Here is a 95,143-nt window from a genome sequence, read left to right on the forward strand (position 1 = left end):
CCAACGCCGTCTCGGCGGCAGATCCCAGCCTTAGCAGGGCCTCTTCTGACCCCGGATATCCCATGATCATCACGCCACACCCGGGTATTCCGGTCGGCAGTGTCAGTGCAGCAAGTCCCATCAGATTGCCAATACGGGTGTTGCGCAGCGCCAACAGATTTTCCGTGACATAGTAGTCATGGTCATTCATCAACCGATCCAGATTCGGCGGCAAAATGGGCGCTGTCGGCGCAAGCACCGCATCAAACCCGGATGTGGCGGCATCCCATGCAGCCCGACAGGCTTTCAGCCTGGACCAGGCCGCGATGTAATCGGCACCGGTCGCGTTTTGACCCGACCGAAACCGTTCCAGAATCTCGGGGTACATGGCGTTAGGGTTGGCTTCGATCACATCGCGCCACAACCCATAAGCTTCGGTCGTGTACAGAATGCCGGACAGCGCCATGGCGTCGTGCAGCTCGGGGACGTCAAGCGGAACGATCTCGGCGCCTGCCTCGGTGAGTCTTTGCAACCCATCCTCAAAAGCCTTACGCGGTTCATCCCTCAGGTCGTCCTGCGCCACAGTCTGAAGATTGGCAAAGCGGCGGCCCTTCAGGCTGGCACCGCGAAGATCCGGTGGAGAGCGCCCCTCGAGCAGGGCCAGCATCTGAGCCGTGTCCTCGACTGAGCGGGTCAGTGGACCAACAGTGTCGAACCGCAGACACAAAGGCACTGTACCCTCAAGGCTGACGCGCCCGGCGGTGGTTTTCAGCCCGACCAGATTATTCCAGGCCGCTGGAATGCGCACTGACCCGCCCGTATCCGAACCGATCCCACAGGCGGCAAGCCCCCAGGCCACCGATGCCGCCGCGCCGGAAGAAGAGCCTCCGGATACAGCGTCTTCATCGTCAATGCATGGGGGCGTGCCAGTGATCGGGTTCAGGCCAAGGCCTGAGAAAGCCAGCTCGCTCATATGCGTCTTACCCAGACAGACCGTGCCCATGGCAGTGGCGTTACGCACAACGACCGCGTCCATTTCGGGCACCCGGCCTTTCAGCAAGGCCGAGCCTGCCTCAGTCGCGGTGCCGGCGGTGTCGAACAGATCTTTCCAGCTGATCGGCACACCATCCAGCAGGGACCGCCGCAGGCCCAGATTGGCGCGCTCCTGCGCAGCCTGTGCCTCGGCCCTAGCACGATCATGCGTAACGCGGGCATAGATCCTGTCGCGGTGCGGATGCGCGTCGATGGCGGCCAGATAAGTTTCGGTCAATTCAACCGGATCGATCTGTCCCATGCCGATACCCCGCCCCAGATCACACGCCGTCATGGTCAGCCAGTCCTGCATCCCTGCCCCCTCTGGAAAAAGCACTTTGAGGGACGGTAGCGACAGGACCGCACATGGACAATCCCGAAAGGGCGCGCATATTGCAGGCCATGGAACACAACTCGGATATCCTGATCGTAGGCGGCGGCCTGAACGGCCCGGCCCTGGCACTGGCACTGGCCCAGACAGGGCATTCTGTCACCGTCATCGACGCATTGGCCGAAAAAGCCCGAAAAAACGCGGCTTTTGACGGGCGCGCCTATGCTCTGGCGCTGGCCTCGCAGCGGTTGTTGGATGCGGTTGGCGTCTGGGACAAAGTGGCAGAGCATGCCCAACCCATGCTTGAGATCAAGGTCACCGATGGGCATTCCGGTGCCGGCCCATCCCCGTTTTTCCTGCATTTTGACCATGCCGAGATTGAAGAAGGCCCGATGGGCTACATGGTCGAAGACCGCCACCTGCGCCGCGCGTTTTTGGACGCAATGGCCGAGCAAAGCGGCATCACACAGATCAGCGGCAAAACGGTTGTTGCACAAGCCACCAACGACACGGGCGCAACGCTGACGCTGGATGATGGCACGACCCTGACCTGCGGATTGTTGGTCGGCTGTGACGGGCGCCGCAGCGGCACAGCTGCACGCGCCGGGATCAAGCGCACCGGCTGGGATTACGGCCAAACCGCGCTGGTGTGTGCAATTGAGCATGACCTGCCCCACAATGGCGTGGCGCATCAGTTCTTCATGCCCCCCGGCCCCTTGGCGATTCTGCCGCTGACCGGCAATCGCAGCTCGATCGTCTGGAGCGAGCGCACCGCAATGGCGCAGCGCATCAACGCGATGCCCGAAACGGATTACCTGCAGGTCCTTCGCCCGCGTTTCGGGGACTTTCTGGGTGATATCCGTCTGCAGGGTGACCGATTCACCTATCCGCTGAACCTGACCATCGCCAATTCCTTCATCGGTGACCGTCTGGCGCTGGTAGGCGACGCCGCCCACGGCATGCACCCAATCGCAGGTCAGGGTTTGAATGCAGGTCTTCGCGACGTAGGCGCTTTGGCGGAAGTTCTGACACTGGCTGGACGGCGCGGCGAGGATATCGCATCAGTTCTGGTGCTGGAGCGCTATCAGGAATGGAGACGGTTCGACACGGCGGCGCTGGCCATGGCGACGGATGTGTTCAACAAGCTGTTTTCCAACGACAACCCGATTCTGCGCTTCGGGCGCGACATCGGGATGGAGATCGTTGGCTCAGTCCCTGGACTACGTCGCGGCTTTGTGCGTGAGGCGGCCGGGCTGACCGGAGACCTTCCGAAACTGCTGCAAGGGCGCGCGATTTAATCCAGCTGCCGGGCTTCGTCCACCAGCATCACCGGGATACCGTTGCGGATTGGAAAGGCAAGGTTGGCGGCCTTTGATACCAGTTCTTGCTTTTCGGCATCATAATGCAGCGTGGTGTGCGTTTGCGGGCAGATCAGCGCCTCAAGCATATGGCGGTCAAAGGGGTGTTCGGCTTCGGTCATTGCAGTTTTTCCTCGCTCGATCCGCCCCGCATGGCGAATTCAATCAATGTCACCAATGTCTCGCGGCGCGTGCGAAGGCAAGGTGCCTCGAGCAACGCCTGTTTCTCTTCGGGATCGAAATCCAGCAGCATCGACAGGGAATTCACCAACAACTCGTCATCGGCATCCTTCAACGTGTCCCAGTCGGTCGAAAGCTGGCGCGAGGAAAAAAACCGTTCGAGCAAATCCAAAAACCGCGACCGATCGAACGCATTGTCCGCTTCGGCCTTGCCGAGATCGCGGTCAAACCCGTCCCATGAAACTGCACAGCGGCGATAAGGTGTAAACGCATCCAACTCGGACTTGATCCGAAAACGTGAGACGCCGGACAGTGTGATCAGGTACCGACCGTCTTCGGTTTCAGAGAACTGCGTCACACGCCCGGCACAGCCGATTTGATGCAGTTTGCTTTCGTTGGACTGACATGGATTCGGCTGGATCATTCCAATTAGCCGTTCTGGCGTTTTCAGCGCGTCGTCCAGCATTTGCAGGTAACGCGGCTCAAAAATATGCAGCGGCAAGCGGGACCGGGGCAGCAACAGCGCCCCGGGCAATGGAAAAACGGATACCGTTTCCGGCAGATCAGCGGGATGCATCATGTACCCGAGTGTAGCCCTGATCAGGATTTAGGCAAATATCATCGAGCTGAGCTTGCGCCGCCCGTTCAGAACAATCGGATCATTGGCCTTCAGCGCGTCGAAAATGGTGAACAACTGTGCCTTTGCGGCACCGTCATCCCACTCGCGGTCGCGGCGGAACAGTTCCAGCAACTGCGCAACAGCCTCTTCAACTTCACCATTGGCGTGCAGCGCCTGTGCAAGATCGAACCGCGCCTGATGGTTGTCTGCATCCGCCTCGACCGCCGCTTTCAGTTCACCCACAGGACCAGCATCGGCAGCCTGTTTCGCCAGCTCCAGTTGGGCATGGGCTGCTTCAACCTCGGCCGAGGTTGAAAACTCTGCGGGTGCGCCGTTCAGAATGGCCTCGGCCTGCTCCAAATCGCCCGCGGCAATATGGGCACGCACCAGACCGCCATAAGCGGCGGCGTGGTTTGGATCTTCCCCCAGAATGGCGGAAAAGGTCTGCGCGGCATCCACAGCTGCGCCATCGGCCAGCATTTCTTCGGCGGCCAGAACAGCGTCATCCAGCTGCCCTCCGGGGCTTTCACCACCGGAGGCCTCAATCACTCGGTCCACAAACGCCTTGATCTCGGACCCTGGAACGGCACCCTGAAACCCGTCGACCGGTTGACCTTTGTAGAACGCGTATACGGTCGGGATCGACTGAACGCGCATTTGCGAGGCGATCATCTGTGCCTCATCCACATTAATCTTAACCATCTTCACCGCCCCTTTGGCGGCGGTCACAGCCTCTTCCAACAGCGGCCCAAGCGTTTTGCACGGACCACACCAGGGGGCCCAGAAATCCACGATCACAGGGATTTCCTGTGAGGCCTCGACGACATCGGCCATAAAGGTGGCCTCGGATCCGTCCTTGATCAGATCGGCGGTATCGGGTCCGGCTGCGGCGTTCAGAAGGTCCATGGCATTCACTCTTTCGTTCGAATTTGGCCCCTATATGCAACTGCAATGTGCAGAAACCAAGGGGAGAGTTGCAGGGTCAAAGGTCGAATGTCGCAAAGACTGGTGCGTGGTCGCTGGGTTTTTCCCACCCGCGCGCATCGCGCAGAACGCGGCTGGAGTGCCCTGCGTTCGAGATATCCTGCGTGGCCCAGACATGGTCCAGACGCCGCCCCTTGTCGGCTGCGTCCCAATCGCGGGCCCGGTAGGACCACCAACTGTATAGCTGCCCGTCGGGGATGTCCTGACGGGTAATGTCCACCCATCCGCCTGCGTCCTGCGTTTCGGCCAGCGCCTCAACCTCGATCGGCGTGTGTGAGACGACCTTGAGAAGTTGCTTATGCGACCAGACGTCATCCTCGCGCGGTGCGATATTCAGATCGCCAACCAGAATGGACTTTTCGGGCTTTTCGGCATGGAACCAGTCGCGCATATCTGTGAGGTAGTCGAGCTTCTGCCCGAACTTCTCGTTCTTTTCTCGGTCTGGGATGTCGCCACCGGCCGGGACATAGAAGTTGTGAATGGTGACACCATTTTCCAACCGCCCAGCGATGTGGCGCGCGTGGCCGAGACCTGCAAAATCCTTGTCACCGACTTCTTCCATCGGCAGGCGCGACAGGATGGCGACGCCGTTATACCCCTTCTGGCCCCTTGCAACCATGTGGGTGTACCCCAGTTCGGCAAATCCGTCAGTTGGGATCTTCTCAACCGGCGACTTGCACTCCTGCAAACACAATACATCGGGAGCTTCTTCCTGCAGTAATTTCAGCACGATAGGCTCGCGCAGGCGGACCGAGTTGATGTTCCAGGTAGCAAGAGTAAAGGGCATGGGGGATTCCTCTGTCGCGGTTGGGCGGAGGTTAGCGTGGTGAGGGATGGGGTGCCATAGGAAACGATCAAGGAAGAGCTGCTAAGCGGACGAAGCAGACACTCGCCGTGTCCTTAGTTTCTGGCAATCCCCAGCAGAATTTCGGCTACAACTTCTTTCGCCGGGCTCACTTCCATTAACTGATGCGGGCCTTCGACCGTGATCAGGTTCCAGCCGCGCTTTTCGACACGAGCGGGTGCCTCGACTGCGCGCATGTATTGAAAGAACGGGTTGCTGTCGTTGGCCACAATGATTGTGCCCTGAAAGTCCGGCGTACCGTCGGGCAGCGCCAACCGATCGGTGTACGACTTGAAAGGATGCGGTCTCATCGTTGGCAGGGCTTCGCGTAATCCGTCTTTTGGAATAAGCCATCCATCCCCGTCTTTCTCGACCATAGCATACACTTCGTCTCTTGTGGCCTCGTCGAAAAAACTGGTCATCAGGCTTTCACCGTCATCCGTAGGCACAGTATCTAGATACACCAGATGTTTGATACGATCCGGCTGTTCTGCTGCGGCACCGGTTATCACAGTTCCCCCATAACTGTGGCCGACGAGGATTACGTTCTCGAGGCCCCGCCAGCTAAGCACGTTTGCGACATCATGCACATGCGTAGACAAACCCGTTTCTTTTGAAAGAAGGTGCTCTCTCTCGCCAAGACCCGTCAGGGTCAATTCGACCACCTCAAAGCCCTCATCCCTAAGCAATATGCTCAAAGGTTCATACTGACCGGCCCACTGAAACGTCCCATGAACCATAACAAAAACAGGTTTGCTTGTGGACGCTCCCTCTGTTGCGGTCTGGGCGACGGTGAAATTGCCCAAGGAAAGCAAAGCGGTGAATGCCAACCAAAGTGTTGCTATGGCCTTTCTGAAGTTAAGCATAATTTCCGCCCCATCTGAACCTTTCCGAAATTCCGCTGACCCTGATTGCAACCTCGCTGCAGGTCAAGCTATTTGATCTTTTCAGAGCACGATCCAATCTGGCTGTCTGTTTTGGGCTCGAACCGGACATTCATTCACACCAGCCCGTCCCAAAAAAAAGCCGGGCCATAAGGCCCGGCAGTCCAACAGGGAGGTGCATGTCATAACCCGGACATGCGCGGGTTGGGAGTACTCTAATTACACATCCAGAGTATCACTTTGATCCACGTCAATCCACCCGGAGTTACGAGACCAAGCGATATCCGCCCGATTCTGTGACCAAAAGGCGCGCGTTCGATGGATCGGGTTCGATCTTTTGGCGCAGGCGGTATATGTGGGTTTCCAGCGTATGTGTGGTGACACCGGCGTTATAACCCCAGACTTCGTGCAGCAGGACGTCGCGGGCGACCACGCCATCTGCCGAGCGGTACAGGAACTTGAGAATGTTGGTTTCTTTCTCGGTCAGGCGGATCTTGCGATCCTCTTCGGTGATCAACATCTTCATCGCCGGCTTAAAGGTATACGGCCCCAACACAAAGACCGCGTCTTCGGATTGTTCATGCTGGCGCAACTGCGCGCGGATGCGGGCCAGCAAGACCGGAAATTTGAACGGCTTAGAGACGTAATCATTGGCACCGGCATCCAAACCCAGAATGGTATCTGCGTCGCTGTCATGGCCGGTCAGCATCAGGATTGGGCTTTTGACGCCTTGTTTGCGCATCAGACGGCACAGTTCACGACCGTCCGTATCCGGCAGACCGACGTCCAGAATGACCAGATCGTAAATCGCCTCGCGTGCACGCTCCATGGCGGATTGACCGTCTGCCGCTTCGAACACGTCGAAATCCTCGGTCATCACGAGTTGCTCGCTGAGCGCTTCGCGTAGATCTTCATCGTCATCCACCAGCAGGATTTTCTTGAGCTGAGCCATGTCCGGTCCTCCTAAGCCTTTTCCACCATTTGCGTGCGGAAGATGCAATCAACAAGATTTACTGCAATGGTCTCACGCCCTCGTGTCTGACGCAGAGGAATTGTTTCACTTTTTCTTCTGTTCGGGTTAGACGAAGACCAACACGTTATAGGGTAACATAGATGAGTCTTATCCCCGATATCTCGGAATTGCTGGCACGGGCCCGCGCGGATCTGCGTATGGGCGTTCCCGTCGTATTGACTGATGACAGCGGGTTCAGCGTCATAGCGATAGCATCTGAGACGTTAAGCGCGCAACGGCTGGCCGATCTACGGAACTTCGAAGGTCAGCCTGTGGTCGCGATCACCGTAAGACGCGCAGAAACGCTGAAGGCACGTGCCTATGATGGCGACCTCGCACGGGTAATTATCCCATCAGACACCGACATCGCATGGGTTCAGGCGGTCGCCGATCCCTCGGAAGATCTAAATACCCCGATGAAAGGCCCTCTGATGTCCGAGCGTCAGGGTAGTGCCAACCTGCACCGTATTGCCATCGCTTTGACGAAGTCCGCGCGCCTCTTGCCGGCCGCCGTGGTGGTTCCAATTGATGACGGTCGCGATTTTGCGGTGGCACATGGCCTGACCTGCATCGACCACACCCGTGCCGCGCCGCACCTCGCGGACCGCAGCGCGCTGCACGCCATTGCCGCCGCACGCCTACCGATGGAAGTGTCCGAGGCCGGTCGCCTGCACGTTTTCCGCCCAGAAGATGGCGGAGAAGAGCACTATGCCGTGGAAATCGGTCGCCCGGACAGAAGCAAACCTGTGCTGGCCCGTTTGCATTCGGCCTGTTTCACGGGCGACTTGATGGGCAGCTTGAAATGCGATTGCGGACCCCAGCTGCGTGGTGCGCTTTCCCAGATGGGGTCCGAGGGCGCTGGCGTGTTGCTGTACCTCAATCAAGAAGGACGCGGCATCGGCCTTGCCAACAAAATGCGGGCCTATTTCCTACAGGATCAGGGTTTTGACACGGTCGAGGCCAATCACCGATTGGGGTTCGAAGACGATGAACGTGATTTCCGACTGGGATCGGACATTCTGAAAGAACTTGGGTTTTCGTCGGTTCGATTGCTGACAAACAACCCGGCGAAAATCGCGATGATGGAAAAGACAGGCATCGCGGTGACCGAAAGAGTACCGCTGAAAGTGGGCGAAACAGCCCATAATCGGGGATACCTGGCAACCAAGGCCGCAAAGTCGGGCCATTTGCTGTGACCCCGGACGATCTGGTTCTTACACCACGGGGCATCCGGTTTGCCGGGCGCCTCTTTCCTTGTTCGATCGGAAAAGGCGGCCTGACGGATGACAAGCACGAAGGCGATGGGGCAACGCCAATCGGTGTGCATCACATAGTCGGTATGCTGTTTCGACCAGATAGAATTGCAGCTCCGTCCTCATGGGCCATCCCAATAGGCCCCGGCGATCTTTGGTCTGATGACAGCGCGGACAGCCAGTACAATCAGATGGTCAGCGAGCCCTATGCCCCCAGCCACGAAAAGCTGCGGCGCGCGGACCCCCTGTACGATCTTGTTCTGATCACCGACTGGAACTGGCCGAACTCTGTGTCAGGCCGGGGATCAGCCATTTTCCTTCACCAGTGGAGACGCCCCGGCTACCCGACCGAAGGCTGTGTCGCTTTTCGCCGCGACCATCTGCATTGGATCGCGCGTAGAATTTCCCCCGGAACGCGTCTGATTATCCCGCAGGTTTGACCCTCTCGCCAAAGATGGCGGACCCCACGCGCACATGGGTGGCCCCCAACGCGATCGCCTGCTCGAAGTCACCGCTCATCCCCATCGAGAGCCCTTCTAAACCGTTGCGTTCGGCGATCTTGGCCAGCAACGCAAAATGCAGCGAGGGTTCCTCTTCAACCGGCGGGATTGCCATCAGACCCTGAACCGGCAAATCCAGTTCGCGGCACTCGGCGATGAAGGCGTCCGCATCAACCGGCATGATCCCTGCTTTTTGCTCTTCTTCTCCGGTATTGACCTGAATGAACAGATCCGGGCAGTGGCCAACCTCTTGCGCCAACCGTGCCAGCGTTTTGGCAAGCTTGGGCCGATCCACCGAATGAATCGCGTTAAACAGCTCCATTGCCTGCCGGGCCTTGTTGGTTTGCAGCGGTCCGATCAGATGCAGGTCAATCTCTGAGAATTTCTCTTTAAAGCCCGGCCATTTTTCGGCCGCTTCCTGCACGCGGTTTTCCCCGAAACAACGGTGGCCCTGGCTTAGCACAGCCTCAACACGTTCATTCGGCTGGACCTTTGAAACCGCGATCAGCTTTGTCGATCCCGCAAGTCGTCCGGCGGCGGATTCGGCCTTGGCGATGCGGGCAGTGATGTCGTGCAGCGACATGGAATTCCTTTCTCTGCTTTGAGGGCAGAAAAACACCAAGTCCGCGCAAAAGAAAAGGGCAGGTCCAAAGACCTGCCCTTAAACTTTGTGGTTCAGATCAACTTAGAAGTTGAACTGAGCACCGAAGTCAGCACGTACTTGGCTGTCGCCGTCGCCACGCTTCTGTTGGCCCAGACCACCGCGCAGCGATGCGCCGCCGCCCAGGTCGTACTTAACGCCGATACCATACTGCTGCAGGTCGTCATCCGCCGAACCGTCACCGTAAGCGGCGGTCAGAGTGGTTGCCGCGCCCAGGTTGTAGGCCAGCGACAGACCGTATGCGGTGCCGTTGCGAGCGTCGTTTACAACGTCATCGTCAGCTACAAACAGTGTGCCCGAGAAGTCACCGAATTCTGCGCCCAGGGTCAGAACGGCCAGCGACTGCTTTTCGCTGCTGCTGTTCACGTTCGCCTTGGTTTCACCATAGGCCAGCGCTGCGGTGATGTTGTTGAAGTTGTAGGTTACGCTAACGTCCCAGCGGTCTGCGTCCTGCGCAACACCGTCCAGAGCAACAGTTGCCTGGTCGTAAGATGCGCCGAAAGCGAAGTCGCCAACTGCGTACTGGAAGAACACAGCGTTCGCACCCGAACCGGTCGACGAGTAACCCAGGAAGCTGTAGTCAACGCCCGAGTACTGGCCGATGAAGCTTTCCAGGCCAGGCTCGTTACCGTAGTAGTTCGCCAGGTTGTCGAACGAACCCGCAACGTTGCCCGCGTCAACACGCAGACCACCGTAGATGACCGAGAAACGTGCGCCGTTCAGGCCAGCCGAGTTGGCTTCGCCGTTGCCGGCATTTTCGTCAGCCTGCAGACGAACACGAGCCGAGAACTCAACGCCGCCATCGGTTTCTGCGGTGCCGTCGATGTTCAGGCGGAAGCGCGAGACCAGGATGGTGTTGTCGGTGTCGACGGTCGCGGTGCCAGCGGCAGTAACTGCGCCAGTTGCCGGATCAACGGTGAAGTTGTCAACAGTACCGGTACGGTCTTCAAGGTAGCCAATACCAAAACGACCGTAGCCGCTGAATTTAACGTCGGCCGCTGCAACGCTTGCGGTTGCAATCAGAGCGGTCGATGCGAAGAGAACTTTTTTCATCTTGTTTCCCTCGGTTTCAAAAGTTTTTCTACTCGACATATGCCTCAGCACATGTCTCAGCACGGGAACCGTTTCGCTCGGATTACCCCCAAAGCGCAAGCTTGCCTTAAATGTGAAGGGTGCATTGGCCCCAAATTGGTGCAAGGATGCCACAGTCGATATTTGGGGACTAAACTGCCGTCCACACTGACATGTGTAACAAGAATAGGGTTGTTGCTGAACTGGACCTTGTCTAGGAGTAACACTTAACAAAGTAGACCAAGTGAAACAGGACCAGTCGACAATGCGCCTGCAGACGATTTTCGGTTTGATCATAATAACTGCTGCCGTGTCGGCCTGCGGACAGAATCAGAGTGCGGCTCCGAATCCCGCATTGCTGTATACAGATAGCACACGTACAGAAGAACGAGAGCTGAACGATCCGGAGCGCACAACAATCTGGGACGTATTCAACCGCGGGAATGCCGAACAGATCGTCAATGTGAATCGGTATCTTTGGGCTGCCTCGCTGGATGTGCTGAATTTCCTCCCGATTCAGGAGGTTGATCCATTTACCGGCGTGATCGTAACAGGTTACGGCACGCCGCCTGGTGGCGGACGCTCTTATCGCGCGACCGTGCATATAAGCGACCCGGCCCTGGCGGCGCGGTCGCTTTCGGTGGCACTGCAGACCAGCGGGGGCGCTCCGGTAAGCGCCGCGACGTCGCGGGCGGTCGAGGATGCGATCCTAAACCGCGCACGCCAGTTGCGCATTGCGGACAACAAACTCTAGCCACCCGCCGAAAATCACAATATTACCACGCCGGGTTCACGCCCGGCGTTTTCATTCACGAAGGACCGCACAATGTCGCGCTACTCGGCCACCGAAATCGAAGCAAAATGGCAAGAGGCCTGGGACAAGGCCGGGATCTTCACCGCCGACCACACGGCAGACAAGCCGAAGTATTACGTGCTTGAGATGTTCCCTTACCCGTCAGGGCGAATCCATATGGGGCATGTGCGCAACTATACGATGGGCGACGTCATTGCGCGTCACAAGCTGGCGACGGGGCACAACGTGCTGCACCCGATGGGCTGGGATGCTTTTGGAATGCCGGCAGAAAACGCCGCCATGGCCATTGGCGGCCACCCGAAAGACTGGACATACAGCAACATCGCCGACATGCGCGGGCAGATGATGCCGCTGGGCTTGTCGATCGATTGGTCCCGCGAATTCGCCACCTGTGACCCCGAATATTATGGCCAGCAACAGGCTCTGTTCCTCGATATGCTCGATGCCGGGTTGGTTTACCGCAAAAACGCCGTGGTGAACTGGGACCCGGTCGACATGACCGTTCTGGCCAATGAGCAGGTGGAAAATGGACGCGGTTGGCGCTCGGGCGCTCTGGTGGAACGGCGCGAGCTGACCCAGTGGTTTTTCAAAATCTCGGACTATTCCGAAGAATTGCTGGATGCGCTTGATACGCTAGAGAACTGGCCTGCCAAAGTGCGGCTGATGCAGGAAAACTGGATCGGCAAGTCGCGCGGCCTGCAATTTGGCTTCGAACGTACTGATGGTGGTGAGCCCATCACCGTCTATACGACTCGGCCCGATACGCTGTTGGGCGCGTCCTTTGTTGGTATTTCGCCGGATCACCCGATTGCCAAGCAGCTTGAGGCCGAAATCCCCGAAGTTGCTGAGTTTGTTGCCGAATGCCGCAAGGGTGGCACCACGGAAGAGGCCATCGAGACGGCCGAAAAGCTGGGTTACGACACCGGCATTCGCGTGCGTCACCCGCTGGACCCGAATTGGGAACTGCCGGTCTGGATCGCCAATTTCATCCTGATGGATTATGGAACTGGCGCGATCTTTGCCTGCCCCGCGCATGACCAGCGTGATCTTGATTTCTGCCGCAAGTATGGCCTGCCGGTCATCGACACCTTCTTTGCACTGGATGACGATAAGCCGGTCGACAAGATCGCCTTTGTGCCGCCGAAAACTGAAAAAGTCCGCTGGGTGGACCACTTCGCAGGCCTGACCGAGGCCTCTGGGGATGAGGCGATCAACGCCACCGTCGATTTCGCGGAAAAAGCAGGTTGGGGTGAAGGCGTCACCAAATATCGCCTGCGCGATTGGGGGCTCAGCCGTCAACGCTATTGGGGTTGCCCGATTCCGGTCGTGCATTGCGACAAATGTGGCACCGTGCCCGAGAAGAAAGAAAATCTGCCGATCGAATTGCCTTACGACGATGGCAACGGCAAACCCATCGACTTCTCGATCCCCGGCAACCCGCTGGACCGCCATGCCAATTGGCGTGACACCCCTTGCCCGTCTTGCGGCGCGCCTGCCAAACGTGAAACGGATACGATGGATACGTTTGTCGATTCGTCGTGGTATTTCGCCCGTTTCACCGCGCCACGCGCTGACACACCCACCGATCTGGCCGAGGCCGAATACTGGATGAACGTCGACCAGTATATCGGCGGTATCGAGCACGCGATTCTGCACCTGCTCTACTCGCGCTTCTTCGCGCGGGCGATGAACATCACGGGTCACCTGCCTAAGAAAGCCATCGAGCCGTTCAATGCGTTGTTCACGCAAGGCATGGTCACGCATGAAATCTATCAGACACGCGACGCCAATGGCCGTCCGGTTTATCACCTGCCCGAAGATGTGACCGACGGAAAACTGGCCGACGGCACCGAGGTTGAAATTATCCCCTCGGCCAAGATGTCGAAATCCAAGAAAAACGTGGTCGACCCGGTCAGCATCATCTCGGCCTTCGGCGCGGATACCGCGCGTTGGTTCGTCCTGTCCGATTCGCCGCCTGAACGGGATGTGGAGTGGACCGCATCCGGGGCCGAGGCTGCGTTCAAGCACCTCAGCCGTGTGCATCGGATCGCCTCGGAAATCGCCGAATCGGATGTTCCGGCCAATGCCGAGGATGAAACCCTGCTGCGCGAGATGCACAAAGCCATCCATGACGTCACAGGCGGAGTCGAATCTTTCGGCTTCAACGCCTCAATCGCCAAGCTCTATGCTTTCACCAACACCCTGGCCAAATCCAAGGCGGGCACCGCAGCCAAACGCGAGGCCGCCAAAACGCTGGCACAGCTGATGTCGCCGATGACCCCGCACCTGTCCGAGGAGCTTTGGCAGCTGCTGGGTGGCGAAGGGCTGGTTGCCACGGCATCATGGCCGGTTGCGGATGCAGCTATGCTGGTGGACGACACCGTCACCCTGCCGATCCAGATCAACGGCAAGCGCCGCGCGGAAATCTGCGTGGCCAAAGATATGCCCAAGGACGAGGTTGAAAAAGTCGCGCTGAGCACCGAAGCTGTGCAAAAGGCGCTGGATGGCGCCACACCCAAGAAAGTAATCGTTGTACCGGGCCGGATTGTGAATGTCGTCGTTTAACCGCAGAACCTTGTTGCTGATGCCCTTGGCGCTTGCCGCCTGCGGGTTTGAACCTGTGTACGCTCCAGGCGGATCGGGCTCGGCCCTTTTTGGTCGCGTAGAAGTGTCGGCACCAAACACGGTCACCAGCTTTCTTCTGGTCGAAGATCTGGAACAAAGGCTAGGCCGTAGCGCAACATCCGGCAGTGAATACAGTCTGGACGTTTCCGTCGTGACCCAGACGGTGGCGGCATCGATCACCTCAACGAACGAAACCAACCGTCTTATCATCAACGGGACCGCCAACTATTCGCTTAGATCGAAAGCGACGGGGCAAGTTCTTGCCTCTGGCTCGGTGACGGACTTCGTGGGGTATTCGGCTGCTGGTTCCACCGTATCCACACTGGCTGATGAGCGGGATGCTACGCAGCGCCTGATGGTGATTCTGTCCGATCAGATCATCAGTAGGCTGTACGCCACGCCGGGCCTGTCCGCATGAAGCTGAGCCCGCGCGAGGCCGAGGGATATTTCTCGAGACCCGACGCGGATAAGACCGGGCTGTTGATCTACGGTGCGGATGCGATGCGCGTGGCGCTAAAGCGGCAACAGGTTTTGGCCGCTCTGCTGGGCGCCAATGCCGAAGAAGAGATGCGGCTGACCCGCCTGCCCGGAAGCGATCTGCGTGGCGATCCGGCCTTGTTGCTGGACGCGGTCAAGGCGGTCGGGTTCTTTCCCGGGCCACGCGCTGTATTCGTCGAAGACACAACCGACACGGCCGCCCCAGCAATCCTTGCCGCGCTGGAAGATTGGGTAGCTGGCGATGCCCAGATCATCGTAACCGCCGGGCAGCTCAAAGCCAGTTCCAAGATTCGTAAAGCGTTCGAAGCACACCGCTCGGCCTATGCGGTAGGTATCTATGACGACCCACCATCCCGGGCCGAAGTCGAACGAATACTTTCTGAGGCCGGTTTGCAGAACATCCCGCGCGATTCGATGGCCGCGATTGCTGAGCTGGCAACCAGTATAAGCCCCGGTGACTTTACCCAAACGATTGAGAAACTGTCGCTTTACAAACGCGATGACAGCTCCGAACTGACCATTGAAGACGTCGAAGCCTGCGCGCCCCGCTCGACCGAGGCCGCACTGGACGATGTGCTGAACGTGGTTGCCGATGGTCGCGCGGGTGAAATCGGCCCGCTGATCCGACGTTTGCAGTCACAAGGAACCAATGCGGTCAGCCTGTGTATCGGCGCGACAAGGCATTTCCGCACTTTGTATGCCTGCGCATCCGATCCCGGCGGAGCAGCGCAGGGAATCGGCAAGCTGCGCCCCCCCGTTTATGGAAAGCGCCGCGACCGCATTTTGCGTCAGGCCCAAGGGTGGGGTGCGCCAAAATTGCAAACTGCATTGACGGTTCTGACCGATACCGACCTGTCGCTGCGCTCGGCCGGGCAAACCGCACCGGCCATGGCATTGGTCGAACGCGCCATGATCCGTCTGGCGATGCTGGCGCGGACCCGCTAACCGCTTTGATCCAACCAATGTGCCGCCGCGCGCCCAGCCCAACGGCCGGTCGCCAGGCAAGCTGTCAGAAGGTACCCCCCGGTCGGGGCCTCCCAATCCAGCATCTCGCCTGCGCAAAACACTCCGGGATATGCAGTCAGCATGAGCCCCTCATTAAGCGCCGCACGTGACACACCTCCTGCTATGGAAATGGCCTCGTCCATCGGGCGCAGGCCCGCGTGGGTGATCTGCAGATGCTTGATCGCCCTCACGTCCAGCGACTGGATCTGACCGTCGCGCTTGGACATTTCATGAAACAGGGCAACCTTTTGCGGAGACAGGCGCAGAGATTTCTTCAGCCACTGCGAAAGGGTCGTTTTCGATTTCTTTGACGCAAAACGATTGCGCAACGTATCGGCATCCAAATCCGGAACCAAATCGACAAAAAGCGGTGCTCTGTCACGCAAGGCCGGGGTCAGTGAGTACAGTCCGCCCCCTTCCAACCCTTTCGCCGAAACCGCAGCCTCGCCGCGGCTTTCCAACTCTCCGGCCCTCCATCGCACCGATTTCAAAGCCGCGCCAAAATGAGGCTGCATATGGGGGCTCCATTCCACGGAAATGGCTGAGTTTGCGGGTGCGAAAGGTGTGAGGGGCACGCCATTACTCGTCAGCACCGATGCCCATGCTCCGTCTGATCCCAACCGCGACCAGCTTGCCCCGCCCAGCGCAAGAACTGTCACATCGGGGCACAGGTTCTGCCTGCCATCATCCGTGTCGAAAACGGCTTGGGCACCGTCCCAGCCAACCCACCGCCAACGTGTTCTGATCTGAACGCCAGCCTCTGCCAGCCGTGCCAGCCACACCCGCAACAGCGGAGATGCCTTCATCGACGTCGGAAACACCCGGCCGGTCGAGCCCGTGAACAACTCTTGCCCCAGCCCTTGCGCCCAGGTTTGCACGTCCGACGCATCGAATTCGGCAATCATTGGTCGCAACCAGGTCGCGGCCTCACCATAGGACCTCAGCAAAATCTCAAACTGTTCGTCCTTGGTCAGGTTCAGCCCGGACTTTCCCGCCATCAGGAACTTTCGCGCAACCGAAGGCTTGGCCTCTGCTACAACAACAGAGTGCCCGGCTTTGGCCAGTTCCTCGGCTGCCATCAGGCCTGCGGGTCCACCGCCGATCACCAGTGCCTGTGCCATCCCTGCCCTCTTGCCTTTCGCGCCACCCGGCGCAACCTTACCTGTGTGATGACGAACAGCGATCCGATCTGCCCGCTCTGCCGCCGTCCGATCCCGGATGGGGGCGGAAGCCTGCACCATCTGATCCCAAAACTCAAAGGGGGCAAGGGCGGACCCACCGTCCTGCTGCACCAGATCTGCCATAAAGAAGTGCACGCGACCCTGACAGAGGCTGAATTGGCTCGTGAATTCAACACTGTGGAAGCACTGCGCGCCCACCCTCGGCTGGAAAAATTCCTGAATTGGGTCCACAAACGCCCGCCCGGGTTTCGGTCGAAGGTTCCGGGCAAGCGGCGCGGGCGTTGATCAGCCGGGATTAACCGGGTCGCCAAACGCATCCCGCGTCGGCGCGGCAAGCCCCTGAAACTCCAACCCGCGATAATCGGGAACATTGGAAAATTGGGCACCGTCGACATGCTGGAACTCCAGCGTTGTGTAAGGGCGTTTCCAAAGCCATTCGCGGTTTTCCACAGCCCAAGGGTCTGGGTTTGGCGGAACCTCGTCGGTGAATGCGTAAAAATGCAGATCAAAGCCATACTGCCCGACGTCCTGCATCGAAAGCAGGCGCATACCCTGATCACGGCAGAATGCGTCCTCGGCTGCCATATCCCCGGTGCGCAGGGTGATCTGACCGATACAAGCTTGTGCAAACGGCTCGTTCGGGTCTGCGGCATTTGCTGGCCGGTTGCCTTCGAAATCATGCTGAAGCAGCTCGATCACGAACCCCTCGGGGTCTTTGAGGTGAGACATGTACCCGATGTCCATGAACTGTTTCGGGTCCGAGACCTCAACCCCCTTGCCCCGCAGGAACGCGGCGGCCAGATCAACGTCCGGTACTGTAATGCCGATCTTCCAATAGCGTTGTCCTGTGTCATGGGAGTATCCGCCGCCGCCAGGCATCAGCAGCAAATCGGCGTCCTGCCCCAAATAACCGATGCGCAGACTCACCCCCTGGGCCTGAACCGACATCCCAAGGACATCCGTATAGAATGTGCCCAGTTGTTCAGGATCGGCGACGCGCAGTCGCAAGCCAGACAGCCTCATCCGCACAGCCCGGCAATACCGGCAGCGATCTTGGGATCGGCGGCGGTGCTATCGGCGACCAGTTCACACGCTGTCTGCATCAGCGCATCCGGCGCCACCACCCGGTCCACCAGACCAAAGGTATAAGCCTCATCCGCCGTGATTTTTTGACCGGCCATCAGGATCATCTTGGTGCGGGATGGCCCGATCAGGGACGACATGCGCGCGGGATCAGACGGTTGCGGCAGAAACCCCAGTTTCATCACGGGATAGAAGAACTTGGCGGACGGGACCGCAATTCGAATGTCACAGGCCAGCACCATACCGTTCGCACCCCCAGCCAGGGTGCCATTCAACGCGGCGACCGTCAGGCATGGCAGCGCAGCGATTGCGCCCGACAAACGCTCCCATACATCCGAAGTTGCAAGACCCGCGCGGGCCTCATCCAGATCGGCACCGGCACTGAACACTTTGCCGGCCCCAGTCAGGATCAACGCGCGCGCCTCGGAGGCGGCTTCAGCAATCTCGGCCAGCTCAGACAGCATCGCCCCTGTCAGCGCATTGGCTTTGCCAGGATTGTTCAAGGTAACAATCCACAAACCGTCTTCTTTGTTTAATTCGATCACGTCAGCCCTACCCTTTGTCGAATATCTTCACGCCGCAGCGAGATTTCGGTTCCCAAAAATTCATCCGCGTCTGCGGTACACATCCACAAAAGCGCCTTGGCTGGCCAATCGGCAGGAATATGATCGCTCCAGTCCAACTGGCTGACAGCGTTGATGCCGCTGGATTTGATGACCCGCTGCATGTCGGTTGCGACGGTTCCCGGTGACAGACCCATGGCGCGGATGCCGTGGATCGATTCCTCAAGGTGCAGGCATTCCGTCAGCATCTTGGCACCAGCCTTGGATGCGCAGTAATGGCTCCAGGCTTCGATCGGGTTCGAGGCCGCGCCGGATGATACGGTCAACACTGTGCCCCCGCCCGCCGCCCGCATAATGGGCAAGGCCGCGCGCATTCCGTAGAATACACCTTTGAGGTTGATATCGATCGCCTTGTCCCAAGCCGCAACATCCGCGTTCGAAAGATGGAAGATCGGATCGATGACACCGGCATTCCCGATCAGGACATCCAATCCGCCAAAGCGGTCGACGCAATCTGCCACAGCCTGTTCGACCTGCGCAAAATCACTGACGTCACATTCCAGCGCGATCACATTTTCGCCCAGCGCAGATGCCAATGCGGCGATCTGATCGCGACTGCGCGCGACCAGCGCCACGTTTGCGCCTGCTGCGGCAAAAACGCGCCCTGCCTCTGCCCCGATGCCGCGGCTGGCCCCGGTTATCAGTACGGTTTTCCCCTGCATTTGTATCCTCTACCTCTATCGGTTTGAAATTGTGTGAATGCTTACCGCGCGAAAGGGTAAAGGGTCCAGTCCTTGCCCCTTGACGCCCGACGCCACAAACACGACGATGCCGGCAAAATTATCTAGAAGGGTACTGTAATGTCCGTTTTCCTTCGCCGCAGTTGCGGTGCTGTTTTGGCTTATGCCGTTATCACACAAGGTGCACTTGCCGACCTGACCTCACAGGATGTCTGGAATGACTGGAAAACCTATCTGGGTCAGATGGGGTACACCGTTTCGGGCGACGAAACCGTTGCAGGAAATGTCACGACGATTGCCAACATGGCCATGTCCATGGACTTACCGGAAGAAGAGGCAACTTTTCAGATGGTCGTTCCAGAAATGACCCTGACGGAAAATGGCGACGGTACGGTGAGTATTGGTTTCCCCGAGAATTTTCCGATGACGATTTCCGGAGAGGGGGACGGCGAAAAGTTCTCGGTCAATGTCGATTATTCGCAGAGCGAGATGAACCTGGTCGTTTCAGGCTCGCCCGACGAAATGACTTATGACTATTCGGCCGACACGATAGGTATCAAGCTGGATGGTCTGAATGTGGACGGCGAAAAGATGCCCGCTGATGCGCTGGCACTCAGCCTGAACATGACAGATCTGGCCGGCAGCTCGGTCATGAAAATTGGTGAGAACCGTGACATAGATCAGAAGTTCACTGCGGGCGGGATGACCTATGATATGGCATTTCAGGACCCGGACAGCGGCGACACGGCTAGGGTTGACGGCTCGATGAGCCAGCTGGCGTTTGAAGGCACAAACATTATCCCATCCGAATTCGACATCTCGGACCCGCAGGCCTTCTATAAGGCGGGCTTCTCGTTCTCGGGGCTGTTCACCTACGGATCCGGCCAGAACGCGATTGCAGGGACCAGCGAAGGCGAGGCATTCTCGGTCGGAAGCGAATCCCAAGGTGGCAAATTTGGCGCCAGCATCGACGCCGAGCGTCTTGCCTATGACATCGAGCAGAACAGCGCGAAAGTCGCAGTGACGACCGCCGACCTGCCCTTCCCGATTGAAATCGCGATGGAGAATGCCGGGTTCAAGTTTGAAATCCCGGTGCAGAAATCCGAGGAAATCCAACCGTTTGGATTCGCCATGAACCTGACCGACTTCACCATGTCGGATATCCTGTGGAGCATGTTCGACCCAGCAGGCGCCCTGCCGCGCGACCCGGCGACTATTGCGCTGGACACCACCGGAACCGCCAAGGTTCTGTTGAACATCTTTGATCCCACCGCAGTCGAAAACCTGGATACATCTGACGCAGCACCGGGCGAGTTGCACTCGCTGAAGATCAACGAACTGCTCGTGTCTCTGGTCGGGGCCAAGCTGACCGGTGAAGGCGATTTCACCTTCGACAACTCCAACGTCTCAGAGTTCGACGGAATGCCCACGCCGACCGGCGTTGCCAAGCTGAAACTGAATGGTGCCAACGCCCTGATCGACAAGCTGATCGAGATGGGTCTGGTGTCAGAAAGCGATGCAATGGGCGCGCGGATGATGATGGGTCTGATGGCCGTACCGGGTGACGAGCCCGACACGCTGAATTCGGAAATCGAATTCACTGCGGATGGTCAGATTCTGGCGAATGGCCAACGTATCAAGTAGCACTTCGGGAAGGCGGCATCGCTGCCTTCCCAAACCTTCGCCCGCGGTGCGAACCCTGGCATCGGGCGCATCGTGCCGAATTCCCTTTCAATAGATTGCTCAACCAAAAATAGCCGCAGGCCTTGCGAGACCGGCGGTCCAAGGCTAGGTCGAATGCACACAGACCGGAGGCCTCATGACCCGCACACCCGAAGAAATCAGCCATAACCTGCTGGACGCGGCCCGCAAAGCCGGAGCTGAAGCGGCGGATACCATCGTTCTGGATGGCTCATCGGTATCGGTTGAAGTCCGCAGTGGCGCGCTTGAGCACGCGGAACGGTCCGAAGGCACCGACCTGGGACTGCGTGTGTTTCTGGGCAAGCGGCAGGCGATCGTCTCTAGTTCGGACAGTCGCCCCGAAACGCTGACGGCGATGGCGCAACGTGCAGTGGCCATGGCAAGCGAAGCTCCGGAAGATCCTTTTACGGGGTTGGCCGCGCCCGACCAGCTTGCAAAAGACTGGGATATCGCGGCGCTGGAACAATTCGACCCGACGCCCGAGCCATCAGCAGAGGCGCTTTTGCAGGATGCGCTGGCTGCCGAAGCAGCCGCTTTGGCAATTCAGGGTGTGTCCCAGGTATCGGACGCTGCGGCCGCCTATGGCACCCACCGCGTGCATCTGGCTGCTACGAATGGCTTTTCCGGCGGGTATTCCCGCAGCAGTCGCTCGACCTCTTGCGTTGCTATCTCGGGCGAAGGCACAGGGATGGAACGCGACTATGACGGCGACAGCCGCACATTCCAGAGTGACCTGCGCAGCCCTGATGAGATTGGCCGCACAGCAGGCGAACGCGCCGTTGCTCTGATTGGGGCACAAAAGCCCGCGACAGGCACGTTCCCTGTTCTGTTTGACGAGCGGATCTCGTCTTCGCTGATCGGTCATCTGTTGGCCGCCAGCAACGGCGCAGCCATTGCCCGTGGTGCGTCATGGCTTAAGGACAGTCTGGGAGAGCAGGTGTTGCCTGAACACCTGTCACTTATCGAAGACCCGCATCGCCCGCGTATCTCGGGCTCTCGCCCCTTTGACGCCGAAGGTTTGCCAACACAGCGAAGGGCCGTTGTTGAAAACGGAGTACTGACCGGGTGGACCCTGGATTTGGCCAGCGCACGAAAACTGGGCATGACCTCGACCGGGAATGCGGCGCGTGGCGTGTCTGGCCCCCCGTCGCCCAGCAACTGGAACCTGAGCCTGACCCAAGGCACGCACAGCCGGGACGATCTGCTGCGTGACATGGGAACCGGCCTGTTGGTGACCTCGATGATCGGATCGACGATCAACCCCAATACCGGCGACTACTCACGTGGGGCATCAGGCTTTTGGGTCGAAAACGGGGAAATCACCCATCCCGTCAACGAATGCACGATCGCTGGCAATCTGCGTGACATGCTGAAACGGATTATTCCGGCAAATGACGCACGTACGTACTTGTCCCGCGTGGTGCCATCGATCCTGATCGAAGGAATGACACTTGCCGGCACCTGACCTGCAACTGCTGATTGACGCCGCATTAGAGGCCGGAAAGATCGCCACTCGGTTTTCGGGGACCACGGCGCAACGCTGGGATAAACCCGACGGGGCCGGCCCGGTGACCGAAGCTGATCTTGCCGTGAACGCGATGCTTGAGCAAATGCTGCCCGCAGCGCGTCCGGGGTATGGCTGGTTGAGCGAAGAAACCGAGGATTCAACTGACAGGCTATCGAAAGACCGTGTTTTCATCATTGATCCCATCGACGGCACCCGCAGCTTTGCCGAAGGCTCGCGGACCTGGGCCCATTCATTGGCTATCGCCGAACAGGGCGAAGTGACGGCCGCTGTGATCTACCTGCCTTTACGAAACCTGCTATACGCCGCAGCAATAGGTCAGGGTGCCACGCTCAATGCCGAAAATATCCGGGTCAGCGAACTCAGTGTGTTGGAAAGCGCCGAGGTGTTGGCGGCGAAACCCAACATGCAGCCGCAACACTGGCGTCAGGGGCAGGTACCCGATTTCAAACGGAACTACCGGCCATCTCTGGCCTATCGCATGGCCCTTGTTGCACAGGGTCGATTTGACGGGATGATGACCCTCAGGCCCAGCTGGGAATGGGACATCGCCGCAGGTGATCTGATAATACGCGAAGCCCTCGGCCGGTGTTCGGACCGCGCGGGGCTGCCGCTGCGGTTCAACAACGCAATTCCGCGTCTGAACGGTGTGATCGCTGCGGGTTCAGGTGTTTATAGGCTACTGTCGGAACAACTCGAACCGGAAAGCCCTGGAATCGCACCATGAGCAAGCCACGCTCGTTAAGCCTTGCCGCCTATCGCGTGCTGTCCTGGGGTATGCAGAATACCGCCAGCAACGGCGATATTGCGCGCCCCGAGGGCGAGGTTCTGTGGTTGCACATAAATGCGTGGGAACGTCACCGCGCTATTGTTGATTTTTGCCAGCGGTTGCAGCAGACGCGCCCCAATCTGTCGGTGGTTCTGACCGCGCCACCCGATGCAGATCTATCAAGATGGGCCAGCAGCGGATACCCTCTGGTCAACCTGCCCACCGAACAAACCGGGGCGGCGCGCGTGTTTCTAGACCATTGGCAGCCGGATATCGGAATTTGGGTCGGGGGCGGCCTGATGCCCAACCTGATCACACGCGCCGAGGAACGTGGGATTCCCATGATGCAGATCGAAGCACAGGCGGACGTGAAAATCGCGCGCGGCGGCCGTTGGCTGCCCGATATCACAAGATACACGATTGACTGTTTTCAGACGATCCTGTGTACGACACCGGAAATCGTCCGCCAAATTCGGCGATTGGGCATCGCTTCGAACAAGGTGCAAGAGGCACCGCCCCTACATGTCAGCCCAAACCCGCGCTCATGGCCCGAGGACGAGCTGATCGAAGTGAACCATGCGCTGTCTGGCCGACCGGTCTGGTTAGCGGCGTGGGTCCAGGACAAAGAATTCATCTCGGTCCTCAGTGCCCATAGACAGGCAATGCGCATGCTGCCGCGTTTGGCATTGGTGTTGCAAGTGGCCGACATTACAGAAGCCGGGCCGCTGCACCGGCGGCTTGAGGCGATGGATCTGCGCTGTACCAACTGGGATGAAAGCGGGACGATCGAGGACATGACTCAAGTGATCCTGTCCGCCGTGCCCGAGGATCTGGGCCTGTGGCACCGTGTATCGCCGGTGACCTTCATGGGCAGCTCACTGGAACGCGGTGCCGGAGGCGCAGACCCGCTCGTCGCCACAGCGCTGGGCTCCGCCGTGATCCACGGCCCGTTTGTGCACAGCCAACAACAGCTATACGATCAGCTAGACCGGGCGGGGGCCGCGCGCACCGTCAGATCCGCCACCGAGCTGGGCGATGCAGTGGTGGAACTGTTGGCACCGGATCAGGCCGCCAATATGGCGCTGGCCGGGTGGCAGATCGTAACCGAAGGTGCGCCGCAAGCGGATCACCTGATCGACATGATTCAGGACTATCTGGATCAGCGGAGTGCAGACGATGCGAGCACCTGATTTCTGGAATACCGCCCCGGATCGGCTGGATTTGCGCGCTCGCATGCTGGCACCGCTTGGGCAGCTCTATGCCGGGGCAACGGCGCGTCGGGTCGCCTCGGAACCCGGTATTAACCCAGGCGTTCCTGTCATTTGCATTGGCAACCTGAACGCGGGTGGCACTGGCAAGACCCCAACCGTGATCTGGATGATCGAGCAATTGCGCGATGCCTGGCATGAGACACATGTGGTCACGCGCGGCCATGGCGGTTCGCTCGAAGGGCCGGTGCGCGTGGACCCCGGCAAGCATACCGCGGCGCAGGTCGGGGATGAGCCCCTGTTGCTGGCGGCTTTTGCCGATGTCTGGGTCGCCAAAGACCGCGCCGCTGGAGCAAAGGCAGCCGCCGCGGCGGGTGCCACAGTCATCGTGCTTGACGACGGCTTTCAAAACCCCTCGGTGGCCAAGGATTTCTCGGTCATTGTGGTGGACGCGGCACGCGGGTTCGGAAATGGACTGTGCTTACCGGCTGGCCCCCTCAGGGAACCGGTGGAAGTCGGGTTACAGCGCGCTGATCTGGTGCTGTCCCTTGGCGAAGCTGATGCCCAAATCGAGTTTGCCGAACGCTGGGGGAAAAAACTGTCCGTCCCACATGCGACCGGCGCGGTTGAGCCGCTGCAAACCGGCATGGATTGGAGCGATACGCCCGTTCTCGCCTTTGCAGGAATCGGACACCCCGAAAAGTTCTTTGCCACTTTGCGCCAACAAGGCGCGACCTTGCTGCGGGCCGAGGCATTGGATGATCACCAGCCGCTGACACCCGCCCTTATGACCCGTCTTGAAAACGAAGCCCGCTTGTTGCGCGCGCAAATGGTCACCACGGAAAAAGACGCCGTTCGCCTGCCCGCTACATTTCGCAGCAAGGTCATCACGCTTCCGGTTCGTCTGAAGGTCGATGAGGCGGACAAGGTCAGGCAGATGCTTCTGCAGATCGCCCCGTCGCCCTGAAGGACGACCGGCCCGGATTGAGCCGGTCGTAAAAGCAATTAGCTGCCCAGTTCGTCTTCGATCAGCTTTTTGAAGCCGTCATAGGACTGATTCTCGACCGGCTTGCCATTCACGATGAAGGACGGGGTCGCCTGAATACCATCGCGCTCGGCGTTTTCCTGATACCATGCGACCAGCGTCTGCGCCCGGGTGCCGTCCTGCAGGCAGGCTTCAAGCTGATCATTGTCGATACCAGCCAGACGCCCGATTTTACGCAGCTCGTCCACGATTTCAGCGGGACCACCGGCGTTGGTCCACTCGGACTGTCCTTCGTAGATCAGGTCGGAGATGCCAAAGAACTTTTCGGGCCCGCCGCAGCGCGCTACCATCGACGCCCACAGGCCATAACGGTCAAAGTAGACCTCGCGATAGATGAACTTCACCTTACCTGTGTCGATAAAATCCTTCTTGAGCTGCTTGTACGCTCCCGAGTGGAAATTCGCACAATGCGGGCAGGTATAGGACGCATATTCGATGATCTCGACTGGTGCGTCCTCGGCACCCAGAGTCATCTCGACGATGGTCGAGGTGTCCAGATTTGCCTCTTGCGCCTCGGCGCTGCTGATCAGCGGATAGGCGGGGTTGGAATTTGACAGCGACAGCCAATAACCGCCAGCGGCCACGGCGACGGCCGCACAAATTCCGGTTGCAATACGGCTCATTTCTCAGCCCTTTCTCAGCGTTTTTGCTTGGATAAAACGTTACGGCCCAGACGTTCAAGGGCTGCGCGCAGATCACCATCGTGAACTTCTTGCGCAGCGCGGTCTGCCTCGGCTGCTATTTCTGGTTCGATCTTGGGTTTCGCTTGTTTCGGCTTGTGGTCGAAACTGGCCTGCCCCTCGGCAAATCCTGTCGGAGCAGTCTGGGTGATGCGCACCCGGCTGATGGCATTATAGCCATAAACCGCGTTCACCTTGCCGCGCAATTGTTCCTTCTGCATCTCCAGCATCGGGGCCTGCGGTCCGGTGGTCAGAACCGTTAGCGTGGCACCAATGCCACCCTTCCCGTAACCCACTTTTACCGGTCGCGCGATAGCGGCCATATCCTGTCCAACGATCTCGGACCAATGGGTCAGCAGGCGTGATACGGCAAAGCCCCGGCTCTCACCGGCGTGCCTGATCTGGTCGTTCAGCAATGTCGCGGTGCGTTTGAACCCGCGGGTCGAAGAACGTCTGCGCTGCATCTGGTTTCCAACTCCTGCGCCGCTATTGTAAAGGGCAGAACAACAGGCGCCAGCGAAACCCGACAAGGAGATAGATAAAACTTGCGTGACTCTGGTGAATTTGACGTGAGCAGTGCGCTGCTGGATTGGTACGACCGCCATGCCCGCGAGATGCCTTGGCGCGTAGCCCCAGCCGATCGGGCTGCGGGCGTGATGCCCGACCCCTACCGCATATGGTTGTCCGAGGTCATGCTGCAGCAGACCACTGTTGCGGCTGTGCGCGACTATTTCGTGCGATTCACAACCCGCTGGCCAACTGTCGAAGCGCTGGCGGCGGCGCCCGACGATCAGGTCATGGGGGAATGGGCCGGGCTTGGCTACTATGCTCGCGCCCGCAATTTGTTGAAATGCGCCCGGGTCGTGGTCGAACAGCATGGTGGAACGTTCCCCTATACCTACGACGCGCTCCTCAATTTGCCGGGGATCGGTCCCTACACCGCCGCTGCAATTTCCGCCATCGCCTTCGACCGACCCGAAACCGTGTTGGACGGCAACGTAGAACGGGTTATGGCCCGACTTTTCGACATTCACGACCCTTTGCCCGGTTCAAAACCGCAACTGAAAAAGCATGCGGCTGCGCTTACGCCTGCCACGCGACCGGGAGACTATGCGCAGGCGGTCATGGACCTGGGGGCAACAATCTGTACACCAAAATCTCCGGCCTGCGGTATCTGCCCGGTGCAAGCCACCTGCGCCGCTCGCGCCGCTGGAACGCAATCCGATTTGCCACGCAAGACACCAAAAAAGCCCAAACCCACGCGATACGGCCATGTCTATATAGCCCAAGGCGATAACGGAGCCTTTCTGATGGAACGTCGTCCCGACAAGGGGCTGCTGGGTGGCATGCTGGGTTGGCCGGGATCAGAATGGTCAGACGGCCCGACCGAAGCACCGCCCTTTCCCTGCGAATGGCAGGTGCTGCCGGGCGAGGTACGCCATACCTTTACCCACTTCCACCTGATCCTGCGCATCTGGACGGCCAAGCTGCCGGTCGGCTGGTCGCATGACGATCTGATTGTCATGGAAAAACACACTTTCCGACCCGGTGATCTGCCAACTGTTATGCGCAAGGCCTATGATCTCTGGCGCTCTACGTAACCCATTGTGTGGCATTGCCGGGTGGGGCTAGTCTGCCCACAGTTTCTCGGAGCGAAGCGATGATCGCATCAGACAGTCTGTCACGCTGGCAAGCGGCATTGCCCTTCTGGGTGTCCTTCCTGCTGATCCCCGTCGTCTGGCTTACCGCCGTTGCCGGAGGCTGGTGGGTCTTGCTTGTGCCTCTTTCGACTTGGTGGGCGTTTGCAGTTCTGGATCGGTTAACGGGGCTGAACCTTGAAAATGCCGATCCGGGCACGCCGGACGGCGGTCTCAAATGGTACATTCTGCTGACCAAGGCATGGGCCCCGGTTCAGTTTCTTACGCTGTTTGGGTTGCTCTGGTACGCCACACATACCGATCACCTGTCTGTTTTTAGCAAGATTGGGTTGTTCTTCGGGATGGGTGTGATCTCGGGCACCATCGGGATCAACTACAGCCATGAACTGATGCACCAGAAAGGGCGGTCAGAACGTTGGCTGGGTGATATTCTACTAGCCATGGTGCTGTATTCTCACTTCCGGTCAGAACACCTGCTTGTACACCACCGCTATGTCGGGACGCCCCGCGATCCGGTCACTGCGCGGTATAACGAAGGATTTCACCGCTTCTATCCACGCGTCCTGTGGCAGTGCCTTCGCTCTGCCTTCCGCGCGGAGCAGGACAAACTGGCGCGCAAACAACGCCCTTGGACCGACCCGGCAAATCCGTTCTGGCGCTATTGGGCGTTGCAGACGGGCATGCTCGCGCTGGCCTTCGGGGTTGGGGGATGGTCGGGCGTCGCCCTGTTCCTGATACAGGCCGGCGTTGCCATATGGCAGCTGGAGCTGGTGAACTACGTCGAACATTACGGCCTGACCCGCAAACACCTGGGCAAGGGCAAATACGAGCACGTCCAGCCGCGCCATTCGTGGAATGCCTCGCAAAAAGCGTCGAACTGGTTGCTGATCAACCTACAACGTCATTCCGACCACCACTACAAACCAAACCGGCGCTTTCCGTTGCTGCAGCATCACTCGGAAGACGCAGCCCCACAATTGCCCTACGGCTATCCGGTCATGACGGTTGCTGCGATGATCCCACCGCTGTGGCGCCGCGTCATGAACCCCCGCGTCAGGGCATGGCGGCGTCAATATTATCCAGAAGTCACCGACTGGAAGCCGTACAACAAATCGCTCAACCCGTTGCCGCGGTCCTGACCGCAGCGCGCGCCAGCGCGCTGCCCGGCCCAACGGGATGACCCGCATCTTTGATGCGTGGCAGATCGGCGGGAGCCACCCGTCCTACCGAACCCAGATATCCATAGAGCCCTGAACCCCACGGACCGGCTGGTTCTCATGCCTCACAAAACCTGCTGTCAGATCGGTAGCGTTGTTGCCTTCTTGTATCACCTGTGCCCGTACCGCATCACTCAGCACCACGCGCGCGCCCAGTTCCCGCGTCAGCGCCTCAAGCTTGGCGGAGACATTCACCGCATCCCCGATAACCGCAAATTCCAGTCGGTTCGCTCCGATGTCCCCCAAAACCACCGAACCGTAGTGAACACCGATCCCCACGTGAATCTCGGGCTCGCCCGCGCGCCGCCGTTCAATGTTCCAACGATCGATCACGCCCACCATATCACGGGCGCAGGCGACCGCGTTGCTGGCATCCAATGGGGTCGGCACCGGTGTGCCGAAGGTTGCCATCAATCCGTCCCCCAGATATTTGTCCAACGTGCCATGATGGCGAAACACTTCGGTTTCCATTCGGGCGTGAAACCCGCGCAAAACTTCAATGACGTCATAGGGGTCGCGCCCGGCAGCGAATTTGGTAAACCCCACGATGTCGATGAACAAAACGGCGATGTCTTCTTTGCGAACCTGCTTGAGCGGCTCATCATTCTGGCTGAGCTCGTCCACAACGTTCGGAGAGAAATATCGCGACAGGTTTGCGCGTTCCCTTTCAAGCCCGGCATTTGTCATCAACAATCGATTGAGCCGCCGCATCGAGATACCAAGCGTAACCGCGACCATCAGGAATACGATCACCTGCTGAATACGCTGAGGGACCATGAAACTGTTGGGGTCCAGCAACTCCGCAACATCCGGATACCCGGCCAATGCCTCGAACATGCGCTCACTGATGCCCGGAATTGGCGTAGCGACCCACCAGGCGATGATCCAGCCTACCGTCCACATCGTCGCCGTCCACGTGCCGATTGCCACGACCGTGCGCCACGAATAGGCCAGAGTTCCCGCTGCCAGAATGATGAAGAAATACTGGAAGTTGTCGAACCGGTATTGCATTGCCAGCGGTCGAACATCATCGCTGAACGGGTTCGGCACGATCATCCCCAAAGTCATGATCAGCAAGTCGACGAAGATCAGCAAAAGCTCGACCCGTGACTGGCCCACGCTGCCAGCCCGCCGGATCAACCAACCATTGGCGCAAATCAATAACAGGATGAAGTGATACCACAGAACGTCCCAATGGGGGTTCAGGTAGATCAACAAAATGCCAGTCAGGCCCATCGCTACCCAGCGGGCGCGGACAGCCAGTTCCAACCCTTCGCGCTTGTGCCGTTCCAGCGCAGCCTCGGTGTACTTGTTGTCCAGATCATATTTGTCGGGCTGTGTCACAAAAAACCGCCCAAATCGGGTTTCGCTGGCTGTGGTATCCGACATTGCCAAGGTTCCTTCCGTGAGCAGCAGGACAAGGAATCTCATATCGGAACTGAATGAAGAATAAAACAAAAGACCCCGCCGAGATCGGCGGGGCAAGGCGTAGTGCCTTGTGTCAGGCCACAGGCACCGGCGGCATTCTTGAAATCAGTTGTGCATCTCGGACCGGATCTGCTGACGCAAAACGTCGATCGGCACCGTTTTGCCATCGCGTTTGAAGCACCAATAGGTCCAGCCATTGCATGAGGGCGCGTTTTCCAGATGCGCCCCGACCTGGTGGATCGAGCCTTTGACGTTGTCGCCCACCAGCGTTCCGTCCGCACGCACTTTGGCTTTGTGACGCTGATTCATGGAATAAAGCTCTTCACCCGGACGCAACATACCGCGTTCAACCAATTGGCCAAAGGGCACGCGCGGCTCAGCGCGTTTGCTTGCGCTGACTTCCAGCGCTTCCCGGTCGAATTTGCGGACTTTCGAGATACGCTTCTCGGCAACCTTGCGATAGCTTTCCTCGCGCTCAATCCCGATAAATTCGCGGCCCAGCATCTTGGCAACGGCACCGGTTGTGCCCGTCCCAAAAAACGGGTCCAGAATAACATCACCGGGGTTGGTCGAACCAATCAGGACACGGTGCAGCAGCGATTCCGGCTTTTGCGTCGGGTGCGCCTTGTCGCCATTTTCATCCTTGAGGCGTTCATGTCCGGTGCAGATCGGCAGAACCCAGTCGCTGCGCATCTGCACGCCTTCGTTCAGCGCCTTCAGCGCTTCATAATTGAACGTGTACTTAGCACCCTCACGCTTTGAGGCCCAAATCATCGTCTCATGCGCATTGGTAAACCGCTTGCCACGGAAATTCGGCATCGGGTTCGATTTGCGCCAGACAACATCGTTCAGAATCCAGTATCCGGCGTCCTGCAGGGCTGTACCGACGCGAAAAATGTTGTGGTAGGACCCAATCACCCAAATCGCGCCGTTGGGCTTGAGGAGACGATGCGCCGCTTTCAGCCATTCGCGGGTGAACAGATCATAAACACCAAAGCTTGAAAACTGATCCCAGTGATCGTCGACCGCATCAACCTGGCTGTTATCGGGGCGGTGCAACTGGCCTTTGAGTTGCAGATTATACGGCGGATCCGCGAAAATCAGATCAACCGACTCCGCAGGCAGACTGTTCATCACATCGATGCAGTCGCCAGATAGAATCGTGTTTAAAGGGAGCGTTTTCACGCCCTTTTTGGTGGTTGTTGTCATTTTACTGCCTCAAGTATCCACGGCGCTTTTGCGCTCATTTGGTTGAGACAAGGATGAGTCAAAGTCGATTCGCCGTCAATTTCTTTTTTGAATCAGCGGCTTACGATTTACTCTTGATACAAGATATTGTGTACCGGCTTGAATGAACGCCTATGATGTGGGGTCACACCAAGATTTCGCAGCGCTTCTCTGTGTTGTTTTGACGGATAGCCTGCGTTCTTCTCCCATCCGTAGCCGGGATGCTGTTGCGCCAAATCCACCATCAGTTGATCGCGCCAGTTTTTGGCAATGATAGAAGCCGCCGCAATCGACACCGAATGCGCATCCCCTTTGACAACTGCCTGCGCCGGGATCGTCAAACCGCGAGGGATCATGTTTCCGTCAATCAGCAGATAGTCCGGCGGAGGATCAAGGGCCGCAACCGCTCGTTCCATCGCCAGATGCGAGGCACGCAAGATGTTGTGTTCGTCAATCTCGGCAACCGAGGCTTCAGCTATCGCAAATTCAGCCCGGTCACGAACCGCGATATCCAAAACAGCCCGTCGTTTCGCCGTCAGTTTCTTGGAATCGTTCAGCCCCTCGGGAATATCTTCGGGGTTCAGGATCACGGCGGCGGCAACCACAGGCCCGGCCAATGGCCCACGGCCCACCTCATCCACACCGGCAATGCGCAGATATCCTTGCGCCACTGCCGCCTGTTCAATCGAATAATCTGGCGTTGTCATACCAACCGAAAACCGCGTTTCGCGCCCCACCGCAAGACAAAAAAGAGAGGGCGGCTTGCGCCACCCTCTCCTGCGCGGCGCTTCTGTGGCGCCGCTCCTGCTCGAAAGTGATTACTTGTAAACGACGCGGTATCCCTTCTGGCGCAGGCATGCGGGTTCATATGCCCGCTTCACCTTATTGCCGTTCCAGAATCCGACCTTGCACTCTTGCGGCAGGCTATTGGCATGTTTGTAGTGCTTCTTGAGGCACTTCGGCGCCAGAAGCGGATGATTGTTCGAATACGTATTGAATGTGCGCAGGCATTTCTGCGGCAGATCATATCGCGCGACATGCTGCGGCAGGGGGCGCACCGGGTAGCTGGGCTGCGCTACATAAGGTTGGGGCGTGTAGGTCTGATGACGCGTTGTCCGGGTCCGGTTCTTGCGTTTTTCCTGGTTATAGTAGTGGACCCCTGCCCCGATGATCGCAATAGCGGCAAGCCCACCAAGGATGTCCTTGGCATCCGCAGCCCGCGCCTGCGAGGCTGAGACGCCGGTGATGGTAACAGCAGTAGCGACGATAATAGCGATGAACTTCCGGTGCATGATGCGTGTCCTTCCTGGTGTTTCGGGGCGATCCGGCACAGACCGCAAACGTGATGCCCCAACACTGGGTCCGCCCGCTTCAGACAAGCAATAACGGGCGGTTGTTATCCGATATCACGCCCCTCAAACCCCTTAGGTTATTGAATATCGTGCAAACCCATGCGCAGGATGCAGCCTATGAAACCGATCCTCTCTTCTCTGGCCGTTGCGGCCCTGATATCGCTTGGTACCGCCGCGTCGGCAGAGTGCTATGCGGACTACAAGGCCAAGCAGGACAACCCCCTGCGGCTGCATTATGGCGTGATGCAGGTTTCGGCCTGTGATAAAGGCCAGGCCCGACAAGAAGTCTCGCAACGCCTTAGTGCTTCGGGCTGGACCTTGTTGAACGTCATGTCTGTCTTTGGGCCGGAAGGATTGGAAAAAAGGAAGGCCAATGCCGGACAATTCTATCTCCGTTACTGAAGCCAGACGGTCGGGAACAAGACTGGTCGGTGCGGGTATTGCGGCGATCATCCTGATTCTCGTCACTGCCGCCATCTTTTTGTTCTGGACCCTGCCGGACGCCAACGCCTTTAACGCACGCGTTGAACGGCTATTTGTCGAAAGCGATCTGACCTCGCAGACTGAAATTCGCCTGTTGGAGATATTGGCCCAGTCCGGCACCGCCTTTGCCGATACGCTGTCCAGCTATCGTATGGTGATATTTGTATTGCTGGTCTTTGCCAGCGCCATGCTTGTGACGGCGCTGGTTTTTCTGGTGATGCTAGTGATGCTGAACCGTCGGATGGCGCAAATTGAACGAACTGGTATTCAAGTGACATCCTTGCTGATCAGTCGCGAGGAAAACACCGTCTACCTGAACAATATGGATTTCAAACTGACGCCCGCAGCGATGGAGACATTGTCCGTCCTGGCTGAGTCTCGACTGGATGATGAGGTTCTATCCGGTGTTCAGATCGAGGCGATGATCTCGGGCAAAAGCGCCGCCGACTGTGACGAAGCTGCCGGCGCCACGCGGATCAAAAGGTTGCGTGATGCCTTGGGCAATCAGATGGTCAGCGAGCTGCTGGTCAAGAACATCGCCAAGAAAGGCTATATGCTGTCCATCGAAAAGGATGTAATCCAGATGGTCTGATCCGACGGGGTTTCGCAGCTATCGCACGATAAAAATGCCGAGACCGCCCCTTGGAAATCCCCTTCACAAGGCCCATCCTATAGTGACCCCGGGCCAGGGAGGATGATGATGAACGTCCACGCCACAGCAAGACCAAAGGGCTATGGGATCTCGGTCGAACGGTTAAGCGGTAAAATTGCGATTTACCGGGACCAGGACCTTTTAGCCGAAAGCAGCAACGCCAAGGTCATGTACGAAACGCGGCTGCCGCCGACGATCTACATCCCGCGCGAGGACGTGCTGGTGGATCTCAGCGACGAAACCGAGTTGCAGACTTTTTGCCCCTTCAAGGGCACTGCGACCTATCACGACGTCATCCTTGATGGTGAACGACTGGCCAATTCCGTTTGGGCCTATGAGGAGGCCCTGCCAGAAAGCGCCGCCATTCAAGGGCATATCGGATTTTTGCCCAACGCGTATACCCGGATAGATTTGGGCGATAACCAGCTCCGGGAACCCGAAGACGGCAATATCAGTGGTCCTTTGATCGATTGGCTGATGCGTGGGGCGTCTGCGAATGACACGCCTGAGGCATTCACCAAAGCGCTGGCCGAGAAAATGCTGGAACATGGGATCGCCATCCAGCGCCTGAGCATCCTGACATGGTCCCTGCATCCGCTGATAGCGGGCAAGCACTACATCTGGGAAAAGGGTGAGGCCGAGATTTCGACCAATGTTCCGACCTACGAAATCCACGACCACCCGGCTTATATCAACAGCCCATTACGTCATGTGTCGAACGGGCTGGGCGGCGTGCGACAGCGGCTGAACGCGGAAAATCCCCACAATAGCTTTCCAATAATGGAGGACCTGCGTGAAAAAGGGGCGACCGACTATGTCGCCATGCCGTTGCCGTTCTCGGATGGACGTACCAACGTTCTGACCCTGACCTGCGATCACCCGGACGGCTTCACGACGGAAAACCTAGGGCTGGTGTTCGAATGCTCGCTGGTCATCGCCCGGTTTTATGAGGTTTTCATGCAGCGCGAGAACGCTCAGGTCCTGCTTGAAACCTATGTTGGCAAACGCTCGGGCGCGCGCGTCTTAGGGGGTGAGATCCGGCGCGGTGACGGGGATGAAATTGATGCCGCCATTATGTTCTGTGATCTGCGCAATTCGACCAGCTTGGAAGAGAAACTGGGGCGCGCCGACTACATAAATCTACTGAACGACTTTTTTGAAACCGTTTCTGGCATTGTGCATGAAAACGGCGGCGAAGTCCTGAAGTTCATCGGTGACGCGGTCCTTGCCGTGTTTCCAGCGGGTGAGGATTCAAAAAACGCCCGCGAGAACGCGCAGCGAAGCGCCATCAACATCGTAGAAAAGTTGGGAGAGTTGCGCCAGTCAGGTTCCGACAACCATTGTGATTGCTCAATCGGGGTTGCCTACGGGCGCGTGACCTACGGCAATGTCGGTTCACGTGAACGGCTGGACTTTACCGTGATCGGACAAGCCGCGAATATCGCTGCGCGTCTGGGTGAATATGGAAAAACCAAAAACCACAGGATTGTGGTGTCTGCCGATATTGTGCCCGCCTGCGCCAATGCGCTGCCTCTTGGCGACGTCAAGCTGCATAACGTTTCGCAACCGGTCGAGTCTTATGCTCTCAGAACGTCCGCAGATGCCGTTCTGAACGCTTAAGATACAAAAAGCGCGCAGTTCAAATCAATCAGGGCCACCCGACAATGCTTCTGGTGGTCGTCGCGCGTCCGAAGCACTTTTTTGCCTTAGACACCAAGCAGGATTAGCGCAGTCTGCGCCGGGGAAATCGCGCTTTCAAGCTGGGCGATTTGACTACGGGCAAGGAATTGATCTGTCAGCCGCTCTATTGCGGCCTTATCCTCGAATTGGGCCAGATCATCGGACCCGGTCAGCCCTGACAACCTGTCTTTGAACACTTCCAGTTGCTTGTCGATATTCAACTGGCCAAAGCTGGACGGTAACCCCAGAGCATTTTCCATCATCCGCCGCAGCGGAGGCAAGCTCATCAAATCAAACCACTTGGTATCTTTGCTGCCTTCCTTTTGAGCCAGCTCCCCCAGAGCATGCTGCGCATACAAAGCGATCCGCATCGTTTCATCTGATTCACCCACAGCAATTTCAAATCGCGACACGACACTGTCACGTGCAATCTCTTCCATGTTGGTGATCAGCCCGGTTTTTCGCACCTCGCCCGGCCCAAACCCAAACGCCTCGGAAAACTGCCGGTACCTTTTGTCGGACAGACGATTGGACAACGCATCCTGCGCCTTGGTCCCGTCGGACAGGATCTTCTGGATGAAATAGCGATTGTCCAAGTCGGATTCCAACCCAAAGGCGCCAAGTGCAACTTGCAACAGCCGGCGATCGGACACCAATTCCTCTGCTGTCTGGACCTTTTTGATCTTCTCCAAAAAGTACTCACTGTCCCTTTTGTTGACAGGGGACGAAGAAAAACTGTCGATCTGCGCGTCATATGTCCGCTGCAGGAATCGCCAGCCGACAATGCCGCCCGAAGGTATGACCGGCTGGAACGTCATTACTGGTAGGCCATGAGCCGCTCTTCGCGGGGCAGCAGCGCGCGCAAGGCTTTAAGGCATTTGTAAAACTGCTGATCCAGAAGCGCTTGCGTTGCCTCGGACAGAACCCGGCGACTGTCGGCGTCAGTAAAGACCTGGCTCAGCTCTTCGACGCGCCGTAACAATTGTTGGCGTGCCTGATCGGGTTCCATATGTCCAGACAGCACAAGTTGAGCAGCATAGCAGACACGTCGAACCGGAGTGTTCACCTGGTCTGGGTGGATCGCATCCCGCAGGCGCAGTACATTTGCCTCAGGCGTCATGATCGAAAACCGACTACGGCGGTCGCCATTTTCCACGACTACACCGTTGATCAAAACCCGCTCTTTCGGCGCCAATTTCAAAACCAACCCTGCCATCAGGTAGCCCCCATTTGGCGAAGACCGCGCAGAACCGCCATGTTGATCTCCAACAATGGCTCAACCGAGGCTTTGTTCCCCAATACCTGGCTGCTGTGTTGTTCGGTGAATTCAGCCAGATAGAATATCCGCGCACGCAGATCATTTGGCAGCGCATTGTCAGAGTCCGTGACGCCACTGGCCAGTACGGTCCACAGTCGCCGGTTTTCGTTTAAAGCCTGCACAAACGCGCCGAAATCTGATTTTTGGCGGGCCGCGGCGGCCTTGAGCCTGCGCGTGATTTTCGAAATCGCTTCGTATTCCGTATCGCGCGGGGTGCGCGTTGGCGCGGCGGTCTGTGCATATGCTCGTTGTGCGAGGGCTTGCGGGGTCACTTAATATCCTTCCGGTAATCTGCCACTTGGCGGTCAGTATCGGGGCGCGTTGCCGCGCCCCGACCATGTTCCTTAACTTAGCGGAACAGTGACAGAATCGACTGCGGTGCCTGATTTGCGATCGACAGCGACTGGGTTGCCAGCTGTTGCTGAACCTGAAGCGCCTGCAGACGTGCCGAGGTTTCTTCCATATCCGCATCGACCAATGACCCGATTCCGGATTTGAACGAATCCGCCAGGTTCGAAATGAACTCCTTCTGCGTTTCGATCCGACCTTGCGAAGAACCAAAAGCCGCCGATGCATCGATCGATGTGTCAATCAGCGTCTCGATTGTGGCCAACGCGGCCGTAGCACCTGCACCGGTTGAAACATCAATGCCCGTCAATGCGCCAAGACCGCCTGAACCCGCGTTCACATACTGAGCCGAGAACGAAATGTCCGTGCCGGTGGCATTGGCAACGGACAAGGTGCCCGCGGTGCCCGAGTCATAATCAACAGTCAGACCCGTGATACCAAGTTCATCAATTTTCGCCTTCAAACCCACTGCAACGATATCACCGGTCGTAGAGGCCGCAGCATCCGTTGCAGAAACCGTGTAGGATACGACCTGATCGTCGATCGCCAACACAACCTTGTCACCTGCAGCAAACGCACCACTGGATTCATCCGTTACCAGCGCAGTTGCCGAAGTTGTGCCGTTGTCAATCGTCGCACCAACGCGGTCGTTGCCGGTGGAAGACCCGGTCGAACCGTCAAACACCTGAGCCGCCGTGTACCCGCCGGTAGAAAGGTCCTGACCCGCAACAGTGATAGACGACGCGGTCACGTTGCCAGAGTTGTCCCGGTCAAGAGACGCCAGGATCGAAGCGGAACCCGCCGAGCCGTTAACCAGGTTGAGGCCGTTGAATTGCGCGGCGTTAACAACCGAGTTTATCTGGCCCTTTAACGCGGTGACATCGTCGTTGATCTTGTCGCGATCTACGTTGTCTTCCTGTGCTGCAACGATCTTGCTTTTCATCTGAGACAGCAGATCGGTGACCGTTTCGGACGCGTTACGCGCAACCGCTACGGTGGACTCACCCAGTGCCAGGCTGTCTTTGATCGCGTTGAAGCCTTTGACATCCGATTCCATGACCTTGGAAATCGCCCAGACGGCCGAGTTGTCTTTCGCAGTCGCAACGTCCTTACCGGTGGAGATCGCGTTCCGCGTTGCCCCAAGATCCTTGTTGACCGACTTGAGAGTTTGCAGCGCAACCATGGCGCCATTGTTTGTCAGAATGCTGGACATTAGCTTTCTTCCTTTTCCGTTCGGGCCCTTTTCGCCCATGCTCATCCCGCCACTGGTGCGGGCTTTGACGTCTTTCTGATCGGTGCGATCCGCCGTCGGGCTGTTCGCGCCACCTGATTTGTCCAGGTGCCCGAACACCTTTGACGTCGATCCCCTAACGGAGTGCTAAAGCGCGAAGGTCAGAAACCTCGGATTTGAATCAAACCCGTATCTATGCCCGTTTTTCCAGCTTGGCTTGATGGCGGACGGCAAATTCGCTGCGCTGCCCGTCCGCACCATAGGTGGTGAGTTCCTGCCGCACGCGCCGTAACTCGGCCATGCGGTTGGCCACTGCGCGAATCCCTTCGGCGGCGCTGTTTAGTAATGCCTGGTTCCGCTCGACCTTTCTTTGCAGGCGGATCAGCTCATCACTATCAAAGACGTCAAGATCATTGATTGCACCAATCAGCTTTTCCTTTTCCGGAGCCGTATGATGCAGACGATCCAGATCGCCCTGCACCAGCGCGTTTCGCTCAAGCTCAAGAACGTCTTCGAGTGATTTTATAAGGCCGGCTTCAGGCGTCTTTGGCATCGGTTTTCTCCATCATGGATTGGAACAGGATTTCAGACAGACCAACGCCACCGGATCTGGCCAGCGCACGGGCCTGATGCTGAACAAGAAATGAGGCAAACTGATCTTCGCCCGCACCGCCGCCAAAGGATTGGCGCGCTTTGCCCAGCCCGGCCGATTTCAACATCTCACTCAGAAACGAAGCCTCTAGTTCTATCGCCGCCTCCCGCAATTTCTGGGAATAGGCGGAGGGTTGAGATGGGGAGAGAGGCGGGGAAACCTTCATTGCTTTCTCCAAAAATTGCATCGAACTTTTTCGATCAAAAGCGAAAGCAGTTAAAATAAACGTAACTTCCTGCAGGCAGGTTTCCGGTCACACAACCGGAGTCGGAGCATAATGCCCAACCCTCTTTCAGTGATGTCATCCTCGCCAACCGCAACCGCCAAACCCCACGGAATCAATCCCGAGCAGGGGGATGAAAGTGGCGCTACGTTTGAGGCCGTGCTCAATCAACACAAAGGTGAGAACAAAGAAGAAGCAGCCGCTCTTACAGGCGCAGAACCGGACGTGGACGTTGAAACGGACGAGGCTGTCTTGCTTGAAGATGCAGAAGTGCCCGCTGATCTCAACCAGAGTGAGCGGACACCCCTTCTGGACACGCGTCTTGAAGTGGGCACAAAACGCGATCCCTCCGAAACACCCGTGTCAGCTGCGTTAACCGACCCGCGCAGTCCGAAAGTGCCTGAAACCGAGCAAACCGGCCTATCCAACAAGGTCGATAGACTGGATGCAGGCATCAATGATTCGCGCATAGTCACCCCGGATTTTCGGCACAGCGCGGCTTTGAGCCCTGCGTCACAACCAATTGCTGCGCGGGGAAAGGTGGACCTTGCGGCTTTTGCGTTGCAACCTGTGGGCGTATCCCGAAAAGAGACCGCAGACCGGACCGTTCATCCAGAGCGGCACCGGCATGAAACGCAACATCCGCCGCAAAGCAATCTTGCACCTCAACAAACGACCAACCCGGATCGCGCACCAAGCATCGCTCAATTGCAGATGTTCGCGCCGGAAAAAACCCGTGCTCAGACTGACGCGCCAGCATTTCACGAGGTCGAAGACGTTCACGCCCTCAGGGCAGATTCGCCCGTTTCGGCGGGGCGGGATCCGGTAACTTTTACACAAGCCATGGCACAGACTGCCCGGGCCGAGACAGCGCGCGCCGTCGCCGGGCAAATGGCTGCCGTCATCACCACACAGCCGAAATCCGGTTCCGTTGAAATCGCGCTGAACCCCGAAGAACTGGGGCGGGTGTCCATCATGTTGAACGGCCGCGATGACGGATTGCATCTGACAATTTCCGCCGAGCGCCCGGAAACCCTCGAGATGATGCGCCGTCATTTGGCGGTGTTGGAGGAAGAGTTCAAAAATTTTGGCTTAGGCGATCTGTCATTTGACCTCGGGACATCCGGAGACGCCGAACAGAATCAGGCCGGCCACCAGGAAGGATCGCCTGCTGAGACCGCGCAACTCACCGATTCCTCTTCAAACGCGCCACCCATTCCCAAAACCGGCCCCGTTGGCCGCATCGACATGAGGTTGTGAAATTGATTACCCCGACCCAATCCAACGCCCAACCGTCAGCCACAGTTCAAACCCAAGACGCGTCAAAGCAAACAGGTCTGGCATCGGACTTTGAGACATTCCTGACAATGCTGACCGTACAGGCCCAGAATCAGGACCCGTTGAAACCGTTGGATGCCTCGGAATATGCATCGCAACTGGCGCAATTCTCGATGGTCGAACAACAGGTTCAGACAAATGATTTGTTGGCGACACTTGGACAGGCGCTGGGTGGCGCAAATCTGGACAAACTCGGCAAATGGATCGGGATGGACGTGCGAGCGCCCGCGGCTTTCCAATATGAGGGCGAGCCTTTGACGCTGTTTGCCACACCCGCACCAGATGCTGACAAGGCGGTCATAGTCATCCGCGACAGTGACGGAGCCGTTGTCGATCGTGTGGCTGTTTCCACGACCGACGATAGAACGGTTTGGACTGGTCAGGGAAGCGATGGGCAGCCTCTGGCGGCGGGGAGTTACTCGGCCACACTGGAAAGTTATGATGGCGACGAGCTGTTATCGACACAGCTGGCAGAGACCTATGGCGAAGTTGTCGAAGCTCAGGTTACGGACAATCAGGTTATGCTGACCCTCGAAAGCGGGAAGGTTGTCGCTGCTACGACGGTAACCGGGGTCAGAGCCGGAACTTGATCTGCCGGGCAAGACAGTTCAAACCTTGGCAGATTCGACTCGCTAACTGCATTGGTGAAACTCCTGCCTGCCCCAACCCGCCCCCCTTCTGATCTGGTCGACGATCTGCGCGCCCGTGACTTTGTTCAGCCCGGCGCAGAGTTTCAAACGTTGTATGGCGGGCGAACAAATCAGGTCTGGAAAGTACTGGGTGGCAGCGGTGACAAGGTTCTGAAGCTGTATCGCGCAACACCGCGCAATCCGCTGTTTCGCAACGACCCGGAACTCGAAGCGCTATGCTTACGCACCCTTGAGCCAACCGGATTTGTTCCTCGCCTGCGTGCGACAGGAACACATGATACAGGCCATTGGGTGTTCTACGATCACGCTCCCGGATCACCGTGGCAAGAAAGGCCTGAAGATGTCGCTGGTTTGCTGCGTGAACTGCACAGGCTTGATGTTTCGGTCCAAGCGCCGGATGGCTGCAATGGCAGTCGGGACCTGGCTGAACATGCCGAGCGTATTCTAAGCGTCTGCACCTCTGATACACGAGCACGGCTCGCGCAGCTGCGCCCCAAAGGCCATGTGCCCGCGACCGCACACACATGCCTGATCCATGGCGATACCGTGGCCGGAAACATCCTTGTCGCGGCGACCGGCATAACCCTGATCGACTGGCAGTGCCCGGCTTGGGGCGATCCGTGCGAGGACATTGCGATGTTCCTGTCCCCAGCCATGCAACGGCTTTACCGCGGCGCACCCCTGAGCGTGACCGAGGAAGAGCGGTTTCTGGCAGCATATGGTCACGATGAAACTGTCGCGCGATACCGGGATTTGCGCCCGTGGTTTGCATGGCGCATGGCTGCCTACTGTTTGTGGCGCATCGAAAACGGGGCTGCAGATTATGCCCAAACGCTCGAACTGGAAGTCGCCGCGCTTTAGAGCGATAACCGATCCGCGATTGCCATCGCAGCATAGGCGGGCGGCATCAAGGCGCGCCGCCAGAACCCAAGAGGAAACCGTCCCGGCGGCTGTGCAATCGGCGCGGGCAACTCGGTCTGTTTATCCAAAACCAGGCGGGCAAGGGCGCGCCCGCAATACGTCCCCATGGCAACGCCGTTCCCGTGATAGGCAAAGGCGGCAAACATTCCGGGTTGATCGGGAACCGGCCCGACATAAGGCGTCAGCTTGCGCGACAGGCACACCATTCCGGACCACATATGGGTCACATCCACTTCTTTCCATTCCGGAAACATGGCCTGAAAGTCCCGACGCATTGTCCGGCGAATGGCGGCCTCGGCCCGAGGGGACGACTGTAACCCTCCGCGCATGCCGAACAGGAACCTCCGATCAGGCATCAGGCGGAAATAGTGCAGCAGGTTTCGGGTGTCATAACACATCTGCTCCGAGGTCCACCCCTGCGCTTGCAACTCAGCGTCTGTCAGGGGCCGGGTCACCAGAACCGTGGATTGCGTGGGCATGTAGCGTCCCGACAACCAGGGCGGCATATCCTCGCTGGAGTATCCGTTCGTACAAATCAGAACATTCGTGGCGCGGATTTGACCTGATCCGGATTCAATATCGAACCCGGCCTGAGCTTTCCTGATGGTTTCAACTGGCGATTTCTGGAAAAGCTGTACGCCCCGCGCCTGGGCCGCACCTGCCAAGCCAAACAGGTACTTTCGAGGGTTAAGAGCGAAACCAACCGGATTTGTATAGGCACCATGAAAGGAACCGCCCAGACCCAGGTGTTGCAGGTCACCAGAACCGTGCAAGACACCTGATGCTTCTGCGTTACGACGTAGCTTTTCCATCGCCCGTGCCGAATGGGCCAGTTGGGTTTCCCCTTTCGAATGGGTATCGGCGTCGATCTGATGCTGTTCCAGCAAATCCGCGACAAGCTGAACAGCATCTTCTTCCGCTTGTTCGTAGGACTGCGCAGCCTCAGCGCCAAACCCACGGACCAAAGACCCATGGCTTAGCTTGGACCCTCCGAGACAGCAAAATCCGCCATTCCGGCCCGAGGCACCCCACCCCGGGGTTGCGGCCTCAAGAACCGCAACTTTCACACCTGCCTCGGCCAGATGCAGGGCTGCCGAAAGCCCCGTGAAACCGCCGCCGACGATTGCGACGTCAACGTTCAGATCACCTTTATGGGTCGGCCAATCAGGTGCCGAAATTGTCTGATCCCACCAGCAGTTCTGAAGGGGTCCAGGCCCATAGGTGTAGTCCGGAAAAAGACGCTTCATTCGGTGCGCGCAGCGGCAAGTTCATCCTGCTTTTGCCGAACCATTGCGCGTTTCGTCACCAGCGAGGCGGTGATAACGCCAACCGTGACGACTGCAATCATGATGGTAGACAGCGCGTTGATCTCGGGGCTGACGCCCAGACGCACGGCCGAGAATATCTTGATCGGCAGCGTTGTCGCCGACGGGCCCGAGGTAAAGGACGCGATAACCAGATCGTCCAGCGATAGGGTAAAAGCCAGCAGCCAGCCTGAAATCACCGCGGGCGCAATGATCGGCAGTGTCACAAGACGGAACGCCTGCGCTGGCGAACATCCCAGATCCAAAGCGGCCTCTTCCAGCGACTTGTCAAATGTCACAAGGCGCGAGGACACGACGACCGACACAAAGCACATCGAAAAGGTTGTGTGGGCCAGAACGATGGTCAGAATGCCCCTGTCCAGCCCAATGCCGATAAACAGCAGCAGCAACGACAGGCCGGTGATCACTTCGGGCATTACCAGAGGCGCGTAAATCATTCCGGAAAACAGTGTCCTGCCAAAAAACCGCCCGCCACGGACCAGAACATATGCGGCAGCGGTGCCAAGAACGGTGGCCAATGTGGATGAGAACACCGCAACCCGTATCGTCACCCAGGCCGCGTTCAGAAATGCCTCGTTCTGGGCAAGCTCACCGTACCATTTGGTCGAGAACCCCGCCCATACTGTGACCAGCTTGCTTTCGTTGAAGCTGAAGATGATCAGGATGACCATCGGGATGTAGAGGAACGCAAAGCCCAGTGTCAGAGACACCGCGTTGAACCAACTCAGCCTGTTCATTGCTCGGCCTCCGTCTGTTTCTGCTGGTTGCGCTGGAACAGCACAATCGGAATCACGAGGATCAGCAACAACACAACGGCAACGGCACTGGCCACCGGCCAATCGCGGTTCGAGAAGAACTCTTCCCACAGCACCTTGCCGATCATCAGCGTGCTGGACCCGCCCAACAGCGACGGGATCACGAATTCACCGATCACCGGGATCATCACCAGGAAACAGCCGGCGATGATACCGGGGCGCGACAGCGGTATTGTCACCAGCCAGAACGCCTTCAGACGGGAACAGCCCAGATCTTCTGCTGCTTCGATCAGGGATTCATCCATGCGCTCCAACGACGAATAAATCGGCAGGATCATGAAGGGCAAATAGGTGTAGACGATACCAATGTAGACGGCAGTATTGGTGTTCAAAATGGTCAGCGGGGTCGAAATGATACCCAGCCACAACAAAATCTGGTTCAGATAGCCTTCATTGCTGAGAATTCCCATCCACGCGTAAACGCGGATCAGGAACGAAGTCCAGAACGGCAGGATCACCAGCATCATCAGCGTCGGGCGCCATTCGGCTGGCGCACGGGCCATTCCATAGGCAATCGGATAACCCACCAGCAACGTTAGAACCGTCGAGATCAGAGCGATCTTGACGCTGGACAGGTAGGCTTTCCAGTAAAGGTCATCTTCGGTCAGCCAGACGAAGTTTTCGAAATCCAACTGGCTGAAAAAGTCGGTTATCCCAGACCAACCCTGCGACAGATCCAGTGTCGGCGTGTATGGCGGGATCGCCAGTTCGACATCCGACAGCGAAATCTTCAGAACGATGAAAAACGGTATCAGAAACAGGGCCAGCAGCCAGACGTAAGGAACAGCGATCAGAAGGGCGCGGCGCATCAGTTTGCCAGCAAAACCGCAGCCGTTGCCGTCCACGACAGCCAGACCGGGTCTTCCCATGTAAAGGATCGGCGCGAGATTCGGCGCGTGTTGGCCGATTGCGCCTTGATGATCGTGCCATTCGGCAGTTCCACGTAGTACGTGGACAAGTTGCCCAGATAGGCAATGTCAAGCACCTTACCCTGTACCGCATTGATGGAATCCGCCGGGCGGTCGGCCGAGATCGTCACCTTTTCGGGGCGGATCGCAAGATGGCAGCTTTGCCCGTTCGAGAATTCTGTCGACGAGGTTGCGGTCAGCGGCGATTGCCCCTCGGCCCAGTCGATTTGGTAGGCTTCATCGCCGTTCGCAGTCGCCCGGCCTTCGATGATATTCACATCCCCGATAAAGTCAGCGACATAGACTGAGTTGGGGTTTTCATAGATCCTGTCCGGCGTAGATACCTGCATCAACTTGCCCTGATCCATCACGGCGACGCGGCTGGCAACAGTCATCGCCTCTTCCTGATCATGGGTCACGATCACAAAGGTGGTGCCGGTCTTTTCCTGAATATCCATCAGCTCGAACTGAGTGTCCTGCCGCAGTTTTTTGTCCAGCGCACCCAAGGGTTCGTCTAGCAACAGCAGTTTTGGCGCTTTTGCCAGTGACCGTGCCAGCGCGACCCTCTGCCGTTGGCCACCCGAAATCTGGTGCGGTTTACGGCGGGCGAATTGCTCAAGCCGGGTCAGGCGCAACATCTCTTCCACGCGGTCTTCAAGATCCCGCTTGGGCATGTTGTCCCGGCGCAGACCGAAGGCGATGTTCTCCCAGATGCTAAGATGAGGAAACAGCGCATAAGACTGGAACATCATGTTCACAGCCCGCTTGTTTGGCGGGATCGGGTCGATGTCCTGCCCGCCCAGCATGATGTGCCCTTCGGTAGGCTTTTCAAACCCTGCCAGCATCCTCATCATGGTCGTCTTGCCGCAGCCGGATGGACCGAGCAAAGCAAAGAATTCCTGTTCAAATATGTCCAGTGACAGGTTGTCGATCGCCGTGAATCCGCCAAAACGTTTGGTCACATTCTGGAATTGGATCAATGGTTTCGCCTGTGGATCTTCCCACGGCGCAAAGACGTTTGTGTTCAAGGCGGCCCCCGTTCGACGGTCTGATTGAAAGGGCAAGGCGGTCGGGCCGCCTTGCTCAGATACTTCGGTTCAGGTGCCCGATTTGATTTTGGTCCACAGGCGGGTCACGCTCCGCTGCGTTTTGACGGGATAAGGCGTCGTGATGTAGAGATTCTGCATCGTGGCATCACTCGGATAGATTGCCTGATCACCAATCACGTCTTCCTCAAGGAACTCCTGAGAAGCCTTGTTGCCATTGGCATAGTACACATAGTTCGATGCGGCAGCCATGTTGTTGGCGTCCAGAATGAAGTTCAAGAACTGGTGTGCGCCTTCCGGGTTCGGAGCATCCGCCGGGATGGCCATCTGGTCGAACCACATCAGCGAACCTTCAGCGAATGGGTGGTATTCAATTTCCACGCCATTTTCGGCCTCGGCCGCGCGATCCCGCGCTTGCAGGATGTCACCTGACCAACCGACAGCTACGCAGATATCGCCATTTGCCAGCGCGTTGATGTATTCCGAGCTGTGGAATTTCTGGATATGCGGGCGAACGCCAGCCAGAACTTCTTCGGCTTTACCGATCACATCGGTGTCATGGCTGTCCGGATCTTCACCGATATACTGCAGCACCATCGGAATAATCTCGGCCGGAGCGTCCAGGAAATGGACGCCGCACGAGGCCAGCTTTTCCATATTCTCTGGTTTCAGAACCAAGTCCATGCTGTTCAGAGCCACGTCATCGCCTAGCACTTCCTTAACCTTACCAACGTTAACGCCGAGGCCGGTCGTCCCCCACATGTAGTTGATCGAATAGGCGTTGTTCGGGTCATAGCCTGCGGTACGTTCCTGAATCACGTCCCATAGGTTTCCTGAATTCGACAGCTTTGCTTCGTCCAGTTCCTGAAAGGCGCCAGCCTGAATCTGACGCTGTAGAAACGTGCCCGACGGCACAACTACGTCATAGCCTGATCCACCGGCAAGCATCTTGGTTTCCAGAACCTCATTGCTGTCGAACACGTCGTAGATCAGGGTCAGCCCTGTCTCTTCTTCAAATTTCTTCAGCAGATCCTCGTCGATATAGTCGGACCAGTTATAGACGCGCACCTCTTCGGCAAAAGCCGCCGAAGTCCCCAGCGCGACAATCGCTGTCATTGTCAGCGTTTTGATTGACATATTTCTCTCCCTGCAAGTGTACGGGTATTTTCCCGTTTTTTTTGATTTGATCAAGTTTTGCGTTTTTCCCCGATCCATCGTATGGTTTCACGAGGTCAGGCGTCTGGCAAGTCGACACCACGCGAAACAGGGTAAACTAATTGGATTTGATCAAAAATAAAGCATCTGGCCCGAATGTGGATGAGGGTAAAAGACCGGCTCATGAACAGGTGTACCAAACCCTGAGATCGCAGATCATGTACGGTGATCTGGTCCCGGGACAACCCGTCACGATACAAGGTTTGACCGAATCGCTTGGGGTTGGAATGACCCCCGTCCGCGAGGCGATCCGGCGGCTGATTTCGGACGGCGCGCTGGTGTTTCAGGGCAATCGACGGGTCAGCGTGCCGTTACTGTCGGGTACCGATGTCGAGCAGATGATTTTTGCCAGAATATCAATAGAATCAGAGCTTTCCAGGCGGGCAACCGCGAATCTAAAACCTGCTGATATCGACCAGCTCGAGAAGCTTGATCAGCGATTGGATCAGACCATCACAGACGGCGACGTCAGTGGTTACCTGCGCTTAAACCACCAGTTTCATGAAACGTTATATGCGCATGCGGATGCTCCAATTCTCAACGATCTAGCCGAGAGGCTTTGGCTGCGGTTCGGCCCCTCACTACGCGTTGTTTGCGGACGATTCGGAACACATAGCCTGCCGGATCGACACAAGGACATCATCGCAAGCTTGCGGGCGAAAGATGCGGAAAAGGTGGCGAAAGCAACCGCTCAGGACATTGAGCAGGGTATGGAATTGATGTCGGACGCTTTGATCCGCGCCTGATTCACGTCGATTCGATTGACAGCAAAAAATTTGATCATATTGTGACAGGTAACCGCCTTTTGCAGGAGATTCTCTGATGTCGACCATCACCAATCACATGCCAACCGCCGAATTGCAGGCGCTGGATGCGGCGCATCATATGCACCCGTTTTCGGCCAACGGATCATTGGGCGAGGAAGGTGCGCGTGTCATCACTCGTGCCAAAGGCGTGTACCTGACCGATAGCGAAGGCGAAGAGATTCTGGACGCCATGGCGGGTCTTTGGTGCGTCAATATCGGTTACGGTCGCGATGAGCTGGCCGACGTTGCGGCCCGTCAGATGCGTGAACTGCCCTATTACAACACGTTCTTCAAAACGACCCATATTCCGGCCATCGCTTTGGCTGCCAAGATTGCGGAACTGGCGCCGGGGGATCTGAACCACGTGTTCTTCGCGGCGGGCGGGTCCGAGGCAAATGACACCAACATTCGTCTGGTTCGCACCTATTGGGCTGAGAAGGGTCAGCCCGACAAGAACATCATCATCAGCCGCCACAATGCCTATCACGGGTCCTCTGTCGGTTCCGCCTCGCTAGGCGGTATGGCGGGCATGCATGCGCAAGGCGGCATCCCAATCCCGAATATCCACCACATCAACCAGCCGAACTGGTGGGCCGAAGGCGGCGACATGACGCCGGAAGAGTTTGGCCTTGCCCGCGCGCGCGAGCTGGAAGACGCGATTCTGGAACTGGGCGAAGACCGCGTCGCGGCCTTTATTGCCGAACCCGTGCAGGGTGCGGGAGGGGTGATCGTTGCCCCCGATACCTACTGGCCCGAGATCCAGCGCATTTGCGACAAATACGATATCCTTTTGATCGCCGATGAGGTGATCTGCGGCTTTGGACGCACAGGCAACTGGTTCGGGTCCGAAACCGTTGGTATCAAACCGCATATCATGACAATCGCCAAGGGACTCAGCTCGGGTTACGCGCCCATCGGTGGATCCATCGTGAATGACGAGATTGCCGAGGTGATCGGCGGCACCGAGTTCAATCACGGCTATACCTATTCCGGCCACCCGGTTGCGGCGGCTGTCGCGCTAGAGAATCTGCGCATCCTCGAAGAAGAAGGCATCGTCGACCACGTCCGCGACGTGGCCGCCCCCTATCTGAAAGAGAAATGGGAGGCCCTGGCCGATCATCCACTCGTCGGTGAGGCCAAGATCGTCGGCATGATGGCCTCGATCGCGTTGACGCCGGACAAGGCCAGCCGCGCCAAATTCGCGTCCGAGCCCGGTACGGTCGGCTACATCTGCCGCGACCGCTGTTTTGCCAACAACCTGATCATGCGCCATGTGGGTGACCGGATGATCATCTCACCCCCGCTGGTCCTGACCCCTGCGGAAATCGACGAGATGTTCGTGCGGATTCACAAGTCACTGGACGAGGCGCAGGCCGAGATCATCGCGCAGGGTCTGATGAAGGCAGCGTCATAGCCCAGATTGCTACTATTCAGGTTTAAGGGGCGCACTGGATGCGCCCCTTCCCACTTTCTGAGTCGCAATTACCCGTCAATCGATACAGCTCAATTGCTGAACACAACTAGTTTCGATCAAATCGAGCGGTAAAAAGAAGTAATTTTGTATCGCGCGACAACCAAAAATTTATCGCGCGATAAATATCTTGATTTGATGTAATTCAGATTCAAGTATGCGAATGCGACTCGGTTAATTGTATTACCTCTACCGGCGTCGCGACCCGCTCTTCTGCTGGGTCCACCTCCCGTCTATCGTAGTGAGTGCCGGTAGTCGGGAGGTTGCACAGCCAATACCTGAGAGAGTATCCGCAGTGCATACCCAGGCAATAGATCAACGCCCCTACATTGTCACCGCAACGCTTCCAAGAGGTTCAGACTGGCGTATCCGTCTGGCAGCAACCCCTGCGCCAATTGATAAGCCCGAACAGCTTTGACTGTGTTTGGCCCTGTGCGCCCGTCGACGCCTTGGGTATCAAAGCCAGCCTCGGTCAGGCGGGATTGCAATTCCTTTTTCTCGGTGAAACTCAACACCCGGTCACCACGCGGCCATTCGGTTTGGAACGCCCCCCGTCCGGCAAGACGGTCAGACAGGTGTCCTATCCCGATCACATAGGCGTCGGCACCGTTGTATTCCTCAATCACCTTGAAATTGTCGAAGATCATCAGCGCGACGCCCCGCCCTCCGGCGGGTAACAGAATTGCCGCTTGTCCGTGATCCGAAATGTGGGCGCCACTCGCCGCCACCACGCCACGTGCGGTCCATTGTGAGGGCATCAATGTGTGATCCCGCCTTGCGGTGGAATAGTCGAACCCTTTGGGCAGGGTCACCTCAACGCCCCACGGCTGCCCCTTGGTCCACCCATGCCGCGCCAGATAGGCGGCGGCCGAGGCCAGCGCATCGGTTGGATCGTCCGACCAGATATCGCGACGCCCATCCCCGTCGAAATCAACTGCGTGGTCCAGAAATGAGGTTGGCATGAACTGCGTATGCCCCATCGCCCCAGCCCAGCTACCCACCATATTGCGCGGGCTGACGTCGCCCGCCTGAATGATCTGCAATGCGGCGATCAACTGGGTTTCGAAAAACTGCGCGCGTCGTGCGTCAAACGCCAATGTCGCCAGTGATCGGATCGTGTGATCACTGCCCCGATAGGTCCCGAACGAGGTCTCAAGCCCCCAAATCGCTGTCACAACCTCTTTTTCGACGCCGTACATGGCTTCGATGCGGGTTAGTGCGTCGCGATGGCTCTCCAACCCCGCCCGGCCGTTTCTGATGCGCGTGTCCGAGACGGCAGAATCCAAATACTCCCAAATGGGTTTCGAAAACTCTGCCTGGTTGCGGTCGCGCCTGATCACGTCCTTATCGTAGGTCAAACCTGCCAGCGACCTGTCCAGTGTTGAGGCTGATATCCCCTGCTCGGACGCCCGTTCACGAAATGCTCCAAGCCACGCCTGGAACCGCGCGTTTCCTTCCGTCGACACCCGGTACTCCTTAGCTGAGGGTCGTAAAACTGGCCGGATGGATATCGCCACGCCAGCTGACGCCAGCTGTATGGCCTGTGATCCGCCCAGAGTATTGATAGATTCCGCCTGCACGATGGATGCCCATAATGCGGCGGTCATAACGCCACTTATGCATTTACGCATTCCGAATTTTCCTGGTTTCTGCTCAACCTCAGAATACCGCAGAATTGGAATTTTCCAAAGCGTTCAGCTTGACCCTTCGCGATCTTTTGCTTTGTGCTGTGCGCGGATCTTGGCAAGGGCCTCGCGCAACAAAGGGATACGGTTCGGCCTAAAGCTTTCATCTGTCACGGACATTTCGCGTATCCGGTCCAGCCGAAAGACGCGGAAATCCTGCCTCAGATGGCACCAGGAAATCAGAACGTTGGAGCGATCCATATAGACGATACTCAGTGGGTTCACCTTACGACGGGTGTCATCGCCCTTGGCGTCCGTGTAGGCGAACTCGATCGTGCGCTCATCCCACGTGGCTTGTCGCAAGTCCCCGACCGTGATGGTGGGCTTGGCCGGGCGATCAAACCGCGTCGCTGTCAACACGGCATGGGTCAGGCGGTGCGACTGACGCTGGGGTAGGCGTCCCTGAAGTTTTCGTAACGCATTGCCCGCCGCATCCGCTAAACCGGGGTCGCCAATGGCCTGAACCTCTCGCAACCCCAACACCAGCGCTTCAAGCTCATCATCTGTGAATCCAAGCGGCGGCAGTGTTGCGTCTTCGATCAGGGTAAAGCCAAAACCGGCCTCACCGTCGATCACCGCCCCAAGCCCGCGTAACGACTCAATGTCGCGATGGACGGTGCGCGGCGAGACGCCCAGATCCTGCGCCAGTTGCCGGGACGTCTTCGGCGAAGGACCAGAGCGCAAGGCTTGCATCAATTGGAACAGGCGGGCGGTTCGGGACATAGTGCAGATTAATCTAAACCTGATGACAGAAACTGTCATCAGGCAAAGCTATTCCTCGGGCATCCCGAATTTGGAGCCTCCGATGTTGACCCTTATGATTTACCCTTCGGCCTTTGGCCTGTTCAGCGCCAGCCCCTTTTGCGTCAAGGCTGCTTACATGCTGGAACACGCGGGCCAGCGTTGGCAGCGGTCTGATATGTTGGACCCCCGCAAGATGCCCCATCAGAAACTGCCGGTTCTGCGCACGCCAGAGCGTCTTGTCCCGGACAGCGACCTGATCCGCGATTGGCTTGAGGCGCAGGGCGCAAACTTCGACGCTGGGCTAAGCGACATACAAAAGGCGCAGGCACGGACGCTGATCCGCATGGCAGAGGAACATATCTATTTTCAGGTCGTGATGGACAGATGGGCCAATGACGAGGTCTGGCCAATTCTGCGCGACACTTTCTTTTCGGTCATTCCCGCTTTGATCCGCACACCTGTTTCGAACTCCATCCGGAAAAAGGTTGTTCAGGGCCTGGGGTTCCAGGGTGTCGCCCGTTTCTCACCTGTCGAGCGACGGGATCGGCTAGAGCGGGACCTTGAAGCGGTATCCGCCTATCTGTGGCAATCACCCTACCTTCTGGGTGACAAGCCGACCTCGGCAGATATGAGCGTTGGGCCAATGCTGGCCGCAATGCGCGCGACACCAGCGGAAACCCCGCTGACCCGGCGGATCAAACAGGATAGGCTGCTCAACGATTACATCGACCGAATGGAACAGGCGATACCGCTGCATGACACCATTTAAAGATCCCGCCGTTCAGGCCGCCTTTGAAGCATTCCCCGAATATACGCGTTCGGGCGTGATTGCTTTGCGTGAACTGGTGTTTTCAACAGCCGGGACTTTGCCTAAAGCCCAGCCATTGAATGAAGTACTGCGGTGGGGTCAACCCGCCTACCTGGCGCCCAAAGGGTCAACCATCCGGCTGGGCGGGCACAAAGCGGCATCCTTTGCACTGTTCGTGCATTGTCAAAGCCGGCTGATGGGCGATTTCAGCACCGCCTTTCCGGGCGAAGATCGGATCGATGGCAATCGGGCCATCTTGTTTGATGACCCGGATCAGATCGACGAAACCCGCCACGGCTGGCTGATTGCTCGGGCGCTAACGTATCACCTTTGACGGCGTTTGCGCTCGACCTTGCGCTTGATCTTGTCCTTCTTGCGCTTGGTGCTGACTGCCTTGCGCCGTGCACCCCGCTTGGTGGGTCCGCCCCGTCCCCGCGGTAGGGCCTGATCATCGATAGACAGCAGCTCCAGCTCTAGCCCTCCGGTAACCGGCGTGGCTTCGGTCAGGCGCACGGTGACACGCTGGCCGATGGCGATGATCAAACCGGTGTCTGATCCCATCAGTGTTCCCGCTTCGCGGTCGAAATGGAAAAACTCGCGCCCCAGTGATCGGACGGGGACCAGCCCATCCGCACCGGTTTCATCCATCTTCACAAATGCGCCAAACCGGGCAATGCCACTGATACGGCCTGAGAATTCATTGCCCACACGCTCGCTCAGATAGGCGGCAAGGTAGCGATCCGTCGTATCTCGCTCGGCCATCATTGAGCGGCGTTCGGTGTCCGAGATATGCGTGGCCGTTTCATCCAGGCGCGCGATTTCATCCTCGGTCAACCCGTCGTCACCCCAGCCATGCGCCGTGATCAGCGCTCGGTGCACGATCAAATCGGCATAGCGGCGGATTGGAGAGGTGAAATGCGCGTAGTTGCGCAATGCCAACCCGAAATGGCCAAAATTCTCGGGGTTGTAATAGGCCTGCGCCATCGACCTAAGGGTGGTCAGGTTGATCAGCTCTGCATCCTCGGTCCCGGCGGCCGCGTTCAACAGCGCATTCAGGTGGCGTGTCTGCAGCACCTGCCCTTTGGCCAAGTTTAGACCGGCGGCCTGAGCTGTTTCACGAAGGCTTTCCAGTTTTTCAGGTGCCGGCTCTTCATGGACGCGGAACAGCAGCGGGCGGCGTTTGGCGATCAGGGTCTCGGCGGCGGCGACATTGGCGAGGATCATAAACTCCTCGATCAGCTTGTGCGCATCTAGCCGGTCACGGAAGGCCACACTTTGAACCTCGCCCGTGTCGCTGAGAACGATCTTGCGTTCGGGCAAATCCAGCTCCAGCGGTTGCCGTTCCGCCCGCGCTTTCTTGAGCGAGGCATAAGCGGAATAGAGCGGTTTCAAGACAGGCTCTAACAAAGGTCCTGTGCGGTCGTTGATATTGCCGTCTATTGCGTCTTGCACCTCGGCATAGTGCAGCGACGCGGCCGAGCGCATCAGACCACGTACAAAGCGATGACCAATCTTGTTTCCATCCGCATCGATCTGCATTCGAACAGCGATACAGGCGCGCGGAACGCCTTCGTGCAGCGAACACAGGTCTCCAGAGAGGCGATCCGGCAGCATTGGCACCACCCGATCCGGGAAGTAGCTGGAGTTGCCGCGCTTGCGCGCCTCACGATCCAGCGCGGTACCGGGCTGCACATAGGCGGCGACGTCGGCGATGGCGACCCAGATCACATGCCCGCCAGGGTTCTTGGGGTCATCGTCGGCATGGGCGTAACAGGCATCGTCATGATCCCGCGCATCTGACGGATCGATGGTCAGCAGCGGCATGTCCCGCAGATCTTCGCGGCCTTTCAGCCCCACGGGTTTGGCCTTGTCAGCTTCGTCAATCACCTTGTCGGGGAAATCATCCGGAATGCCATGCTGGTGGATGGCGATCAGCGAAACGGCCTTGGGTGCAGACGGATCGCCCAGCCGTTCCACAATGCGCGCGCGCGGCAGGCCCATTCGGTTCTTTGGCCCAGCCTGTTCAGCCTCGACCAATTCTCCATCCTTGGCACCCAATACGGCCCCATCAGCAACCAGCCATTCGGTCTGACCGGCTTTGTCGATGGGCACGATCCGTCCGCCTTCCGCACCTTTGCGAAAGATGCCCACGATCTTGCGCGGGTTCGTCCCGACACGTCGGATCAGGCGTGCTTCGTAATTGTGGTCTTCTTCATGCACAACCGTGAGGCGGGCCAGAATGCGGTCGCCCTCGCCCAGCGCAGGATCGCTGGCACGGGTGATGAGCAGAATGATCGGCTCGACCCCTTCGCCATGCCATTCCAAGGGCCGCGCGAACAGGTCGCCATCCGCATTCGGAGCCTTCACCTGCAGCACGCTGACCGGTGGCAGGCGGTCCGGGTCGCGATAGCTGCGCTTGCGCTTTTCCAGATGCCCCTCGGCCTCTAGCTCTTTCAGAATGCGTTTCAGATCGATCCGGTCCGCGCCCTTGATACCAAAGGCTTTAGCGATATCGCGTTTCGAGGTCAGGGTGGGGTTCGCCGAGATCCAATCGAGGACCTCCTGCTTGGTGGGTATCCGAGTCATACTTCCGGCCTATCATGGGTATGCGACGGCGTCATGATCAAAAAGCTCAGGGGTTCAGGTCTGCCACCGTGTCAACATCGCGCAGATGGTCCAGCAATCCGACACGACACCCCGGAACCGAAGCCAGAGTGTCGGCCAGGGCGGTTTCGGTAGACCAGCGCACATTGCGAAACAAGTTGTTCGGCAACGCCCCGTATCGTTGGGCCCCTACCAGCCAATAGCCTCCGTCCGGCGCAGGGCCAAAAACGAATTGCGAACGCCCCAATTCCTTGAAGGCCCGTGCGACATGCTGCGATGTGATCCCGGGAATATCAGCGCCGATCAGACAGACCGGTCCATGTGGCATCCCGCGTAGCATACGCCCCATACGATCGCCCAGATCGCCGTGCCCTTGCGCCGCGCGGGGCAGGTCAACAGGCCAGATGCGGCTGGTCAGACCTTCGCGATCCGGGGCAACGGCAAGCACAATCTGCCAGCGTGGGTCCCGCAATCGCCGGATCAGCGCGCGTGTCTGATGGCGGAACCACCACGCGGCACCAACCATGCCGATGTCGCGCCCCAACCGTGTCTTGACCCGACCCGGGCGGGGTTCTTTCACCATGATGACCAATGTGCGCTGCATGGTTCAGGCGAAATAGTCCTGAAGGATACGCGTGTAGATCGCCTTGAGCTGTTCAATCTGCGCCACCTCGACGCATTCATCGACCTGATGCATCGTTCGGCCAACAAGGCCGAACTCAACCACTGGGCAATGGTCTTTGACAAACCGCGCATCAGATGTGCCACCTGTTGTCGACATCTCGGGGCGCACACCGGTTTCGGTCTCGACCGCTTTCGCGACCAGATCAGACAGGGGGCCGGGCGGGGTCAAAAAGCTCTCGCCTGAGATCTTGATCCGGACGTCGATCGCGACATCGTAGGTTTCAGCCACGGCTTTGGCTTCGGCCTGCAACCACTCACTGATGCTGGCGCCCGAGTGCAGATCGTTAAAGCGGATATTCACGGCGCCGGTACATTGCGCCGGGATCACGTTGGTAGCTGCGTTGCCCGTGTCAATACTCACAACGGCCAGGGTTGAGGCATCGAAATGGTCCGATCCCTGATCCAGTTCGTGGCTGGCCAGCTGATGCATCAAACGCGCCATGGCGGGCAGAGGGTTTTTGGCCCGGTGCGGATAGGCCGAATGCCCCTGCTCACCGGTCGCCGTGAACCAGGCGGTCATCGAACCACGCCGCCCGATTTTCATCATCTCGCCCATTGTGTTTGGGCATGTCGGCTCACCCACCAAACAGGCAGACATGCGTTCTCCGGCCTTGGACATGTAATCAAGCAGTGCCGTAGTGCCATCCACTGCGTCCGCCTCTTCATCGCCCGTGATCGCAAGAATAATCGCCCCGTTCGGGGGGGAGTCGCGCACGAAATCCACAGCGGCCGCCGCAAAGGCCGCCACGCCGGATTTCATGTCTGTGGCCCCGCGCCCATACATCACACCTTCGCGGATTTCTGCACCGAACGGGGGCATCGTCCAGGCTGCTTCGTCACCCACTGGGACAACGTCAGTATGCCCGTTGAACCCAAAGCTGCGCGGATGGGCTATCGGCCCCCAGCGCGCGTACAAATTGCTGACATCGCCCCGGTCCGCGCGGGTGCAGTCGAAGCCTGCGTCGGACAGAAGCTTCTCCAACAACACAAGCGCGCCACCTTCCTCAGGTGTGACTGATGGGCAACGGATCAGGTCCGCCGTCAACTTCACCGGATCTGTCATTTCTGGGCCCTTTTGGTTGGTTCAATCGCGGGATCGTGCACAGATTCAACGAATTGGACCAATTGCCAACCCCTCGCCACCGGATTCCGGGCGCTTTTTTTCGCGAGTCTTGAAATGACACCCCAATAAAACATGGCGGTTTACCTTGCGGCCACCTTGCCGTGCCTTTCAAATCTGCGTTAGAGGGCCGCGAAACAGGTGAATTGACGATGATACGTGCGCTTCTCGTTTGGATCTGCCTGACTTTCGCCGTTCTTGCACAGCAAAGCCAGGCGCAGACGCTTTCGGTCACGACCGTGACCCGCCCCCCGTTTTCCTATGTCGAGGACGGGGCTCAAACCGGTTTTTCAATGGACCTGCTACAAGCCTTGTCCGAGGCACTGAATTGGGACTACTCGGTCACCAGGGTCGAGGCCTTCAGCGATATGCTGGGTGCTGTGCAGGATGGAACCGCGGACCTGGCTGTGGCCAACATCTCGATCACGGCTGCGCGTGAAACGCAGATGGATTTCAGCCAGCCCATATTCGAGGCCGGTCTGCAGATCATGGTGCCATCGGATGCAGCGCGCAGACCATCGCTGCTGCACGCTTTGCTGTCCGTTGAATTGTTCATCGCCATCGGACTGGCCTTTGCGATCCTGCTTGGCGGCGGGATGCTGATGTGGGGGTTTGAGCGTCGGGCCCAGCCCTATTTCGACCGTAAGCTGAATGAGGCATGGTTCCCGTCATTCTGGTGGGCGCTGAATCTTGTGGTCAACGGCGGGTTCGAGGAACGCATGCCGCGCACTCCGTTCGGACGGTTGCTGGGCGTGGTTCTGGTTGTGTCCTCACTGTTCATCGTATCGGTTTTCACGGCGCGGATCACGTCGGTCATGACCGTGGATGCCATCAGCGGCAACGTGAACTCGGTCAACGATCTTTATGGCAAACAGGTGGGCACAATCTCGAACTCGACTGCCGCAAACTTCCTGAACCGACGCGAGATCGAGTTTTCCGGTTATGAAAACCTGGATGATGTGCTGACCGCATTCCAAGATAAGGAGTTGGACGCCGTTGTCTTTGACGCGCCGATCCTGTCCTATTACGCGGCGCATGAAGGACGTCGGATCGCATCGATGACTGGCGGTGTTTTTCTGCGAGAGAATTACGGGATCGCGTTCCCGACCGGATCACCATTGGTCGAGGACGTGAACCAGGCCCTGTTGGCGCTGCGCGAAGACGGCACCTATGACGAGATTTATCGCAAATGGTTCGGGGTCCGGAACTAAGCCGGTTCTTCATCCCCGAAAAACGGCGTCATTTGCGCCACGATAACGGCGTTTTCGTCCAAGGCCCGCTGCATCAGGTCGCGTTCGTCCGGGTCGATGTCGTGCCCCTGCGCCTCACGCTCGGCCAGAGTTCCATAGCCGGTGACGTCCAGTGGCGCGGTGTCGGCCTGCTTCAGAATCGCAACGGTTTCACGCACGGCCTCGGCCTCATCCACACCGCTGGCAAAACACATCAGCGCCGCTCCGGTCGCGCCTTCGGGCAAGCCGTCGCCTTCTTTGCGGCCAATCTGAACGAGCAATGTATAAACTTGCTGACGGGACGGTTTCTTTTGCTTTTCCATGCAGGGGGCCATAGCTGCGCGTCTGTCCGCGGTCAAGCAGCCGGGAATTGCGGGAAGCTGCAAGCGCGTCCATAGTACCCGCGAAAACCCATTTAAAAATGCAAAGGATTTTTCATGGCCTACCCAGATTTCATCACAGACTTCCCAAGCCTCGACATGCCATTCCCCGAGGATGTGGTTCAGACCGCCGTCGTCCGATCAGATGCGGGTTTGGTTGCGTTCTTCACCTTCCTAAAAGATTTCGAACTGCCACCGCATTCACACAAGGCGCAATGGGGCACGGTGGTCGAGGGCGAGGTTGAACTGACAATAGGCGGAGAAACTAAGACCTATCGCCCCGGCGACAGTTACTCGATCCCGTCTGGTGTTGAACACGGCGGGAAAATCAAAGCCGGAAGCCGCGTGATCGACGTGTTTGAGGAACCCGGCCGCTATCCAGTCAAAGGATAAACAAAAAAAGGGCTGCAGCGAGATACGCTACAGCCCCGTTTCAAATCCGCACTTGATTTAGTCGCGCAGCAGTTCGTTGATCCCGGTTTTCGAACGGGTCTTCTCGTCCACGCGCTTTACGATCACGGCGCAATACAGGTTGACGTTGTTCTTGGATGGCATCGAGCCCGCGACAACAACCGAATAGGGCGGCACTTCGCCATAAGTGACTTCGCCGGTTTCGCGATCCACGATCTTTGTGGATTTGCCGATAAAGACGCCCATTCCCAAAACCGAGCCTTCGCGCACGATGCAGCCTTCGACCACTTCCGAGCGTGCGCCGATAAAGCAATTGTCTTCGATGATGGTCGGGCCAGCTTGCATTGGCTCCAAAACTCCGCCGATGCCAACACCGCCTGACAGGTGTACGTTTTTACCAATCTGCGCGCAGGAACCAACGGTGGCCCAAGTGTCGACCATGGTGCCTTCGTCGACATAGGCGCCCAGGTTCACGAAGGACGGCATCAGAACCACGCCGGGTGCGACATAGGCGGATTTACGGACGACACAGTTCGGCACCGCGCGGAAACCAGCGGCACGCCACTGGTTTTCACCCCAACCGGCGAACTTGCTGTCCACCTTGTCCCACCAGCCGCCGTCCTGCGGACCACCGGTCTGGATTTCCATATCCTTGATGCGGAAGCCAAGCAGAACCGCCTTCTTGGCCCACTGGTTCACATGCCAATCGCCGCTCTCCAGCTTTTCAGCAACCCGCAACGTGCCGCTGTCCAGCGCGTTCAGTGTGTCTTCGATCGCTTCACGTTGTTCGCCGGTGGTGGCGGGCGTGATGGTGTCGCGCGCCTCCCAGGCGGCTTCGATAGCGGTTTCCAGTTGCGCGTTGGACATCGGATGGCTCCCTGCAGAATCTGTTCACGTTTGTTTGGCCTATACGCAACTGCATCTCGCGGTGCAATGCGACGCAGAAGGTACGATTTGCGGCTAGCTTGACCTGTGTTCAGCTGGCGCGGCGGATATGGCGCGTCAGAATGGCCGTCGCCGTGGCCGCGTCCTTGCGCTTGAGCGCCTGAACGATGGCTGCGTGGTCACCATCCGCACGGTGTACCCACTTGGGGCGCCAATGGGCAAATAGGTGGCGCGCGCCGGCGATATGCAGGTCATCAATCGCATGCAGCAGGCGTGGCAACCCGCATGGCGTCAGGATCGAGCGATGAAAGGTACGGTTGCACGCTTCCCACTCGGGCATCGTTTGCGCAGCATCGCAGGCAATCCGGGCATCATCTGCCTCTTTCAGCGCACCAGGCGTCATATTCTGTACCGAATGCTGCAAGGCTAGGGATTCCAGCGCGACGCGCATTTCAACCACTTCGCGCACTTCTGCCGGGTCCAGCGCCGAAACACGCATACCGCGGCGCGGCTCACTTTGGGCCAACCCGTGCGCTTCCAGACGTAGCAAAGCCTCACGCACCGGTACATGACTGGTCTCAAAGGCTCGCGCGATGTGATCCTGACGCAACTTTTCACCGGCAAGCAGTTCACCGGTGATAATCTTCTGTCTAAGATTTTGGTAAATTGTGTCGGCGATCGTAGTGGTCATAGATTATCGATAAAATCCTTAACCACCTTCCACAAGTCGATAATTCACCCCATCAGCGGGTCCGGGGCAATATTTCCCCCGCAAACCAGAACCGCCACGCGTTCGTCCGGTTCTGGCTTGTAAACACCTGAGGTCAAAGCCGCCAACGCGGTCGCACCGGCCGGTTCGACCAATATGCGACGGGTCTGCCACAGCGCCTTTTGCGCGGCTGCAATCGCCTCGTCTGAGACAAGAACAGATGTCATTCCCTGCGCAAGATCGAAACAAATCCCTCCGATCCGCCGCGCGCCCAGCGCGTTGGCTGCTATCCCCGAGACCGAGACATCCACCGGTTCACCCGCCTGCAGCGCCGCGTTCAGCGCGCAGGAGGTTTCCGGTTCGACTGCTACGACTTTCCGAGCGCCATCAAACCAACCCAAAGCCCCGCCAATCAAGCCACCGCCGCCCACAGCAACCAGAATGGTGTCAGCCTGCAGTCCCTGTGCCTCCCATTCGGCAAAACACGTGCCCTGCCCTGCTACGGTTGCCGGTGCATCATAGGCGTGGATTTGCATCGCCCCGGTTGCTGCCTCATGCGCTTTGGCCTCGCTCAGCGCGTTAGCGTATTCACCCTGTACAACTGTCAGATCTGCGCCCGTCTGTTCAATCAGGGCGATCTTGGATGGTCCGGCAAGGTCTGGCACGAAAATCTTGGCCGGATATCCCAACGTTTGTGCCGCATACGCCGCCGCCGCACCGTGATTGCCGCCAGATGCTGCCACAACGCCAGCCTCGGGCACGTCCAAACTGAGCAGCGTATTGAACGCCCCACGCGCCTTGAAGCTGCCAGTATGCTGCATGTGCTCCAGCTTCATTTCGACCGAATGATCCAATCCGGGCACGCGGATTTCAATCACCGGTGTCACCTGCGCATAGCCATCGATCCGGTTGGCTGCGGCTGAAATTTCACTTTTCCAATTCATTCTTGTTCTTCCGTGACTGGCACTCTGCCCGCGAACCCTATAGCTGTTTTATGAACACGCAAGCAGGGAACCATCACCCATGAGAGAAGACCGCCTCAGCCCTTTCCGCGACGCCCAGACTGACCGCTCGACCGCGAGCGAGGTGCCGGACACGCCGCAGACGCGCTCACCCGCCTATCGCCTTGCCTTTGCCGACGATGATTTCCTGTGCCGGGATGAGCTGCGCCCCGTGCGTTTGCAGCTGGAATTGCTGAAGCCCGAGATGATCATGACCGAGCGCGAGATCACCTCGACCATCGTCATGTTCGGTGGCGCGCGCATTCCGGAACCCGCGCAAAAACACACCGCGCGGACGGATACATTGGCGGGATTGTCAAAATACTATGACGAAGCGCGTGAGTTTGCCCGCCTGATGACCGAAAAGTCCAACGAAACCGGTTGCCGGGAAAACGTGATCGTCACCGGTGGTGGCCCCGGCGTGATGGAGGCTGGAAACCGTGGCGCGCAGGATGCGGGCGGTTGCTCGATAGGTCTGAACATCGTGTTGCCGCATGAGCAGGCGCCCAATGAATATGTGACGCCGGATCTCAGCTTCAACTTCCACTATTTCGCCATTCGCAAGATGCATTTCCTGATGCGCGCCCGCGCCATCACCATTTTCCCCGGCGGCTTCGGCACGATGGACGAGCTGTTCGAATCCCTGACGCTGATCCAAACCGGCCGGATGGAGCGTGTGCCCTTCCTGTTGTTTGGCCGTGAGTTCTGGGAGAAAGTCATCAACTGGGAGGCGCTGGCCGATGCGGGCACGATCTCGGACGAGGATCTCGACCTGTTCCGCTTCGTGGATACCGCGCAAGAGGCGGTCGATATTATTGAAAACTGGGAACCGGCCCCACCCCGCGATGAAATTCCGGGGCGCTGAGACATGAAGCCGCCAAAGACCGGTGAGATGTTGCACCTGCGCGGGAACGCATTGAGCAAGGGCGATCCGGTGGCCCTGCCACTGACGCAAAGCAGTATGTACCATCTGCCCGGCGCACCTGACGGGCATCCGACCTATGGACGGGTCGACAACCCGACATGGGTGCATCTGGAACACGTCCTGTCCCATCTGGAAGACGCGCCCTGTCTGTCCTTTCCGTCAGGCATGGGGGCGATTTCTGCCGCTTTGTTCGCGACGGTCAAAGCCGGGTCCCATATCCTGATCCCCTCGGACGGGTATTATGTCACACGATTGCTGGCCGATCGGTTCCTATCCAATCTGAGTGTCTCGGTTACTGAGCGTCCGACGACGGCGTTCGCAGAAGGCGGGTTCGACGGGTTTGACGTGGTCTTTTTGGAAAGCCCCTCGAACCCCGGTCTGGATATGATGGACCTGCCCGCGATCGCTAGCGCCGTTCGCGCGGCGGGCGGTCTCACGATTGCCGACAACACAACGATGACCCCACTGGGTCAACGCCCGTTGGATTTGGGCATCGACGTGGTGGTTGCTTCGGATACCAAGGCAATGGGCGGGCATTCGGACCTGCTAATGGGTCATGTCGCCAGCCGCAACGCGCAGATCATGGAACGGGTCGAAGAATGGCGGCGCGTTTCCGGCGCGATCCCCGGCCCGCATGAGGCATGGCTGCTGCATCGCGGGTTGGAAACGCTGGACGTTCGTTTCGACCGGATGTGTGCATCGGCGCAAGTGCTCGCGGAACGGTTGGCAGAACATGAGGCCGTGAAACAGATCCGCTATCCCGGCCTGTCGGATGACCCGTCCTATGCTCTGGCCAAAGCGCAGACGTCCCGGTTCGGGTTCTTGTTGTCGATCACGTTAGAGACCGAGGAAAAGGCCGAAACTTTCATCAACACCTGCCCGATGCTGCGACCGGCCACATCGTTCGGCGGTGTTCACAGTTCTGCCGAACGACGCGCACGCTGGGGCGATGATGTCGATCCAGCCTTTATTCGTCTTTCAATAGGTTGCGAACCAACGGATGAACTGTGGCAGGCGATGGAAACCTGCCTGAACGCGTTATGATTTCTTCTTAGGCTCGCGCAGTTCGGTGAACACATAGATCGGCAGCACAATGCTGGCGATCAGTGCGCCTAGCCAAACCAGCAGAGTCGCCGCCAACAGGTTGGCAACGCCGCCAACGGTCAACCCGGCCGTAATCAGATCGGTCACCAACAGGCCGACGAACGTCACGATCAAGGCAATCCCACCTTTGATCGAGGGGGCTTTTTTCTCACCCAGTTTCAGGATCAGCGGCTCGGCCACCACCTGCACCAGTGTGAACACGATCACCACGACGATGAATGAAATCGGCTTGATCGCAAACCCCGACAACAACAGCGTTGCAAGCAACAACCCGATGGCATTCCCGGCCAACAGGGCCAGTGCGGATTTTATTCTGCGCGTCATGGGGTTCTCCGTGAGTGATCAGTTAGAAACATGCAGATGTTAACAGACCCGAAGGAATTTGCGAGCGGTTTCAAAAGCCACTTCCTTTTGGGTCATTGAAATCGCATGATAAAACACATTCATCCTGTTCAGACCGACCCGCGAGAGGTGAGATGAGCGACGATCCCTATACCATCCTTGGCGTCGCCAAAGACGCCAGCGCCGCCGAGATCAAAAAGGCATATCGGCGCATTGCAAAAGAATGCCACCCGGATCTCAAGCCCGGGGATGCCGAGGCAGAGGCCAAGTTCAAAGACGCGGCGTCGGCCTATGACCTATTGAAAGACCCGGACACGCGCGCGCGGTACGATAGTGGTGAGATTGATGCCTCGGGTCAGGAACGTCCCCAGCAGCAGTATTATCGCGAATATGCCGAGGCCGCCGGGAATCCTTATCGTGGGCGCGCAGCAGACCCCGATGACATGTCAGACATCTTTGCCGAATTCATGCGGGGCCGCGGAGGATACCAGCAGCGCACGCACGAATTTCACGCACCGGGGCACAATCGCGCTTACAATCTGCAGATCAGTTTTCTGGACGCGGTGTTCGGCGCCAGCCAAAAGCTGACGCTGCCAGATGGTGACCGGATCGAGGTGAAGATTCCTGCGGGCATCACCGATGGACAAACCATCCGCCTGCGCGGCAAAGGCGATCCGGGTTTTGGCGAAGGCCCGCCCGGCGATGCTTTGGTCACTGTGTCAGTGGCAAAGCATCCGGTCTTTGATCGCAAGGGCGACGATATTCATATCACACTACCGATCACGATCGATGAGGCCATTCTGGGTGGCAAGGTTCCTGCCCCCACGATTGACGGTGGCGTCAATGTCAGTGTCCCGGCTGGAACCAGCAGCGGTAAAACCCTGCGCTTGCGTGGCAGGGGAGTTAAGAAGCGCGGCTCGTCTGATCGCGGGGATCAGTTGATCGAACTGACCGTGTACATGCCGGACCAAATTGATGATGATCTGAAGCAATTCATGGAGACATGGCGCGAAACCCACAGCTATGATCCGCGGAAAGGAATGCCGTCATGACCCGCACCCTGACCGAGGAGCAGCTGATCGCAACCGTCACCCGCCTGACCTCGACCCGCCTGACCGAATACCTGGCTGCCGAGATCGTCATTCCCGAGCAAACCGAGCAGGGACTGGTGTATCACACCCTTGACGTTGCGCGGCTGGAGCTGGCATGCGAGCTGCACGACCAATACGAGATGGAGCCTGATGCGCTGTCGATGATGATCTCACTGATCGACCAGATGCACGGCCTTCGGGCCGAGTTACGCGAGGTTCTGAATGCGGTAGAAACGCAACCGGAGCCGGTGCGTCAGACATTGATCGAGGTGATCGGTGCGGCGCGGTTCGGTCGCAAGTGACCCGCGCTTAGTTGCCGACGACATACTCTTCGGGAACAAAGAACGTGTAATCCCGATCAGCCACCGCTTCGTGACAATCATGGCAATAGACGACAGCGTCCGAACGCGCGCCCATCGTGTCACCAAACAGGGACCCATCCGGCATCACCATGATGTAACGCCAGTCCGCTGTTTCCGGGTTGGTACCTTGTGCCAGTTTTTCCATCACGAACAGGGCACCGGGATGGACGTTGCCCTCGTCGGTGACCGTGACACTGTCCTTGGCCAGCACTGACCCCATCGGCAGCTTTTCACCCTCGGCCAAAGTGCCATAGTTGTGCGCCATGCGGTTGGCATAGCTGTTCACATAGCGCTGCCCATGGGTTGCCGAGATGTAAGGCGCGTCGTTGAACAGCGGCCATGCCTGATAATTCATCAACAAATCCAACTGCGCGGCGGCATAGCCACGCTCCATCCGGCGCTGCAGGGACTTGTAGATGCCCAAGGCTTCTTCTTTGGACAGCTCGGCAGGATTTTCAATGGCAAGGTGAGCATCCTCACCACTGGATTGAGCGCCAACCTGATGCGCAGCAAGCCCCACCACAAACAAAGCCGCAAGAGATGTCGGAAACAGTCTTGAAAATCGTACAAACATTTATTTGGCCCACCTGGTTCAAAAGGTTCGCCTGAACGCCGCAAGTTTCGTCTAAAATGATAGCGGCCATGAACAAACGCGCCACGACCGGAATGCGACTCTCACTGCTTTGTGCGCAAGTGTGAAGCCTAGGCAGCCGGTTTCAGCCCCCAAAACATATCAAATTTTGCATACAAATAACAGCGGCCAGAACATTAATTTCTTGGCGTAGTTTGCACGAAAGCTGGGTGTGTTAGCTTTGCAATCCCGCTTCGGCTTCGATCTGCTTCCGCGACTTGCGCGCGCGCTCTGTGGCCGATTTCAACTGACCACATGCCGCCATGATGTCCTCGCCACGTGTTTTGCGAATGGGAGAGGCATAGCCTGCCTGATAAATAATGTTCGCAAACGCCCGAATGCGGTTATTCGAGCTGCGCTTGTAAGGCGCGCCGGGCCATTCGTTGAACGGAATCAGGTTGATCTTGGCGGGAATGTTGTGGCTTTTGATGTGGTCGATCAGGCGATGCGCATCTTCGTCGCTATCATTCACACCATCCAGCATCACGTATTCAAAAGTAATCCGCTCGGAATTGGACACCTTGGGATAATTTGCCAATGCCTGCAGCAGTTCTTGGATGTTCCAGCGCTTGTTGATGGGCACCAGAAAATCGCGGGTTTCATCCGTTGTCGCGTGGAACGAGATCGCCAGCAAACAGCCGATCTCGTCAGCTGTGCGCGCAATTTCCGGCACCACGCCGGACGTCGACAGGGTGATCCGACGGCGCGACAGGGAAATCCCTTCGGGATCCATGGCGATCTTCATCGCGTCGCGCACGTTTTCGAAGTTATAAAGCGGCTCACCCATGCCCATCAGAACGATGTTCGACAGCAGGCGTGTTTCGTCCTTTGGCGCACCAGGGGTCGGCCATTCGTCCAGATCGTCGCGGGCCATCATCACCTGACCGACGATTTCCGCCGCCGTCAGGTTGCGCACCAGTTTCTGCGTGCCCGTATGGCAGAAGGAACAGGTAAGCGTGCAGCCAACCTGAGACGAGATACACAGCGTCCCGCGATCCTCTTCGGGGATGTAGACAACCTCGACCTCATGGCCACCCGCGATGCGGCACAGGTACTTGCGCGTGCCGTCTTCGGACACTTGCCGTGTCACGACTTCGGGGATTTCCACAACGAATTTCTCAGCCAGTTGCGCACGATACGCTTTGGCGAGGTTGGTCATCTCGGCAAAATCGCGCACGCCCCATTGATAGATCCACTGCCAGATCTGCCCGGTCCGCATCTTGGCCTGCTTTTCCGGCGTGCCATGTTCGATCAGAGCGTCACGCAACTGATCACGGGTCAACCCGACAAGGTTGATCTTCCCCTCGGGCAATTTGCGGGGGATGGTCATGACATCTTGAGTGATCGGCGCTTTGGGCGACATGTTGCTATCTCAACGAATTCGGGCTTGGGATGCGCCTCTATATAGGATCGCGCGCAAAGATCAAAAGAATTCGTATCATTTAATTTGCCATGCGCAGCAATTCATCCGCGCGCGCCCGGCCCAGATCGACGCGGCAGGATGCAATGGCGATACCGGTGCCAGAGCCGCCGCCGTATGAAGCACCCACTGCTTCACATTGCGCGTCGCGATACCTGCCCCAAGCCTCTTGTGCCGCCTCAAGTGCCGGTTGTGCGACCACACGGTCTGTGACCTCGTCCAACTCAACTGCGGACTGCATGGCGAAGCCATAGCTTGCCTCAACAGCCATATTCACGCGTTTCTCCATCTCCCCAACGCAGGCTCCGATTTCGACCTGCGAACCTGCGTCGAAACATTCCAGGCTGGGATCTGCCCACGCGGTCGAAGAGAAAAGCACTGCAATCAAGACGTAACGCATTATCCGTTTCCACATATGAATCCTTGTATGAGGCCACCGTAGCACGCGTTGCGCCATAGTCCCAATTGCAAGTCGGCCGCAAAGGCCAAACCGATGCGACCGAACTATCTGCATTGCGATTGCGAGGAATCAGATCAGGTAAACATATCAGATCCCTGCTGGCAGGATGTCGCAATCATCCGCGTCCAAAGTTTGCACGGGATCTTTCGGGCCGCATTGCTCGCCAGAAACCGGATAGGTTTCGTTGTTTTTTTCACATGCGCTCAGAAATACGGCGGCGACCACCAACACGGCAGCAAGAGGTTTGTTCAGCATGGATAAGCTCCTTCCATATATTTGAACTAATTGGTTCAGAAAAATGGATCGCTTGCCTTGATGCGGATCAAATTGGGGAGGGGTGGACGTAGCGTAAATTTCAGATCACACGTATGATCGCCCACGAAAAAGCCCCGCCAAATGACGGGGCTGCGTAAACCTGTTGTCCTTGCTTATTGGGTGCAGCGCTTTTCGGCGTCTTCGATCGCAGCACTGAAACCCAACAGCGAGAACGTGTCTTTGGTCTGGGTTCCGCGCTCGGACCGGGCGGTCAGAACGGCCTCGGTGCCGCGCTTCATCGCTGCGACGACCTTCAGGTCTTCGCCTTCGGTTGCCGGCCAGGCCCATTCACCTTCGGTGATCAAAGCGAACTCGGTGCCGTCAATCTCAAGGGTGACCGTCGATCCTGCCGCGAAAGGATAGCCGCCGGTAAAGGTCACCTGACCTTTGACTTCGGCATTCGGGCGGTAGAACACGAACAACAGGATGTCGCTGCGGCGCACCGAAACCACGCGTCCGCCTTTGGTGTTCACAGTCTCTTTGGGCGCGGATACGCTCCAGCACTCTGTGGGATCTTTCTCCACAAAAACGCTCCAGTCGGTCTTCGCAGCAACCCGATTGGTGCTGGTCGCCTGCTGAGCGATTGCGGTTGTGGCCATTCCTGCCACGCACAGACCCGCAATTGTGCGGACGAGTTTTAATCCCATCTGTCCAGCCTCCTAGCTCGACCTAATACCTCATACCCATCGAGACCGCATACGAACTCTGTCGGTTCGTCTGTAAGTTGCGTATTCCGATGATTGTCGACATACACACACTAACGCAGGTTTCGCCACAGGCGAAAGGGCGATTGGCAGATTTTTGCGCATATAATGGAGGGGCCAGATGACGCAGCCGGTACCAATGACAGAACTATGGCGAGGCCCCTTGTTGGAAAGCCTGCATCTGGGCCACGCAGTGATCTGCGACGACAGCGGTCATATCGTACGCAGTTGGGGCGATCCGGACGCGGTGATTTACCCTCGGTCTTCTGCAAAAATGATCCAGGGGCTGCCGCTGATCACATCGGGTGCAGCCGCCAAATATGGCCTGAACTCCGAGCATCTGGCCCTCGCCTGTGCCTCGCATAGCGGCGCACATATCCATACCGACAGGGTTACTGCCTGGCTGGATCACTTGGGCTTGACCGAACACGATCTGCGCTGCGGTCCGCAAGAACCGCAAGACATGGCCGCGCGCGACGGGCTGATAATTGCCGATGACACGCCCTGCCAGATCCACAACAATTGCTCGGGCAAACATTGCGGGTTTCTGACGGTCGCACTGCACATGGGCGCGGGACCGGAATACCTTGAGATCGACCACCCCGTACAGCAAGCCTGCCTGTCCGCGCTGGAAGATACCACTGGAGAAACCAGTCCTGCCTATGGAATCGATGGATGTTCGGCCCCGAACTTTGCGACATCACTGGTGGGACTGGCGCGTTCGATGGCGTGGTTTGCCTCGGCCGCTGACCGGTCGGACCGTGCCAGCGACGCAGCGCAACAGCTTACGGCGGCCATGATCAAGCACCCCGAACTGGTGGCGGGCGAAAGCCGCGCCTGTACAGAACTGATGCGCGCTATGGATGGCCGCGCTGCAATCAAAACAGGGGCTGAGGCGGTGTTCATTGCCATCATCCCGGAAAAACGAATGGGTGTTGCGCTGAAAATCACTGATGGCACCACCCGCGCCAGCGAATGCGCAATCGCCGCGATTCTGGTAGGCCTTGGTGTGCTGGAGGCCGATCACCCGGCCACCCGCAAATTCATGAATGCCACGCAATACAGCCGTCGCGGGCTGGAATGCGGCGTAATCAGGCCTGCGCCGGGGTTCCCCGGCTAAGGTTACATTTCGATTTCATGCACCTCGGCCACCTCGACCGAGCCTGAACCGTTGACCACCATGGGACAGCCCTTGGCCATTTCGGTCGCAGCATCAATGCTCTCGGCCTTTACAACCGTAAAGCCGGATGCCGGGTTTGCGCCGCCATTGTCGACGACGCTTCCGTTGCTGACCGTATAGGATTGACCAACCGGATTGCCGGGTATGTCCAGCGCCTCACCCATGCCTTGAAACCATGCGCCCCAGGCGGCCATAGTTGCTTCGACTTCGGCAGGGTCGGTTGGTGTAGTTCCGCCGTGATAGACAAACAAATATTGTGGCATTTTATTTCCTCCCTAATGAAAACTTATCCAAACTGCGCCTCAAGCTTGGCCAGCGATGATGTCCAGCCCATGTTGTGGTTTGCTGCGGCCTCGGCATCTGCCAGTTCGCGGTGGTCCAGAACCAACCGCGCCCCGTTTTCGGTCGCAACGACCGAAAACGTCACGTGACTTTCCGGCCCGCGCTGGTCCTGATCGTCATGCCAGGCCCAAGTGAACCCAACCGAATTGGGCGGATCAACATGGGTGACATGACCGGACACTTTGAATGTCTGGCCTTCTGCATTCTTCATTATTGAATACCAAGGCCCCGTGCGTGAGAAATTCAGGTCATGCTCGGGCACATGCACCCCTTCGGGCCCCCACCACTGCAACAGTTTCGCCCCATCGCTGATCCAGGCAAACAGGTTTTCTGGTGTGGTCGGGAATTCACGTTCCAGTTTCAGGTCGGCCATGAGTTTTCCCTTTCAATCAGGTCGCCCAGACGATCGAGGCTGTTTTCCCAGAACTGACGTTTTGAGATCGTCCATTCCGCAATCGCCCGCAGCCCGTCGGGCTGGATAGAATACATCCGCTGGGTGCCGTGGACGCGCTGTTGCACCAATCCGGCCTCGCGCAGCACTTTCAGATGGCGCGAAATCGCTGCGCCCGACATTCCGCGCCCTTGGATCAGGTCACCGGCAGGCAACTCTCCGTCCTGCATCAGTTGCTCAACGATCGAAAACCGAGTGGAATCGGACAAAGCAGAAAAAGCGTTTATCAGAGTGTTCATAGCCTTTATTTAACATGTACGTTAAATAAAGGGAAGACCTTTAACCGGACACAAGTTCCGAGCGGCTATAGCCCTGAACGTACAGCAATGCCGTCAGATCGCCATGGTTGATCCGAACCTCGCATTGCTCGGCAACCGTGGGCTTGGCATGCAGGGCCACCCCTGTTCCCGCGCGTTGCAGCATCCCCAGATCGTTGGCCCCGTCGCCTACGGCAATAACGTCTTCTTCACGCAAGCCCAGTCGCGCGGTGATCTGCTCCAAGGCATCCACCTTGGCTTGTCGCCCCAGAATGGGTCGCGCCACATCCCCGGTCAGTTTTCCGTCTTGGGCCAGCAGAGTGTTGGCGCGGTTCTCATGAAAGCCCAGCACCTCGGCCACTTTCGCGGTAAACGCCGTGAACCCGCCCGAGACCAAGGCGGCATAGCCTCCGTTCTGGCGCATCGTCGCGACCAGTTCCTTGCCGCCCGGCATCAGAGTGATGCGTTCGTCCAGTACTTTGCCGATCACCGCCTCATCCAGACCTTTCAGCAGGCCAACCCGCTCGGTCAGCGCGCCTTCAAAGTCCAACTCGCCATTCATCGCACGTGCGGTAATGTCCTTGACGCGTTCGCCGACGCCGGCCTCATCCGCAAGTTCGTCGATGCATTCCTGTTGGATCATGGTGCTGTCCATATCGGCCAACAGCATCTTCTTACGGCGGCCCTCAGACTGTTGGACAACCATATCCACGCCCATTTTCTGAAGGTCCACCCAGACATCCCACCGGTTGCCCGGCATTTCGGTCAGGGAAAACTCTGCAGTTTCATCCGGGCTGAGCCACACGATTTCGTCGCCGCCCCATGCATTCCGCAATGACTCGACCAGCGACAACTCCAGCGTCGGCGCGTTGGGGTTGGTCAACAGGGTGGCAACGTACATGTTTGATCTCCGGCAAGCTCACCTGCGAATATCGCAGGTGCAGCATTTTCGCCAGAGTCTGTTTCGAACTAGCCCAAAATACCCGGCAGGCGCAGCCCATGGGCCCGCGCGCAATCCTTGGCAATGTCGTACCCTGCATCCGCATGGCGCCAGACGCCCGAGGCCGGGTCGTTCCAGAGAACCCTTTCCAACCGCCGCGCGGCATCTTCGGTGCCATCGGCACAAATCACAACACCCGCATGTTGGCTAAAGCCCATCCCGACGCCACCACCGTGATGCAGAGACACCCATGTCGCCCCGCTCGCCGTATTGATCAGCGCATTCAGCAACGGCCAGTCGCTGACCGCATCCGAGCCATCCAGCATCGCCTCAGTCTCGCGGTTGGGGCTGGCCACAGACCCCGAGTCCAAATGGTCGCGTCCGATCACCACCGGCGCCTTTAGCTCACCATTGGCGACCATCTCATTGAACGCCAGCCCAGCGCGGTGCCGGTCACCCAATCCAATCCAGCAGATACGCGCAGGAAGACCCTGAAACGCGATCCGCTCTTGCGCCATGTCGATCCAGCGATGCAGGTGCTCATTCTCGGGGAACAGTTCCTTCATCTTGGCATCGGTTTTGTAGATGTCCTCGGGGTCGCCCGACAGAGCACACCAGCGGAACGGGCCGATGCCTTTGCAAAACAGCGGGCGGATATAGGCGGGTACAAAGCCGGGGAAGGCAAAGGCGTTCTCCAGCCCCTCATCCTGCGCGACCTGCCGGATGTTATTGCCGTAATCCAGCGTTGGAACGTCCGCGTTCCAGAAATCCACCATCGCCGCGACATGCTGCTTCATTGAAGCGCGAGCGGCTTTTTCCACCGCTTTAGGGTCTGTTTCACGCTTCTCGCGCCATTCGCCCATGGTCCAACCCAATGGCAGATAGCCGTTGATCGGATCATGCGCGCTGGTTTGGTCGGTGACGATATCGGGACGCATCCCGCCCGCCTGCATCCGGGCGTAGATCTCGGGGAAAACCTCTGCCGCATTGCCCAGCAGACCAACCGACTTCGCTTCGCCAGCCTTGGTCCAGCGGTCAATCATCTCCAGCGCTTCGTCCAGCGTTTCGGCCTTTTCGTCGAGGTATTTGGTCCGTAGGCGGAAATCGATGCTGTCCGGGTTACACTCAACAGCCAGACATGAGGCGCCTGCGAACACGGCCGCCAGCGGTTGCGCGCCGCCCATTCCACCCAGACCTCCGGTCAGAATCCACTTGCCTGTCAGGTCACCGTCGTAGTGCTGACGCCCTGCCTCGGCAAAGGTCTCATAGGTGCCCTGAACGATACCCTGCGTGCCGATATAAATCCACGAGCCAGCGGTCATCTGGCCGTACATCATCAGGCCCTTCTTATCGAGCTCGTTGAAGTGATCCCAGGTCGCCCAATGTGGAACGAGGTTGGAATTGGCGATCAGCACCCGCGGCGAATCCTTATGCGTGCGGATGATCGCGACCGGCTTGCCCGACTGAACGATCAGCGTTTCGTCTTCCTCTAAATCCTTCAGACCGGCAACAATAGTGTCGAAATCTTCCCACGTGCGGGCCGCGCGACCGATACCACCGTAGACCACCAACTCATGCGGGTTCTCGGCAACATCCGGGTGCAGGTTGTTCATCAGCATCCGCAGCGGGGCCTCGGTTACCCAGCTTTTGGCGTTCAACTCGGGGCCGGTCGGTGGATAGATGTCGCGGGTGTTTTTGCGCGGATCGCTCATTTCTGGGCTCCTTGTCTGGTCAATGCGCCCGAGAGGGCAAGATCGTTGAGGCGGGTCAGCATGGTTTTTAAATGGGGGCGCAGTTTCGCAGCGCGGTCCTCGCGCCATGTCCACGGGGGTGTCTCGTCCATGTAAGCCCGCTGCGCGATCTCCATCTGGATGGCGTGTATGCCATCAGAAGGGCGACCATAGTGGCGGGTGGTCCATCCCCCGCGAAACCGGCCATTCAGGACCGAAGTGAACCCTTGGGCCTTGCTCGCCACGTCGTGCGCGGCTTGCTCAATGGCCGTGTCACACGTCAGCCCATCATTGGTTCCAGTGTTGAACACCGGCAATTCGCCTTCGAACAAAAACGGGATCAGTGACCGGATCGAGTGGCAGTCAAACAGGATCGCCACGCCGTGCCGATCCCGCACGCGGTTCAGTTCATCCTTCAGGGCAGCGTGATAAGGCGCGTGGTATTTACGCCGTCGACCTTCGACCTCATCCTCGGACGGTGATTGCCCGTCATTCCAGATCTGCTGCCCGTCGAAGTCGGTCAGAGGCACAAGGGTGGTGGTATTCTGGCCGGGATATAGCGAGGCTCCGAATGGATCACGATTGGCGTCGATGACATAGCGATGAACATGCGACTGCACGACCGTGATATCGTCCAATATTCCTTCATAGAGCCTGTTTATGTGCCAGTCGGTATCGGCCAAACCGCGCCCGTTGTCATTCAGGCGGGCCTTTATTTCGTCTGGCACATAAGTTCCGCCATGAGGCTGGCCCAGCACAATGGGACCGTCCCCGCGCTGCACGCTGAACACCTGCATCAGAACAGCCCCGGCATCTGGGCACCCACTGCCCCAAGGATGTCACCCTCAGCCACCAAGCACTTGGATGTTTCCAGATCGGGTGCCAAATAGCGGTCTTCGTTCAGTGTTGGTATCTCTGCCCGTACTCTGTGCATGACGCGTTGCAATGGTCCGCTGGTTGCCAGCGGTGCGCGGAACTCCACCCCCTGAGCGGCGCAAAGCAACTCAACACCAAGAATGTAGTTCAGGTTTTCGACCATCCGCGTCAGACGCCGCGCACCATGTGCAGCCATCGACACGTGATCCTCCTGGTTGGCCGAGGTCGGTGTGCTGTCGGTCACGCAAGGATTGGCAAGGTGTTTGTTCTCGCTCATCAAGGCGGCGGTCGTGACTTCGGCAATCATCAGGCCCGAGTTCAACCCGGGATCAGGTGTCAGGAACGGCGGCAGATCAAAGCTGAGCGTCGGGTCGACCATCAAGGCAATGCGCCGCTGCGCAATCGCGCCGACCTCGGACACAGCCAGCGCGATCATGTCTGCGGCAAAGCCAACCGGTTCGGCATGAAAGTTTCCACCTGAAACGATGGCACCCGCCTCAGTCAGAACCAGCGGGTTGTCGGTGGCCGCGTTCGCCTCGATCTCAAGCGTGGTGGCCGCTTGGCGCATGACGTCCATGGCCGCGCCGGTGACCTGCGGCTGACAGCGGATGCAATAAGGGTCCTGAACGCGCGTGTCGCCATCCCGGTGGCTTTCGCGGATCTCGGACCCGGCCAGTGTGGCCCGCATGGCGCTGGCGGCTTCGGTCTGGCCGCGGTGCCCACGCAGGGTATGGATTTCGGGCTGCAAGGGCGCAGTCGACCCCATGATCGCATCCGTCGACAGGGCCGAGATTACCAGCGCGCTTTGCGCTGCACGCCAGGCTTCGAACAGACCGGCCAGCGCGAATGCAGTCGAGAATTGCGTGCCGTTGATAAAGGCAAGCCCTTCCTTCGGACCGAGTTGAATAGGCTCTAATCCAACTGATTTTAGCGCTTCTCCGCCTGACAGGATGGTTCCGTCAACCTCGGCTTTCCCAGCGCCGATGACTACGGCTGTCATATGCGCCAGGGGCGCGAGATCGCCCGAGGCCCCGACCGACCCCTGCGCGGGAATAACCGGGGTCACGCCCTTGGCCAGCATCTGCTGCAACAGGTCGATCAGCTCCCAACGCACGCCCGATGCTCCGCGTCCAAAAGACAACAGCTTTAGCGTCATCATCAACCGGGTGACACGCCGAGGCACGGCAGAACCAACGCCGCAGCAATGGCTAAGGATCAGGTTGCGCTGAAGGGTCGAAGTATCCTTGGCCGCGATCTTGTGGCTGGCCAGCTTTCCGAACCCGGTGTTAACGCCATAAACCGGGTCTTCCCCGGCCGCAGCTTCGAGAATGCGTTTGGCTGCAGCTTCCACCTTGGGTTTGCACCCGTCATCCAGCGATACTGCGGGCTGCGACCAATACACTTCGGATAGATCCGACAGTGTAACCTGTCCGGGCACAAGCGACAGCGTCTTCATTACAAACCTCCGAAAATGCGGGTGTGCAGCGGGTTGAAGCCGATCCGATAGGACAGCTCGGCTGGGTGCGTGATGTCCCATACCGTCAGGTCTGCGCGTTTGCCTTCAGTTATTGTGCCAGTGTCGGTCAGGCCCAAGGCTTGCGCCGCATTGCGGGTCACGCCAGCCAATGCCTCTTCCGGCGTCAAGCGGAACAAGGTGCACGCCATATTCATGGTCAGCAGAAGCGACGTCAGAGGGGACGAGCCGGGGTTGCAATCCGTCGCCAGCGCAATCGGCACCCCATACTGGCGCAGCAGTTCAACCGGCGGCGCCTGCGTTTCGTGCAGCGTATAGAACGCCCCCGGCAGCAGCACGCCCACGGTTCCGGCTTGTGCCATGGCGGCCACGCCAGCCTCGTCCAGATATTCGATATGATCTGCCGACAACGCCCCGTACGAAGCCGCCAAGGCTGCCCCTCCGAGGTTCGAAAGCTGCTCTGCATGCAACTTGACCGGAAGGTTCAATTCTTTCGCCACATCAAAGACCTTAGCGATCTGAGACGGATCAAAGGCGATCCCCTCGCAAAAGCCATCAACGGCATCCACCAGACCCTCTTCATGCGCCAAACGCAGAGTCGGGATGCACACATCGCGAATGTAGGCATCGGCGCGACCCGGAAACTCAGGCGGTACCGCATGTGCTCCTAGAAAACTTGTTTTCACTCGCACCGGGCGCACTTCGCCGATCCGGCGCGCGGCGTGCAGCATCTTGAGCTCTGTGTCGGTGTCCAGGCCATAGCCCGATTTGACCTCGATGCACGACACGCCCTCGGCCAACAGGGCGTCCACTCGGGTCAGGGCATCCTCTAACAGGGCCTCTTCGCTGGCCGAACGAGTCGCTGTGACCGTCGACAGAATTCCACCACCTGCGCGCGCAATCTCTTCATATGAGGCACCATTCAGGCGCATTTCGAACTCGACCGCCCGGTTGCCACCAAAGACGACATGGGTGTGGGCGTCGATTGGCGCCGGCGTTATCAGCCGGTCGCCATAGTCCACGGTCGGCCAGTCAGAATAGTCAGCAGGCAGCGCATTCCGTGGTCCAATCCAGGCAACATTCTCACCATCAACAGCAAGTGCCGCGTCCTGAACCATCCCATAACGTTCGGCGCCATCGTCCATGGTCGCCACCCGCGTGCTCAAAAGGACAGATTTTTTGGCCATATCGATTCTTTTGGGCTCCCTTTGTCGTTAGATTTTTCGTATACGTATAAAAGTTTAAAGTCTACACAAAATGGAAATGCGATGACCATCCACGCAAAAACGGCGTTATTAGGCTCTCATTGGGTCAGTAACTTGCGGGTAGAAATCGCGCGCGGTCAGATCCAAAGCCTGGAAACACAAGCGACCGCGCGATCCGGAGACACACAGGTTGATGTCTTGCTGCCAGCCTTGGGAAACCTGCACAGCCACGCCTTTCAGCGCGCGATGGCCGGTATGACAGAAGTGCGCGCCGCCGGGCGCGAGAGCTTTTGGACCTGGCGCACCTTGATGTACCGGTTCCTGGACAGATTGACGCCGGATCACGTAGAGGCCATTGCCGCTTTGGTCTATTTGGAGATGCAAGAGGCCGGATATTCCTCGGTCGGTGAGTTTCACTATGTCCATCATCAGCCGGGCGGCGGGCGCTACGACCACGTGTCGGAACTGAGCCAGCGCATATTTGCCGCAGCCACCCAAACTGGAATCGGGCTGACGCACCTTCCGGTTCTCTACACCTACGGCGGTGTCGAACAACAACCCTTGGCTGGCGGTCAGCTGCGCTTTGGCAATTCTGTGGATCAGTTTCTGAACCTGGTCGAGGAATGCCGTTTGGCCCTACCGCATGCGGATTCTGTGATCGGTATCGCCCCGCATTCTCTGCGGGCAACATCGCCTGACGATTTGCGCGAGCTTCTGAATGCCACTTCTGATGGTCCCGTCCACATCCACATCGCCGAACAGCTAAAGGAAGTGGCCGATGTAGAGGCCGCGCTGGGACAGCGGCCGGTCGAGTGGCTGCTGGACCATGTCGACGTCGATGACCGGTGGTGCCTTATCCACGCAACTCATATGACCGATGCCGAAACGCGCGCCGTTGCGCGCTCGGGCGCCGTAGCCGGGTTGTGCCCGATTACCGAGGCGAATTTAGGCGACGGTATTTTCAACGGTGCAGTTTATGTCGAAGAAGGTGGTCGCTTTGGCGTGGGATCAGACTCTAACGTGAGGATTTCTCTGCCTGAGGAACTGCGGACTTTGGAATATTCCCAACGCCTGCGGGACCATGCGCGGACGGTTTTGGTCAAAAATGAAGGCTCAGTCGGTCAGGCGTTGTATACAGGGGCCGCACAAGGGGGCGCGCAGGCATTGGGACGAAATGCCGGGGAAATCGCAGTCGGCAAGCTGGCCGACCTTGTTGCGATCGACCGATCTCACCCCACGATCTGCGCACTGACTGACGAACAGGTGCTTGACGGGCTGTGCTTTGCAGCCCCGGACGGGTTGGTGACGGATCTTTGGTCAGCGGGGCGTCACATGGTGCAACAAGGCCTCCACATCGATCGGGACCGGATCGTTCCCTCGTACCGGTCGGCGATTGCTGATCTATTGGCCGACGTCTAAACGAACCTATTCAGGTAACCAGAGGCACCATGACCCAACCGAACGAAACCACCAGCTACAGGGACATCAAGGAAACCGTACTGGCGCGCATTCGGTCTGGTGAGTGGCAGCCGGATACGCTGCTGCCCAACGAACAGGATCTTGCCGTCGAATTCTCGTGCACCAGAACGACCGTGAACCGCGCAATGCGAGAGCTGGCGGACGAAGGATTTCTGGAGCGTCGCCGCAAAGCCGGTACACGGGTTCTAAGCGCGCCGCAAAGGCAGGCCCGATTCACGATCCCCAAAGTGCGGGACGAGGTTGAGGCGTTGGGCGGAGTCTATCGTTACGCGCTGGTCTCGTCAGTTGCCGGGCAAGCGCCCGATTGGCTGTCCGCAAGACTGGCGCTAAAACCGGACCAACACGTGATGCACGTGCGCTGCATGCACTTTAACGGCAACACACCTTTTCAGTACGAAGACAGATGGATCGTCATAGACTCGGTTCCGCAGGTGGTGAATGCGGACTTCGCCTCAATAGGCCCGAATGAATGGCTTATACAGACCGTTCCCTTCACCAATGTCGAGCTGAGCTTCCTGGCCAGTCGCGCCGATGAATCGGTGGCCGCGTTCCTGGACCTGCCCATAGGTGAGCCGGTGTTTACGGGCGAGCGGATCACATGGCTTGAGGGCCAGCCTGTCACCTTTGCAAAGATGTACTTCGCCGCGGGGTACCGAATGACCACTCAGTTCTGAGTTGACCACGATTTCCGCTTTACCGTGCCTCTAATCCACGCCAGATTCGGGGCAATCTGGTCCTGCGAGAAGGAAGTATGGGATGGGTAACCCGCTCTATGATCGGTTGTTTGGTATCCATGCGGGCAAGGATACGCCGTTTCTTCACCTGCCTGACGGCCAAACCATTACCCATGCAGCCTTTCTGGACATGGCGTCGCGCATAGCAAACGCGTTGAACGGGTACGAGCTTGAGCCCGGAGACCGAGTTGCTGTTCAGGTGGAAAAGTCACCAGAAGCGCTGGCGCTCTACGCGGCTTGCGCCCAAACCGGATTGATTTTTTTGCCGTTGAACACGGCCTACACATCCGGCGAGCTTAGCTATTTCATCGAAAACAGTGGGGCTGCGCTGGTGGTTTGCGATGCCGCCAAACAAGCGGAACTGACGCCCATCGCCGAGGCGCAAAACGCAAGGTTAGAGACGCTCAACGCTGACGGCTCGGGCAGTCTGATGCGGCGGGCTTTGGGCATGCTTCCTGCTTTCGGACCGGTTAAGCGGACAGAGAATGATCTTGCCGCGTTCCTATATACGTCTGGCACGACCGGGCGCTCCAAAGGTGCGATGCTGACTCAAGCCAACCTGCTGTCCAACGCCGAGACCCTGGTGGACGAATGGCGGTTTACGCAGGATGATGTGCTGCTGCACGCCTTGCCGATCTTTCATACCCATGGGCTGTTTGTAGCGACGAACGTTATTCTGGCCTCGGGCGGATCGATGATCTTTTTGCCGAAGTTTGATCTGGATGACATTCTGCGCCTGATGCCCAATGCGACCTCGATAATGGGCGTGCCGACCTTCTATACCCGATTGCTGGCGGATGATCGGTTCACCGGTGATCTGGCGCAGCACATGAGGCTGTTCATCTCGGGTTCAGCCCCGCTGCTGGCCGAAACGCATGAACGGTTCGAAGACCGAACCGGACACCGCATCCTTGAACGCTATGGTATGACGGAAACCAATATGAACACCTCGAACCCGTATGACGGTGAACGTCGCGCAGGAACTGTCGGGTTCCCGCTGCCGGGTGTCGAACTAAAGGTAACCAACCCTGAAACCGGCGAGGCATTACCGCAAGACGAGATAGGAATGATCGAAGTGCGCGGACCAAACGTCTTCGAAGGTTATTGGCAAATGCCCGAAAAAACCGCTGCGGAATTGCGCGAAGACGGGTTCTTTATCACCGGTGATCTCGGACGCGTGGACGTGGATGGTTACGTACACATCGTGGGTCGCTGCAAGGACCTGATCATTTCGGGCGGGTTCAACATCTACCCCAAGGAGGTCGAGCTGGTTCTGGATGGCCAGCCCGGCGTGCTTGAAAGCGCCGTGATTGGCGTACCACACGCTGACTTCGGCGAAACCGTTCTGGGTATTCTGGTTGCAGAACCGGGCCGAGCGCTTGACCTTGATGCCATCATGGCCAGCGTTCAGAACCAACTGGCGCGGTTCAAACATCCCAGCAAACTGATTGTGCTGAATGAACTGCCCCGAAACACCATGGGGAAAGTGCAAAAGAACGCCTTGCGCGAGCTTTACAAAGATATGTTTACCGCGGATTAGGCTCTAACGGGACTCGACCGGCATCAGTCAGCAACCAGCACTGACGCCCTTCGAACACAGCTGTGGCTAGTGGTCGACTATAGCCTGCCCCTGCGTCCAGATTGACGCGATTTCCGTAATGCTCGGCCCGGTCCACCGGAGTATGCCCATGCACAATCAGCCAGGGGTACGCACGTGCATCGTGCAGGAACTCCTGGCGTATCCAAACCAGATCATCCTCGGATTGCTGCGCCAAAGGGACACCGGGCCGGATGCCAGCGTGAACGAACAAAAGCTCACCCTCTTGGTGATAGGTCGGCAGAGCATTGATAAAGTCTAGATGTGCCGGCGGCACAGCGGCGCAGGCCCGTTCGTGAACCTGAAAGATCCGGTCATTGTCCGTGACCTCGACACCGTAAGATGCCAGCGTCTCCTGACCACCAAGCCGGGGATTCAGCCAGTTCAAAGTAATCGGCAACTGCTTGTCTGCAATCTCGCAATCCTGCACGAAACGGACCATCATTCGGTCGTGGTTGCCTTTGACCATAACCCAGTTTCGCCCGGCGCGTTGGCCTTCGATCAGCAGATCCAGCACCTCGCGGCTGTTCGGGCCACGATCCACGTAGTCCCCCAGAAAGACAACCCGCGCATCCGGCCCGCCATCCGCCTCGATAAGGGATAGCGCGTTTTGCAGCATGCCCAGTTGCCCATGGATATCGCCGACCGCGTAAATTGGGATGCTCAAAACGTTGCCTCTTGGAATATGTCAGACACTTTGTGCAACAACTCGGTTGCAGAAAAAAGACAATGCCCGCACAAATTTTGCACGGGCATCGCTATGGTCACAATCTTCGGGCCAAAACTCAGGCCACGTCAAATTCCAGCGGCTTGATCTGAGTGAACAACCCAGTTTCCGCCAGTTTCGCGCGCGCTTCGGCGGGAACCGGCTCGTCCACATAAAGGAGCGCAATCGCTTCTCCGCCCGCCTCGGCACGGCCCAGAGTAAAGTTAGCGATGTTTACGTTGTTCTCGCCCATGGTCTGACCCAGCGCACCGATGATACCCGGAACGTCTTCGTTGGTAGTATAGAGCATGTGGGCACCGACCTCGGCATCGATATTGATGCCTTTGATCTGGATAAAGCGCGGCTTGCCATCGCTGAAAACCGTACCCCCGATTGAGCGTTCGCGCTTGTCGGTTACCACAGTCACCTTGATGTAGCCGTCAAAGACACCGGTCTTGTCCTGATTGGTGGTCGACAGCTGAATCCCGCGCTCTTTCGCTACAACCGGGGCCGACACCATGTTCACTTCCGGGTTGAACTTTTTCATGATCCCGGCAACCACGGCGCAGTTCAGGGCAGCCAGGTTCATCTCAGCCGCGACGCCATCATACAGGATGTTGATTGCCTTAACTGGTTCATCGGTCATCTGACCAATGAAACTGCCCAGGTGACCGGCCAGCTTAATCCATGGACCCATGATCTTGGCTTCTTCTGCAGTGACGCTGGGCATGTTCAGCGCGTTTTCCACCGCACCAGTCAGCAGATAGTTCGAGATCTGTTCAGCCACCTGCAGGGCAACATTTTCCTGTGCCTCGGTCGTTGCAGCGCCAAGGTGTGGCGTGCAGACGACGTTCGGCAAGTTGAACAGCGGGTTGTCCTTTGCCGGTTCTTCTTTGAAAACATCAAACGCGGCCCCTGCGACATGCCCGGATTGCAGCATCTCGGCCAGTGCCTCTTCGTCGACCAGACCACCACGGGCGCAGTTGACGATGCGCACGCCAGGCTTGGTCTTGGCCAGGTTTTCGCGGCTCAGGATATTACGGGTCTGGTCTGTCAGCGGTACGTGCAGGGTGATGAAATCGGCGCGGGCCAGCAATTCGTCCAGCTCGACCTTTTCGACGCCCATCTTGGCGGCTTTCTCTTCGCCCAGATAGGGATCGTAGGCGACGACTTTCATCTTCAGGCCCAGCGCGCGTTCACAGACGATGCCGCCAATGTTGCCCGCGCCAATTACGCCGAGGGTCTTGTTGGTCAGCTCGATGCCCATGAATTTGGACTTTTCCCATTTGCCTGCATGCGTCGAAGTGCTGGCCTCGGGGATCTGGCGCGCAACGGCGAACATCATCGCAATTGCGTGTTCGGCGGTGGTGATCATGTTGCCAAACGGCGTGTTCATGACGATCACACCCTTTTTCGACGCCGCATCCTTATCGACATTATCGGTGCCGATACCGGCGCGGCCGATGACCTTCAGATTGTCGGCTTTTTCCAGCAGCGTCGGCGTGACCTTTGTGGCCGAGCGGATAGCCAGACCGTCATACTGGCCAATCAGCTCGGCCAGCTTGTCCTTGTCCTTGCCCAGGTCGGGCATGAAATCCACGTCGATGCCGCGGTCGCGGAAGATCTGCACGGCGGTTTCGCTGAGTTTGTCGGATACGAGTACTTTGGGGGCCATGTTTGAGGTCCTTGAATTTCATGAAAAATCCGGGCCTGAAACGGCCCGGTAAAAAGGGTCAGGCGGCTTCTGTCTGCGCCGCGATCTCAGCCTCAAAGGCCCATGTCAGCCAAGGCAACATCGCCTCGATATCCGAGGTTTCAACCGTGCCACCGCACCAGATGCGCAGGCCTGCGGGTGCGTCTCGGTAGGCACCGATATCCAATGCGATATTCTCAGCCTCAAGCCGCTTGGCCACAGCTTTGGCGAATGTCGCACCGTCCTGAATGCGTGTGTCGGTGAACTTCAGGCAGACCGAAGTGTTCGACTGTGTCGCCGCATCCTCTGCCAGATTGGCGATCCAGTCGTTTTGGTCGCAGAACGCGTGAACCGCACCGGCATTGGCATTCGCACGGGCGATCAGGCCCTGCAGGCCACCAACCGAACGTGCCCAGTCCAGCGCAAAAAGGTAATCTTCAACCGCCAACATCGAGGGCGTGTTGATCGTTGCACCGGTAAAGATACCGTCGATCAGCTTGCCGCCCTTGGTCAGGCGGAAAATCTTGGGCAGCGGCCATGAGGGGGTGTAGCTCTCCAGCCGCTCCACCGCGCGGGGGCTCAGGATCAACATCCCGTGCGCCGCTTCACCACCCAACACTTTTTGCCAGCTGAACGTAGTCACATCCAGCTTATCCCACGGTAGGTCCATCGCAAACGCGGCCGAGGTTGCGTCACAGATCGTCAGGCCCTGACGATCATCCGCGATCCAGTCGCCATTGGGAACCCGGACGCCCGAGGTGGTGCCGTTCCATGTAAAGACAACGTCATTGGCAAAATCAACCGAGGCCAGATCAACGAGCTGACCATAATCCGCCGTCTTCACCTCGGCGTCGATCTTCAGCTGCTTGACTACGTCGGTCACCCAGCCAGAGCCAAAGCTTTCCCAGGCCAGCATCTCAACCTTGCGTTCGCCCAGCAACGACCACAGAGCCATCTCAACCGCACCAGTGTCCGAAGCGGGAACGATACCGATCTTGTAGTCTGCCGGAATGCCCAGCACTTCGCGCGTGCCTTCGATGGCCGCCTTCAGCTTGTCCTTGCCGACGGCGGCACGGTGCGACCGGCCCAGCGCGGCATCGGCCAATTTGGTCAGATCAAATGTGGGGGGTTTGGCGCAGGGGCCCGAGGAAAAACGCGGATTGGCCGGCCGCGTCGCCGGTTGTTCAGTGCTCATGTGTATTACCCTTCCAGATACACGCCCCTCGTTGGGGAGGGGTGTCCCACGGACAGAGCTATTGCGTCGCAAAACGCTCAGCAAGCGGAAAAGACGCATCGGGTGCCAAAAACGACACCCGATTATGTGCGTATCTGGAACGCAGGTTTCCTATCGGCATCAAGACGAGAGGCGCACTGTTTCTCCGGTTTCCAATGCCTGTTGCGCTGCCAAACCGATGCGCACGGCCCAAAGGCCATCGTTCAGAGTCACGTCAGGTTGTGCCTTTTCGCCTCGTAGCACAGCTAAGAACCCCTGATGTTGGTAGAAAGTCGAACCATTGTGGTCCCCGGCGGCCAACAGGCGCGGATCGACGGGGATCTCTTTGGTGACCGGACCTTTTGGGGCACGTGGGCTGACGATGATCTGCGGGACCGGCGGCGTGCCAAGATGTTCCGGCCAGAACCGCCCCGGCCCTGGCACCAACGCTTCGATCTTGGCGTCCGGCCCAACGGCCGAGATTTCCTCCTGATATCGGGACCCTTCCGCAAACATGCACAGCTCTAGCATCGCACGCGCGCCCGAGGCGAAGTCCACGATGACATAGCCATGGTCAAGGATATCGGGCGTTTCGCCCTCGTAGTCCTCATCCAGATGGTTAACCGCCTGCCCGCCGCTGGCTGTAACGCGAACCGGATCGGATTGCAGGATCAAACGCATCAGGTCGAAGAAATGGCAGCACTTCTCGACAAATGTTCCGCCGGTATTCCGGTTGAACCGGTTCCAGTTCCCGACTTTTTCCAGAAACGGAAACCGATGCTCGCGGATCGACAGCATCTTAACGCCGCCCGTGGCCTCAGCCTCTGCAATCAGCGCAGCAATGGGCGGCATATAGCGGTATTCCATCGCAACCCAGATCGGGTGCGGATAATCACGCTGCAGCGCCTCAAGCCGCACCGCATCCACCGGATCTGTGAAAAGAGGTTTCTCTACCAACAACGGCAACGGGCGCGTCCGGGCAATCTCTTCGATCTGATCCACATGCAGGTGGTTGGGGCTAACGATGACGACGCAGTCCAGATCGTCGACCGCAAGCAATTCTTCGACCGAAGACACCATCATCGCGTCAGGCGCAATCGCCTGAGCAGCCTTCGCCATCTCAGCGTCAGGCTCAAAGATCGCTGAAACGCGCGTGTCGTCCAGCAGGGCAATATTGTGCAGGTGTTCCTGCCCCATCATACCGCATCCGATCAGCCCGTAGTGAATGGTCCGGGTCATGCGCAGTTCCTTTTACTTCAGTCGTTGGACATAGGTGGCTCGATCCGGGTCGAACCATGTTTTTGAAAACTCAACCGGTTCGGGTTTTTCCGACCAGCTGAACCGTTCGATGTAGCCAACCGTATCTCCGGCTGGCCTGGTGAAATCAGGCGGCGTCCAACCCGGCAACGTCCCGAGGGAAACCCTGTCTTCAGCACGCGTGATCCAGAACCCCAACTGGTGCTGGTAGTACCGATAAAGCGAGTCAGACAGCAGCTGTCGATCAATCAAACCAGCAGACTCATCCAGCCAGATTTCTTCAACCGCGATAATTGTATCATTCAGGTAGCGCATTCGGCGCACCCGCGAGCCCATGTCCGACGAACCAAATCGCGGCAAATCTGCGGGCTTGTTCAGATGGTCAACTGACAGGATATCCGCCCGCGGCAACCCGCCACCCTCGGGCAATTCCAAACGAAACATTGCATAGACGCTGTTCTGCGTTCCGGTCTCGCGTACATAATTGCCCGAACCCTGAATACGCTCCAGCATCCCCTTTTTCTCAAGCTCGGCGAGCGATTTTCGCAGAGTACCGACTGAAACTTTCAATTCCGCAGCAAGGTCTCGTTCGGGCGGCAAGCGCTCGCCATCGATCAGGCGACCGGCAGCGATGTCGCGGATCAAAAGCTCGGCAATCTGAACATAAACCGGCAGGGCGTTCGGGTTTCGGTTGGCTGACGACATCTTTTGGCGCTTCACTCGGTCGCAGGAAAAATTGATACACCATTGATCTACATCAATGTGATTGCTACGCAAGAGGAAAGTCACAGTCGCTTGGAGAACGAATCAGATGACCATCGTCCCCATCACCTCACCCGATCTGGATGCGGCCGAGGTTTCGTGGTTTGCGGCGCTGTGCTCGGACGACTACCAGTTTCTTGGAATGCCCGACGGTGATCTGCGATCCAGCTGGGACCACTGCTCGGGCATCGTGAAAGAGGCCGAGGCGCAAGGGTTCAGAAATATCCTCTGCCCGTCGTCCTATCAGGTGGGGCAAGACACGTTGAGCTTTGTCGCCGGCTGCGCGCCGATCACCGACAAGATCAACATGTTGGCCGCTGTGCGTTGCGGCGAGATGCAACCCATCATGCTGGCCCGCACTATCGCGACACTGGATCACATGCTGCAGGGACGGCTAACGGTCAATATCATCTCGTCCGATTTCCCCGGCGAGAAAGCCGACAGCGCCTATCGCTATCAGCGTTCGCGCGAAGTGGTGGAAATCCTGAAACAGGCGTGGACACAGGACGAGATCAATCATGCCGGTGAGGTCTATAACTTCTCAGGGCTCACAACCGACCCGGCGAAGCCATATCAGACAGGTGGCCCACTGCTGTATTTCGGTGGTTATTCCCCATCCGCTCTGGATCTGTGTGGCGAGCATTGCGACGTCTACCTGATGTGGCCCGAAACCAAGGATCAACTGGCCGAACGGATGAAAGCCGTCCACGCGGTTGCCGAGAACTACAACCGCACACTCGATTACGGCCTGCGCGTGCACATGATCGTCCGCGATACCGAGGTCGAAGCGCAGGAATACGCCGACTACATCGTCTCGAAACTGGATGACGAATACGGTCGCGCCATCCGTGAGCGTGCTTTGGATTCGACATCACTGGGCGTCGCGCATCAGGCCAAGAACCGCGATCTGGCGGATGAGTATGGCTATGTCGAACCCGGCCTTTGGACCGGCGTTGGCCGCGCGCGATCCGGGTGCGGTGCCGCTCTTGTCGGATCGACCGATCAGGTCATGTCCAAGATCGAGGAATATCAAAAGATGGGCATCCGCGCCTTCATCTTCTCGGGATACCCACACATGGACGAAGCTCGCCATTTTGGCAGCCGTGTTATGCCTAATCTGAAAACCTGTTCCCTTCCCGAAGCCTACGGAAGGGTCCCTGCAAATACCCCGGCCACGCCGCTGGGCAACGGAGTTCGTCGCTGATGCAACGTGTGAAACTATCTGACTCGCTGGATATGAGCCGCCTTGTCTATGGCATGTGGCGACTGGGCGACGACGACGACACTTCGACGGGTCATGTCGAAGCCAAGATTCAGGCCTGTCTGGATCAGGGCATCACCACCTTCGATCAGGCCGATATCTATGGCGGCTACGCGGCCGAGGCTGTTCTGGGCAACGCCTTACGCGCAAATCCAGGCCTACGCCAGCGGATGGAAATCGTCACCAAATGTGACATCGTCGCGCCGATGGGTCGGTATGCGGACGCCAAGTGCAAATACTATGACACCTCGCGCGCGCATATCCTGAAATCGGTTGAGACATCGCTGTCCGAAATGGCCATCAATCATATCGACCTGCTGCTGATTCACCGCCCCGATCCATTCATGGATCATCACGAAACAGGTGCCGCGCTGGACGAAGTTGTCGCCAGTGGCAAGGTCGGCGCGGTTGGCGTGTCCAATTTCCGCCCTTGGGACTGGAACTTGCTGCAATCGGCGATGAAAACCCAATTGGTGACCAACCAGATCGAGATTTCTCTGGGCGAAATCGGCCCCTTCACCAACGGTGATCTGGCGTTTCATCAGCAGCATGGCCAGCCTGTGATGGCGTGGTCACCCTTGGGTGGCGGGTTGCTGATGGCTGGAAACCCTCCGGTCGGGGTTGTAGCGGACGAAGTCGCCGAGGAATTCGGCGTGGATCGCGCCGCCGTGGCGGTGGCGTTTCTTCTGGCCCACCCTGCAGGCATTCTTCCGGTCTTGGGCACCAACAATCTGGACCGGATCAAGCGCATCTCTGACGCGCTGAAAATCAATCTGGATCGCGAGAGCTGGTACCGCCTGTATGAGGCGGCACTGGGGCATGAGGTACCATGATGAATGCAATCTCAAAGGACATGACCCGCACATTCGTTCCCCACAGGGACGATACCCGAACCTTGCGCGACGCATTTGGTCGTTTTGCCACCGGTGTCACCGTTGTCACCTGCGACAGCACAGACGGGCCGGTCTGCATCACCGCCAACAGTTTCTCGTCCCTTTCGCTGGACCCACCACTTGTCATGTGGGCAGGCGATCGCAACTCGCGCCGGTTCCGTTATTTCCAAGAAGCACGGCATTTCAGTGTTCACGTCCTTTCAGCAGAACAGGCCGAGCTTTGCTTTGGATGCTCGAAAGACGCGTTCGCACTTCAGGACATCGACCACGAGCGCTGTGAAAACGGAACCCCGCTACTGCCCGATTGTCTGGCCCGTTTCGAATGTGAGCAACACGCTTATCACGACGCTGGCGACCACGTTATCGTTATTGGAAAGGTCCTGCGTGCCAGTATGGCGGAAGGAGACGCATTGACCTTCTACGCCGGAAAGCTCGGCCAATTCGCGCACCAGTAAGCGCGGAATAACTGTCGCGGTGGAAACCCGCGGCTGAAAAGGGAGGATCCGCATGGGCGGATTGACGTCGGTGCTTGCGCCGATCGCGTTTGTGAATGAAACCGTGCTGCGATTGGGCCGCGCGGTTGGAGTCGTTGCGATTGCGCTTATGGTGATCGCGATCCTGATCCAGGTGTTTTTCAGATACGTTCTGGGCAACGCGCTGCCCTGGCCGGATGAGGCTGCGCGGTTCTGTATGTTATGGATGACTGGCCTGATGGCCCCTACGGCATTTCGGCGTGGCGGGTTCGTCGCCATCGACATGGTGCCCCTGATGTTGCCGCGTGGGATCGGGCAAACCCTGAATATCCTGCTTCTTTTGGTTTCGCTGGCCGTACTGCTGGTCGCCGTCAATATCGGTTGGTCCGAGGTGACCGGGTTTGGCGGCAAATTCGCGACAGCGGCGCTGTATCTGCCAACGTCCTTTGGATTTGACGAGTGGTATCGCATCCCGCGCAGCTGGATGATGGCATCGCTGCTGGTTGGCGTCATCCTGCTGATCTCAGTCAATATCGAGCTGATCTTGCGCGCCGTCGTAACCCTGTTGGGCGGCGGACATCTGCTGCCAGAGATTGCCGATGCACCCGTGGGGGCCGAATAAATGTTGATATGGTTCCTACCCACATTTCTGGTGTTCCTGCTGATCGGCCTGCCGGTCTTTTTCGCTTTGCTGGCCGCGCCCGGCATTCTGCTATGGCTGAACGGTCAGACCAACGACATCACGCTGCTCTATCGCAATGTCTATAACGGCATGGACAGCTTTCCGCTGATGGCCATCCCCTTCTTCATGCTGGCCGGAGAGTTGATGAACCGCGGCGGCATCACAATCCGTCTGGTTGAGTTCAGCCAAGCCCTGATGGGCCATTTTCGGGGCGGTCTGGCGCATGTAAATGTGCTGAGTTCGATCCTGTTTGCCGGGCTGTCAGGCTCAGCCGTGGCCGATACGTCGGCGCTGGGTTCAATGCTGATCCCAGCGATGGAAAAACAGGGCTATACCCGCAAGTTCGCCGCCGCGATCACGGCGGCCAGTTCGGTGATCGGCCCGATCATCCCGCCCTCGGGTATTATGATCATCTATGCCTATGTCATGGGTGAAAGCGTTGCCGCTCTGTTTCTGGCCGGCATCGTGCCCGGCGTGATGGTCGGCGTCGGCCTGATGCTGATGATCAAGGTTATGGCTGACAAGTACGACTTTCCCGTCGCCAGCCGGAAATACACGTGGGGCGAGCGCCGACAGGCCAGCCTTAAAGCGTTCTTCCCCCTGCTGACGCCTGTCATCATTCTGGGCGGTATTCTGGGTGGTATCTTCACCCCAACCGAGGCCGCGGCGGTCGCCGTCGGCTATGCGTTCCTCATCGGCTTTTTTGTCCTGCGCACGCTGACGCTGAAAGAGGTGCCTGAAATTCTCAGCAATGCGGGTCTGACCTCGGCCGTCGTTTTGTTGCTGGTCGGCGCGGCGATGGCCTTCAAAACCGTGGTCAGCCTCAGCCATGCGCCTGAACAACTGGCCGAGTTGATCCTCAGCCTTTCGGAAAACCCACTGATCCTTCTGTTCCTGATCAACCTGTTGCTGTTTGTCGTCGGCATGTTCCTGGACGCAGGTCCCGCGATCATCATCCTTGGCCCGATCCTGGCCCCGATCTTTACCAGCCTTGGCGTCGATCCGATCCACTTTGCCATCATCATGAGCGTCAACCTGACCGTGGGCCTTGCGACACCGCCTATGGGGTTGGTCCTGTTTGTGGCCGCCGCCGTGTCGCGCGAAAAAGTTGAAACCATCGCCAAGGCAATCCTGCCATTCCTGGCCGTCGAAATCATAGTGATCTTTCTGATCACCTATATCCCCGCACTATCCATGACGATCCCACGCATAACGGGATTTGCAAACTGACTGAGTATCACAGGGAGGAAACGCATGCTCGGAAGATTTATCAAAACAGCAGCCTTAGCGACATCGCTGGTTGCCGCAACCGCCATCGCGGCAACTGCAGCTGACTACACGCTGCGCGCGACTGCAAACTCTAATGAAAACGATGAAGATTATGACGGCCTGATCGTCTTCAAGAACTATGTCGAAGCGGCCTCAAACGGCGCGATCGAGGTGGAGCTGTTCATTGGTACGCAACTCTGTTCGAATGGCGCCGAATGCCTGCAGGGTGTGGCTGATGGCACAATCGACATCTACATCTCCACCTCTGGTGGCGCGTCGGGCATCTTCCCATATGTGCAGGTTCTCGACCTGCCCTACCTGATGGCGGATGACCGCGTGGCCGAGCGTGTACTATCTGGTGATTTCACCCGCACAATGCGCGAGATGGCGCTGGAGGATTCCGGCGGTGCGATCCGCCTGATGACCATCGGCAATACCGGTGGCTGGCGGAACTTCGCGAACACGCAACGCCGGATCGCAGAACCTGCCGACATGGAAGGCCTGAAAATCCGCACCGTGGTCGCCGACCTGCCTCAGGAACTGGTCAAGGCTCTGGGCGCGTCGCCCACCCCGATCCCGTGGCCGGAACTGTTCACCAGTTTCCAGACTGGCGTTGTTGAGGGATCCAAGAACGGCATCACCGACATCATGGGCATGAAGTTCCCGGATGCGGGCCTGCAATACGTCACGCTGGACGGCCACGCCTACATGGGTGCACTGTGGTGGATGAATAATGCCAAGTTCCAGGAGATGCCCGAAGAACTGCGCCGTGTTGTGGTGGATGGGTTCTATGCCCTGCAGCAAGCGACCTTTGCATCGCCCAAGCGCAAGTCGATCCAGGCCTATGAAGATTTCGTCGCAGGTGGTGGTGATCTGTACGTTCCAACTCCCGAACAGAAAGCCGCGTTCAAAGACGCAGCAACACCGGTTTACGAGTGGTTCCAGTCCAACGTGGCCCGTGGGGATGAGATCTTTGCCGCGCTGACCGAGGCCGTGTCCATCGCCGAAGGCGAGATCAATGCGTCGCGCGATGCGGACCTGAATTAATCGATTGTGGGTCGGGCCTTATGGCCCGGCCCTTTTACCGAAACGGGTACATCCACCCTTTGTAGTCGTTGACCAGAACATGCGCTTTTTCGATCTGCTCCGGCGACATTTTCTTGACTACTTCCTCAAGGCTGATTGCCGCATCGGGATCGCCGCCAATGGCGCTGAGTGTGTACCACATATAAGCCCGCACCAAATCAGGCGCGGGCATGCCAAGGCCCAACTCATAGTACCAGCCAACGCCGGACTGCGCCCCCGGATGCCCTTTCATCGAGGCGCGCAAATACCATTCAAACGCCCTTTCATAGTCTTGCTCGACGCCCAGCCCAAGGCCGTACATCACGCCAATCAGTTCCTCTGCCTCGGCATTGCCCGATCGGGCGGCTGGCCAAAGCTCCTCGCGCGCGGCCTCGAACGCGCCGGCCTCCATCATATCACGGGCCTGCTCCAGTTCGGCCAGCGCCGGGGTCGCAAGACAGCAAAGGGCAAATACAAACTCGCGCATGGGGCTGCTTTCCTTTTCGTCGGTGCGGCGGCGGCGCAGGACTTACCGCGCCCGCTGACCGATGATGATTTCATCCCCTTTGATATGGAACAGGCCACCATCGGTCATCAACTGTTTTACGATCCGATCCTGTCCGGCAATCGGAACATCACCTGCGCCCATTGCCATCACCCGAATTTCGGCACGTCCGATGGATTGTCGCTGGGCATTGGCGAAGGCGGTCAAGGCTTGGGACCCGACCGCACTCCGGGCACCGGAGCCGACAAGATTCGAAAACGTATCCCCCGAAATTCTCCGGGCCTTTGGAATCTTGGGGCAAAGGACATTCACACCCTGTTCCACGATGGCCGCCTGAGTATTTCGGATGATTATGGCAATGGCTTCAACTCGCCTGCACAGGAATGGTTGCCCGAGGGGCTGAATTCACTGCTGGCCGCGCAGGCGCTTTTCCCGCTGACTTCGCAGTTCGAAATGGCGGGTAACGTGGCCGAGAACCAGGTCACTGGGGCCGTGCATGACCGGATCGACAAAGGCTGGCCAATATTGGCCAAACGCGTCCGTACCGATCCTCGTTACGGCCCGGCCATCATGGCCGCGTATGATGATGTTGAAACGACCGAAGACATCTCGATCACACAGATCGCCAACGCGTTGGCCGCCTTCATGGCCATTGAATGGCGCAGCACTGACAGCCCGTTTGATCGATATTTAGCCGGGGACACCAATGCCCTGTCGCCGGAACAAGTGAATGGGATGGATTTATTCTACGGCAAAGCCCGTTGTTCGGCCTGCCATTCTGGCCCGCTGATGTCCGATCAGGAGTTTCACGCTCTGGCCCTGCCGCCCTTTGGTCCCGGCCGCACCCGGCAGTGGGACCCTTATGTCAGGGACGTTGGACGTATGGGCGAAAGTGACCGGCTAGAGGATGCCTATCGCTTCCGCACTCCGATGCTGCGCAACGTGGCCCTGACCGCACCTTACGGCCACAACGGAGCCTTCCCGGATCTCGAAAGCATGATCCGCCATCATTTGGACCCTGTAGCAAGTTTCGCAAATTGGACACCCGAGACGGCAGCACTGCCCAACGTACCATGGCTACAAAAGGCAGATTTCCTTGTACGGCACGACCGATTTGAAATGCAGCGTGTACGCAGCAAAATCGACATTACCCCGCTGGAATTGTCTGAAGATGAGATCAACAGCCTCGTCGAATTTCTGCATGCCCTTACCGGTACCAGCGTGGACACACCGCCATTTGGCGTGCCCGTTGGCTTCACACCCTAGGATAAACCCCCGCTTTGAAACGGGGGCTCCAAATTTACTCAGCGGCTTCTTCGTATGCGTCCATTGGGGGGCATGTGCAGATTAGGTTTCTGTCGCCATATGCGTTGTCG

Annotated in this window: 102 protein-coding genes (1 of these 102 cut by a window edge); 42 read left to right on the plus strand and 60 right to left on the minus strand. The window is 58.1% G+C overall.

Annotated elements, in window-relative coordinates; genetic code table 11:
• Window positions 1–1,324, minus strand: the 5' portion of a protein-coding gene (locus tag AC2FFH_RS14620; RefSeq protein WP_496844661.1) for an amidase. Its footprint begins 5 nt before the window's first position; 1,324 of the gene's 1,329 nt are visible here — the first part of the coding sequence; the start codon lies at window positions 1,322–1,324; its stop codon lies off the left edge, out of view.
• Between the two features lie 53 nt (window positions 1,325–1,377).
• Between AC2FFH_RS14620 and AC2FFH_RS14625 the strand changes: the two genes are divergently transcribed.
• Window positions 1,378–2,640, plus strand: coding sequence for an FAD-dependent monooxygenase (locus tag AC2FFH_RS14625; protein ID WP_496844662.1), 1,263 nt, complete (start codon window positions 1,378–1,380; stop codon window positions 2,638–2,640).
• Here AC2FFH_RS14625 and AC2FFH_RS14630 read toward each other — a convergent pair.
• The 6 genes from AC2FFH_RS14630 to AC2FFH_RS14655 all read right to left on the minus strand — a co-directional run bounded on the left by AC2FFH_RS14630 (window position 2,637) and on the right by AC2FFH_RS14655 (window position 7,163).
• Window positions 2,637–2,822 carry a Trm112 family protein gene (locus AC2FFH_RS14630; protein WP_058272562.1) on the minus strand — a complete coding sequence of 62 codons (186 nt, stop codon included), beginning with the start codon at window positions 2,820–2,822 and terminating at the stop codon, window positions 2,637–2,639. The two genes, AC2FFH_RS14625 and AC2FFH_RS14630, sit on opposite strands and share 4 nt — an antisense overlap.
• Window positions 2,819–3,460 (minus strand): LON peptidase substrate-binding domain-containing protein, encoded by a 642-nt coding sequence (locus tag AC2FFH_RS14635; protein WP_496722019.1) that lies wholly within the window; start codon window positions 3,458–3,460, stop codon window positions 2,819–2,821. The genes AC2FFH_RS14630 and AC2FFH_RS14635 overlap by 4 nt, the downstream gene beginning before the upstream one ends.
• A gap of 27 nt (window positions 3,461–3,487) precedes the next feature.
• A complete protein-coding gene (gene trxA, locus AC2FFH_RS14640; RefSeq protein WP_496844664.1) occupies window positions 3,488–4,405 on the minus strand; it encodes a thioredoxin in 918 nt (305 codons plus the stop codon).
• 76 nt (window positions 4,406–4,481) lie between these two features.
• Window positions 4,482–5,270, minus strand: a complete 789-nt coding sequence (locus tag AC2FFH_RS14645) for an exodeoxyribonuclease III (protein WP_282152973.1) — start codon at window positions 5,268–5,270, stop codon at window positions 4,482–4,484.
• Window positions 5,271–5,383: 113 nt separating this feature from the next.
• Window positions 5,384–6,193: an alpha/beta fold hydrolase gene (locus tag AC2FFH_RS14650; RefSeq protein ID WP_472724564.1), complete on the minus strand. Its 810-nt coding sequence runs from the start codon at window positions 6,191–6,193 to the stop codon at window positions 5,384–5,386.
• A gap of 283 nt (window positions 6,194–6,476) precedes the next feature.
• On the minus strand, window positions 6,477–7,163 hold the full coding sequence (locus tag AC2FFH_RS14655) for a response regulator transcription factor (protein ID WP_058272567.1): 687 nt from the start codon (window positions 7,161–7,163) through the stop codon (window positions 6,477–6,479).
• Window positions 7,164–7,324: 161 nt separating this feature from the next.
• Between AC2FFH_RS14655 and ribA the strand changes: the two genes are divergently transcribed.
• Window positions 7,325–8,419, plus strand: a complete 1,095-nt coding sequence (gene ribA / locus AC2FFH_RS14660) for a GTP cyclohydrolase II (protein ID WP_496844665.1) — start codon at window positions 7,325–7,327, stop codon at window positions 8,417–8,419.
• Window positions 8,416–8,916: a L,D-transpeptidase family protein gene (locus AC2FFH_RS14665; RefSeq protein WP_496782840.1), complete on the plus strand. Its 501-nt coding sequence runs from the start codon at window positions 8,416–8,418 to the stop codon at window positions 8,914–8,916. Before ribA ends, AC2FFH_RS14665 begins: the two co-directional genes overlap by 4 nt.
• Here AC2FFH_RS14665 and AC2FFH_RS14670 read toward each other — a convergent pair.
• Both AC2FFH_RS14670 and AC2FFH_RS14675 read right to left on the minus strand, forming a co-directional pair.
• Window positions 8,900–9,559 (minus strand): YggS family pyridoxal phosphate-dependent enzyme, encoded by a 660-nt coding sequence (locus AC2FFH_RS14670; protein WP_496782843.1) that lies wholly within the window; start codon window positions 9,557–9,559, stop codon window positions 8,900–8,902. The two genes, AC2FFH_RS14665 and AC2FFH_RS14670, sit on opposite strands and share 17 nt — an antisense overlap.
• 102 nt (window positions 9,560–9,661) lie before the next feature.
• Complete coding sequence (locus AC2FFH_RS14675; RefSeq protein ID WP_496726562.1) at window positions 9,662–10,690, minus strand: porin; 1,029 nt, start codon at window positions 10,688–10,690, stop codon at window positions 9,662–9,664.
• 283 nt (window positions 10,691–10,973) lie between these two features.
• On the opposite strand from AC2FFH_RS14675, the gene AC2FFH_RS14680 reads away from it, so the two are divergent.
• The 4 genes from AC2FFH_RS14680 to holA all read left to right on the plus strand — a co-directional run bounded on the left by AC2FFH_RS14680 (window position 10,974) and on the right by holA (window position 15,590).
• Complete coding sequence (locus AC2FFH_RS14680) at window positions 10,974–11,462, plus strand: DUF3576 domain-containing protein (protein WP_496726561.1); 489 nt, start codon at window positions 10,974–10,976, stop codon at window positions 11,460–11,462.
• Window positions 11,463–11,534: 72 nt separating this feature from the next.
• Window positions 11,535–14,087 (plus strand): leucine--tRNA ligase, encoded by a 2,553-nt coding sequence (leuS, locus tag AC2FFH_RS14685; protein ID WP_496768563.1) that lies wholly within the window; start codon window positions 11,535–11,537, stop codon window positions 14,085–14,087.
• Window positions 14,074–14,565, plus strand: a complete 492-nt coding sequence (gene lptE, locus AC2FFH_RS14690) for an LPS assembly lipoprotein LptE (RefSeq protein ID WP_496844666.1) — start codon at window positions 14,074–14,076, stop codon at window positions 14,563–14,565. The genes leuS and lptE overlap by 14 nt, the downstream gene beginning before the upstream one ends.
• The gene (gene holA, locus AC2FFH_RS14695; RefSeq protein ID WP_496768566.1) at window positions 14,562–15,590 is read left to right on the plus strand and encodes a DNA polymerase III subunit delta; all 1,029 of its coding nucleotides are present in this window, start codon (window positions 14,562–14,564) and stop codon (window positions 15,588–15,590) included. Before lptE ends, holA begins: the two co-directional genes overlap by 4 nt.
• Here holA and AC2FFH_RS14700 read toward each other — a convergent pair.
• Window positions 15,587–16,771: a TIGR03862 family flavoprotein gene (locus AC2FFH_RS14700; protein ID WP_496844667.1), complete on the minus strand. Its 1,185-nt coding sequence runs from the start codon at window positions 16,769–16,771 to the stop codon at window positions 15,587–15,589. The genes holA and AC2FFH_RS14700 overlap by 4 nt on opposite strands.
• Before the next feature lie 48 nt (window positions 16,772–16,819).
• Here AC2FFH_RS14700 and AC2FFH_RS14705 point away from each other — a divergent pair, with 48 nt between their 5' ends.
• Window positions 16,820–17,116 (plus strand): HNH endonuclease, encoded by a 297-nt coding sequence (locus AC2FFH_RS14705; protein WP_480792021.1) that lies wholly within the window; start codon window positions 16,820–16,822, stop codon window positions 17,114–17,116.
• Here AC2FFH_RS14705 and AC2FFH_RS14710 read toward each other — a convergent pair whose 3' ends face one another.
• From AC2FFH_RS14710 to AC2FFH_RS14720, 3 genes are read right to left on the minus strand one after another with little or no spacing between them, the layout of a single operon-like run.
• Entirely contained in the window at window positions 17,117–17,854 is a 738-nt protein-coding gene (locus tag AC2FFH_RS14710; RefSeq protein WP_496779406.1) for a VOC family protein, read from the minus strand.
• Window positions 17,851–18,459 (minus strand): enoyl-CoA hydratase/isomerase family protein, encoded by a 609-nt coding sequence (locus AC2FFH_RS14715; RefSeq protein WP_496844668.1) that lies wholly within the window; start codon window positions 18,457–18,459, stop codon window positions 17,851–17,853. The genes AC2FFH_RS14710 and AC2FFH_RS14715 overlap by 4 nt, the downstream gene beginning before the upstream one ends.
• Window positions 18,456–19,205, minus strand: a complete 750-nt coding sequence (locus tag AC2FFH_RS14720) for an SDR family oxidoreductase (protein ID WP_496844709.1) — start codon at window positions 19,203–19,205, stop codon at window positions 18,456–18,458. The genes AC2FFH_RS14715 and AC2FFH_RS14720 overlap by 4 nt, the downstream gene beginning before the upstream one ends.
• Window positions 19,206–19,337: 132 nt before the next feature.
• Here AC2FFH_RS14720 and AC2FFH_RS14725 point away from each other — a divergent pair, with 132 nt between their 5' ends.
• The 5 genes from AC2FFH_RS14725 (at window position 19,338) to lpxK (ending at window position 25,387) form a co-directional block, all read left to right on the plus strand.
• Window positions 19,338–20,861, plus strand: a complete 1,524-nt coding sequence (locus tag AC2FFH_RS14725) for a DUF2125 domain-containing protein (protein ID WP_496844669.1) — start codon at window positions 19,338–19,340, stop codon at window positions 20,859–20,861.
• A 175-nt stretch (window positions 20,862–21,036) separates the two neighbouring features.
• Window positions 21,037–22,383 (plus strand): TldD/PmbA family protein, encoded by a 1,347-nt coding sequence (locus AC2FFH_RS14730; RefSeq protein ID WP_496844671.1) that lies wholly within the window; start codon window positions 21,037–21,039, stop codon window positions 22,381–22,383.
• A complete protein-coding gene (locus tag AC2FFH_RS14735; RefSeq protein ID WP_496844672.1) occupies window positions 22,370–23,170 on the plus strand; it encodes a 3'(2'),5'-bisphosphate nucleotidase CysQ in 801 nt (266 codons plus the stop codon). The genes AC2FFH_RS14730 and AC2FFH_RS14735 overlap by 14 nt, the downstream gene beginning before the upstream one ends.
• Entirely contained in the window at window positions 23,167–24,402 is a 1,236-nt protein-coding gene (locus AC2FFH_RS14740) for a 3-deoxy-D-manno-octulosonic acid transferase (protein WP_496768584.1), read from the plus strand. The genes AC2FFH_RS14735 and AC2FFH_RS14740 overlap by 4 nt, the downstream gene beginning before the upstream one ends.
• Window positions 24,389–25,387: a tetraacyldisaccharide 4'-kinase gene (gene lpxK, locus AC2FFH_RS14745; protein WP_496739374.1), complete on the plus strand. Its 999-nt coding sequence runs from the start codon at window positions 24,389–24,391 to the stop codon at window positions 25,385–25,387. Before AC2FFH_RS14740 ends, lpxK begins: the two co-directional genes overlap by 14 nt.
• Window positions 25,388–25,425: 38 nt before the next feature.
• On the opposite strand, the gene AC2FFH_RS14750 is transcribed toward lpxK, so the two are convergent.
• Both AC2FFH_RS14750 and AC2FFH_RS14755 read right to left on the minus strand, forming a co-directional pair.
• Window positions 25,426–26,088: a DsbA family protein gene (locus tag AC2FFH_RS14750; RefSeq protein ID WP_496844673.1), complete on the minus strand. Its 663-nt coding sequence runs from the start codon at window positions 26,086–26,088 to the stop codon at window positions 25,426–25,428.
• Window positions 26,089–26,102: 14 nt separating this feature from the next.
• Window positions 26,103–26,609 (minus strand): DUF721 domain-containing protein, encoded by a 507-nt coding sequence (locus AC2FFH_RS14755; protein WP_496726549.1) that lies wholly within the window; start codon window positions 26,607–26,609, stop codon window positions 26,103–26,105.
• An 81-nt stretch (window positions 26,610–26,690) separates the two neighbouring features.
• Here AC2FFH_RS14755 and mutY point away from each other — a divergent pair, with 81 nt between their 5' ends.
• A complete protein-coding gene (mutY, locus tag AC2FFH_RS14760) occupies window positions 26,691–27,746 on the plus strand; it encodes an A/G-specific adenine glycosylase (RefSeq protein WP_496844674.1) in 1,056 nt (351 codons plus the stop codon).
• Window positions 27,747–27,805: 59 nt separating this feature from the next.
• Window positions 27,806–28,942 carry an alkane 1-monooxygenase gene (locus AC2FFH_RS14765; RefSeq protein ID WP_496768593.1) on the plus strand — a complete coding sequence of 379 codons (1,137 nt, stop codon included), beginning with the start codon at window positions 27,806–27,808 and terminating at the stop codon, window positions 28,940–28,942.
• An 84-nt stretch (window positions 28,943–29,026) separates the two neighbouring features.
• Here the strand turns inward: AC2FFH_RS14765 and AC2FFH_RS14770 are convergent, their stop codons facing one another.
• The 4 genes from AC2FFH_RS14770 to AC2FFH_RS14785 form a co-directional block, all read right to left on the minus strand.
• Window positions 29,027–30,409 (minus strand): adenylate/guanylate cyclase domain-containing protein, encoded by a 1,383-nt coding sequence (locus AC2FFH_RS14770; protein WP_496768595.1) that lies wholly within the window; start codon window positions 30,407–30,409, stop codon window positions 29,027–29,029.
• A 144-nt stretch (window positions 30,410–30,553) separates the two neighbouring features.
• Window positions 30,554–31,657, minus strand: coding sequence for a site-specific DNA-methyltransferase (locus tag AC2FFH_RS14775; RefSeq protein WP_496768598.1), 1,104 nt, complete (start codon window positions 31,655–31,657; stop codon window positions 30,554–30,556).
• Window positions 31,658–31,764: 107 nt separating this feature from the next.
• Window positions 31,765–32,382: a ribonuclease HII gene (rnhB, locus tag AC2FFH_RS14780; protein WP_496739368.1), complete on the minus strand. Its 618-nt coding sequence runs from the start codon at window positions 32,380–32,382 to the stop codon at window positions 31,765–31,767.
• A gap of 111 nt (window positions 32,383–32,493) precedes the next feature.
• Window positions 32,494–32,967 carry a hypothetical protein gene (locus AC2FFH_RS14785; protein WP_496768599.1) on the minus strand — a complete coding sequence of 158 codons (474 nt, stop codon included), beginning with the start codon at window positions 32,965–32,967 and terminating at the stop codon, window positions 32,494–32,496.
• Between the two features lie 177 nt (window positions 32,968–33,144).
• Here AC2FFH_RS14785 and AC2FFH_RS14790 point away from each other — a divergent pair, with 177 nt between their 5' ends.
• The 3 genes from AC2FFH_RS14790 (at window position 33,145) to AC2FFH_RS14800 (ending at window position 35,782) form a co-directional block, all read left to right on the plus strand.
• A complete protein-coding gene (locus AC2FFH_RS14790) occupies window positions 33,145–33,429 on the plus strand; it encodes a hypothetical protein (RefSeq protein WP_496768601.1) in 285 nt (94 codons plus the stop codon).
• Window positions 33,401–34,102 carry a winged helix-turn-helix domain-containing protein gene (locus tag AC2FFH_RS14795; protein ID WP_170563590.1) on the plus strand — a complete coding sequence of 234 codons (702 nt, stop codon included), beginning with the start codon at window positions 33,401–33,403 and terminating at the stop codon, window positions 34,100–34,102. The genes AC2FFH_RS14790 and AC2FFH_RS14795 overlap by 29 nt, the downstream gene beginning before the upstream one ends.
• Before the next feature lie 108 nt (window positions 34,103–34,210).
• Window positions 34,211–35,782 carry a DUF427 domain-containing protein gene (locus tag AC2FFH_RS14800; protein WP_496726540.1) on the plus strand — a complete coding sequence of 524 codons (1,572 nt, stop codon included), beginning with the start codon at window positions 34,211–34,213 and terminating at the stop codon, window positions 35,780–35,782.
• Window positions 35,783–35,868: 86 nt separating this feature from the next.
• On the opposite strand, the gene AC2FFH_RS14805 is transcribed toward AC2FFH_RS14800, so the two are convergent.
• The 6 genes from AC2FFH_RS14805 to AC2FFH_RS14830 form a co-directional block, all read right to left on the minus strand.
• Complete coding sequence (locus tag AC2FFH_RS14805) at window positions 35,869–36,660, minus strand: DUF1217 domain-containing protein (protein WP_496779425.1); 792 nt, start codon at window positions 36,658–36,660, stop codon at window positions 35,869–35,871.
• On the minus strand, window positions 36,660–37,058 hold the full coding sequence (flbT, locus tag AC2FFH_RS14810) for a flagellar biosynthesis repressor FlbT (RefSeq protein ID WP_496842244.1): 399 nt from the start codon (window positions 37,056–37,058) through the stop codon (window positions 36,660–36,662). Before flbT ends, AC2FFH_RS14805 begins: the two co-directional genes overlap by 1 nt.
• The gene (flaF, locus tag AC2FFH_RS14815; protein ID WP_496842242.1) at window positions 37,058–37,432 is read right to left on the minus strand and encodes a flagellar biosynthesis regulator FlaF; all 375 of its coding nucleotides are present in this window, start codon (window positions 37,430–37,432) and stop codon (window positions 37,058–37,060) included. The genes flbT and flaF overlap by 1 nt, the downstream gene beginning before the upstream one ends.
• A 77-nt stretch (window positions 37,433–37,509) precedes the next feature.
• Window positions 37,510–38,721: a flagellin N-terminal helical domain-containing protein gene (locus tag AC2FFH_RS14820; RefSeq protein ID WP_170417286.1), complete on the minus strand. Its 1,212-nt coding sequence runs from the start codon at window positions 38,719–38,721 to the stop codon at window positions 37,510–37,512.
• Between the two features lie 211 nt (window positions 38,722–38,932).
• Window positions 38,933–39,292, minus strand: coding sequence for a flagellar biosynthesis protein FlgN (locus AC2FFH_RS14825; RefSeq protein WP_496844676.1), 360 nt, complete (start codon window positions 39,290–39,292; stop codon window positions 38,933–38,935).
• Window positions 39,276–39,557 (minus strand): rod-binding protein, encoded by a 282-nt coding sequence (locus tag AC2FFH_RS14830; RefSeq protein ID WP_496844677.1) that lies wholly within the window; start codon window positions 39,555–39,557, stop codon window positions 39,276–39,278. Before AC2FFH_RS14830 ends, AC2FFH_RS14825 begins: the two co-directional genes overlap by 17 nt.
• 111 nt (window positions 39,558–39,668) lie before the next feature.
• On the opposite strand from AC2FFH_RS14830, the gene AC2FFH_RS14835 reads away from it, so the two are divergent.
• Genes AC2FFH_RS14835 through AC2FFH_RS14845 form a run of 3 tightly spaced genes read left to right on the plus strand, consistent with a single transcriptional unit; the run spans window position 39,669 to window position 42,463 of the window.
• A complete protein-coding gene (locus AC2FFH_RS14835; RefSeq protein ID WP_496726535.1) occupies window positions 39,669–40,874 on the plus strand; it encodes a flagellar hook-length control protein FliK in 1,206 nt (401 codons plus the stop codon).
• Window positions 40,871–41,542: a flagellar hook capping FlgD N-terminal domain-containing protein gene (locus AC2FFH_RS14840; RefSeq protein ID WP_496726534.1), complete on the plus strand. Its 672-nt coding sequence runs from the start codon at window positions 40,871–40,873 to the stop codon at window positions 41,540–41,542. Before AC2FFH_RS14835 ends, AC2FFH_RS14840 begins: the two co-directional genes overlap by 4 nt.
• Before the next feature lie 54 nt (window positions 41,543–41,596).
• Window positions 41,597–42,463, plus strand: coding sequence for a phosphotransferase (locus AC2FFH_RS14845; protein ID WP_496844678.1), 867 nt, complete (start codon window positions 41,597–41,599; stop codon window positions 42,461–42,463).
• Here the strand turns inward: AC2FFH_RS14845 and AC2FFH_RS14850 are convergent.
• The 5 genes from AC2FFH_RS14850 to AC2FFH_RS14870 all read right to left on the minus strand — a co-directional run bounded on the left by AC2FFH_RS14850 (window position 42,460) and on the right by AC2FFH_RS14870 (window position 47,754).
• Window positions 42,460–43,770, minus strand: a complete 1,311-nt coding sequence (locus AC2FFH_RS14850; RefSeq protein WP_496768616.1) for an NAD(P)/FAD-dependent oxidoreductase — start codon at window positions 43,768–43,770, stop codon at window positions 42,460–42,462. The two genes, AC2FFH_RS14845 and AC2FFH_RS14850, sit on opposite strands and share 4 nt — an antisense overlap.
• Window positions 43,767–44,585, minus strand: coding sequence for an ABC transporter permease (locus AC2FFH_RS14855; protein ID WP_058272596.1), 819 nt, complete (start codon window positions 44,583–44,585; stop codon window positions 43,767–43,769). Before AC2FFH_RS14855 ends, AC2FFH_RS14850 begins: the two co-directional genes overlap by 4 nt.
• The gene (locus AC2FFH_RS14860; protein ID WP_108861206.1) at window positions 44,582–45,472 is read right to left on the minus strand and encodes an ABC transporter permease subunit; all 891 of its coding nucleotides are present in this window, start codon (window positions 45,470–45,472) and stop codon (window positions 44,582–44,584) included. The genes AC2FFH_RS14855 and AC2FFH_RS14860 overlap by 4 nt, the downstream gene beginning before the upstream one ends.
• A complete protein-coding gene (locus tag AC2FFH_RS14865) occupies window positions 45,472–46,599 on the minus strand; it encodes an ABC transporter ATP-binding protein (RefSeq protein ID WP_496768619.1) in 1,128 nt (375 codons plus the stop codon). Before AC2FFH_RS14865 ends, AC2FFH_RS14860 begins: the two co-directional genes overlap by 1 nt.
• A gap of 69 nt (window positions 46,600–46,668) precedes the next feature.
• Complete coding sequence (locus AC2FFH_RS14870; RefSeq protein ID WP_113791802.1) at window positions 46,669–47,754, minus strand: polyamine ABC transporter substrate-binding protein; 1,086 nt, start codon at window positions 47,752–47,754, stop codon at window positions 46,669–46,671.
• A gap of 140 nt (window positions 47,755–47,894) precedes the next feature.
• On the opposite strand from AC2FFH_RS14870, the gene AC2FFH_RS14875 reads away from it, so the two are divergent.
• A complete protein-coding gene (locus tag AC2FFH_RS14875) occupies window positions 47,895–48,578 on the plus strand; it encodes a GntR family transcriptional regulator (RefSeq protein WP_496768621.1) in 684 nt (227 codons plus the stop codon).
• Between the two features lie 76 nt (window positions 48,579–48,654).
• Window positions 48,655–50,052: an aspartate aminotransferase family protein gene (locus tag AC2FFH_RS14880; protein WP_496768623.1), complete on the plus strand. Its 1,398-nt coding sequence runs from the start codon at window positions 48,655–48,657 to the stop codon at window positions 50,050–50,052.
• Between the two features lie 389 nt (window positions 50,053–50,441).
• Here the strand turns inward: AC2FFH_RS14880 and AC2FFH_RS14885 are convergent, their stop codons facing one another.
• From AC2FFH_RS14885 to AC2FFH_RS14895, 3 genes are all read right to left on the minus strand, one after another.
• The gene (locus AC2FFH_RS14885) at window positions 50,442–51,626 is read right to left on the minus strand and encodes a lytic murein transglycosylase (RefSeq protein ID WP_496768703.1); all 1,185 of its coding nucleotides are present in this window, start codon (window positions 51,624–51,626) and stop codon (window positions 50,442–50,444) included.
• Window positions 51,586–51,732 carry a hypothetical protein gene (locus tag AC2FFH_RS14890; protein ID WP_496844710.1) on the minus strand — a complete coding sequence of 49 codons (147 nt, stop codon included), beginning with the start codon at window positions 51,730–51,732 and terminating at the stop codon, window positions 51,586–51,588. The genes AC2FFH_RS14885 and AC2FFH_RS14890 overlap by 41 nt, the downstream gene beginning before the upstream one ends.
• A 71-nt stretch (window positions 51,733–51,803) precedes the next feature.
• Window positions 51,804–52,517 carry a helix-turn-helix transcriptional regulator gene (locus AC2FFH_RS14895; protein WP_496844680.1) on the minus strand — a complete coding sequence of 238 codons (714 nt, stop codon included), beginning with the start codon at window positions 52,515–52,517 and terminating at the stop codon, window positions 51,804–51,806.
• Window position 52,518: 1 nt separating this feature from the next.
• On the opposite strand from AC2FFH_RS14895, the gene AC2FFH_RS14900 reads away from it, so the two are divergent.
• Window positions 52,519–53,307: a glutathione S-transferase family protein gene (locus AC2FFH_RS14900; protein WP_496844682.1), complete on the plus strand. Its 789-nt coding sequence runs from the start codon at window positions 52,519–52,521 to the stop codon at window positions 53,305–53,307.
• On the plus strand, window positions 53,294–53,680 hold the full coding sequence (locus AC2FFH_RS14905; RefSeq protein ID WP_496844683.1) for a DUF1801 domain-containing protein: 387 nt from the start codon (window positions 53,294–53,296) through the stop codon (window positions 53,678–53,680). The genes AC2FFH_RS14900 and AC2FFH_RS14905 overlap by 14 nt, the downstream gene beginning before the upstream one ends.
• Here the strand turns inward: AC2FFH_RS14905 and rnr are convergent.
• The 3 genes from rnr to dapE are packed head-to-tail and all read right to left on the minus strand — an operon-like array spanning window position 53,671 to window position 57,697.
• The gene (gene rnr / locus AC2FFH_RS14910) at window positions 53,671–55,932 is read right to left on the minus strand and encodes a ribonuclease R (RefSeq protein WP_496844684.1); all 2,262 of its coding nucleotides are present in this window, start codon (window positions 55,930–55,932) and stop codon (window positions 53,671–53,673) included. The genes AC2FFH_RS14905 and rnr overlap by 10 nt on opposite strands.
• Window positions 55,933–55,978: 46 nt before the next feature.
• Window positions 55,979–56,554 carry a TIGR04282 family arsenosugar biosynthesis glycosyltransferase gene (locus AC2FFH_RS14915; protein ID WP_496768635.1) on the minus strand — a complete coding sequence of 192 codons (576 nt, stop codon included), beginning with the start codon at window positions 56,552–56,554 and terminating at the stop codon, window positions 55,979–55,981.
• A gap of 3 nt (window positions 56,555–56,557) precedes the next feature.
• Window positions 56,558–57,697 carry a succinyl-diaminopimelate desuccinylase gene (dapE, locus tag AC2FFH_RS14920; RefSeq protein WP_496768637.1) on the minus strand — a complete coding sequence of 380 codons (1,140 nt, stop codon included), beginning with the start codon at window positions 57,695–57,697 and terminating at the stop codon, window positions 56,558–56,560.
• A gap of 209 nt (window positions 57,698–57,906) precedes the next feature.
• Here dapE and AC2FFH_RS14925 point away from each other — a divergent pair, with 209 nt between their 5' ends.
• Window positions 57,907–58,965, plus strand: coding sequence for a transporter substrate-binding domain-containing protein (locus AC2FFH_RS14925; RefSeq protein ID WP_496768639.1), 1,059 nt, complete (start codon window positions 57,907–57,909; stop codon window positions 58,963–58,965).
• On the opposite strand, the gene AC2FFH_RS14930 is transcribed toward AC2FFH_RS14925, so the two are convergent.
• Window positions 58,962–59,306, minus strand: coding sequence for a DUF8846 family protein (locus AC2FFH_RS14930; protein ID WP_058279829.1), 345 nt, complete (start codon window positions 59,304–59,306; stop codon window positions 58,962–58,964). The two genes, AC2FFH_RS14925 and AC2FFH_RS14930, sit on opposite strands and share 4 nt — an antisense overlap.
• A 114-nt stretch (window positions 59,307–59,420) precedes the next feature.
• Between AC2FFH_RS14930 and AC2FFH_RS14935 the strand changes: the two genes are divergently transcribed.
• The gene (locus AC2FFH_RS14935) at window positions 59,421–59,756 is read left to right on the plus strand and encodes a cupin domain-containing protein (RefSeq protein WP_496844685.1); all 336 of its coding nucleotides are present in this window, start codon (window positions 59,421–59,423) and stop codon (window positions 59,754–59,756) included.
• Between the two features lie 57 nt (window positions 59,757–59,813).
• Here AC2FFH_RS14935 and dapD read toward each other — a convergent pair whose 3' ends face one another.
• The 3 genes from dapD to AC2FFH_RS14950 form a co-directional block, all read right to left on the minus strand.
• Complete coding sequence (dapD, locus tag AC2FFH_RS14940; RefSeq protein WP_496768641.1) at window positions 59,814–60,641, minus strand: 2,3,4,5-tetrahydropyridine-2,6-dicarboxylate N-succinyltransferase; 828 nt, start codon at window positions 60,639–60,641, stop codon at window positions 59,814–59,816.
• Window positions 60,642–60,750: 109 nt separating this feature from the next.
• Window positions 60,751–61,350 (minus strand): GntR family transcriptional regulator, encoded by a 600-nt coding sequence (locus AC2FFH_RS14945; RefSeq protein ID WP_058279708.1) that lies wholly within the window; start codon window positions 61,348–61,350, stop codon window positions 60,751–60,753.
• A 44-nt stretch (window positions 61,351–61,394) separates the two neighbouring features.
• Window positions 61,395–62,312 (minus strand): threonine/serine dehydratase, encoded by a 918-nt coding sequence (locus tag AC2FFH_RS14950; RefSeq protein WP_496768643.1) that lies wholly within the window; start codon window positions 62,310–62,312, stop codon window positions 61,395–61,397.
• A 79-nt stretch (window positions 62,313–62,391) separates the two neighbouring features.
• Here AC2FFH_RS14950 and AC2FFH_RS14955 point away from each other — a divergent pair, with 79 nt between their 5' ends.
• The gene (locus AC2FFH_RS14955) at window positions 62,392–63,234 is read left to right on the plus strand and encodes an LOG family protein (protein WP_496768644.1); all 843 of its coding nucleotides are present in this window, start codon (window positions 62,392–62,394) and stop codon (window positions 63,232–63,234) included.
• 3 nt (window positions 63,235–63,237) lie between these two features.
• Complete coding sequence (locus tag AC2FFH_RS14960) at window positions 63,238–64,338, plus strand: cystathionine gamma-lyase (protein WP_496844686.1); 1,101 nt, start codon at window positions 63,238–63,240, stop codon at window positions 64,336–64,338.
• On the opposite strand, the gene AC2FFH_RS14965 is transcribed toward AC2FFH_RS14960, so the two are convergent.
• Window positions 64,333–64,722, minus strand: coding sequence for a hypothetical protein (locus AC2FFH_RS14965; protein ID WP_113791816.1), 390 nt, complete (start codon window positions 64,720–64,722; stop codon window positions 64,333–64,335). The genes AC2FFH_RS14960 and AC2FFH_RS14965 overlap by 6 nt on opposite strands.
• A 152-nt stretch (window positions 64,723–64,874) precedes the next feature.
• Between AC2FFH_RS14965 and AC2FFH_RS14970 the strand changes: the two genes are divergently transcribed.
• Together AC2FFH_RS14970 and AC2FFH_RS14975 are read left to right on the plus strand one after the other, a co-directional pair.
• Window positions 64,875–65,792, plus strand: coding sequence for a DnaJ C-terminal domain-containing protein (locus AC2FFH_RS14970; RefSeq protein ID WP_496844687.1), 918 nt, complete (start codon window positions 64,875–64,877; stop codon window positions 65,790–65,792).
• Window positions 65,789–66,133 carry a hypothetical protein gene (locus AC2FFH_RS14975; RefSeq protein WP_496844688.1) on the plus strand — a complete coding sequence of 115 codons (345 nt, stop codon included), beginning with the start codon at window positions 65,789–65,791 and terminating at the stop codon, window positions 66,131–66,133. The genes AC2FFH_RS14970 and AC2FFH_RS14975 overlap by 4 nt, the downstream gene beginning before the upstream one ends.
• Window positions 66,134–66,140: 7 nt before the next feature.
• Here AC2FFH_RS14975 and AC2FFH_RS14980 read toward each other — a convergent pair whose 3' ends face one another.
• From AC2FFH_RS14980 to AC2FFH_RS15000, 5 genes are all read right to left on the minus strand, one after another.
• Complete coding sequence (locus AC2FFH_RS14980) at window positions 66,141–66,767, minus strand: cytochrome P460 family protein (protein ID WP_496844689.1); 627 nt, start codon at window positions 66,765–66,767, stop codon at window positions 66,141–66,143.
• Window positions 66,768–66,999: 232 nt separating this feature from the next.
• A complete protein-coding gene (rlmN, locus tag AC2FFH_RS14985; RefSeq protein ID WP_496844691.1) occupies window positions 67,000–68,187 on the minus strand; it encodes a dual-specificity RNA methyltransferase RlmN in 1,188 nt (395 codons plus the stop codon).
• Between the two features lie 79 nt (window positions 68,188–68,266).
• Window positions 68,267–68,644: a lysozyme inhibitor LprI family protein gene (locus tag AC2FFH_RS14990; RefSeq protein ID WP_496735532.1), complete on the minus strand. Its 378-nt coding sequence runs from the start codon at window positions 68,642–68,644 to the stop codon at window positions 68,267–68,269.
• Window positions 68,645–68,791: 147 nt separating this feature from the next.
• Window positions 68,792–68,959, minus strand: a complete 168-nt coding sequence (locus AC2FFH_RS14995) for a hypothetical protein (protein WP_186437396.1) — start codon at window positions 68,957–68,959, stop codon at window positions 68,792–68,794.
• Window positions 68,960–69,132: 173 nt separating this feature from the next.
• A complete protein-coding gene (locus AC2FFH_RS15000) occupies window positions 69,133–69,666 on the minus strand; it encodes an invasion associated locus B family protein (protein ID WP_058272619.1) in 534 nt (177 codons plus the stop codon).
• A 178-nt stretch (window positions 69,667–69,844) separates the two neighbouring features.
• On the opposite strand from AC2FFH_RS15000, the gene AC2FFH_RS15005 reads away from it, so the two are divergent.
• Entirely contained in the window at window positions 69,845–70,843 is a 999-nt protein-coding gene (locus AC2FFH_RS15005) for an asparaginase (RefSeq protein ID WP_496844692.1), read from the plus strand.
• A gap of 2 nt (window positions 70,844–70,845) precedes the next feature.
• Here the strand turns inward: AC2FFH_RS15005 and AC2FFH_RS15010 are convergent, their stop codons facing one another.
• From AC2FFH_RS15010 to hutI, 8 genes are all read right to left on the minus strand, one after another.
• The gene (locus AC2FFH_RS15010; protein ID WP_496768661.1) at window positions 70,846–71,166 is read right to left on the minus strand and encodes a YciI family protein; all 321 of its coding nucleotides are present in this window, start codon (window positions 71,164–71,166) and stop codon (window positions 70,846–70,848) included.
• A gap of 23 nt (window positions 71,167–71,189) precedes the next feature.
• A complete protein-coding gene (locus tag AC2FFH_RS15015; RefSeq protein WP_282120370.1) occupies window positions 71,190–71,618 on the minus strand; it encodes an SRPBCC family protein in 429 nt (142 codons plus the stop codon).
• Complete coding sequence (locus tag AC2FFH_RS15020; RefSeq protein WP_282120371.1) at window positions 71,606–71,935, minus strand: ArsR/SmtB family transcription factor; 330 nt, start codon at window positions 71,933–71,935, stop codon at window positions 71,606–71,608. The genes AC2FFH_RS15015 and AC2FFH_RS15020 overlap by 13 nt, the downstream gene beginning before the upstream one ends.
• A 40-nt stretch (window positions 71,936–71,975) precedes the next feature.
• A complete protein-coding gene (gene serB / locus AC2FFH_RS15025; RefSeq protein WP_496768664.1) occupies window positions 71,976–72,854 on the minus strand; it encodes a phosphoserine phosphatase SerB in 879 nt (292 codons plus the stop codon).
• Window positions 72,855–72,922: 68 nt separating this feature from the next.
• Window positions 72,923–74,605, minus strand: a complete 1,683-nt coding sequence (gene hutU / locus AC2FFH_RS15030; protein ID WP_496706463.1) for a urocanate hydratase — start codon at window positions 74,603–74,605, stop codon at window positions 72,923–72,925.
• A complete protein-coding gene (gene hutG / locus AC2FFH_RS15035; RefSeq protein WP_496844694.1) occupies window positions 74,602–75,420 on the minus strand; it encodes an N-formylglutamate deformylase in 819 nt (272 codons plus the stop codon). The genes hutU and hutG overlap by 4 nt, the downstream gene beginning before the upstream one ends.
• Window positions 75,420–76,955, minus strand: coding sequence for a histidine ammonia-lyase (hutH, locus tag AC2FFH_RS15040; RefSeq protein WP_496844695.1), 1,536 nt, complete (start codon window positions 76,953–76,955; stop codon window positions 75,420–75,422). The genes hutG and hutH overlap by 1 nt, the downstream gene beginning before the upstream one ends.
• A complete protein-coding gene (gene hutI, locus AC2FFH_RS15045; protein WP_496844696.1) occupies window positions 76,955–78,160 on the minus strand; it encodes an imidazolonepropionase in 1,206 nt (401 codons plus the stop codon). Before hutI ends, hutH begins: the two co-directional genes overlap by 1 nt.
• 81 nt (window positions 78,161–78,241) lie before the next feature.
• On the opposite strand from hutI, the gene AC2FFH_RS15050 reads away from it, so the two are divergent.
• From AC2FFH_RS15050 to AC2FFH_RS15060, 3 genes are all read left to right on the plus strand, one after another.
• Entirely contained in the window at window positions 78,242–79,597 is a 1,356-nt protein-coding gene (locus AC2FFH_RS15050) for a formimidoylglutamate deiminase (RefSeq protein ID WP_496844697.1), read from the plus strand.
• Window positions 79,598–79,626: 29 nt separating this feature from the next.
• Window positions 79,627–80,331: a histidine utilization transcriptional repressor HutC gene (gene hutC / locus AC2FFH_RS15055; protein WP_496768679.1), complete on the plus strand. Its 705-nt coding sequence runs from the start codon at window positions 79,627–79,629 to the stop codon at window positions 80,329–80,331.
• 82 nt (window positions 80,332–80,413) lie between these two features.
• Entirely contained in the window at window positions 80,414–81,931 is a 1,518-nt protein-coding gene (locus AC2FFH_RS15060) for a malonate--CoA ligase (protein WP_496844699.1), read from the plus strand.
• Here the strand turns inward: AC2FFH_RS15060 and AC2FFH_RS15065 are convergent.
• The 5 genes from AC2FFH_RS15065 to AC2FFH_RS15085 all read right to left on the minus strand — a co-directional run bounded on the left by AC2FFH_RS15065 (window position 81,918) and on the right by AC2FFH_RS15085 (window position 87,562).
• On the minus strand, window positions 81,918–82,655 hold the full coding sequence (locus AC2FFH_RS15065; protein ID WP_496844700.1) for a metallophosphoesterase family protein: 738 nt from the start codon (window positions 82,653–82,655) through the stop codon (window positions 81,918–81,920). The two genes, AC2FFH_RS15060 and AC2FFH_RS15065, sit on opposite strands and share 14 nt — an antisense overlap.
• 118 nt (window positions 82,656–82,773) lie before the next feature.
• Complete coding sequence (gene serA / locus AC2FFH_RS15070; protein WP_496726497.1) at window positions 82,774–84,369, minus strand: phosphoglycerate dehydrogenase; 1,596 nt, start codon at window positions 84,367–84,369, stop codon at window positions 82,774–82,776.
• A gap of 58 nt (window positions 84,370–84,427) precedes the next feature.
• Window positions 84,428–85,582 carry a phosphoserine transaminase gene (locus AC2FFH_RS15075; protein WP_496844701.1) on the minus strand — a complete coding sequence of 385 codons (1,155 nt, stop codon included), beginning with the start codon at window positions 85,580–85,582 and terminating at the stop codon, window positions 84,428–84,430.
• Window positions 85,583–85,741: 159 nt separating this feature from the next.
• Entirely contained in the window at window positions 85,742–86,839 is a 1,098-nt protein-coding gene (locus AC2FFH_RS15080) for a Gfo/Idh/MocA family protein (protein WP_496844702.1), read from the minus strand.
• A gap of 12 nt (window positions 86,840–86,851) precedes the next feature.
• Complete coding sequence (locus tag AC2FFH_RS15085; RefSeq protein ID WP_496768690.1) at window positions 86,852–87,562, minus strand: GntR family transcriptional regulator; 711 nt, start codon at window positions 87,560–87,562, stop codon at window positions 86,852–86,854.
• A 106-nt stretch (window positions 87,563–87,668) separates the two neighbouring features.
• Between AC2FFH_RS15085 and AC2FFH_RS15090 the strand changes: the two genes are divergently transcribed.
• From AC2FFH_RS15090 to AC2FFH_RS15115, 6 genes are read left to right on the plus strand one after another with little or no spacing between them, the layout of a single operon-like run.
• The gene (locus tag AC2FFH_RS15090; protein ID WP_496779480.1) at window positions 87,669–88,823 is read left to right on the plus strand and encodes an LLM class flavin-dependent oxidoreductase; all 1,155 of its coding nucleotides are present in this window, start codon (window positions 87,669–87,671) and stop codon (window positions 88,821–88,823) included.
• Window positions 88,823–89,713 (plus strand): aldo/keto reductase, encoded by an 891-nt coding sequence (locus tag AC2FFH_RS15095; protein ID WP_496768694.1) that lies wholly within the window; start codon window positions 88,823–88,825, stop codon window positions 89,711–89,713. Before AC2FFH_RS15090 ends, AC2FFH_RS15095 begins: the two co-directional genes overlap by 1 nt.
• Window positions 89,710–90,228 carry a flavin reductase family protein gene (locus AC2FFH_RS15100; protein WP_496739315.1) on the plus strand — a complete coding sequence of 173 codons (519 nt, stop codon included), beginning with the start codon at window positions 89,710–89,712 and terminating at the stop codon, window positions 90,226–90,228. Before AC2FFH_RS15095 ends, AC2FFH_RS15100 begins: the two co-directional genes overlap by 4 nt.
• 52 nt (window positions 90,229–90,280) lie before the next feature.
• The gene (locus AC2FFH_RS15105) at window positions 90,281–90,868 is read left to right on the plus strand and encodes a TRAP transporter small permease (RefSeq protein ID WP_170563750.1); all 588 of its coding nucleotides are present in this window, start codon (window positions 90,281–90,283) and stop codon (window positions 90,866–90,868) included.
• Complete coding sequence (locus tag AC2FFH_RS15110; protein WP_496768697.1) at window positions 90,869–92,158, plus strand: TRAP transporter large permease; 1,290 nt, start codon at window positions 90,869–90,871, stop codon at window positions 92,156–92,158. It abuts the gene before it with no gap.
• 24 nt (window positions 92,159–92,182) lie between these two features.
• Entirely contained in the window at window positions 92,183–93,244 is a 1,062-nt protein-coding gene (locus AC2FFH_RS15115) for a TRAP transporter substrate-binding protein (RefSeq protein WP_058272641.1), read from the plus strand.
• 34 nt (window positions 93,245–93,278) lie between these two features.
• Here AC2FFH_RS15115 and AC2FFH_RS15120 read toward each other — a convergent pair whose 3' ends face one another.
• The gene (locus AC2FFH_RS15120) at window positions 93,279–93,749 is read right to left on the minus strand and encodes a tetratricopeptide repeat protein (RefSeq protein WP_496844704.1); all 471 of its coding nucleotides are present in this window, start codon (window positions 93,747–93,749) and stop codon (window positions 93,279–93,281) included.
• A gap of 84 nt (window positions 93,750–93,833) precedes the next feature.
• Here AC2FFH_RS15120 and AC2FFH_RS15125 point away from each other — a divergent pair, with 84 nt between their 5' ends.
• Complete coding sequence (locus tag AC2FFH_RS15125; RefSeq protein ID WP_496844705.1) at window positions 93,834–95,033, plus strand: cytochrome-c peroxidase; 1,200 nt, start codon at window positions 93,834–93,836, stop codon at window positions 95,031–95,033.
• Window positions 95,034–95,143 lie beyond the last annotated feature (110 nt).

The organism is Ruegeria sp. YTSC003, from assembly GCF_059609785.1.

Bases quoted from the DNA above. Each gene is read 5' to 3' on its own strand.
- AC2FFH_RS14805 (WP_496779425.1), bottom strand. From the start codon at position 36,660: ATGACGTTCCAGCCGGTCATACCTTCGGGCGGCATTGTCGGCTGGCGA.
- AC2FFH_RS15095 (WP_496768694.1), top strand. From the start codon at position 88,823: ATGCAACGTGTGAAACTATCTGACTCGCTGGATATGAGCCGCCTTGTC.
- AC2FFH_RS14995 (WP_186437396.1), bottom strand. From the start codon at position 68,959: ATGCTGAACAAACCTCTTGCTGCCGTGTTGGTGGTCGCCGCCGTATTT.
- AC2FFH_RS15010 (WP_496768661.1), bottom strand. From the start codon at position 71,166: ATGCCACAATATTTGTTTGTCTATCACGGCGGAACTACACCAACCGAC.
- AC2FFH_RS14675 (WP_496726562.1), bottom strand. From the start codon at position 10,690: ATGAAAAAAGTTCTCTTCGCATCGACCGCTCTGATTGCAACCGCAAGC.
- AC2FFH_RS14820 (WP_170417286.1), bottom strand. From the start codon at position 38,721: ATGTCCAGCATTCTGACAAACAATGGCGCCATGGTTGCGCTGCAAACT.
- AC2FFH_RS15050 (WP_496844697.1), top strand. From the start codon at position 78,242: ATGACCATCCACGCAAAAACGGCGTTATTAGGCTCTCATTGGGTCAGT.
- AC2FFH_RS14755 (WP_496726549.1), bottom strand. From the start codon at position 26,609: ATGCAGCGCAGACGTTCTTCGACCCGCGGGTTCAAACGCACCGCGACA.
- AC2FFH_RS15000 (WP_058272619.1), bottom strand. From the start codon at position 69,666: ATGGGATTAAAACTCGTCCGCACAATTGCGGGTCTGTGCGTGGCAGGA.
- AC2FFH_RS14950 (WP_496768643.1), bottom strand. From the start codon at position 62,312: ATGAATTGGAAAAGTGAAATTTCAGCCGCAGCCAACCGGATCGATGGC.
- hutU (WP_496706463.1), bottom strand. From the start codon at position 74,605: ATGAGCGATCCGCGCAAAAACACCCGCGACATCTATCCACCGACCGGC.
- AC2FFH_RS14680 (WP_496726561.1), top strand. From the start codon at position 10,974: ATGCGCCTGCAGACGATTTTCGGTTTGATCATAATAACTGCTGCCGTG.
- AC2FFH_RS14930 (WP_058279829.1), bottom strand. From the start codon at position 59,306: ATGGAAAAGCAAAAGAAACCGTCCCGTCAGCAAGTTTATACATTGCTC.
- AC2FFH_RS14630 (WP_058272562.1), bottom strand. From the start codon at position 2,822: ATGACCGAAGCCGAACACCCCTTTGACCGCCATATGCTTGAGGCGCTG.
- AC2FFH_RS14975 (WP_496844688.1), top strand. From the start codon at position 65,789: ATGACCCGCACCCTGACCGAGGAGCAGCTGATCGCAACCGTCACCCGC.
- AC2FFH_RS14730 (WP_496844671.1), top strand. From the start codon at position 21,037: ATGACCCGCACACCCGAAGAAATCAGCCATAACCTGCTGGACGCGGCC.
- AC2FFH_RS14670 (WP_496782843.1), bottom strand. From the start codon at position 9,559: ATGTCGCTGCACGACATCACTGCCCGCATCGCCAAGGCCGAATCCGCC.
- AC2FFH_RS15110 (WP_496768697.1), top strand. From the start codon at position 90,869: ATGTTGATATGGTTCCTACCCACATTTCTGGTGTTCCTGCTGATCGGC.
- AC2FFH_RS14860 (WP_108861206.1), bottom strand. From the start codon at position 45,472: ATGCGCCGCGCCCTTCTGATCGCTGTTCCTTACGTCTGGCTGCTGGCC.
- AC2FFH_RS14775 (WP_496768598.1), bottom strand. From the start codon at position 31,657: ATGACAACAACCACCAAAAAGGGCGTGAAAACGCTCCCTTTAAACACG.
- rlmN (WP_496844691.1), bottom strand. From the start codon at position 68,187: ATGTCGCCCAAAGCGCCGATCACTCAAGATGTCATGACCATCCCCCGC.
- leuS (WP_496768563.1), top strand. From the start codon at position 11,535: ATGTCGCGCTACTCGGCCACCGAAATCGAAGCAAAATGGCAAGAGGCC.
- rnhB (WP_496739368.1), bottom strand. From the start codon at position 32,382: ATGACAACGCCAGATTATTCGATTGAACAGGCGGCAGTGGCGCAAGGA.
- AC2FFH_RS14925 (WP_496768639.1), top strand. From the start codon at position 57,907: ATGATACGTGCGCTTCTCGTTTGGATCTGCCTGACTTTCGCCGTTCTT.
- AC2FFH_RS14880 (WP_496768623.1), top strand. From the start codon at position 48,655: ATGTCGACCATCACCAATCACATGCCAACCGCCGAATTGCAGGCGCTG.
- serA (WP_496726497.1), bottom strand. From the start codon at position 84,369: ATGGCCCCCAAAGTACTCGTATCCGACAAACTCAGCGAAACCGCCGTG.
- AC2FFH_RS15015 (WP_282120370.1), bottom strand. From the start codon at position 71,618: ATGGCCGACCTGAAACTGGAACGTGAATTCCCGACCACACCAGAAAAC.
- AC2FFH_RS14645 (WP_282152973.1), bottom strand. From the start codon at position 5,270: ATGCCCTTTACTCTTGCTACCTGGAACATCAACTCGGTCCGCCTGCGC.
- AC2FFH_RS14855 (WP_058272596.1), bottom strand. From the start codon at position 44,585: ATGAACAGGCTGAGTTGGTTCAACGCGGTGTCTCTGACACTGGGCTTT.
- AC2FFH_RS14700 (WP_496844667.1), bottom strand. From the start codon at position 16,771: ATGGCACAGGCACTGGTGATCGGCGGTGGACCCGCAGGCCTGATGGCA.
- AC2FFH_RS14650 (WP_472724564.1), bottom strand. From the start codon at position 6,193: ATGCTTAACTTCAGAAAGGCCATAGCAACACTTTGGTTGGCATTCACC.
- AC2FFH_RS15125 (WP_496844705.1), top strand. From the start codon at position 93,834: ATGGAACAGGCCACCATCGGTCATCAACTGTTTTACGATCCGATCCTG.
- AC2FFH_RS14945 (WP_058279708.1), bottom strand. From the start codon at position 61,350: ATGACCACTACGATCGCCGACACAATTTACCAAAATCTTAGACAGAAG.
- AC2FFH_RS14710 (WP_496779406.1), bottom strand. From the start codon at position 17,854: ATGAGGCTGTCTGGCTTGCGACTGCGCGTCGCCGATCCTGAACAACTG.
- AC2FFH_RS14870 (WP_113791802.1), bottom strand. From the start codon at position 47,754: ATGTCAATCAAAACGCTGACAATGACAGCGATTGTCGCGCTGGGGACT.
- AC2FFH_RS15120 (WP_496844704.1), bottom strand. From the start codon at position 93,749: ATGCGCGAGTTTGTATTTGCCCTTTGCTGTCTTGCGACCCCGGCGCTG.
- hutC (WP_496768679.1), top strand. From the start codon at position 79,627: ATGACCCAACCGAACGAAACCACCAGCTACAGGGACATCAAGGAAACC.
- hutI (WP_496844696.1), bottom strand. From the start codon at position 78,160: ATGGCCAAAAAATCTGTCCTTTTGAGCACGCGGGTGGCGACCATGGAC.
- AC2FFH_RS14830 (WP_496844677.1), bottom strand. From the start codon at position 39,557: ATGAAGGTTTCCCCGCCTCTCTCCCCATCTCAACCCTCCGCCTATTCC.
- AC2FFH_RS15105 (WP_170563750.1), top strand. From the start codon at position 90,281: ATGGGCGGATTGACGTCGGTGCTTGCGCCGATCGCGTTTGTGAATGAA.
- AC2FFH_RS14635 (WP_496722019.1), bottom strand. From the start codon at position 3,460: ATGATGCATCCCGCTGATCTGCCGGAAACGGTATCCGTTTTTCCATTG.
- AC2FFH_RS14800 (WP_496726540.1), top strand. From the start codon at position 34,211: ATGAACGTCCACGCCACAGCAAGACCAAAGGGCTATGGGATCTCGGTC.
- lptE (WP_496844666.1), top strand. From the start codon at position 14,074: ATGTCGTCGTTTAACCGCAGAACCTTGTTGCTGATGCCCTTGGCGCTT.
- AC2FFH_RS14705 (WP_480792021.1), top strand. From the start codon at position 16,820: ATGACGAACAGCGATCCGATCTGCCCGCTCTGCCGCCGTCCGATCCCG.
- AC2FFH_RS14850 (WP_496768616.1), bottom strand. From the start codon at position 43,770: ATGAAGCGTCTTTTTCCGGACTACACCTATGGGCCTGGACCCCTTCAG.
- AC2FFH_RS15080 (WP_496844702.1), bottom strand. From the start codon at position 86,839: ATGACCCGGACCATTCACTACGGGCTGATCGGATGCGGTATGATGGGG.
- holA (WP_496768566.1), top strand. From the start codon at position 14,562: ATGAAGCTGAGCCCGCGCGAGGCCGAGGGATATTTCTCGAGACCCGAC.
- lpxK (WP_496739374.1), top strand. From the start codon at position 24,389: ATGCGAGCACCTGATTTCTGGAATACCGCCCCGGATCGGCTGGATTTG.
- flbT (WP_496842244.1), bottom strand. From the start codon at position 37,058: ATGGCAGGGTTGGTTTTGAAATTGGCGCCGAAAGAGCGGGTTTTGATC.
- AC2FFH_RS14795 (WP_170563590.1), top strand. From the start codon at position 33,401: ATGCCGGACAATTCTATCTCCGTTACTGAAGCCAGACGGTCGGGAACA.
- AC2FFH_RS14770 (WP_496768595.1), bottom strand. From the start codon at position 30,409: ATGTCGGATACCACAGCCAGCGAAACCCGATTTGGGCGGTTTTTTGTG.
- AC2FFH_RS15060 (WP_496844699.1), top strand. From the start codon at position 80,414: ATGGGTAACCCGCTCTATGATCGGTTGTTTGGTATCCATGCGGGCAAG.
- AC2FFH_RS14960 (WP_496844686.1), top strand. From the start codon at position 63,238: ATGAAGCCGCCAAAGACCGGTGAGATGTTGCACCTGCGCGGGAACGCA.
- AC2FFH_RS14750 (WP_496844673.1), bottom strand. From the start codon at position 26,088: ATGAGCCGTATTGCAACCGGAATTTGTGCGGCCGTCGCCGTGGCCGCT.
- hutH (WP_496844695.1), bottom strand. From the start codon at position 76,955: ATGAAGACGCTGTCGCTTGTGCCCGGACAGGTTACACTGTCGGATCTA.
- AC2FFH_RS14935 (WP_496844685.1), top strand. From the start codon at position 59,421: ATGGCCTACCCAGATTTCATCACAGACTTCCCAAGCCTCGACATGCCA.
- AC2FFH_RS14790 (WP_496768601.1), top strand. From the start codon at position 33,145: ATGAAACCGATCCTCTCTTCTCTGGCCGTTGCGGCCCTGATATCGCTT.
- AC2FFH_RS14970 (WP_496844687.1), top strand. From the start codon at position 64,875: ATGAGCGACGATCCCTATACCATCCTTGGCGTCGCCAAAGACGCCAGC.
- AC2FFH_RS14740 (WP_496768584.1), top strand. From the start codon at position 23,167: ATGAGCAAGCCACGCTCGTTAAGCCTTGCCGCCTATCGCGTGCTGTCC.
- AC2FFH_RS14915 (WP_496768635.1), bottom strand. From the start codon at position 56,554: ATGCAGCGCACATTGGTCATCATGGTGAAAGAACCCCGCCCGGGTCGG.
- AC2FFH_RS15115 (WP_058272641.1), top strand. From the start codon at position 92,183: ATGCTCGGAAGATTTATCAAAACAGCAGCCTTAGCGACATCGCTGGTT.
- serB (WP_496768664.1), bottom strand. From the start codon at position 72,854: ATGTACGTTGCCACCCTGTTGACCAACCCCAACGCGCCGACGCTGGAG.
- AC2FFH_RS14655 (WP_058272567.1), bottom strand. From the start codon at position 7,163: ATGGCTCAGCTCAAGAAAATCCTGCTGGTGGATGACGATGAAGATCTA.
- dapD (WP_496768641.1), bottom strand. From the start codon at position 60,641: ATGTCCAACGCGCAACTGGAAACCGCTATCGAAGCCGCCTGGGAGGCG.
- rnr (WP_496844684.1), bottom strand. From the start codon at position 55,932: ATGACTCGGATACCCACCAAGCAGGAGGTCCTCGATTGGATCTCGGCG.
- AC2FFH_RS14835 (WP_496726535.1), top strand. From the start codon at position 39,669: ATGCCCAACCCTCTTTCAGTGATGTCATCCTCGCCAACCGCAACCGCC.
- AC2FFH_RS15090 (WP_496779480.1), top strand. From the start codon at position 87,669: ATGACCATCGTCCCCATCACCTCACCCGATCTGGATGCGGCCGAGGTT.
- trxA (WP_496844664.1), bottom strand. From the start codon at position 4,405: ATGGACCTTCTGAACGCCGCAGCCGGACCCGATACCGCCGATCTGATC.
- AC2FFH_RS14895 (WP_496844680.1), bottom strand. From the start codon at position 52,517: ATGTCCCGAACCGCCCGCCTGTTCCAATTGATGCAAGCCTTGCGCTCT.
- AC2FFH_RS14725 (WP_496844669.1), top strand. From the start codon at position 19,338: ATGTCCGTTTTCCTTCGCCGCAGTTGCGGTGCTGTTTTGGCTTATGCC.
- AC2FFH_RS14955 (WP_496768644.1), top strand. From the start codon at position 62,392: ATGAGAGAAGACCGCCTCAGCCCTTTCCGCGACGCCCAGACTGACCGC.
- AC2FFH_RS15020 (WP_282120371.1), bottom strand. From the start codon at position 71,935: ATGAACACTCTGATAAACGCTTTTTCTGCTTTGTCCGATTCCACTCGG.
- AC2FFH_RS15085 (WP_496768690.1), bottom strand. From the start codon at position 87,562: ATGTCGTCAGCCAACCGAAACCCGAACGCCCTGCCGGTTTATGTTCAG.
- AC2FFH_RS15005 (WP_496844692.1), top strand. From the start codon at position 69,845: ATGACGCAGCCGGTACCAATGACAGAACTATGGCGAGGCCCCTTGTTG.
- AC2FFH_RS14890 (WP_496844710.1), bottom strand. From the start codon at position 51,732: ATGCATAAGTGGCGTTATGACCGCCGCATTATGGGCATCCATCGTGCA.
- AC2FFH_RS14905 (WP_496844683.1), top strand. From the start codon at position 53,294: ATGACACCATTTAAAGATCCCGCCGTTCAGGCCGCCTTTGAAGCATTC.
- AC2FFH_RS14825 (WP_496844676.1), bottom strand. From the start codon at position 39,292: ATGCCAAAGACGCCTGAAGCCGGCCTTATAAAATCACTCGAAGACGTT.
- AC2FFH_RS15100 (WP_496739315.1), top strand. From the start codon at position 89,710: ATGATGAATGCAATCTCAAAGGACATGACCCGCACATTCGTTCCCCAC.
- hutG (WP_496844694.1), bottom strand. From the start codon at position 75,420: ATGCAGGTGTTCAGCGTGCAGCGCGGGGACGGTCCCATTGTGCTGGGC.
- AC2FFH_RS14625 (WP_496844662.1), top strand. From the start codon at position 1,378: ATGGACAATCCCGAAAGGGCGCGCATATTGCAGGCCATGGAACACAAC.
- dapE (WP_496768637.1), bottom strand. From the start codon at position 57,697: ATGACAGATCCGGTGAAGTTGACGGCGGACCTGATCCGTTGCCCATCA.
- AC2FFH_RS14980 (WP_496844689.1), bottom strand. From the start codon at position 66,767: ATGTTTGTACGATTTTCAAGACTGTTTCCGACATCTCTTGCGGCTTTG.
- AC2FFH_RS15075 (WP_496844701.1), bottom strand. From the start codon at position 85,582: ATGAGCACTGAACAACCGGCGACGCGGCCGGCCAATCCGCGTTTTTCC.
- ribA (WP_496844665.1), top strand. From the start codon at position 7,325: ATGAGTCTTATCCCCGATATCTCGGAATTGCTGGCACGGGCCCGCGCG.
- AC2FFH_RS14965 (WP_113791816.1), bottom strand. From the start codon at position 64,722: ATGACGCGCAGAATAAAATCCGCACTGGCCCTGTTGGCCGGGAATGCC.
- AC2FFH_RS14990 (WP_496735532.1), bottom strand. From the start codon at position 68,644: ATGCGTTACGTCTTGATTGCAGTGCTTTTCTCTTCGACCGCGTGGGCA.
- AC2FFH_RS14765 (WP_496768593.1), top strand. From the start codon at position 27,806: ATGATCGCATCAGACAGTCTGTCACGCTGGCAAGCGGCATTGCCCTTC.
- AC2FFH_RS14785 (WP_496768599.1), bottom strand. From the start codon at position 32,967: ATGCACCGGAAGTTCATCGCTATTATCGTCGCTACTGCTGTTACCATC.